Source organism: Jiangella asiatica, assembly GCF_004349065.1.
GTDB lineage: Bacteria > Actinomycetota > Actinomycetes > Jiangellales > Jiangellaceae > Jiangella > Jiangella asiatica.
In genome coordinates this window covers 57,672-168,735 of the sequence record NZ_SMKZ01000006.1, presented here as the reverse complement: position 1 = coordinate 168,735, position 111,064 = coordinate 57,672, and the positions used below count along the sequence as shown (strand labels likewise).

Here is a 111,064-nt window from a genome sequence, read left to right as displayed (position 1 = left end):
CCGACGCCACCCTACGAAGGCTGGTCACCGACCCGGTCGACGGGCGGCTGCTGGACTACGGCCACACCACCTACCAGCCACCGCAGGCACTGGTCGACTTCATCATCGCCCGCGACCGCACCTGCCGCTTCCCCACCAGCGACACCCCCGCGCCGGCGTGCGACCTCGACCACCGCCTCCCCTACCACGACGGCGGCACCACCAGCGAGCACAACCTCCAGCCCCTCGCCCGCCGCTTCCAACTCGACAAAACCCTGCACGGCTGGCGCCTGGACAGCCCCGAACCAGGCGTGCTCGTCTGGACCAGCCCAGCCGGCCGCACCTACCGCGTCAACCCAGAACCCATCGGACCCACCACCGATCCCGACCCGCCGCCGTTCTGAAGGGCCCGGCTTGGGCATGTCATGCCGGTCTGTGGATACACACGGAAGCCTCGCGCGCTGCTCACGTTGCGCATTCGGACGTCGCGTGCACGATCGCTGTCATCGGCGAGCCAACGGGCGACCGTCGCAGTACGCGCCAGCGCGGACGATGAGCCGACGAACCCACCCCGCTCGCCGATCCGCCACATCACCAGGGCGGCGCGCGCCTGACCAGCTAGGCCTCCAACTTGTAGCCCAGGCCGCGGACCGTGAGCAGGTACGTCGGCGACGCGGGGTCCGGCTCGATCTTCGCGCGCAGCCGCTTGACGTGCACGTCTAGGGTCTTGGTGTCGCCGACGTAGTCCGCGCCCCAGATGCGGTCGATCAGCTGGGCCCGGGTGAGCACCCGGCCGGCATTGCGCAGCAGCAGCTCGAGCAGCTCGAACTCCTTCAGCGGCAGCCGGACGGTGTCGCCGTTGACGGTGACGACGTGGCGGTCGACGTCCATGCGGACCGGACCGGCACCGAGCACGGCCTGGCTGGTCTCCGTCGGCTCGGTGCCGCGGCGCAGCACCGCGCGGATGCGAGCGACCAGCTCGCGGGACGAGAATGGCTTGGTGACGTAGTCGTCGGCGCCGAGCTCGAGGCCCACCACCTTGTCGACCTCGGAGTCCTTCGCGGTCAGCATGATGACCGGCACGCTGGAGCGCTGCCGGAGCTGGCGGCACACCTCGGTACCGGACAGGCCCGGCAGCATCAGGTCGAGCAGGACCAGGTCGGCTCCGCCCCGGTCGAACTCCTCGAGGGCGTCATCGCCGGTGGCCGAGACGGCCACGTCGAAGCCTTCCTTGCGGAGCATGTACGACAGGGCGTCGCTGAACGAATCCTCATCTTCGACGACGAGCACGCGGGTCACGGCGTCTCCTTACCAACTGGCGTATCGAGCCCGGACGGTTGCCCGGCTCGGTGCGGGTGCAGCGGAAGGCGCAGAGTGAACGTCGACCCCGCTCCTTGCACGCTCCACACGCCTACCTCGCCGCCGTGGCTGGCGGCGATGTGCTTGACGATGGACAGACCCAGGCCGGTGCCACCGGTAGCCCGGGACCGTGCCGGATCAACCCGGTAGAAGCGTTCGAAGATCCGGTCCAGCTCGGTCTCGGCGATGCCGAACCCCTGGTCGGTGACGCTGATCTCGACCAAGTCGTCGCGGCGGCGCACGCCGACGGCGACGCGGGTGTTGGGCGGGCTGTAGTTGACGGCGTTCTCGACCAGGTTGCCCAGCGCGATCACCAGCTGCTCGATGTTGCCGAGGACCCGAAGCCCGGGAGCGCCGCCCGCGGTGAGCCGGATCTTCCGCTTCTCCGCCTCGACCCGGCTGCGGTCCAGCGCCGCTTCCACGACGTCGTCGATCTCCACCGGCTTCGGCGACTGGACCGGATCGTCGTACTGGAGCCTGGACAGGTCGATGATCTCCTGCACCAGCCGGGTGAGCCGAGAGCCCTCACGTTGCATGCGCTCGGCGAAGCGCTGCACGGCCTCGGGGTCGTCCTTGGCGTCCTCGACCGCCTCCGCCAGCAGGCTCAGCGCGCCGACCGGCGTCTTGAGCTCGTGCGACACGTTGGCGACGAAGTCCCGCCGGACCTCGTCGACGCGGATCTCGTGGGTGCGGTCCTCGACCAGCGCGAGCAGCAGCTTGCTGTTGAGCGGTGCCACCCGTGCCGAAACGTACAGCGTCTGCGTGGTGTCGCGCGAGCGCGGGATCTCGAGCTGGACCTCGCGGATCTGCCCGTCGCGCCGAACCCGCTCGGTGAGCTCGACCAGCTCCGGCACCGCCAGCCGGTCGTGGCGGACCAGGCCGAACGCGTAGGCCGACGGGCTCGCCTTGACGACGTCGAGCGCGCTGTCGAGGACGATGGCGCTGGAACGCAGCACCGACAGGACCTCATCCACGCCCTCGGGGACGCGGGAGGTACGTTCGGGCAGCGGTGTCCGCTGCGCCCGCTCGCTGGCTTTGAACGCGAGGCCGGCCGCGAGGCCGACCGCAGCGCCGACACACGCGGCCAACGCTCCGGCGGTCACGGCATCCACATCCACCGATGGTATGTCCCGGCAGCCGGTTCCTCTCCACTTCAAGAGACTTCACAGCGCTGTTTCGAGTGCATGTTCACCTAGGTTTCGTTGTGCATTCACCTTGGGCCGTTGCTCGGCCATACTCAGCGCCTACTCTGATCTGACGGGAGCAATGTGCCCTTCCCCAGGCGACGACAGGATGACGAACGTATGCGCGAGGCCTATCGCGAGCAGTTGGACGACATCAACGGCCGGCTGATCGGCATGATCCGCAAGACCGGCGAGCAGATCGGCCTGGCCACGACCGCCCTGCTCGAGGCCGACCTGGGCGCCGCCGAGAAGGTCATGGCCGCCGACTCCAGCATCAACCGGGACCAGCTCGAGATCGACGAGGAAGTCCTGGAGCTGATGGCCACGCAGAGCCCGGTCGCCTCCGAGCTGCGCATCGTCACCTCCGCACTGCGCACCACGTCCGACGCCGAGCGGATGGGCGACCTCGCCGTGCACGTCGCCAAGGTCGCGCGCATGCGCTACCCGGACCACGCCGTCCCGGACGAGCTGCGCGAGACCTTCGCCGCCATGGGCCGCGCGGCCGTCGACATGTCGGCCAAGGCCTGCGAGGTGGTCCGGGCCCGCGACATCGCCGCCGCGGCGGAGCTGGCCCAGGACGACAACGAGATGGACCACCTGCACCGCTCGCTGTTCCTCGTGCTGTTCGACGACGGCTGGGACCGCGGCGTCGAGGTGGCCGTCGACATCGCCCTGCTCGGCCGCTACTACGAGCGCTTCGCCGACCACGCCGTGCACATCGCCACAAACGTGCGCTACCTGGTGACCGGCGAGATCGAGTGGGCCGACAGCGCCGCCGGCCACTGACCCCGCGCGGCAGCGCGATCCGACGCCGCGGCGCCGGATGGGGACACCGCGCGGTACCGTACGCATTGACGACGTGAGCCTCCCGGCCGGATTCTTTCGGCCGGGAGGCTGTTGTTCGGGCCCCTTCTCCTCGACCGCAGCAGTTGCCGCCGGTCCGTCCGCGGAGGGGCCGAGCCGAACGCCGCCGTCGAAGGAGCAACTCCCGTGTCCGTCTCCCCCGTCGTCCTGCGACCCGTCGCCACCGCCGACCGTCCCGTCCTGGAGCGGCTGTGGCTGATGTTCCGCCACGACATGTCCGAGTTCTGGGGCGCGCTCCCCGACCCGGACGGCACGTTCCACACCGCGCGCCTGACCACCGCCCTCGAGAACCCGGACGACTGGGCCGCATACCTGCTGACCCGCGACAACCGGCCGGTCGGGCTCGCTCTGGTGCGCGGGCTGACGGGCCCGGTCCGGGTGCTGAACGCCTTCTTCGTCGTGCGCGCGCTGCGGCGCGGCGGTGTCGGCCTGCGCGCGGTGCGCGACCTTGTCGCGCGACATCCGGGCCCCTGGGAGGTCGCCTTCCAGGACGACAACGTGACGGCGGTGCGCTTCTGGCGGCGGGTGGCCCAGCAACTCGCCGGCGACGCGTGGACCGAGGAGCACCGCCCGGTGCCCGGCCGCCCCGAGGCGGCGCCCGACACCTGGATCTCCTTCGCGTCACCGGCGACGGACACGCACAATGACGGGTGACTTCGGTGACGGCGACGACGACCGGGAGGCTGCGATGGCGCGACACGAGGCCGCCGGACCGGCACCGACACGGCTGACCCGGATGTCGGACAAGGCCGTCGACGATCGCGCCGCGCTGCATCGGCTCCTGGACGACGTAGTGCTGGCACACGTCGCCGTCGTCGTCGGCGGGCATCCGGTGGCGTTCCCCACGGCCGTCGCCCGCGACGGCGACACCGTGCTGGTGCACGGGTCGACGGGGTCGTCGTGGCTGCGGGCGCTGGCCGGCGGTGCCCGCGCCTCGCTGACGGTGACGTCCATGGACGCCGTGGTGGTGGCACGGTCGGCGTTCGAGTCGTCGTTCCACTATCGCAGCGCGGTCGTGTTCGGCCGGTTCGCGACACTCGACGGCGCGGCCAAGCGGCGCGGACTCGACATCCTGGTCGACCGAATCGTGCCGGGCCGGTCCACGGAGCTGCGGGGGCCGACGAAGCGCGAGCTGGCCGCAACGATCCTGCTGGCCATGCCCATCCACGAGTGGTCGCTGAAGGTCTCCGAACGTTGGCCGGACGACCCTCCCGAGGACGTCGCCGGTCCGGCCTGGGCGGGCATCGTCCCCCTGCGCAACGGCTACGGTTCGCCGGTCGACGCGCCCGACCTGCGACCCGGCGTCGCCGTCCCTGCCTCGGTGGTCGCACTCACCGGACCGGGCGACGCCTGAGGGGCGGCGCCGTGCACCCACCACCAGGCGTCTGTGTGCCCCACCACGCTTACAAGCCTGGTGCGACACGGGATCTCGTGGTGAACGTGATCATTTCGAGGGGACGAGCGTCGGATGGAGGGCGATGCCGGTGCGAGGGCGATGGCGGGCGCTGTCGGCGGCCTGGTTCGATGAGCCCATGGCCGTGCCCGACACCGTGTTCCTGGGAATCCTCGACCGCCTGCCGGAGGTGCGCCGCAGGGAGTCGCCCACCTACACGTCCTTCACGGTGCGCGACAAGACCTTCGGCTATCTGTGGGAGGCCACGCAGACGGTCGGCCTGAAGCAGACCATCCCCGAACAACTGGCGCTGGTGGCCGAGCGGCCACACGTCTTCGAGATCCAGTTCACCGCCGGCGCGTTCGGCTGGGTCGTGGTCCACCTCTCCGACATCGAGGCCGACGAGCTGACCGAGCTGACCTTCGAGGCGTGGCGGCTCACCGCCCCGTCCGCGCTGATCGACGAGTTCGGCGACCAGCCGCCGCGCTGACCTCGTCCGTCGTGGGTACGCACGTCGTGGGTACACAGCAGGACGAGGAGGTGTCCGTGGATGCCGAGCGAAGACACCGTGCGAGTCATGACCTGGAACGTCTGGTGGCGGTTCGGGGAGCGGTGGCGCGACCGCCAGATCGGCGTCGCCGCCACCCTCGCCGCGCACCAGCCTGACGTCGTCGGGCTGCAGGAGTCGTGGACCTCCCGCGAGTCGTCGCAGGCCGAGGTGCTCGCCGCGCCGCTCGGCCTCTACTCCGTCGCCGCCGGCCCGTCATTGCCCGACCTGCCCGCTGCCCCGGGGTCACCCGACCACGACGACGTCGGCCTTGTCGTGTGCGTGCTGAGCCGGTGGCCGATCCGGCACTCGTGGACCCACCCGTTGCCGTCGAGCCGGGCCGAGCGGCCGGTCGCGCTCGTCGTGGCGGTCGAACACCCGCGCGGCCCGCTGTACGTCCTCTGCGCCTGCGCGGAGTACCACGCCCACCTCGCCGACGACCACCTCGCCCAGACCCGCGAGCTGGCCCGGCTGGTCACCGACCTGAGCACGCGCGACAGCAGCCTGCCCGTCATCCTCGTCGGCGACCTCAACGCCGGACCGGACAGTCCCGTAATCCAGGCGCTGACCACGGAGCTGACGGACGCCTGGGTCGCCGGCGGTGGTGCCGGCGACGGCGTCACGCTCAGCTCCGCGGTCCCGTTCGCACCGCGGGGCGCGTTCGAGCAGCTGGACCGGCGCATCGACTACGTGCTGGTCCGCGCCGCCGCCGGCGACCCGCCGAAGGTGACCCGGACGTACGTCGTCGACGAGACCGTCAACGGCCTGCACCCGTCCGACCACTACGCCGTCGTGGCCGACATCTCGATATGACACCAGCTCACGGCCGGATGTTCTGGTTGAGCCGGAACAGATTGTCCGGGTCGTAACGGCGCTTGACGTCGACCAGGCGGGCGTAGTTGCCCTTGTAGTTCGCCGCGATCCGGTCCTGGTCGTCGCCGGCCATGAAGTTGACGTATCCGCCTTCCTCCGACAACGGCGCGGTGGCGGCGTAGTAGTCGCGCACCCACTGGGTGTTGGCCGCGTTCTGCGCCGGGTCCGGCCACATCCCGGCGATAACCGCCGCGAACGTGGCGTCGCGGTAGGCGAACGCCGTCTCGTCCGGTGCGACCCGGTGGCAGGCGCCGTTGATCGGGTACATGTGCATCGTCGAGTTGACCACCGGCACCCGGGGCCCGTACTCCAAGTGGGCCGCGATGGCGTCATCGGTGAGCTCGGTGACGAAGTTGGCCTTCCAGTAGTGCTGCAGTCCGGGCGGAACGAGTCCGTCGAACGCGCTGTTCAGCGCCGGGTACGGCATCGGGCCGACGTGCTCGGCCACGACCGGCGCGACGTCGCGCAGCGGCTTGACCACCTGTTCGCCCTCCTCCAGCGGCCCGGCCCAGCAGGTGACGAACGCCAGGAACGGGTCGCCGTGGCGGTTCTCGGGGATGAACGGGAGCGGTGGCGCGATCTGGAACGCCGGGAAGCCGCCGAACTGCTCCGGCGCGTCCTGGATGAAGTCGCGGTAGAAGCGCAGCACGTCGCCGGCGTCGTCGAGCTCGAAGAACATCGGGCCGCCGTAGATGTCGCGGACCGGGTGCAGCGCGAACTCGAACGACGTGACGACGCCGAAGTTGCCGCCGCCACCTCGCAGCGCCCAGAACAGGTCCTCGTTCTCCCGCGCGTTCGCGACCAGGAAGCGGCCGTCCGCCGTGACGACGTCGGCGGAAACCAGGTTGTCGCACGACAGCCCGAAACCGCGGGCCAGGTAGCCGATGCCGCCGCCCAGCGTGAGGCCGCCGACGCCGGTGGTCGAGATGATCCCGCCAGTGGTGGCCAGGCCGAACGCGTGCGTGGCGGCGTTGAAGTCGCCCCAGGTGGCGCCGCCCTCGGCGCGGGCGGTGCGGTTGTGCGGGTCGACGCGGACGCCCCGCATCCCGCCCAGGTCGATGACAACGCCGTCGTCGACGGTGCCGAAGCCGGGCACGCTGTGCGACCCGCCCCGGACCGCGACCGGGAGCCCGTTCTCCCGCGCGAAATCCACCACCGCGGCGACGTCGCCGGCGTTCACGCAGCGGACGACCACCCGCGGCCGCCGGTCGATCATCGCGTTGTACACCCTGCGGGCGTCGTCGTACCCCTCGTCCCCCTCGGCGACGACGGGTCCGCGGACCCGCTCGCGCAGCTGATCGATGGTGATCTGTGCCATGGCTGCCCCCTATGTTGGTATGCGGAGGTACCTGTCTGTCATACGCCCGTGTGACGGGGCGTGTGCGGGCCGAGTTCCCCATGATCATCAACCGGTGGCGACGCCATGACGTCGCTGACCGTTGATGATCACCGGAAGCAGGAGTATGACTGGACCCTGGGGCGAGGATCGGGGGCCGGCCATGTCCATGATCGATGAATCCGTCAGCGCTCCGGCGCGGGTCGCGGAACCGGGCGAGGGGATCTCTGTCGACGAGCTGCGGCTCGCCGCACGCAACCACGGCATGCCGCTGGAAGCATTGCGCTACGACGTCACACCCGTCGGGCTGCACTATCTGCTGACGCACTACGACATCCCGGCACTCGATCCGGCGACCTGGCGGCTGTCCGTCGACGGGTCGGTGTCGCGGCCGCTGACGATCGGCCTGGACGACCTGCACGCCCGCGAGCAGGTGACGCAACGGGTCACACTGGAGTGCGCGGGCAACGGCCGGGCCAGGCTGGACCCACGACCGGTGAGCCAGCCGTGGCTGGACGAGGCGGTCGGCACGGCGTCGTGGACCGGCGTCCGGCTGGCCGACCTGCTCACCGAGGCCGGCGTGTCGGCCGGCGCCGTCGACGTCGCCTTCACCGGTGCCGACCGCGGCGTGGAACGGGGCGAGGAGCAGACGTACCGGCGCGGTCTCCCGCTGGGCGAGGCGCTGCTCCCCGACGTCCTGCTCGCGTACGCGATGAACGGGCAGCCGCTGCCGCCCCAGCACGGCGCACCGGTGCGGCTGGTCGTGCCGGGCTGGTACGGCATGGCGCACGTCAAGTGGCTGATGGGCGTCACAGTCCTGGACACCCCGTTCGACGGCTACCAGAACGTCACCTCGTACCGGCTCAAGCAGGAACCCGACGACCCCGGCGAGCCGGTCACGCGCATCCTGCCCAAGGCGCTGATCCAGCCGCCAGGCATCCCCGACTTCCAGAGTCGCACGCGCATCGTCGACCGCGGCACCGTCGAGCTCACCGGGCGGGCGTGGTCCGGCTGGGCACCTGTCGTCGCCGTCGAGGTCAGCGTCAACGGCGGGAATAGCTGGCATCAGGCGTCGCTCGGGCCGCAGCCGGATGCGTACGCTTGGCGGGCCTGGACGTGGACGTGGGACGCCCGGTCCCCGGGCCGGTACTCACTGCGAGCCCGGGCGCGCGACGACGCCGGCAACGGTCAGCCGGTCGAGGCCGCGTGGAACCGGCAGGGCATGGCCAACAATCACGCGCAGCGAGTCGACGTCGTCGTGCGGTGACGACGGCCGGCCGCGCCGGCCTGTGGAAAACCCTGATGTGACTCTGATCACACTGCTGTATGGTGCGGAGCGCGTCATAGCGGGCACATCCGGACGTCTTGCCTGGTGTATGGGGGGCGGGCTCCGCCCCGGCCGGCGTCTCGTTCACGGGGGAATCGAGACGCCGCGACGGGCAGCCGCCGCCGGGTCGGAGCCCCGCACACGATCGCCGCACCGTTCGCGATCACGTCGCCCCTACCGCCCTTCGGCGTCGCGGCGAACTCCGCACAGCATGCGTGCCATGAGCCGGCGATGTGCGCTGGACTTGATGACCATCAGCCAGTAGAGCCGTCCACGCAAGCCGGGGAAATCCGCGAGCGTGCGGGCGGTGAGCAGCGTTCGATCAGACTCCCCGGCCAGCGTGAAGCAGAGGTCGTATCTCGAGAACAGGTGCTGGCCGGCGAGCCGCAGGTACCGGTCCGGCACCGACTCGACCACGGTGAAGCCCGGCAGCGTGGCGCCGATGTCAAGCAGCCGACCCGAGGATCGCCGGGGCCGTGCTGCCACCAGGCGCGCATACGCCGCGGCGGGCGCACCCTGAGCGCCCGGGAGATGTCCAGCGAGCGAACTCCAGACCGCGCCCGCCGGGGCGGCCACCAGCACCTGGTGCTCGTCGACCACTGGCAGCACGGCGTCCACACCGGGAGCGTACGCGCGGGACGTCCTCGCCTGGCCATGCACCCATGGCTTATTGACAACATGCTCCCAATATGACAACATGTTGTCCATGACGCCTACCGCACACATCGCCATCTACGACACGCTCGCCGACTGGGAGATCGGGCACCTGCTCGTCGAGCTGCGCACCGGCCGCTTCACCGGCACCCCGTGGAACGTCGTCACGGTCGCCGAGACTGCCGAGCCGGTCACGTCGATGGGCGGGATCCGCATGGTCCCCGACATGCTGCTCGCCGACCTCCACCCGGCCTCGAGCGACCTGCTGATCCTTGCCGGCGCCGAGTTCTGGGACGCCGACGGCGGTACCGCGCTCGTCGCCGCGGCCGCCCGCTTCCTGGACGTCGGCGTTCCGGTCGCGGCCATCTGCGGCGCAACCGCCGGGCTGGCCCGAGGCGGCCTGCTCGACCACCGTCGCCACACCAGCGCCGCTCCCGAGTACCTCGAGGCCACCGGCTACGCCGGCGCCGGCCTCTACGTCGACGAACGCGCCGTCGTCGACGGCGACCTCATCACCGCCGGCCCCGACTCGCCCGTCCAGTTCGCCCGCGCGACGCTGCGCCGGCTGGGACTGGTCTCGGACCGCACACTCGAGGCGTACGAGGGAGTGTTCCACCGGGCCGACGCGAGCGCGTACCCCGTCCTCGTGCAGGCACACTGAGACCCCATGACCACCGCGCAGAACGCGCCGGACGCCGTCGTCCCGCCCCGTGAGGAGTGGCCGGTCCCGCCGCCGGCCACTCCCGCCGGCGATGCTCTCACCGACATCGCGCTGACGACGCTCCGGCTCAACGCCCGCCTGATGGAGGCCGCACAGGACATGGCCGCGGCCGGCGGCATCACCGCCGCTTGGTGGCAGGTCCTCGGCGGCGTCCTCGACCAGCCACGCACCCTCGCCGACATCGGCCGGCTCATGGGAATGAGCCGCCAGGGCGTCCGCCGGGTCGCCGACCTGCTCGCCGACCAGGGCCTCGCGGAGTACCGACCCAACCCCGCCCATCGCCGCGCCAAGCTCCTGGCCTGCACCGAGGCGGGCTACTGGGCGATCCGCCGGATCTCGCTCGTCCAGCACCCCTGGGCCGACCGCATCGGCGCTCAGCTCGACCTGAACGAGCTGCGCGGCGCACTGGACACCATGCGCCGCCTCGTCGCCGTCCTCGAAGCCGCCCGGCCCACGGCTCCGGACTGAACCCGTCAGCCCCCGACATAGGTGACCGGTGGTGGCGTCCTCAGCATCAGATCTGTCGCCGGCTGCGGACTGTGCGACCGAGGCAATTAGTACTTGCAGGTGAAAGCGACCTTGACTCGCAGCGCTGTAACTCGGAGCCTTGTGGGGCCCTTCGTCACCTAGACACGAAAGAGCCAGACATCCATGAATGCTTGCCGTATGTCCACTCTTGTCGCCGTCCCGGCCGTCGCCGCCGGCCTGCTGCTCGGCGTTGTGCCGGCATCTGCCGCGGACAACGTCGCCAAGGCGAGTCATTCCGCTTCCCTCAAGGCCGAGACCGGCGGGGCCGAGGCCACCGCCGAGCTCGACGCTGCCGCCGAGGCCGACGCTGCCGCTGAGGCCGAAGCTGCCGCTGAGGCCGATGCCCAGGCTGAGGCCGATGCCCAGGCTGAGGTCGATGACGTCGAGGTCGACGCGAGCGCCGACCTCTCGGCCGACGTCGCGGCAGACATCGAGGCCGCGGTCGAAGCGAGCCTGCGGGCCAACGCCGACATCGACGCCGAAGCCACCGCAACCGTCGATCTCTCGGCTCAGCCCGGGATCACGGTCGAGGTCGAGGCCGATGTGCAGGCCGATGCCGACGCAGACGTCGAAGCCGCGGTCGAGGCCGACGTCGAAGCCGCGGTCGAGGCCGGATTGAGCGCTGCCGTCGACGCGGGCCTCGGCGACGGGCTCGACGTCGAGGTCGACGCCACCGTCGATGTCACCATCGAGGCCGACGCGCAGGTCGACGTGGACGTCCACATCGGCCTCTGAGCCGCCATCGACGAAGCCCGGGTCCGTCCGCCGTTGCGCGGACGGACCCGGGCTTCGTCGATTCGTCCGCGCCATCATGCCCGCCGGCGGGCGGCTACGGCTGGGCGACGAGGGTACGCAGCAGGTCGCGGAGCGTCTCCTGTTGGGAGTCGGTGAGCGGGCTCAGCTGGGAGTCCGTGGCCAGTCGCTCGAGGACGGTGGATCGTGTCCGCTGGCCGCCCGCGGTCAGGACGATCCGCTTGGCGCGCCGGTCGGTCGGGTGGGGGTGCCGCTCGACGAGGCCCTGGCCCTCCAGGCGGTCGACGACGAACGTGGCGTTCGAGGCCTCGCAGGACATCCGGCCGGCCAGCTCCCGCGCGGTGATGGGCTCGGAGAGCTCGCGCAGTGCGATCACCTGCGCCGCGGTGAGGCCGAGCTGGTCGGCGACCCGCCGGACGTGGACGTCGAGGCGCTGGACGAACTGCTGGATGAGCCGGCAGACGTCGCGATCGATGCCGCCGTCCGCCCGCTGCGGCTGCGCCTGGCTCGTCACACCCCGAGTGTAGTGCGCATGCTTCGAGCTGTGATAGTTCTAATTCGGATTATTCAAACTAGAACTATCGAGGGAGTCCGCCGTGCCGCTGCCCGTCCTCGCCCTCATGCTCGTGGTCTTCAGCCTCACGACCGGTGAGTTCGTGATCGCCGGCATCCTGCCGGATGTCGCGGACGGGCTGGACGTGTCGGTTCCCGCCGCCGGCCTGCTGGTGACGGCCTACGCGGCCGGCATGATCGTCGGCGGCCCCGTCGTGACCGTCCTGACCGCCCGGATGAGCCGCAAGCCGCTCATCGCCGGCCTGGTGGCCGTGTCCGTGCTCGGCAACCTGGGCTCCGCGCTGGCACCCGGCTACGCCACCGCGCTGCTGACGAGGTTCGTCGCCGGGCTGGCCGTGGCGACCTTCTTCGCCGTGGCCATCGCCACCGCCGCGGCGATGGCGGGCCCGGGCCGGGAGAGCTCCGCCGTCGCGAAGGTCGCGCTCGGCATGAACCTGGGCATCATCCTCGGCAGCCCCATCGGCACGTTCATCGGCCAGAGTCTCGGCTGGCGGGCGACGTTCGCGACGGTGGCCGCACTCACCGCCGCGGCCCTGCTCCTGGTGCTGCTGGCGGTTCCCGACCGGCCGAGCGAGACCACCCGCTCAGTGCTGACTGAGCTGCGGGTGTTCGCCGACCGGGACGTCCAGCTCGCGATCGCGCTCACCGCGGTGGGCAGCGTCGGCGTGGTGATGGTGTTCACCTACATCGTGCCGCTGCTCACCGGCGTGAGTGGGTTCTCCTCCGCCGCGGTTCCGATATTGCTGCTGGTCTACGGCGCGGGCGCGGTCGTGGGCAACTTCGGCGGCGGCTGGCTGGCCGACCGGTCCCTGATGGCGGCGGTGCGCGGACTGCTCATCGCACTGGCCGCCACGTTGACGCTGTTCTGGGCGGTCGCCGAGTCACCGGTCGCGGCGGCGGTCCTGACGTTCGCCGTCGGCGTGCTGGCTTTCGCGATCATCCCCGGCATGCAGGCGCGCGTCCTGACCACTGCCGTCGCCGCACCCACGCTGGCGGTGGCGGTCAACGCGTCGGGTTTCCAGCTCGCTGCGGCGTTCGCCGGCTGGCTGGGCGGGCGCGTCATCGCCGGCGGGCCGGGGCCGCGCCCGCTCTACCTCGTCGGGGCGCTGCTCACCGTCGCCGGCGTGCTCATCGCGATCCACATCGTGCGGCGGGATCGCCGCGAGACGGTGCGCGCGGACGCGTGAGCCGGCACATCCCCGGCCCCCGGCGCTGGGCGAGCGACGCCTGCGCCATATGCGAGCCATGGGTTCGCCGCCGAAAAGAGATCAAAAAGTGACGAGCGATGTGACTACCAGCACTGCGACAAGAAGGTGATAATGCGTAGGTAGTGCAGGGGGCCGATCTTGAGGCGAGACAGCGGCGTGCGTTGGAGCACCCCGCACCAGCAGTCGGCACGATTGCTGATCTTGGCAATCGTGGCGGGCGTCAGCGCCGTCATCGCGCATTACTGGGGCGATGGTCCGTGGTGGCTCCTGATCGCGCTCTGCTGTGTCGCGGGCATCGGCACGCCCGCCGTCTGGTGGCTCAGGCAACAGGCCGTGCGATGGGACCGGCAAGACCACGCCCTCGAGTCCACGATCCGCTCGGCGCTCGACGACAGCGTCCTCCAGCACGTCGGCGACGCCGGGCTCGAGGTGTTCGGCGTTCACCGTGCCCATCTCCACGTCCCCTACCTGGTGCGTGACGCCCACGCCGACGTGCTGGCCGCGGTGGAGGTGGGCGAGCCCGTCCTGGTGCTGGGGCACCCCATGGCCGGCAAGTCCCGCCTCGGAGCGGAGGTGGTCCGCCGCCGCTTCGCCGACCGGCCACTCGTCGTCCCGACGCCGCCTCGAGGGCTCGCACAGCTCTTCGGCGCCGGAGCCAGCCCGGTCGACACCGTCGTCTGGCTGGACGACCTCGAACGGTACCTGCCGCGGGAGCACTTCCGAGTCGAGTGGCTCGACCGCGCCGTGCGTGCCCGCAACATCGTCGTGGCCACGATGCGGGCGGCACCGTACGAGACGTACCTGCCCACGCGCGACGTTCGCCGATCTCAGTGGGAGATCCTCGAGCGGTTCCAGCCGGTCTGGCTGCATTCGGACGAGCAGGAGCGCGCCCGGCTGGCCGCCATGGCCAGCGATCCACGGACGCGCGCCGGCATCCTGCGCTACGGCCTCGGCGAGTACTTCGGCGGCGGGATGGTCGCCGTCGAGCGGCTCCACGCCGGTGAGTCACGACACCAGCTGGCCGTGGCGATGGTGCGGGCGGCGAGCGACTGGCGCCGCGCCGGCCTCGATGCCATTCCCGAGCCGGTGCTGTGTGCGCTGGCACTCCACTACCTGCCGCAGTCCGCGCTCCCGGTCGCGCCGGAGACCATGGGCGACGCACTGGACTGGGCAGGCGAGATGATCGACCAGTCGGTCGCCCTGCTGGAGCCGACGCCGACCGGCTGGCGGGCCTTCGACTTCGTCGTCGACGACCTACACGCGCATGGCCGCCCGATCCCGGAAGCCACCTGGGACGCCGTCCTCCGGTCCGCCGGCGACCGCCTGATGTCCGTCTCCTACGCCGCGGCCGTCGTCCACCGCCGCCACGACGTGGCCGAGCGTGCCTGGCGGCTGGCGCACGAACGCCGCACCGGCGCCGACGGGCCATGGCCGCTCGACGCCGGTCGGCTGCCGGAGCGGTACGGCCCGGAACCCGGCGCCGCCTGGTGCCACGGCCCGCCGCCTATCCCGACGTGGCCGTGGCTCTGACCCCTCGATCAGGCCGGGTCGCGACGACCGACGACGCGGTAGCGCAGATGGGTGGCGTTCGGTGTCGGGATCGATTCGATCAGCTCCAGGCGCACGTGCTCGCCACCGACGTGGTCGTAGTGCCGAGTGCCGGCCCCGAAGAGGACCGGCACGACATGGACGATCAGCTCGTCGATGTACCCGGCCCGGATGAGCTGGCTGCCGATGCCGACCCCGCTGACCCCGACACTCTTGTCGCCGGCTGTCTCGATGGCTTGCTTCATCGCGCTGTCGAGGCCGTCGGTGACGAACGTGTACACGCCACCATCCGGCGGCGCAGGTGTCGGGCCATGGGTGACGACGAACAACGTATGTGGTCCGCCCGGTGATCATCGCCCCGAGGCTCTGCCGACCGTCCTCGAGCAGGGCCCTGCTGCGCTCGTCGGCACCGGGAACTGGGTCCTCTGGATACTGTTCTGCAAGACTCAATTTTGGTCCACGGTCGTCGGCTGCGGTGGTGCCGTCGCGTCCTCGCGCGCCGGTCGGTCACCGGGGTGCCGCAGCGCGATGACGAACGCCACGGCCAGAGCGACCGCCATGGCGATGAGCACCGCCCGAATGCCCTCTGCGAAGTCCTCGGCGACGGCCCGCTCCACCGCCTCGCGCACCCTGGCGGGTGCTGAGCTCGCGCCGGAGCCACCACTGCCGCCGGCCGCCACGTCGCGTGCCAGTTCCTCCGCCGCGTCCCGGCCGAGGCCGGCCTCCCGCAACGAGGCCGAAAACCGGTTGGTGAACACATGCGTGGCCAGCGTCCCCAGAAGCGCGAATCCCAGCGCGGAGCCGTAGTTGCGCACCGTCTGGTTGATGCCGGTGACCTCGCCGTAGGACGCGTCCCGCGCCCGGCTCACCGCGTCCGCGCTGGCAGGGCCCAGAAGGAACCCGATGCCGGCACCGGCCAGCAGCAGCGGGTGGTGCTGGTCGGCGGCGTCCAGCGTCGTGACCTGCGTCGCCCACCACGCGAACCCGGCAATGCCGACGACACAGCCGAGCAGCATGGTCTGCTTCGCGCCGCGGGCGTCGAAGATATGCCCACCGGCCTGCGCCGCGATCAAGAAGCCGAGGAAGAACAGCAGGAGCAGATGACTGGCGCCGGCCGCGTCCATGCCCAGCGAGACGTTGGCGTACACGCTGAGAAAGTACGAGACCGGAACGAACGCGATCATGACGAAGAACAGGACGGCCGAGTCGACCCGGAACCCCCGCAGCCTGAAGATGTCGAGCCGGACCAGCGGCACCGGGCGGCGACGCTCGACCACGACGAAGAGCGTCAGCAGCGCCGCACCGGCGACCAGGCATCCCCACGTCATGGCGCTGCTCCACCCCCAGTCGGCGGCCTGCGAGAACCCGACGACGCTGAGCGCCATGCCCGCAGCCACGATGACGGCACCAAGCCAGTCGATCCGCCTGTTCCCGCGATCCTGCTCGATGGGTGCCACCGCGATCGTCACCAGGGCTGCCGCCGCGACCGGCAGGTTGATCCAGAAGATCGTGCGCCACGACCATTCGAGCAGGTAGTTGCCCAGGATCGGGCCCAGCGCGGTGAACGCCCCGGTCAGCCCGAAGAACATCGCCATCGACCGGCCGCGCCGCTCGGCCGGCGTACTGCCGTAGACGATCGCTATCGCCGCGGGCATGAGGACCGCGGCGAAGATGCCCTGCGCCACCCGCGCCGAGATCAGCCACGTCTCGGCCCACGACGTGTCGGGCGTCGCACCGCACAGCGCCGAACTGACGGCGAACCCGGCCACGCCGACCGTCACCATCGTGCGACGGCCCCAGGCGTCGGCGATGCGCCCGCCGAGCGCGAAGGTCGCCGCCAAGGCGACGAGGTAGGCGTTGATCACCCATTCCCCTTCGGCCCGGGTGAGGCTGAGGTCGCGCTGGAGGTCGGGCGATGCGATGGCGACGATCGTCTGGTCGATGAACGACATCGAGACCGCCAGGATCATCGCCACCATGACGAGTGGCGACATCCTGGCGCGGACGGTTTGGACTGTCATGGGTCAACCTCTTCGGGGAACGCGGTCGCCGACGGCTCCGGCCAGGATCACGGCCGGCCGGCGTGGAGCACGTCACCCGGCACGGGTGAGTTGAGGACCTGCGCGTGGACACGGTCCTGCACGCCGGTCCCCGCGCCCGGCCGCCATCGGACTCGCACACTGCGCAGGTCTCAGGGAGCCGGGAAGGACTTGTCGCCGAAGAGGATGCGCCCGGCCGCGGCCCGGCCGAACCGCGTGCGCAGCAGCGTGAACGCCGTCGCCGCCAGGGTCGGCGTGCGCACCTGGGCCAGCCCATGGCGCAGCATCAGCCGGCCCCGGAAGCCGGCACGCAGAACCGCCCCGTCGTAGTGGCTCAACGCGTCGGGCCGGCCGGCTCGCAGTGCCTCGTCGAGGACCGCGGCGGCGTGCTCGGACAGCCGAAGGCACGGATCGAGTCCGCCGGCGGTGAGCGGCGAGACCGCACCCGCCGCGTCACCCACGAGGAGCCCGTCGACGCAGCTGATGCGGCGCAGCACCCCGCCGACGGGGATCGGTCCACCGCGCCGCTCGACCTCGTCGGAGCGGCCGGCACCGGCCAGCCCGGGCGCGGAGGCGCCGAACCGGTCCAGGGCCCGCCGAAGACCGTCGGGGAAGCGGTCGGCGTACCCGGCAACGCCGACGTGGGCCCGATTCCCGTCATTGATGACCCACGCCAGGTAGCCGGGTGCGAGCGAGGGATCGAGGACACAGTGGAACGTCGGCGGCTCCTCGCCACCGGAGATCGCAAAGACCTTTTCAGCACCGACCAGCAGGTGCCGGTTGCGGTCGAGGGCGAGGTCGCGGGCGACCCGGGAGCGGGCACCGTCGGCGCCGACGACGAACCGGGCCCGGACGCAGGCCGGACCGTCCGGACCGACCACGAGGAATGAGTCGGCCTCCCGACCGGCATAGCGTGTGCCCAACGAGATCCGCACGCCGGCGTCGGCCGCGGCGCTGGACGCCGCCACATAGAGCCGTGCCATGTCGGCCACCCGGTACTCGTCGCGGGCGCTGACCAGCGTCACCGGGTGGCGCTGGCTGGGAGGGTAGAGCACGACGCGTCGGATCGGAGGCCCGAGGCAGTCGGGAGGCAGCGCGAAGTCGTCGAGCGTGCGCCGGACGAAGATGCCCGTCGTGCGGATCGCGCCGGTGAGCTTCGGCCGCCGCTCGACCAGCAGCACGTCGTGACCGCGCTGAGCCAGCAACGTCGCCGTGTACAGGCCCGCCAGCCCGGCACCGACCACCAGCACGTCGACGTCCATCGCGGCGGTCAGTCCTCGACCCATTCCAGGAGGTCGCCGGGCTGACATTCGAGCACGCGGCACATGGCTTCGAGCGTGCTGAAGCGGACAGCCTTCGCTCGGCCGTTCTTCAGCACGGCCACGTTCGCCGGCGTGAGCCCGACGCGCTCGGCGAACTCACCGACGCTCATCTTGCGCCTGGCGAGCTCGACGTCGATGCGCACCACGATGGGCATCAGATCACCGCGTCCATGTCGGTGCGAAGCGTCGTGGCCTGTCGCAGCAGCGCCCGCATCACCACCATCAGCAGCACCAGCACGCCCGCGGCCAGAACCGAACCGAACAGGAGGACCGGCAGCCCGGGACCCGCCACCACTGTCGTGACGAAGACGAACACTCCGAAGAGCAGCACCCAGGCCGTGCCCATGGCCCACACGATCGCATCGACCCACGCGAAGGCCGCTTCGCTGAAGATCCGGTCGGCCTTGACCATGGCGAGCAGCTTCCAGGTACACACGATCACGACCTGGACGCACACGAGCTCCACGATTGAGAAGGCCAGCATCGGCCACCGCAGATACGCCAGGTCCGGCTCCTCCTCCGCCAGGTGCGCCAACGTCCCGGGCAGGATCGCGACCTGGGCCACGACCAGGCCGGCGAACAACAGTACGAGCAGGATTCTGAGCACGCCGACCGCCCGGCCCATCGTCGTCATGCATTGACTTTCAGTGGTTATCGATCGAATGTCAATAGATTCCGATTGACCGACGTTAATCGTCCGTGGATGGATCCGCCGGAACCGGCGTGAGATCTCGAGCAGTCCCAGTCACAGCCGAGAGCGCGGCGGCTCAGGCGGGTACCGCGCCCTGTTGCCGGTAGGTGAGCGGGCTGACGCCGTAGTGGCGCTTGAAGGCGGTGCTGAAGGTGAACGGGCTGGTGTAGCCGACCTCCGCGGCCACGCGGAACACCGGCACGCTGTCCTGTCGCAGCCGGTCGGCCGCGAGCGCCAGCCGCCACGAGGTGAGGTAGGCCATCGGTGGCTCGCCGACCGAGGCCACGAACCTGCGGGAGAAGCCCGCGCGTGACATCCCGACCCGCTGGGCCAGGGATGCGACGGTCCAGGGCTGGGCGGGTTGGTCGTGCATCAGGTCCAGCGCGGCGCCCACGATCGGGTCCGTGCCAGCGCGGAGCCACCCCGGCGGGTCGGCGGCCGAGAAGTTCGCCCAATGGCGGATCGCGGCGACCGTGAGACCGTCCAACAGCCGATCCAGCAGGCTGGCCTGGCCGATTCCCTCGCCGTTGATCTCGTCAGCCAGGACCTCGATGAGCCCGGAACGGTGGTCGGCCGCACGCATCAGCAACGTCGGCGGAAGCGCCCTGAGAAGCCGGGAACCGACCTCGCTCACGCTCGGATAGGTACCGACGAGCATGGCGTCGCACCCCATCGGTGCATTCCCCCAGGTACGCACGCCGTGATACGTCGGAAGCTCCAGGTTCGTGCCGGCCGGCGTCTCGCACCGACCGTCGGAGTTGATCACGGCCTGCGGCGGTCGCGCCACGGCATCAGCGAACAGGTACGGGTCGGGCCTGGCGATCAGCAGCAGGTCACCCGCGAGCAACCGCACGGGGTCGCCGTCGTCGGGCACGAACCAGGTCGACCCGGCCGTCACCGCCACCACCGACAGCGGTGCCTCGTCCTGCACCCGGACGGCCCACGGCGGCGTCATCGTCACTCGGAGCAGGAAGGCGCCCCGCGCGCGAGGCGCGTCCAGCAGGGCGGTCAACGGGTCCATCGGCACCACCGTAGACGAATTCGAATGGATTCGCGGCTTTCGACCATGGATAGTCTCGCCGTATCCAGCTTTCCTGAACACATGAGTACTGCACCGAACACCGCCGTCCGCCAGACCGGCGCCGTGCGAACCGCGATCCTGATCCTGGCGACCATGACGACCGGACTGACGGCGGGCGTCTTCGTGGACTGGTCGAACACGATCATGCCCGGCCTGAGCGACGTCGATGACCGCACGTTCGTCGTGGCATTCCAGGCGCTCGACTCGGCGATCACCAACCCCCTGTTCCTCGGCGTGGGGTACATCGGCGCCCTGCTGTTCACCGGGCTGTCGGTCGCCCTCCATCGCCGCGCGGAGCAGCGGCCGGCTCTGATGTGGATCGGGGCGGCGCTGGTCTTCTACCTGCTGGTCTTCGTGATCACGTTCAGCGTCCATGAGCCTCTCAACGAGGAGATCAGGTCAGCCGGGGACCCAGACACCGACGCCGGCTTCGCGGCGGCGCGCGCCCAGCTCGATGAAGCGATGTGGACCGCCTGGAACACCGTCCGGGCCGTGGCGTCGACGATCGCGTTCGGCTGCCTCACGTGGGCACTCGCGATTCATCGCCGGCCCGGCCAGACCACCGCCCGACACTGACATCAGGCGGGGCAGGAGTTCGAAACCATGGGCGCCGTGACGACGGGTCTTGAACGAAATCCAGCAGAGTCAGGCTCGTAGCGGCGGCACGCTGCGAGTGGCGAGGAACGGCTCGTAGGAGGCGGAGTGCTCGTGGCCACAGGCGCACCGGTCGAGGTTGCCGCCGAGGAGCTGGCGCGGGGTGAGCCCGGTCAGACGCAGGCATTCTCGGCAGAGGTGTGCCTGGTCGGCGTACCCCACGTCGACCGCCAGGCCCGCCACGCCGTCCGCGCCACGACGACCCGACGCCGTGGCGCCGGCCTGAGCCAGCGCGAGGAAGCCCTGGAACCGCAACGTCCGCTGGAGGACCTTGGGACCCACCCCCACCGAGTGCAAGCAGCGGCGACGCAGTTGACTGGCGGAGAGCCCAAGGTGGGTGGCGAGCGTGTCGATGTCGAGCGGATGCCAGGGCATCAGCCCCTTCACGGCTTCGCGCACCAGCGGATCCAACCGGCCGGCGGTTCGGAACTCCCGCAGCAGATGGGCCTGCAGGGCCACGAGCGCTCGCCGGGGTGTCCCGGCCCGGGCCATCGCCTCCTCGATGCGGTCCAGCGAGCTTCCCCACAGGTCCGCCAGGCCAAGGTGCTGGTCCACCAGGTCGTCGAGCACCGTCGGCAGGGGCGGCGGGGTCCCTGGTTGGAACCGCACACCCACGATGGTCGTGTGCGGCGGAATGACCTCGATCTCCGGACCGGTCAGCGGACCGACCAGCTGGGGACGGCCGCCGATCGGGAAGTGGATCTCGACCCCGCCCGTGGGCAGGTGCCGCTGGACGTACGGCACGTCACCGGTGCGCTGGATCCAGACCGTCCGGACCACGCCCGCCAGTCCCGGCAACGGCGGACGCTCGACGTAGGACTCCACAGCGGTCATCCTCGAACTGAAGCGCCCGGGCGGGATCGACGTCAAGCCCCTGAGCTCGGCGACTGGCGAGAGCGCTTCGACCCCGCAGACCTGTCGAGAATGCCCTCGACGAGCTCTGCCTGCTCCACCGTTTCCCTCATACCGTCGATGATGTGTGTGGCGTGGGACGACGACGGCTGGACGTAACGGTGGTGCGCGGGGCGCACATTCTCCAGGTACCCGGTGAGTGACGGCAGGACGAGCCCGACAACCGTTCGGCCCTTCCGCATCAGCTGCCGCGCTAGCCGCACAGCCGCTGGCGTCTCGACCCAGAACGAGACATCAAGAAGGTTGCGGACGGCTGGTATCTGCCGCAAGCTCGGATTCATCTTTTTGAAAGCAGGCCCCAGTGGGGGCGACGTCCGCAACCTCTACACCCCTTCGGTCGGAGAACCCGCCCCAAAGCCAGGTCGACGGGACGACGAGGAACGGCCCCCGGAGCGGTAGTTTCGGGCCCACCGTCGATAACGGGTTGCAGGGCTCGGGTCAGGACGCGGACACTGCGGCAGGCATCCGTTCCCACTCCAGGAAGACACATGACCGACACCGCACGCCCAGCCGCGTCGGGCGCCCAGGTCTGCGACGGGCACACGTTCGGTGCGAGCGCGGTCTTTCAGCACCCGCTCGCCTACCTGATCGGGCTCGAAGGTGTGGCGCTGTTGCGCGCCTTCGGAGGGGACTACGGACGTGACTTCATCGACGCGCGGCTGGAGGAGACGAAAGCACTCCTGAACGGTGCGGGTCAGTTGGGCGAAGCCATGATGGTGGAACCGTTCACCGTCACCGAGGGATACGACATCTGGTCCACCGACTACGACGAACCGGGCAACGGGCTTCTCGGTCTCGACGGACCGATCGTCCGGCGAATCCTCGACGATATCCCGGCCGGCATCGCGGTCGACGCAGCATGCGGGACCGGCCGACACACCGAGCACCTCAAAGCCCTTGGCCACGACGTCATCGGCGTCGACGCGAGTCCCGGCATGCTGGCGAAGGCTCGGGAGCGGCTGCCCGACGCCGATCTACGCCTTGGCGACCTTCGCGAGCTGCCGGTGCCCGACAACCACGCCGACGTCGTCGTCTGTGCGCTGGCACTGACCCACCTGCCCGCCCTGGGACCCGCCATCGCCGAGTTCGCCCGAGTGCTCCGGCCAGGTGGTCACCTGGTGATCTCAGACGTGCACAGTTTCATGATCAACGCGCAAGGCTTCCCCCTGATCAAGCCAGGACCGGACGGCACACCGGGCTACATTCCGCAGTGGAGCCACCGGACCAGCGACTATCTCGTAGCGGCGCTGCCCGTCGGATTCCAGGTCCGTAGCTGCTTCGAGCCGCGGTTCGGCGAGCTGGTCGATCCCACCAGCCCTCCCGAGCCGCTTCCAGCCGGCGCCGTCGCCGACCCGTGGCTTCTGCACGGCTGGGCCCCCGAGGCGACCAACGCCGCCTACCGCGGCCTGCCGATCGCCATCTTCTGGCGGTTCCAGCTCGACCACTGATAGACGAACCGGATCGACTCCGCGCCGAGCTGGCGTAGGGCGTCACCGGCGAGGTCCCCCGCTGGAGTTCGGCCCGGGTGGGCGTCAGTCGCGCGGGAGGGTCTCGGGGGTCGACTCCGTGCGGACGGCGGCCACGCTCGCGGCCGTCACACACGCGATCGCCAGCAGTTGCAGGGGCGTGAGCCACTCGCTGAGCAAGACCGCGGCGGCAAGGGCGGCGGCGGCCGGTTCCAGGCTCATCAAGATGCCGAACACGCGGGACGGAAGGGTGCGCAGAGCCACCATCTCGAGGCTGTACGGGACCACCGAACTCAGCACCCCGACCAGCGCCCCCAACACCATCAGACGGGGCTCGAGCAGCCGCTCACCGGCCGTCGCCACCGCGAACGGTGCGATCGCCAGCGTGGCGATGGTGCTAGCCACGGCCAGCCCTTCGACGCCGGCCCAACGGCGCCCCGTTGCCGCCGTCGAGACGATGTACAGCGCCCAGCAGGCGCCGGCGAGCAGCGCCAGACCGAACCCGACGGCGTCGACCTTGGTGGGGCCGACGCCGAACAGGGTGATGCCGAGCGCGGCCAGGCCCACCCACACCAAATCGCGGGGCCGCCGGCTGCCGACCGCGGCCACCAACAGCGGACCGATGAACTCGATGGTGACCGCCACACCGAGCGGGATGCGGGCGAACGACTCGTAGAACGCCCAGTTCATCGCACTGAGCGCGAATCCCAGCGCCAGCACCGGCCGCCAGTCCGTGGCCGTCCGGCCGCGCAGCCGCGGCCGGACAAAGGCGAGCAGAATCAGGGAGCTGGTGAACAGCCGGAGGAACACCATCCCCACCGGGGGAATCTCGTCGAATTGGCCCTTGGATACCACCGCCCCGAACTGCACCGAGAGGATGCCGATCAGAACGAGCCATACGGGCGAAAAGCGGGGCGTGGACACGCGGTTCACTCTAGGAGTTTGCTGAAGACCGCCCTGAATCTCCGCGGCGAGTCCGGAGACCCAGTGGATCGACCTCTGCGGGACAGTGCTTCACAGAGCCTCTACCAGCAACAACAGTTACACCGGCACCCATGATCTGCACCTGCACGCCGCCCAACGGCCACACGGTTGCTCCAGACGACGTTGATCGGGCGAACGATGAGCTCCGCAGTCTCCGGAGTGCATCCACGGCAGGGCGCAAGCTCTCCTCGACATGCGCCAACGTCGACGTCGGCATCCGGTTGCCTAGCGATCAGTTGGTCGTTGCGGCTTGGTCGGACGAGCGCGGCCAGCCTCAGCACGGCATGATTGGGCGGGCGTAGCCGTCCCCAGGGCCAGGCATGCGATTGGTTCTCTCTCCGTGGTGGGTCGGGGTGGCGCCTTGTGAGGCTCGACGACCGCAGTATCGGAAGGTGGCGGTGATGTCCGAAGGCCGACCCGAACCCTTCAACGCGAGGAATGCCCCCGTGGATTCGCGCCCTGGCGTGGACCGGACGGAGGCGCTGCGCGAGCGGATGTTCGGCAGTGCCATGGCCGCGTTGGAGCTCTACACCATTTACATCGGGGTGCGACTCGGACTGTATCGGGCGCTGGCAGACGGTGGTCCGGCCAGCTCTTCGCAGCTGGCCGACCGCACGGGGATAGCCGAGCGTTACGCGCGTGAGTGGCTTGAGCAGCAGGCAGTGAGCGGGCTCATCGACGTCGACGACCCTCGGGCGGAACCGCTCGCTCGGCGGTACCGGCTGCCACCGGAGCACATCCCTGTCCTGGCCGATCCGGACGACGTCCGCTACGAGGCCCACACCGGTGTGGACATCGTGCGAGCTGGACGCCGGCTTCCGCAGCTGGTGGAGGCGTTCCGGGTCGGGAATGCGCCGCCACCGCTGCCGTGGGAGCCGGAGGGTCGGGCGGATCCCAACCGGGCTCGGTTCATCAATCTGCTCGGCAACGAATGGCTGCCCGCGATTGCCGACATCGACGTCCGGCTACGGGCCGAACGGCCAGCGCGGGTCGCCGACGTGGCGTGCGGCACCGGCTGGTCCAGCATCGCGATGGCCCACGCGTACCCCAGCGTCCACGTGGACGGCGTCGACCTCGACCACGATGCCATCACCGCCGCCCGTCAGAATGCCGAGCGGGCCGGCGTGGCCGATCGAGTGACATTCTCAGTCACTGACGCCGCCGACCTTGCCGGACGGGGCGGGTACGACCTGGTGACCATCTTCGAGGCCCTCCATGACATGTCGCGACCCGTCGACGCGCTCAGCGCTGCCCGGGAGATCCTCGCCCAGGACGGGATCCTGCTCGTGGTCGACGGGTTGGTCAACGACGAGTTCATGGCACCCGCCTCGCCGCGGGAACGAACCGAGTACGGCTGGAGCGTGGTTTCCTGCCTTCCGGGCGCGATGGCAGACCCTCAGACCGCAGCCACCGGAGCCGTTATGCGTCCCTCGATGCTTCGTCAGTATGCCCTCCAGGCAGGCTTCCGTGACGTACAGACCCTGCCGATAGACACCGACTATTGGCGCTTCTACCGACTGCTCCCCTGATGTGACCTCCTGCGCGGCGGAGTGACGGAGCTCAGCCGACGCCGAACACCTGTTGGAGCACAGATGCGGCCATCCAGTCCTCCACCTCGGCGCGAGTCCACTTCATGTCGCGGGTCAGCTGCACGTAGATCTGGGGCCCGGTGAGGAGCAGCAGGATGTCGCGCGCCCGCTCCGGAGTCAGGCCGGGGCGCAGCGGGTGCTTGCCGACGAGGATGCTGAGCAGCACCTCGTTGCCGTCGCGGCGCAGCCCTTCGTTGAAGTCATAGCCCTCCTGGGCTGTCTCGTCGCCCAGCACCGCACGCACCAGCGGCGCCGCTCGTTGGAGCAGTTCCGCGGTGCCCTCGACCAGCAGCCCCACAGCCCGCTCGATGTCAGGCTCGGCCTCGACGGCGCGCCACCACCCGGACAAGTGCGGCGGGGTCCGCTCCGGCCCGAGCACGACGTGCTCGTAGACGGCCTGCAGCAGGTCGCCCTTGGTGCGGAAGACGAAGTAGACCGTCTGGACGGCAACACCGGCGTCGGCAGCCACGGCGGCCATCGTGGTTGCGGCGTACCCGCGCGTCACGAACGCCTCTAACGCGGTCTCCACGATCCGGCGACGTGTCGCCTCGGCCTTCTGCTTGCGGCTCATCCCCTTGACATCCGCCACGGCAGCCAGTCTACTTGGAGCATTCACTAGTGATACCACTAGTGAACCTTCTGGCAAGTGAGGAGCGGATCGCCATGTCTTCCGCCATCACCCACGCGCGGGCAGGGGCCGACGTCCGCCGGCTCGGTCTCGCTTGCGCCATCTCCGGTGTTCTCATGCTCGGCGTCAGCGTCTTCACTGTGTTCCCGCCCGACGGTGTGCCCGACGACCAGTGGAGCTACCCGCAGACCCCGTCCCAGCTGCTCGCCATCAGCCTCGTCCTAGCGGTTGCCCACGCGCTCTCGGTCGGGGGGTTCATCGGGGCCAGGCGGCTGGCGGTGGCCGGCGGAGGACGGGCCTCGCGGGTGGGGTTCACAGGCGCGGTCGCGGGGCTCATCGCGCTCGGGTTCTGCGAGCTCCTCAGCGGTCTCATCGCGGAGGAGCCGCTGGACTCCGGCGTGGCGGCAGTCGTAGGCACCCTGTTCGGGCTGTCGTCGCTGCTGTTCGCGGCTGGAGCCATCATCGCCGGGATCGGAGTCATCCGCGCCGGCCGCTGGCCGGGGTGGGGGCGCTGGCTCGTATTGGCGACAGGCGTGGTCATCGTCGTCTTGGTCACGCCCGCCAACGCCGTCGGAGACCCGGTGTTCCGGTGGGTGAGCCTGGCTCTTTGGAGCGTCTTGTTCATCCCCCTCGGTTTCCAAGTGGCACGCGGCCTGCGTCCGCGCAGCTGACCTGTGCCGACAGAGGCGCCCAGTGTCGGCTTCCACCACTCTCGGCAGTTGCCGTCACCACCATGCTGGGGATGCGTCACCTTGGCCTACTAGATGATCGTCCGCAGGACCGGATTGACCACCCTCGGACTTCCACGTTCCCGACGAGCGACTTTGCGTCGAGCCGTCCAGGTCCTTGGGCGAGCTGTAACGTTCGACAGCCGCCGAGCGTCCATACGGGTCGCCCCCGCAGCCCTCGACCAGCTCGCCGCCATCGACGACGCACAAGACCACGCCAACCTCTGGTTCGTCACCAACTCGGAAGGATCATTCCAGGCGGAGCCGCGCAGTCGGTGGAGCTGATGTCGACCTGGACACGCTCAGTCTCGTCGCCGCCCTGCTCACCGAATCGCTGAGACGATGACCTCGAACGGTGAACCTACGGACCCGGTCGTGGTGCGAAATTCCCTCGACCAGAGTGACTCCGAGTGAGGCACTCAACAGCGAACCGCACATCGCCGCAGCTCGGGAGTGGGCCCCCAGGGGATCGAACCCTGAACCCGCGGATTAAAAGTCCGCTGCTCTGCCAATTGAGCTAGAGGCCCCTGGCACAGGCTACCCAGTCCACGCGGTCCGCTCCACGCGAGCGCTGCCCGCCGCCGCCCTGGCGGGCGAACCAGCACGGACACCCCTTGACGGGCGCGACATCGGGAGTTCATATCGACGCTACACGCGGGTGACCTCGGGCGGGCAGAATGCGGACACACTGGACAGCGTCGACCCCTTCATCGGCAGCGCCGCGACCGTCGCAGCCGACACTGGGTCAACGCGTTCGAGCTGGGTACCGGTCCGCTGGAGCGGTCGGACTACTACGAGGGCGGCCGGTGGAACTACTCGTTCCGGCTGTTGCACGACATGGCCGCCCGCATCGAGCTGGCCGGCGGGGGATGCGAGTTCGTGGCGATGCCGGACGCGTTCTTCGGCTTCGGTCGGCCGCCGGTGCGTCAGCTCGGCCGGCCGCCGTTCGGCGGCGAGTACGGCGCCGGCATGACGCTGGACCGGTTCGAGGGCTTGAACAACGAACCGGACATCGAGGCGCCGTACGCCCACCGTTACGCGGGCCGGACCGACCGCGCGGCCGAGATCGTCCACACGGCGCTGGCCTGCCAGTTCGGCACCGGCCCCGACGGCTTGCCCGGCAACGACGACTCCGGCGCGCTGAGCTCCTGGTACGTGTCGGCGTCGCTGGGGCTGTTCCCGGTCGCCGGGCAGAACGCGTTCCTCGTCAACGCGCCCGCCTTCGCCAACGCGCAGCTGCGGTTCGGCGGCAACGAGCTGCTGATCGAGACGACCGGCCACCGCGAGGCGCCGCTGGCCCAGGAGGCGGGAACCTGCCCGCCGCCCCGGTTCGTCCACACGGCGACCTTGAACGGCAAGCCGCTCGACGCCGGCTTCATCAGCGGCAACGACGTGTCAGGCGGCGGCTTGCTGCGCATCGAGCTGGGCCCGAACCGACGGCGTGGGCGACGAAGCTCCGTCCGCCGTCGATCTCCGACCGTAATCGAGGGTGGAAGACTCGGAGGTGTTGCCATGAGCCAACGCATTCGCCGACTGGTGATCGTCGTGCGAGCCGATCCAGTGATCTGCGGCCATTCGGGCGAGGCTCGCAACCTCGCCGAGGTCGCGCTCACCCGCGGGTTCGACGACGTGCGGCTGCTGACGTGGCCGCTGCCGGCGCTGCAGGCGGCCGGGCTGCCGCTGAAGCCGCTGGACTCCATCCTGCCGTACAGCGCGGGCATCACCGTCGAGCGGCCGGAACCCGTCGGCGACTACCGCGTCCCCGACGGCCGCTACACGCTCGGCCTGACCAGCCGGCTGTACGAGCTGTTCACCGACGGCGTCCCGACGGTGTGCATCTCCATGTACTTGACCCCGCACGCGAACGTCACCGTCGAGGCGCTGCGCGGCGCGCGGGCAAGCGGCTCCGGATTCGACGTCACCACCATCGCCAAGGCCGTGGGTTCGGACATCACCAACATCGTGCGCACCAGCATCGACCAGGGCCGGCCGGGCGCCGCCGCGTTCCTGCTCGCGACGTTCCTGGCCAACGACCGCTGCGTGGCGGTGTCGCACTACACCCGCGACCTGATCGTCGAGTCGGCGCACCGGGTCGACCGGATCTGCGGCACGCGGTTCGCCGAGGAGTGCGCCGCCCGGGTCACCATCAGCTACCCGCCCATCGACACCGGCGCCTACCTCGACCCCGATCCGGTCCGCGTCGACGAAGCGCTGCGCCGGCGCGGCCTGGAGCGCGACGGATACCTCCTGTTCCTGTCCCGGGTCACGCTGGCCAAGGGCATCGACGACCTGATCGCCGCGTATCGGGCGTCGGCCGGACGAGAACGGGTCCGGCTGGTCGTCGCGGGGACCGGCCCGGAGCTTGACCAGATGCGGGCGCTCGCCGCCGGCGACGAACGCATCGTCTTCCTCACCGACGTGGGCGACGAGGAGAAGCCGCTGCTGATGAACGGCTGTGCGGCGTTCGCGCTGCCCAGCAAGCCGCGACCGGAGTTCGTCGAGACGTTCGGCATCGCCCTGGTCGAGAAGATGCTGGCCGGCGGCGGCCCGGTGATCACCACCACAACCGGTGGCATCCCCGAGTCCGTGGGCGACACCGCGATCGAGGTCGCGGCCGGTGAGCCGGCCGGGCTGGCGGCGGCCATCGACCACGCCGTGCTGGGGATGACGGCGGACGAGCGCCGGACCGCATCGCGCCGAGCCCGAGAGTACGCATTGCGCTTCGACCGCGTGGCCGTGTTCGACGGGCTCATCGAGGACCACGCCGTCCCGGCCGGCTGAACCGGGACTGAAAACCCGTTGCGACCTTGTCAGTGGGCCCGGGTTGAATGGTGACGTCGCCCCGGCCGGCAGCGCTGACACCGTTCTGTAAGCGATCTGTCAGCGCCTCCGGGCAGTGTCACACCCATGACACGCGCACCGGCCCCGCTCCGGTCGCGGGCGTCACGACGCGAAGGAGACCCCTATACCCATGAGCACGCCATCGACCCTCTCCATCGACCGCCTCCGCTCCGATCTCACCGGCGACGTCATCGCACCGGACGACCCCGGCTACGACGCTGCCCGCACGCTGTTCTACGGCGGCTTCGACAACCGTCCCGCCGTCATCGTCCGCCCCTGCAACGCGGCCGAGGTCGCCGCCATCGTCACGCTGGCCCGCGACACCGGCTTCGAGCTGTCCGTACGCAGCGGCGGCCACAGCACCGCCGGCCATAGCGTCAGCGACGGCGGCATCATGCTCGACCTCTCCAGGCTGCGAGCCATCGAGATCGACGTCGACGAACGCACCGCTTGGGCCCAGACCGGCCTGACGGCGGGCGACGTCACCACGGCGCTGGCCGAACACGGGCTGGCCGTCGGCTTCGGCGACACCGGCACCGTCGGCATCGGCGGCATCACCACCGGCGGCGGCGTCGGCTACCTGTCCCGCAAGTACGGCCTGACCATCGACGACGTGCTGGCGGCCGAGGTCGTCACCGCCGACGGCCAGGTGCTGGTGGTCGACGCCGACAACCACCCCGAGCTGTTCTGGGCCATCCGCGGTGGCGGCGGCAACTTCGGCGTCGTCACCCGGTTCCGGTACCGAGTCCACGAACTGCCCGGTGTCGTGGGCGGCATGCTGCTGCTGCCGGCCACCGCCGACGTCGTGCACGGGGTCCTCACCGAGGCCGCCGCCGCGCCCGACGAGCTGTCGATCATCCTCAACGTCATGCCGGCGCCGCCCATGCCGTTCGTCCCGCCGGAGGTCCACGGCACTCTCGTCACGATGGTGCTGCTCTGCTACGCCGGGCCGGCCGAGGACGGCGAGAAGGTGCTGGCCCCGATCCGGGCGCTGGCCACCCCGATCGCCGACCTCGTGCGGCCCATCGCCTACCCGGAGATGTACCCGCAGGAGGACGGCGGTGACGCAGAGGAGTACCACCCGACCGCCGTCGCCCGCACCTTTTTCGCCGACCAGCTCGACCGCGCGATGGTCGAGCAGATCCTCGAGCGGTTGGCGACGGCGCCGGCGCCGATGCGGGTCGCCCAGATCCGACCGCTCGGCGGTGCCATCGCCCGCGTGCCCGACGACGCGACGGCGTACGCACACCGACAGCGCGCCTTCATGGTCATCGTGGCGTCGTTCCTGGACACGCCGGAGACCCGGGCCGAGCGTGAGGCCTGGGTAGCCGAGGTGGCCGGCCTCATCCAGAACGGCGGCCCCGGCGCCTACGTCAACTTCCTCGGCGACGACGGTCCCCAGCGGGTACGCGAAGCCTACCCGGGCGTCACCTGGGACCGGCTCACCGAGGTCAAGCGCCGCTACGACCCGGGCAACCTGTTCCGGCTCAACGTCAACGTGGAGCCGGCCCAGGGCTGAGGCCACCGCCGTCCGCCGTGCCGCGCCGCGTCACGTGCGGTCGACGGCGTCGAGGATGACGTCGGCCAGCTCACCGGGCTTGGTGAACTGCGGCCAGTGGCCGGTGGGCAGGTCGATGTACTCCGCGTCGCGCAGTGCCGCGACCTCGGTGGTGTCCGGGTCCTTCTGGGCGATCCACTCGCGCAGCTCGTCGCCGGTGAACTCACACGCGATGATCGTCGCCGGTATGTCGTAGCGCCGCTCGTCGGTGAGCACCTGAGGGTCGTAGGCGACCGCCGCGGGCTGAGGCACGGCGGCGGCACGGAACGCCTCGCGCAGGCCGTCGTCCAGGTCACGGAGGTCCTCGGCGGGGAACTCCGACCAGTCCGGCAGCGGGATCTCACCGTCGACCACGCGCAGCCCGTTGTTGATCGCCTCGCCAACGGCGAGCGGCACGGCGTCGACGTGCACCACGCGCACGACGCGATCCGGCCGGGCGTCGGCCGCCGCATGTGCGATGGCGCTGCCGCCGGAGTGCCCGACCAGCACGACCGGTCCGTCGGCCCCGTCGACCGCCGCGATCGCGGCCTCGACGTGGTCGCGGAGCTGGATGCCACCGCGGTCGGTGCCGACCGACTCCAGCCCGGGCAACGTGAGCGCCTGGACCCGGTGGCCCGCCTTCTCCAGCACCGGCGCGACCTCGCTCCACGACGAGCCGTCCAGCCAGAAGCCGGGGATCAGGATGATGTCCATCCGCAGAAGGTACGCGTCACTACGACATTCCGGCACCGACACGCCTCAAAACGGGCCTGACGGACGCCCGTCGGCACGCCACCCCTCGCCCCGAAATGATCACGTTCAGCACGAAATCTCGTGTCGCACCATGCTCGCAAGCCTGGTGACGCACGGGCAATCCTGCTGAACGTGATCATTTCGGAGGCAGCAAGAGGCGGCACGCGGCAGCAAGAGGCGGCACGAGGAGGCAGGAGGAGGCAGGAGGCGGGAGCGTGGGACCTACGATGCGGGGCCAAGGTCACGACGAGCGGAGGGTCCATGCGAGCAGGTCGTCGACCTCCCAGGTGTTGACGATGCGCTCCATCGGAACCCCGCACGCGGCCGCCCGCTCGCACCCGTAGGGCTGCCACTCCAGCTGACCCGGCGCGTGGGCGTCGGTGTCCAGTGCGAACGAGCAGCCCGCCTCGACCGCCAGCCGCAGCAAGCGCTTCGGCGGGTCCAGCCGCTCCGGCCGCGAGTTGATCTCGACCGCGACGCCGAACCGCGCGCAGGCGGCGAAGACGATCTCCGGCTCGAAGGTGGACTCCGGCCGGGTGCCGCGGCCGCCGGTGATGAGCCTGCCCGTGCAGTGTCCGAGGATGTCGACGTGCGGGTTGGCGATGGCGGTCACCATGCGCGGGGTCATCTCGTCCGCGGGCATCCGCAGCTTGGAGTGCACGCTGGCCACGACGACGTCGAGCCGCGCCAGCAGCTCGTCGGACTGGTCCAGGGAGCCGTCCTCGTTGATGTCGACCTCGATGCCGGTGAGCACCCGGATACCGTCGGAGCGCTCGTTGAGCTCGGCCACGACGTCCAGCTGGCGGCGCAGCCGGTCCGGCGACAGCCCGTTGGCGACGGTGAGCCGCGGCGAGTGGTCGGTCAGTGCGACGTAGTCGTGGCCGAGCGCGGCGGCGGCCTGCACCATCTCCGGGATCGGGCTGCCGCCGTCGGACCAGTCCGAATGCATGTGGAGGTCGCCGCGCAGGGCCGCCTGGATCTCGGTGCCGCCCTCGGCCACGGGCTGCCCGCCGGTGGCCTCCAGCCGGCGCAGGTACACCGGGACCTCGCCGGCCAGCGCCTCCGTGATGACCTCGGCGGTGACCTTGCCGATGCCGCGCAGCTCGGTGAGGGTGCCGGCGGCGGCCCGCTCGGTCAGCTCCGGGACGCCGGCGGCGGCCGCCGCGGCCGCCGCGGTGCGGAACGCCCGCACCCGGTAGGTCGGCTCCCGCGCCCGCTCCAGCAGGTACGCGATGCGTCGCAGGGTCGCGGCGGGGTCGGGGCCGGCGTTCACCGTCACAGTGTCCCCGTCCGGGTGGTCATCGAGCCAGCGCGCCGGCGAGGGCTTCGGCCAGCCGGCGCGCCGTCGACCCGTCCGGCTCGCCGTGGTCGGGGTTGAACTCGGTGAGGGTCATCCCGGCGAACCCGGGATGGCGGACCATGACCGCCACCGCCGTCATGACCTGATCGAGGGTGAGCCCGTGGTACTGCGGAACGTCGGCGGCCGGCAGGTCGAAGAAGTTCACGACGTCGACGTCGAGGTGCACGACGAACCGCTCGGTGACCGAGGTCAGCGCGGACAGCGCCAGCGCTGCCGACCCGGCAGGGTCCGGCGCCACCGACGGTGCCGGAAACCGCCAGCTCGGGACCCGGCCGTGGATGTCCTCCTCGTCGTCGGCGTAGCCGAAGAAGCAGACGTGGTCGGGCGTGAGGAGCGGGCGGCGCGGCCCGAACGCGGCCAGCTCCGGCGCGCTGCCAGGCAGGTCGAGCATGTGCGCCAACCCCATGCCGTCGGTGATCGGCTCGTTCGGGTGGTCGACCGGATTCATGAGGTCCTGGCCGCCGTCGACGTACATCAGGCCGACGTTCTGGCCGGCCTCGACCAGGGCGCTGACCAGCGCGATGGTGACCGTGCACTCGCCGCCGACGACCAGCGGGCGGTACCCGGCGGCCAGCACGTCACCGATGGCGGCTCGGGCGTCGGTGAGGACGTCGATGACGGCGCTGAGGTTGTGCGGCGCCCGCTCGGTGGGGTGCGCCGACCACCGCCGCACCGGGCGGTCGCCGTGGTCGACGACCTCGAGGCCGGCACCGCGCAGCAGGTCGGACAGCCCGGCGGCCCGCAGCGCGGCCGGCGCCTGCTCCTGACCGGGCCAGTGGGCGGCAACGCTGGACGGGACGCCGAGCAGACCTACAGTGGCCATCAGTCCCGTCCCTGCCACGTGCAGATGCACGCTTCGTTGCCCTCGGGATCGGCCAGCACCCAGAACGCCGGCGCTTCGGCGTCGTAGACGAGGCGGCCACCGGCTTCGAGCGCCGCGGCCATCCGGTGCTCGGCCTCGTCGTGTGGGACGGTCACGTCGAGATGGATGCGGTTGCGCTGTGGCCGGGGCGCGTCCATCTGCTGGAACCAGACGGCCGGGCCCTGCCCGCGCGGGTCGATCAGGGGATCCTTGGGACCGGTGTGGCCAGGCTCGTCGGCGTAGCCGAGGACGGCCTTCCAGAACGGGCGGACCGACGGGATGTCGAGCGCGTCGATGCCGAGCTCGATGGACTGCGCGACGCGGACCGGGTCGCCCAGCGCGGCGTCGGGCCGGTGGCCGTCCGCGAGCAGCGCCGTCGTGATGCGGCCGACCGTCCGCACGTCGTCCATGGTGACGTCGGCGAGCACCGGATCCTGCACCTCGAGCAGGACGTGGTCGGTACGCAAATGCAGCGACAGGCTCGCCGACCCGCCGCCGGCAGCGGCCACCGCCAGTGCCGCGACCCGCGCGGCCTGCTCGGCGGAGTGGACGGCGACCCGCGTGTGCAGGCGGGCGAGCAAGTAGCGCCAGCCCAAGTGCTCGACCGCCGCCGATGCCTCCGGGCGGCTCAACGCGCGGCCTGCGTCATGCTCATCGCCCATACCAGCATCTTCACACGCGGCTCCGACAGTCCGGCCCCGCTTCGACCGGATCGATCGCCGCGGACAGGTCGGTGCGCAGCGCGAAAGGCACGAAGACGGCCAGTATCAGCACCGCGAGCGCCGTCGCTGCGACGAACACCGTCCGCACGTCCCACAGCTCCGCGCCCACGCCGGCCAGCGCGGCGCCGACCGGCAGCACGCCCCAGCTGATCATCCGCGACGCGGCGTAGATGCGGCCGAGGAGGTCCGGCGGCGACAGGTTCTGCCGGATGGTGGCCACCAGCACCCGCCAGATGCTCGAGCCGGCACCGGCGACGACGGCGCCGGCCGCCACCGCCCAGGCCCCCGCGCCCAGCGCCACCGGCGCGACCAGGAGCATCGTCCCGACAGTGTCGGCGATCAACAGCCGGGTCACGCCGAACCGGCCGCGCAATGGCTCGACGACCACCGACGCGACCAGCCCGCCGACCGCCATCGCGGTGAGCATCAGCCCGTACTGCGCGGCGCTCAGCCCGAGCGGACCGGGGCTGACCGCGTACACCACCAGCAGCGCCGTCGCGGCCGCCCACACGACGTTCATGGCGGCCGTGAACAGCGTCAGCGTCCGCACCACCGGCTGCCGCCACAGGTAGCGGAACCCGGCGGCCACCCCTGCTGTGCGCGCGCCGGCGCCGTCGAGCTGCTCACCGGCAGAGGGGCGCGACCGGCGCAGTGTCATAGCGGCGATCCCGGCCAGCGTCAGCACGTACAGGGCGGCCGACGCGCCGGTGGCCAGCGCCAGCGTCACCCCGGCCAGCAGCCCGGCCAGCGGCGGGCCGGCGAGCTGGTTGGTGACGTTGACGGTGGCCTCGATCCGGGCGTTGGCGCGGTTGCGCTGATCCCGGCCGACGACCATCGGGACGGCCGTGGTCAGTGCGGTGTCGACCAGCGTCTCGGCCACGCCGAGCAGGATCGCCGCGGCCAACAGGAGGGGCAGGGACAGCACGTCGACCAGGTAGGCGCCGGTCACGCCGCCCAGCACGAGCGCTCGGCCCAGGTTGACCGACGCGAGCAGGGCCCGGCGATCGGAATGGTCGACGATCCAGCCCGCATGCAGCCCGAACACCGGCCAGGCCAGGGTCAGCGCGGCGGTGATCGCGGCAACCCCACCGGCTGAGGCGTCGACGGCGATGGCCAGCAGCGGCAGCACGAACAGCGCCATGCCGTCGGCCAGGTTGGCCGTGCCGGTCCCGAACCACAGCCCAGCGAACGAGCGACCCAGCGACCTAGCCACGCCTCTTTACCTTTCAAAAAGTTTTGATCAGTCAAGTCGGGATCAGCCTATCCAACCTGTCAAGAAAGTTTGATCGGTGAGATACTGGAAGAGTGACCGAGATCGAGCTGGTCGGCAACGCGCTGTGCCTGGACTTCGCCAACACCGTCAACACCCGCCCGGCGACACGGCGCGACTGGCTCGCCACGCCTGAGCAGGCGCTGGCCTGGGCGCGCGCCGCCGGCCACCCGATCGACGATCGCGCCGGACTGGACCGGGCCCTCCCGCGAGGCCGCGAGCTGCGCGAGACGGTGTTCCGGGTGTTCTCGCCGCTCGCGGGCGGCGACCAGCCCACGCGGGGCGACCTCGACGCCGTCGTCACCAGCCATGCCGAGGGGGTCCGGCACGGGCGGCTCGACGACGACGGCGACAGGTTCCGGCTGACCTGGGGTGCGCCCCGCACGGCACAGGTGCTGCTCTGGGAAGTCGCCGCGTCCGCCGTCGACCTGCTGACCCGTGGGCCGCTGGACCGATTGGGCGAGTGCCCGTCATGCGGCTGGCTGTTCCTGGACACCAGCAGGAACCATCGGCGCCGCTGGTGCAGCATGGCCACCTGCGGCAGCCGCGACAAGGCGCGCCGGTACTACGTCACGCACACCTCGCCGACCGCCTGACGGTCGTCGCCCGGGGCCATCACCAGGCGTACCCGCGCTTCACTAGGCATGCAAGCATGGTGCGACACGTGTTTTCGTGCTGAACGTGATCATTTCGGACTCTCGATCGGCAGCATGTGTCCGGCCCACGCGGTACTTTCCAGCCATGTCCGATCACGGGGCGAATCCGTACGCCCAGCCACCGGAGACGCCCCATCAGCGGCTGCCGCCCTATCCAGAGCCGCGGCCCTACACCCCCGGGCCGTACAATCCGTGGGTCGACCAGGACGAGCCGCCGCGCCATCGGGGCACCAACGGCTTCGCGATCGCATCCCTGGTGTTCGGCCTGGTCGGCGGCATCCCGCTGGCGTTCATCTTCGGCATCATCGCGCTCGGACAGATCGCGGAGCGGAAGCAGGACGGCCGCGCGCTGGCCATCGGCGGGCTGATCGGTGCCGGTGTGTGGACGACGGGCCTCGTCATCGCCGCGGCGCTCGGGTCGTTCTCCGAGCCCGATCGCGACGACTCCGGCCAGATCACGGAGGAGGGCACGGTGTCGACGTTCGACATCGAGATCGGCGACTGCCTCAACGGTTTGCTCGAGACCGAGGACGAGAGCAGCGTCGCCTCGCTGCCCGCCGTCCCGTGCTCGCAGCCGCACGAAGGCGAGGTCTACGCGAGGTTCGACCTGGCCGAGGGCGACTATCCGGGCCTGGACGCGATCGTGGTGGAGGCCGACCGGCGGTGCGCCGAGGCCCTGATGACGTACTCACCGACCGCGTACAGCGACCCCACCATCAGCCTCTTCTACCTGTACCCGCAGGAGCCTGGCTGGCCGCGCGACCGCGAGGTCGTCTGCATCGCCTATGACCTGGATGGCGCCCTGACCGGGACCATCGCGGAACAGCCGGCGACGTGACGGGGTCCTGACGGAGCGAACTTGCAGTCTGAGTTAGGTTAGGCAAACCTAGTTGACTGACTGCAGATCATTCTCCGTGAAAGGACCGCGGCCCGTGGCGTACCCCGAGGGTGTCAAGCTCGCCGAACCACCACCTACCGAAACCGCCGAGACCCACGACGAGCTGCTCGAACGGCAACGCCTGCGGGAGTCTTCCGCCCGTTCCTACCCTCGCCGACTGCCCGTCGCGCTGGTCGATGCGCGCGGCTGCACGGTCCGCGACCGGCAGGGCAACGCGTACCTCGACTGCCTGGCCGGAGCGGGCGCGCTGGCCCTCGGCCACCACCACCCAGTCGTGGTCCAGGCGATCCGCGACGCGCTGGACGCGGGCGCGCCGCTGTCGACGCTGGACCTTCCGACGCCGATACGCGACCGCTTCGTCACGCAGCTGTTCGACGTGCTGCCGGAGCACCTGCGCGACGGGCGCATCCTGTTCTGCGGGCCGAGCGGCGCCGACGCCGTCGAGGCCGCGATCAAGTTGGCCCGCACCGCCACCGGCCGGTCCGGGGTGCTCGCGTTCGGCGGCGCCTACCACGGCATGACCCAGGGCACACTGGCGCTGACCGGCCGGCGCTCGGTGAAGGAGCCGCTCGGCTCGTTGCTGCCCGACGTGCACCACCTGCCGTTCCCGACGATGTACCGCTCGCCGTTCGGCCTGGAGGACGCCCGGGGCGCGGCCGCCAGGCTGGTCGAGTGGGCGCTGACCGACGATCTCAGCGGTATCCCCGCGCCGGCCGCCGTCATCGCCGAGCCGGTGCAGGGCGAGGGCGGCGTGCACCCGATGCCGGCAGCGTTCGCCGACGCCGTCCGCCGGGCCACCCGGGCAGCGGAGGCGGTGCTGATCGCCGACGAGGTCCAGACCGGCCTCGGCCGCACCGGCGAGCTGTGGGCCAGCCAGGCCGTCGACATGGAGCCGGACGTCCTGGTGCTGTCCAAGGCGATCGGCGGCGGGCTGCCGCTGGCGGTCATCGTCCACCGGGGCACGCTGGACGGCTGGCAGCCGGGTGCGCACGCCGGGACGTTCCGCGGCTCCACCCTGGCGCTGGCCGCGGGCGCGGCGACCATCAAGGAAGTGGTCAGCGCCGGCCTGGTCGAGCACGCCCGCGACGTGGGCCGGCGCCTCACCGATGGGCTGCTGGCGGTGGCGGCCGGCGATCCGCGGGTCGGGGACGTCCGCGGTCGCGGTCTCATGACCGGCGCCGAGCTGGTCGACCCGAGTGTCGTCGACGCCGACGGGGTCCCGGTGCCGGACGGCTGGCTGGCCGGCCGGATCCAGCGCGAGATGCTGCGGCGCGGAGTCATCGTCGAGGTCGGCGGTACCCATGACGCCGTCGTGCGGTTCCTGCCGCCGCTGGTCATCACCGCGGCCGAGGTCGACCGGGTGGTCGACGCGTTCGGCGCGGCGCTGCGAGCGAGCCGGGACGAGCCGCGGTGACCGGACCGGACACCCCGCTGTTCCTCGACGGCAGCACCGCCTCGCACGACGCCTTGCGGGCGGCGGTCGCGGCGGTCCTCGAGGCGCTGACCAGCACTGACCACCGCGCACCGTTCCCGTCGCAGAGCCCGGCGCAGCTGCGAGAGCTGGCAACCGGCATCGAACCGCTCCCCGACGACGCCGAGGAGCTGGGCGACGTGCTCGCCGACGTCGAGGACCGGATCCTGGCCAACGGGGCGCGCGTCACCGACCCGTCGTGCGCGGCCCACCTGCACCCGCCGACGCTGCTGACCGCGACCGCCACCGAGCTTGCCGTCGCGGCCACCAACCAGTCCATGGACTCCTTCGACCAGGCACCGGCCGCCACCTACCTCGAGGATCGCCTGGTGAGCCGACTGGCCGCGCTGGCTGGTCTCCCGGCGACGGCGTCCGGCGTGCTCACGGCGGGCGGGACGGCCTCGAACCTGCTCGGGCTGCTGCTCGCGCGGGACCACGCGGGCGGCGGGGCGAACGTTGACGGGCTGCCGCCCGCGGCCGCCAGGTGGCGCATCCTCGCGTCGATGGCCGCGCACGTCAGCGTCCGGCAGGCCGCCGCCGTGCTCGGCCTCGGCCGCGACGCCGTCATCGCCGTGGCCACCGACGACGCCGGCCGGATGGACGTCGCCGCGCTGGACCGTTGCCTGGACGGGCTGCGGCAGACCGGGGCCGTGCCGATCGCCGTCGTCGGCACCGCGGGCACCACGGACACCGGCGCGATCGACCCGCTGGACGCGCTCGCCGACCGTGCCGCTGCCGCCGGCGCGTGGTTCCACGTGGACGCCGCTGTCGGGTCGGCGCTGCTGCTCAGCGACCGGCTGCGGCCGCGGCTGGCCGGTCTGGAGCGGGCCGACTCCGTCACCGCCGACCTGCACAAGCTGTGGTGGCAGCCGATCGGCGCCAGCGCGCTGCTGGTCCGCGACGGCGAAACGCTGGGCAGCGTGCGCGAGCCGGCCGACTACCTCAACCGGACCGACGACGGCGACGTGCTCAACCTGGTCGACCGGTCGCTGGACACCTCGCGCCGCTTCGACGCGCTGAAGATCGTCGTCTCGCTGCGGGCCACCGGGCGGCGGCGGCTGGCGGAGCTGGTGGAGCACCTGGTCGACCTGACCGCGGCCGTGGGCGCCGCCGTGGGCGGGCGGGCCGAGCTCGAGCTGCTGGCGCCGCCCCAGACGGTGATGGTGCTCTTCCGCTGCCGGCCCGCCGGGCTGGACGACGCGCTCCTCGACGGGGTCAACGTCGACGTCCAGCGACGGCTCCTCGCCTCCGGCCGGGCCGTCGTCGGCCGGACCCGGCACCGCGGCCGGGTGGCGCTGAAGCTCACCCTCACCAACCCGCTGACCACCCTCGCCGACGTCGCGACGCTGCTGGACACCGTCGTCGCCACCGCCGTGGACGTCGCTCGCACCACGAAGGAGCGGGCCGCATGACCGACTTCCTCGACCCCGCGACCGCGACGCGGGCGCCTCGACAGGCCGCCGACGACGCCGGAGCGCACGCCCTGCTGGCGTGCTGGCTGCGCGAGCTGCCGGGCTGGGGGCTGGAGACGCTCGACGACCGGCCGGTCGTCGTCGTGCCGCTGCCGGGCTGGAACGGCCGGCTGCTGGTCCGCGTCCGGCGGGTGTCCGCGACGTTCCGGCACCAGCTGGAGCTGCCGGCGCTGATCCAGCTCGGCGACGCCGCGCCGAGGCCGATCTCGCTCGCGCCGCTGGCGGTGCTGCTGGCAGACGCACTCGACGACGTGCCCGGACGCGGCGACGCCCTGCTCAGCCGGGTGCTCGACAGCGCCGCGGCCGTCGCCGACCACCTGACCCGGCGGGCCGCGGACATCGACCGGCTCTGGTCGGCCGCGCCGCTGCCGTTCGGCGAGTCCGAGCAGGCACTGCTGCTGGGCCACCTGGTGCACCCGACGCCGAAGAGCCGCGGCGAGATGAGTGCCGTCGAACGGCTGCGTTACTCCCCCGAGCCCGGCGGCCGGTTCCCGCTGCGCTGGCTGGCCGTCGCGGCCGACCTCGTCCGTCACGCCAGTGCCCTGGAGACGCCGGCGCCGCGGCTGGCCGAGGCCCTGTTGCGCGACGACCCCGCGGTGGACCCGGCCGCCCTCGACGCGACGCTGAAGGCCGTCGGCGACGACCGGGTGCTGCTGCCGGCGCACCCCTACGAGGCGGACCGGCTGGCCGCCGCGCCGGAGACCGCCGGCCTGTTCGCCAGCGGCGACGTCGTCGACCTCGGCCCGTGGGGGTCGCCGTACCTGCCGACCACGTCGGTGCGGACGGTGTATCGGGCGGCGGCACCGTGGCAGCTGAAGTTCTCGCTGCACGTGCGGGTGACGAACTCGATGCGGGTGACGCTGCCGAAGGAGCTGGACCGCGCCGTGGAGTCCGCCCGGCTGGCCCGGACGGTCGTCGGGCAATGGACCGCGGCGGCCGCGCCGGATCTCGTCCTCGTCCAGGACCCCGCCTACCTGACCGTCGCCCGCGGCGACGAGGTGCTGAACGGCTTCTCGGTGCTGCTGCGGTCGAACCGATGGGGGGTCGACGGGCCGCCCGACGTCACCGCGCTGACCACGCTGTGCCAGGACCATCCGTACGGCGGGCACAGCCGGCTGGCCGCGCTCGTCGCGGCGATCGCGGACCGGTCCGGGCGGGCCGAGCACGAGGTGGCCCGCGAGTGGTTCGGCCGCTTCTGCGACGTGGTCGTCCGGTCCCTGGTCCGGCTCTATCTCGAGGTCGGGCTGTGCTTCGAGGCGCATCAGCAGAACACCCTGGTGGAGCTGGAAGACGGCTGGCCGGTGCGCGGGGTGTACCGCGACAGTCAGGGCTACTTCCACCGCGAGGCCGCGCACGGTGACCTGGTCGCCGTCGTCCCCGGGCTGGGTGAGGCCACCGAGTCGCTCTTCCCGGAGGCGCTGGCCGACGAGCGGCTGGTCTACTACCTGTTCGTCAACCTCACGCTCGGGGTGGTGAACGCGCTCGGTCCGTGCGTCGACGAGACCGCCCTGCTGTCCGACCTTCGCCGGGTGCTGACGACGGAGCGGTCGTGCGGCGGCCGGTACCCGGCCACGCTGCTGGACCGGCTGCTCGACGACGATCGCTGGCCGTGCAAAGCGAACCTGCTGACCCGGGCGAACGACATGGACGAGCTGGTCGGCGACATCTCCACCCAGTCGGTCTATGTGACGCTGCCGAACCCGCTGCTCGGGGTGGCGTCGTGACGGCCGCGTGGTCGGTGACGCCGCCGGGCGCCTCCGTCGAGCTGACGTTCCGGCCGGTGCGGCCCGACGCCGACGCCGAGCTCGTCCACGACTGGATGAACCGCGAGCACGTCGTCCCGTGGTGGCAGCTGGGCCGGCCGCTCCGGCGGATCCGTGACTACCTGGCCGGGCTCACCCACCTCAGCCCGTGGCTGGTCTCGGCCGACGGCGTCCCGTTCGGCTACGTGGAGACGTACGTCGTGACCGACGACCCGCTGGCGTCGGCGTACCCCGCCCGCGACGACGACGTCGGGTTCCACCTGTTGGTCGGGCCGCCGTCGATGCTCGGGACCGGGGTGCCGCGACTGATGGGACGCGCGGTGCTGGCCTGGCTGCTCAACCGCGGCGACCGCGCCGTCTGCGAGCCGGACGTGCGCAACAGCCGGATGCTCGCCTACTGCGACCGTCTGGGGCTGCGGTCGCTGGGAGAGGTCGATCTGCCGGACAAGCGGGCGGCGCTGCTGGCCTGCACGCGCGAGCAGTTCGACGCGCGCTGGCCGGACGATCGCGCCGCCCTCGGCCCCGCACCCAGTGTTGATCGTGGAGTGATCGGGCCATCAATCGGACATTCCACCCCGCAGTTGCCCGCTTACTCCACGATCAGCGCGAGGGCGGGTCGCTCGTACGAGTACGACGTCGTCGGGGTCGGGCTGGGGCCGTTCAACCTCGGCCTGGCCGCGCTGCTGTCGCCGGTCCCCGAGGTCGACGCGGTGTTCTTCGAAGCCGCGCCCCGCTTCGCCTGGCACCCCGGGCTGATGCTGCCCGGCACCACGCTGCAGGTGCCGTTCCTCGCCGACCTCGTGACGCTCGCCGACCCGACCAGCAGGTGGTCGTTCCTCAACTACCTGCACGAGCGCGGCCGGCTGTACCGCTTCTACTTCTACGAGCGGTTCCACGTGCCGCGCGCGGAGTTCGACGCCTACGCGCGCTGGGTGGCCGAATCGCTGCCGTCGTGCCGGTTCGGGTCGCTGGTGGAGTCGGTGACGCCGGCGGCCGGCGGCGGCTGGCTGGTGCGGGTGCGCTTCGCCGACGGCGCCGTCGACGAGCACCGCGCCAGGTCGGTGGTGTTCGGCGTGGGCAGCCGCCCGTCGGTCCCCGCCGTGGCGCGCGAGGTGGTCGGCGACGCCGTCTTCCACACCGAGGACTACCTGACCTACCGGGAGAAGGCGGTGACGGCGGGTGCCGTCACCGTCGTCGGGTCGGGGCAGAGCGCCGGCGAGGTCGTGGCCGACCTGCTGGAGACCGGGCTGCCGGGTGGGCTGACGGTGGACTGGTTCACCCGGTCGCGCGGGTTCTTGCCGATGGAGTACTCCAAGCTCGGGCTCGAGCACTTCACGCCCGAGTACACGGAGTACTTCCGCGCCCTGCCGCCAGCGGTGCGCGACGAGGTCCGGTCCGGCCAGGACCTGCTCTACAAGGGCCTCTCGGCCGAGACCAGCGAGCGCATCTACGACCTGCTCTACGAGGCGACGGTCGACCGTGACGACCCGCCGGTGACCTACGCCGGCGGCTGCGAGCTGCGCGGCATCTCGCCGTCCCCGGAGCCGGGCCGGCGCTGGCGGCTCACGTGGCACCACCGCGACCAGGACCGGACGTTCACCCGCGACACCGACGTGATCGTGCTCGGGACGGGCCACGAGCCGGCGCCGCTGCCGGTACCGCCTGGCCTGCTGACATGCGACGAGCATGGGCGGCCGCTGGTGTCGGCGGACTACCGGCTGGAGCTGGCCTCCGGCGCCCCGTCCACGCTGTTCGCACAGAACGCCGAGCTGCACACCCACGGCGTCGGCGCGCCCGACCTCGGCCTCGGCGCGCACCGCAACTCCGTCATCGTCAACGCGCTGACCGGCCGTGAGGTCTACCCCGTCCGGCCACGCACCGTGTACCAGCGCTTCGGCGCCGACCAGCTGCTCGAGGAGAAGCCGCATGAGTGACAGTCCGATCCTGGCCGCCCTCACCCCGCAGCACTGGGACCGGGCCAACCGCGAGCTCATCGCCAAGATGATCACCGAGTTCTGGTACGAGGAGATCATCACCCCAGCGGTCACCGTGGACGGAGCGCTGCGGCTCGCGCTGCCCGGCGGGCTGCTGACCGGGCGGGCGGTCCGCCGTGCTCTGGGCTGGTGGCGGGTGGACCCGTCGTCGCTCGCGTTCGACGGCACCGGTGGTGACAATGGCGAGGACGGCGACGGTGCGAGTGGCCTGCCGGACGCCGTCGACGTCTTCACCCGGCTGCTCGGCGACGCCGACCCGTCCACCGTCGCCGGCTCGGTGTCGGAGCTGTCGTCGACGCTGCTGTCCGACGCGCGGCAGCTGGCGCAGGCGCGGCCGGCCACGGAGCTGGTCGACCTGGAGCCGGTCCTGGTCGAGAGCCAGCTGACCGGGCACCCGTGGATCGTCGCCAGCAAGGGCCGGGTCGGCTTCTCGGTGAGCGACCTGGAGGCGTACCCGCCGGAAGCCGGGCGCGACGTCCAGCTGCTCTGGCTGGCCGCCGCGCCAGACCTGGCGGACGTGGCCACCGTGCCCGGGCTCGACCACCACACCGTCGTGCGCGAACAGGTCGGGCCCGCGGGCTGGGAGCAGGTGCGCGCCCGGGCCCGGCTGGGCGGCCTCGACCCGGACACCTGTGTCTACCTGCCGGTGCACCCCTGGCAGTGGACGCACCGGATCGTGCCGCTGCACGCGTCGGCGCTGGCCGACGGGTCGCTGGTGTTCCTCGGTGAAGGGTCGGCCCGGTACCGGCCACAGCTGGCCATCCGCACCATGACCGACATCGACGACCCGACCCGCCGGTACCTGAAGCTGCCGGTCTCGATCCTCAACACCTCGGTCTACCGCGGGCTGCCGCGAGAGCGGACGCTGGCGGCACCCGCGCTGACGTCGTGGCTGGCCTCGGTTGTCGACGGGGACGACTTCCTGCGCGAGACCGGGGTGATCCTGCTCGGCGAGGTGGCAGGGGTCAGCGTCACGCACCCGGCGTACGCGTCGCTGCCAGGTGTTCCGTACCAGTACACGGAGCTGCTCGGTGCCATCTGGCGCGAGCCGGTCCAGCCGTACCTGGCGCCCGGCGAGCAGGCCGTGTCGCTGGCCGCGCTGCTCCACGTCGACCCGTGGGGCGGGTCATTCGCCGAGGCGCTGGTCGCGCGGAGTGGCCTCACCGCGGCCGAATGGGTGGCGCGCCTGCACGGCGCGATCCTCCCGCCGCTGCTGCACGTGCTGTACCGCTACGGCGCGATGTTCTCCCCCCACGGGCAGAACTGCATGATCGTGCACCGGTCCGGCGTGCCGGTCCGGCTGGTCGTCAAGGACTTCGTCGACGACCTGGCCATCTGCTCGGAGCTGATTCCGGAGCACGCGGGCCTGACCCCGGCCGTTCGCGCCGCCCTGTCCGACGTCACGTTGGACGGCAAGACGCTGCGCAAGTACCTGCAGAACGGCCTGCTGATCTGCGTGTACCGCTACCTCGCGGAGATCGCCGCGGACCGGCTGGGTGTGCCGGAGTCGTCGTTCTGGGGGTCGGCGCGGGCGGTGCTTTCGGCGTACCGGTCGCGGTTCGCCGGACAGCTGGGCGACCGGTTCGAGATGTTCGACCTCGAGACGCCGACGTTCCCCAAGCTGTGCCTCAACCGGCTGCGACTGTTCGACCGCGGCTATGCCGACGACGCCGAGCGGCCCGTCGTCTCCGCAGTCGGCAGCGTCGCGAACCCGCTCGCCCCCGAGTTCCCCGGGTGAGCCACCGTCGACCCTCGACTCCTATCATCTGGCTCGAATGCCGCGACGGAGTGAGGAAGCGACGACATGGGCTGGAGCGACCGGATCCGGCGCGGCGGCACGTCCGACGGGGAGTCCGAGGCGGCGGAGTACGACGCGCCGACGGAGGCGGAGGCCGGCGTCGACGAGGTGCCGGCGTGGCTGCGCACCGCGCTGCGTCGTGACGTCACCGGCCCGAGAACCGTCATGTCCGCGATCGCCGCCGATGGAGAGCCCGTCGCCGCCAGGGCGAACGGCCAGGACTGGGTCGTGGCATGGCACCCGCCGCCGGAGCCTCCGGCCGGACGGCGCCACGGCGCGGAGGGCATCTGCGTGACCCCGGACGGTCAGATCGTCCTCATCAGCCGCGACGGCGACCGCTGGGAGCTACCGGCCGGCAGGCCCGACGGCGACGAGACCTGGGAGGAGACACTGCGGCGCGAGGTCCTCGAGGAAGCCTGCGCGACCGTCGTCCGGGCCAGGCTGCTCGGATTCACCCGCGGGGTGTGCGTCGCGGGACACGAGCAGGGCCTGGTCCTCGTCCGTTCGATGTGGCGCGCCGACGTCGAGCTGGCACGTTGGGACCCGCGGTTCGAGATCTCCCATCGCCGCGTCGTCCCAGCTGCCCGTCTGAGCGCCGAGGTACGCCTCGCCACCCTGCCGTTCGCCCCGATCGTCCGGCGCATGATCCACGAGGCGTCCGTCATCCAGCCGCCGGGGCAGCAGAAGCCATAAGGATTGAACCGCCCCAGGCGCCATCGTCGCCGGCGCCTGACAGTCGCGTCGATCGGCAGGCGGGAATCAGATTTCTTCCAGCCGGCGGGTGAGGAAGCGCCGTTCCGGCGTGCTGGTGGCCAGCTCCAGCGCCCGACGGTACGCCGTACGGGCGTCGTCGTCGCGGCCCAGCCGGTGCAGCAGCTCGCCGCGGGTGGAGTGCAAGTACAGGTAACCGTCCAGCTCCGGGTCCAGCGCATCCACGGTGCGCAACGCGGCGGCGGGGTCACCGGCCTGCGCCATCGCGGCGGCGTGGTTGAGCCGGACCACCGGTGATCCGGTCAGCTCGACCAGCCGCCGGTACAGGCCCGCCACCCGGGCCCAGTCGACCCGCTCCCTGGTCTGCAGCGACGCGATCGCCGCCTGGACGACGTAGGGGCCGCGACCGCCCAGCGCGACCGCCCGCTCCAACACCGCCTGTCCGGCCGCCAGCTGCGGCGCGTCCCACAACGACCGGTCCTGGTCCTCGAGCAGCACCAGATCCTCACCGGCGAACCGGGCCCGCCGCCGCGCGTCGTGGATCATCATCAGCGCGAGCAGCCCGTGCGTCTCCGGCTCGTCGGGCATCAACCCGGACAGGACCCGGCCCAGCCGGATGGCTTCGGCGCCAAGGTCGCCCCGGCCCGCGTAGCCCTCGTTGTAGATCAGATAGACCACGGCCAGAACCGCGTCCAGGCGGTCCGGCAGCCGATGCGCGTCGGGGACGGCGAATGGGATACCGGTCGCCTTGATCTTCGCCTTGGCGCGGGACAGGCGCCGCTTCATCGTCTCCTCCGACACCAGGAACGCCCGCGCGATCTCGGCGGTGGCCAACCCACCCAACGCCCGCAACGTCAGCGCCACCTGCCCCTCCAACGGCAACGCCGGGTGACAACAGGTGAAGATCAGCTCGAGTCGCTCGTCCTTGATCACGGTCTCGTCCAGCTCGATGTCGTCGAACTCGTCCATGGTGGCCGCCTCGGGAACCGGCAGCAGCCGGATCTTCTGCGCCAGGGTGCGCTCGCGGCGGATCCGGTCGATAGCCCGGTTACGGGCCGTGCGCACCAGCCACGCCCCCGGGTTGTCCGGCAGCCCCGACTCCGGCCACTGCTGTGCCGCGATCGTGAACGCCTCCTGCGCAGCTTCCTCGGCCCGGTCGAAGTCGCCGAGGAACCCGACCAGCGAGGCCAGCACCCGGCCCCACTCGTTCCGGAAGACCTCCTCCAACATCCTCAGCGCCGCACCACCGGCCGCACTTCCACCACCCCACCGAACCGGGCCGCCGGGATGCGCGCCGCCATCTCCAGCGCCTCGTCCAGATCCGCCGCCTCCACCACGGCGAACCCACCCAAGACCTCCTTGGTGTCCGCGAACGGCCCATCAGTCACCAACGTCCGCCCACCGGTCACCCGCACGCACGTCGCCGTCTCCACCGGCTGCAACCGCGCCCCGCCGACGCGTCGAGGGTCGTCGGCCAACGCGAGAAACTCCGCCTGGACCGCCTCTCGCTCGGCCTCGGACAGCCCTGCCTCCATGCCGGGCTCGGCGTAGAACATCAGCGCGTACTGCATCGCAGCCTCCGGGCGGTGGACTCTCACCTACACGACGAACGAGCAGCGGCGCGTGGGACAGCGGCCGCGCCACGAATCTAACCTGTGGTTGTGATCTCGGGCGGCTCGGGCCGTGGCCCTGGCACGACGGACCAGCACTGCTGCCGGTAAATCGGGGAGAATGCTTGACGGGTTCGCCTGTGCGTTGCATGACTAAGTCGGACTAAGTACACTCAAGCCATGGGCGTCACGGTCAACATCCATGAGGCGAAGACGCACCTGTCTCGGCTGCTCGAGCAGGTCGCAGCGGGCGAGCGCGTCGTGATTTCGAAGGCGGGAAGGCCAGTAGCCGACCTGATACCCCATCAGCATCGGCCTGTCCGCTTCGGCGGCCTGAAGGGCCAGCTCGACTACGACGATGACTCGTTCACCGCGCCGGACCCGGACATTCAGCACCTCTTCTACGGCGACGATGCTTCTTCTTGACAGCCAGGCCGCGCTGTGGGTCCTCGACGACAGCCCCCGCCTCGGACGATCGGCCCGAAAACTGATCAGCGCGGCGACCCTCGTGCACGTGTCCGCCGCTACCGTGTGGGAGCTGACCATCAAGTCGATGCTCGGCAAGCTGCAGCTACCTGACGGCTTCGCCGAGCTGCTGACCGACCAAGGTCTCGTCCTGTTGGACGTCACGGCCGAGCACGCCGAAGCGATCCGAGACTTCCCGGAGATCGCTCGCCATGATCCGTTCGACCGACTCCTGGTCGCCCAGGCGGCGCGAGCGAATCTGCGGCTGCTGACCGCCGACAGAATCCTGCTCGCACTCGGCCAGGAGTTCATCGTCGACGCCACGGAGTAGCAGGCGCAGCTCCGCCGCGCGCAACGCCATATGCGCGACACACCTGAACCGGCGTGGTCATCGATGACCGATGCACGACGATAGGTCGTCATGGCCACGCCCTCGCTTCTAGCGGACGCTGTCCGTCGTCGCGCCGACCCGGGTGCCTACGAACGCGACCGACACTACGCCTCGACCGGCTTGGTGCGTCGCCTCGACATCAACGGCAACACCGTTCGGGTTACGGTCGACGGGACCTACCCGTATCGGGTCATGCTCGAGATCAGTGGCACGGAGATCACCGGCGAGAGCACCTGCCCGTACGGTTGCCGACGGCGTCTTCTGCAAGCACTGTCGCAACGGCCCTGACCTGGCTTCGGTCCGTAGGCGAGACAGGACATGCGGCAGCTCCGCGGGAGAGCGGCGGAATCGGCGACGACGCGCTGCGAGCGTTCATTCGACGCCAGGACCGCCTGGCTCGTCGACCAGCTCATGGAGGCGGCACAAGCGTCCCCGCCGCTACATGCGCAACTCGGCCTCGCCGCCGGTGCCGACTCCCGCACCGTGTACGACGACAGTGACCTACGTGATCGGCTGGACCGGGCCATCTCGATCGGCTCATTCGTGGACTACAGCGGCGCGGCTGGCTATTTCCGGAACATCGACGACGTGGTCGACGAGGTCGACGCCGGTGACCAGCTGCCTCAGTGGCGGATCGGGCGCTCTCGGTGCTCAGCGCCCAGCCACGAGCGGCCGATCAGCCCAAGAGGTTCCCGCATGCCGACCCGCCTGGGCACTCCATCCTCGTCGAGGTGCTTCTCTGGGAGGGCGATGTGGACGCGGCATGGGAGGCGGCCCAAGCCGGTGGGTGCGGCAAGTCGCTGTGGCTCACTCTCGCCCGACAACGAGCCCGATCCCACCCTGCGGACGCGATCCCGATCCTCCGACCCGCGGCGGAGCGCCTCATCGAGATGAAGAACCGCTCCGCCTACCGCGAAGCGGCGCGACTGCTTCGCGAGGCACAGGTGCACGCCCAGCGCTGCGGACGGGACCAAGCCACGCACACACAAATCACGACACTACGAACTCTGCACGCCCCGAAGCCCGCGCTGCAGGACGAGCTCAACCGGGCGGGCCTCCCTCGTTGAGCGCGGACCGATGACACGGAGATGAAACAGCCCAGCAGGGCAACTTGCGCCTACTCGTAGGCGAGATACCGGCCTGGCTTGTCGGGTTCCTCGACCTCGAAACGCAACTGGAGGTCGGTGCGTTGGATCAGGTCGACCTGCTGGGCGAACTGTTCGTTGGTGACGATGAGATGAGCCCCGAGACTCCAGTCACGAGCAAGCCATGTCTGAAGAGCGTCGAGCAACACGCGATCGGTCTCCGTTGCCAGTCGAGACTTGCGAACCCAGAAGTAGACCGCAGCTCCGTAGTCGTCCCACCGGCGGTTTCCGACCGGAGTGATGCGCGCCTTGGCGAACATACGCGCATCGGTCGGCATGATGTAGACGCAGCCGAGACACTCCGTGCCAGCCGGGTTCATCACCGTGTAGGTGAACGCCTGGCGGCTCGCGTGCCGTCGCTCGAGCTTCTCCAGGTCTTCCCGGTTGGCGGCCACGGTGAAGTCGTCTTCGGGCCAGCTCGTCTGCTCCCAGGTTCGCAGGTAGTCCCTGCTCTCCATCACTGCCGCGAAGTCCAGCTCGGCATCAGCGGTCACGATCGGCCGGAGTACGAAGTCGTCCGTCGCCAGGCCTTCGGGGACATCGAATTCCAGGTTCTCGAAAGGCACGTCGTCACTCCTGCGCGTCGGTCGACATCCAGGACCCAAGCTAGCGGGCTTCACCTGGCCTCCTCCGCGTGCCCTGGTGCTCCCGCCGCCGCTGGGACGCCGTCGACCTGGACGGTGGCGGCTCGGACCAGGCGGTCGCCGTCGGCCGTGCGGTAGTAGAGGACGGAGCGACCGGCGCGGCGGCGACGTACCAGCTGGGCGTCCAGGAGCACTTTGAGGTGGTCGCCGACGGAGCCGAGGGCGAAGCCGGTCACCGCCACGAGCTGGGTCGTGCTCATCGGGTTGTCGAGCAGGGCCAGCAGCGTTGCGCGAGCCGGGCCGATCAGCCGGCCCAGAGCGCCCGGCGCGGTGCGGCGGCCCTCCGCCAGCAGTCCGGCGCAGGGATAGACGATCGAGTAGCGGTGCGGCCGGCGCCAGCCGACCCAGCCGCGGGCGCCGGTGACGGGGATGAACAGCAGTTGCCCCTGAGTCAGGTCGTGCGGTGGATAGTCGTAGGCGTTGATCCGCAGGCGTCCTTCGCCGAGCCATCTCATGCCGGGTCGCATGTCGTCCAGGGCGGAAGCCCAGCCGCTGGTGCTCAGCCGCCGGGTCCGGGCGATGACGTCCGCCTCGAACGCCCGTGCCCGGCGCTGCCAATCCGGTTCGATCGCCTCGGTCCACACCCAGTCGAGCACGGCGGCGATCCGGTCAGGCAGGTCCGGCACGTCGAGCGCCGGGTCGTCGCCGGCCAGGTCGGCACGCAGGGCGGCGGCCGGCGTCGTACGGATGCGGTGCAGCTCGTCGTCGAACGTGGGCTCGTCGTCGAGCGGTGGCGCGCAGAGGAAGTCGGCCAGCCAGGTGGGGAGAAGCGCGCCCTTCAGGAACGCCCGGCCCACTGAATCGTCGGCCATCCGGGCCCGGAACGCCGCCCGCTGCTGGGCCGGGCGGGCCAGTTGACCGGGGCGGTTGTGCCGCTCCCCGGTCAGGACCCTGATGGCAGCGATGGTCTCGGCCAGCGCCGACACCCGGAACCGGCTGCCGGCCAGGACGTCGGCATCGATCAGCCAGATGCCCACGTTTCGCCTCCGCACGAAACTCTACCGAACTGACGATGGCGCTGGCGAGACTGCCTGTCATGCGCACGTACCGGGAACTGTTCCGCACACCGGAGTTCACCGCGCTGTTCGCCGCGTCGTGCGCGCAGGTCGCCGCGACGACGCTGACGGGACTCGCGCTCGCCACGCTGGTGTACGCCCGCACGGAGTCTCCGCTGCTGTCGGCGCTGAGCATGTTCGGGCCGTCATTCGCCGCGGTGATCGGCGCCACCACGCTGCTCTCGGTGACCGACCGGGTGCCGCCGCGACCGGCGATGACACTGGTCGCCCTCGCGACTGCCGTGGGCTGCCTCGCGCTGGCGGCACCGGGGATGTCGCTGCCGGCGATGTTCGCGGTGATCTTCGCGCTCGGCCTGACGGCGTCGATCGGGTCCGGGGTGCTGTACGGACTCCTCGACGAGATCCTGCCGCCCGACGGGTACGTCCTAGGCCGGTCGGTGCTCAACATGTCGGTCGGCGTGATGCAGGTGACGGGGTTCGCGCTCGGCGGCGCCCTGCTCGCCGTGGTGTCGCCACGGACGGCGCTGGTCGTCGGTGCGGCACTGGCCGTCGGATCGCTCCTCGTCCTCCGCCTGGGCCTGAGCGCCCGACCGCCGCGGACCTCGGGTCGTCCATCCCTCGCGATCACCTGGAGGATCAACCGGGACCTGCTCTCCACGCCAGCACGCCGGGCCGTCTACCTCGCGATGTGGGTGCCCAACGGCCTGGTGGTGGGCTGCGAGGCGCTGTTCGTCCCCTACGCACCGCACGCCGCCGCCGTCCTGTTCGTCGCGGCTGCACTGGGCATGCTGCTCGGCGACCTGGCCGCAGGGCGACTCCTGCCGCCGGCGACACGGCAGCGATACGTCACGCCGCTGCGCTGCGCCCTCGCGGTGCCGTACCTGCTGTTCGTGCTCCCGCTGAACCTTCCCGTCGCCGCCGGCGCGGCCGCCATCGCGTCCGTGGGCTTCATGTCGACACTGCTGCTGCAAGAACGGCTGATCACGCTGACCGGCAAGGACGTGCGCGGTCAGGCGCTGGGGCTGCACGCCTCGGGCATGAAGGCAATGCAGGCGGCCGGCGCGACCCTGGCCGGCCTGATCGCACAGGTCCTTCCGATCGGGACAGCCATGGCGACCATGGCGGCACTGTCGCTCGCCGTCACCGTCGCGCTCACGCCCGGCCTGCGGCTCTCCGATCCCGCCATGGAGGCGGCCGCCGGCCGGCGTCCGCTGGTGCCCTAGCTCCATCGAGAATCAGGAGACAGCCATGCACGATCCCCGACCGCAGAGCGCTGCCGGGAAGGTCCATCTCGCGTTCGTGATGTCGCTGGACGGCTTCGTCGCCGGTCCCGGCCACAGCATGGACTTCATGGAAGGGACCACGGTTCGCGAAGGCCTACATCAGGAGTACATCGGGAGCACCGGCGCGATCCTGGCCGGCCGCGACGGCTACGACAGCGCGATCGGCGACTCGCGGCCCTACGGCGGTGCATGGAACGGACCGATCTTCGTGCTCACCCACCACCCCGAAGACGCCCGCGCTGCCGAGCGCATCACGGTCCTCAGCTGCTCGGTGGTCGAGGCGGTTCGCATCGGTTTGGACGCGGCTCGGGGCAAGAACCTGCAGGTGTTCTCCCCGACGATCGGCCGGCAGCTGCTCCAGGGAGGACTGGTCGACGAGATCGACATCCACATCGCACCCGTCCTGCTCGGCGACGGAATCCGCCTCTACGACGCGCCCGGCGGCGAGATCATCCGCTTGGCACGCGACGGCGACGACCCCACGCTCGCGGCACACCTTCGCTACCGGCCGGTCCCCACCTGACCGGGCTGCTCGCCGAGTCCGAACTATGAAGGGGATGCCGACCCAGGGCCACGGCGGAGACGTGGGGCGAACTGGCGTCGGTCCTGTGCGTGCCCGCCGGTCAGGTGAGGCCCGGAACGGCCGCCATTCCGCACACCCGGCCCGACGACCGGGCGGGCACGGCGCGCGCAGCGCGCCGCTTGATCCTCAATAGCCCAATCCAGCAACGCCGCGGGCCGCGCCAATGTCCTCCGTCGGGTGATGCGCGACGGTCGCCCGCCAGGTGATGTGCGACAGTCGGAAGCGCGCGGATCGGCATGAGCGGACGTTGAGCATCGATACCTGGCGCCTTGCGGGGTCTATTGTGCGGCGTGTGACGGGTGTCGAGATGTTCAGGGTCATGCCGTTCCCCTTCGAGGGCGATCGCTTTCCTGCCCCGCTGGGCGCTGTTGTCCAGAACACACTCTTGCGCGGCGAGCAGCCGGCGCGAGAAGTGATCCACACGCCTGACGGTGAGTGGTGCGTCGCGATGGCGTCGGCGACCCGAACATTCCCGGTGCCGCAAGAGCGACCCACATCTCGCACGCCATTAAGCGGAACAGCTCGATCGCGTCGCTTGCTGACATGCCGCCGGGCCACATCGCTCAACGCCCTGACCCCGGTCACGACTGGGAGATTCGTGTCCTCACCGGCTGGGACGAGTAGGGCCAGTCCCGCTGCGTGCGACAGCTCCGCGCGATCGGCACATCGCGCCGATCGCAGCATGACCGGATGTCTCACATGCGGGATCTCAGTACGTCGAACTCGCAGCCTGGGGAGGATGGGTCGAAGCCGTGCTCGACCAGCCAGCGGGACGCTCCGAGGCTTCGCAACGACCACCATCCGCGGATCACGTCGAGGTCGACGTCGGTGCCGTAGCCGACGAGGAGGTCGTCGAGGCGCTCCTCGTGTCCGAGCGTCAGGATGGCGAGGTCGTACATCGCGTCGCCCTGGTTCGCCTCGGACCAGTCGATCACGCCGGTGAGCTTGTCACCGTCGACGAATACGTGGGTGGTCTGCAGGTCTCCGTGCGTAAACACCGGTGTCCACGGCCGGAGCGCGGCCTCGGCAACCTGGCGGTTGCGCGTGACGAGGTCGCTCGGAAGGGTGCCGCTCGCGATGAGCCACTCGCACTCGGCGTCGAGGTGCGATGCGATCTCGTCGACGCTCCCACCGGACCATGGCGGCAGCGGCGCGTCGTGCAGCATCCGTACGGCGGCACCCGCTGCGGCCCACGCCGCCGGCGACGCAGTCGACGGCTCGCCGAGGCGACCGAGAGCCGTCCCCGGGAGGGCGGCGAGCGCGAGTACGGGCGGCTTTCGCCACAGCACCTCCGGAGTCGGGATCGGCGCCAAAGCCATCGCCTCGACCTCGACGTCGATGTTGGTCTGATCAGCGTCGACCTTCAGGAACACGTCACCGACGCGCAAGGTCGCGCGCTCGCTATGCGCGACGACGACCTCGACCTCATCCACGTCGGCGATTATTGCGGGGATGACCATCAACGTCACCGGAATTATCGCGTGCGACCGCGCGCGGTGACCGCGACCCGCTGCGCGGCGTACTTGGTCCACGTCACCGACCGCTTTCGGGGTCGAGAACCCGCGTCCCTTGGCATCGGAGTACGAATCCCGCTCATAGGCAGGCGACTCAGCCGACTCGCTCACATCGGCAGATCCGTGCGTTGGCCGGCGCTTTCAAGTAGGTCGCCAGACGTCTAGCCTGTCGCAGATCACCTGACGGAGATCGGTCGCACATCAGGCACCGGATCACACGCGGGCCGCGCCAATGTCTCCGTCGGGTGATCCGCGACAGTCGTCCGCCAGGTGATGCGCGACACGCCGACGAGCTCGGGCGGCTGTGCCAAGATCGGGTGTTGCAGCCTTTACCGGCTGGGTCGTTTGTCCACCGCGGGTGTCCAGCGAGATGGTGGTGGCTCGGTGCCGTTGTCGGCCTCGTCCGCTTGGTGAAGGCAGACCAGGTCGTCGCGGTAGCGGTGGTCCGCATCCTGGAGTTCGTCGTTGACCTGGGCGCCGTTCTCCCACCACTGGACTAGGCCCCGTCCCTTTTCCTGTCCTGCCCGGGTGTGCACACAATGCGCATAGTCGGGCACCTGGACCAACGCCTGCCCTAGCGTGACCTTGGTGGCGACCCAGTCGGCGTGCTCGGAGGCCGTGCGGTCCTTGGATGCGGTCGCCAGCAGTCGGACCGCGTGGCAGGCCATCATCCAGTCACCCCCGGGAGTCGCGTTGAAGTTGCGGTGGAGCACCTCGATCAGGACCGGAGCAAGCGGCAACCCCATGCCGATATCCTCGACCGCGATCAGCCGCAACCGCCGCCACAGGTGCTGCGCCACGTCAGGCGAGGTCGTGTACATCTCGTAAGCGGCCAGGACAGCGTTGTCGACCCGACTCCTACGGATCTCCTTCTGCAGAACCGACACGAGGCTGTCAACCGGGATGCCGTGTGGCGACACTATCTGCGAGTAAGGGTCGTCACTGAAGTGACCAGGACCGTAGCGACGAGGCATGGAGTAAATCCTTCCGGTTGACGTTCAGACACGTCCGGCGTCCGGAAGGGGTCCACTGCGTTTGCAAACGCTAGCACGAACAGACGAACGCGCGTAACTCGCGTTGCCGGACGCGACGAGGTGGCCGCGTCACCGTCTCGCACCAACCGAGCCACGCACGCATGGTGCCGCGATCAGAGCGGCCACATGTCTAGGCCGTCGCACATCAGGTGGCAGACATGTGTCGCGCCTCAGGTGTCGGATCACACGCGGGCCGCGCCAACTGCTCGCCTTCGGCCTGGCCATTAGGTCGGCCGCCCCGACCGGTCCCTATACCGCACGTTCCTCGACGGGCCGGCCGAGGTCGCCGAGCGCTTCGGCGCCTGAGTCGCCGAGCTGGTCGATCACGTGACCAAGCCACCGTCGTCGCCGTCGGCATCCGACGAGGACCGCGCCGCGGCTCGGGAGCGCCACCCCAGCGGGCTGCGCCACCTGCCGCCCGACGCGCTGCTGCTGAAGCTCGCCGACCGCTACAGCAACGTCCAGCGCCTGCACACCCACCCGCGGCTGGCGAAACAGCGCTCGTACTTCCTGGAGACCAGCGAGTACATCGTTTCGCTGTCGGTGGCGGACCCCCGCCTCGCCGCCCTCTTCGCCGACTGGGAACGCATTTACCAGCACGCCGCCGAGAACGGGGCACAAGTTGCAACTGACGACGCCTAGTTGACTCCACTTCGCACCACGAACGGCACCACGTGACCTGCGCTTCCGCGTCGTAGTACTGGTTGCGGCGAGCGCCTTCGGGGCCGTCATGACCGCCCGTTACTTCGAGCTCCCGGCTGTGGGGCCGCTGCCGGCGATGTACGAGCCGGTGTGTGGTTCCTCGAGATGGGTATAGGTGCGGCAGCCGAGGCGGTGGCCGCTCTGGGCAGCCCTGGTGCTGTTCCTCGTGCCGTCATGGACCACGCATGGCACGCGGGCGACCTCCGACCACAGGTGACGCCACCTCGTTCGGGATCACGCAGACCCGGCGGACTCACGGCGCGCAGAAGAACACGTGACCACAACAATCCGCGGAGCGGTCGCTCCGAATCCATCTGAAACCCGGGTGTCCATGCAGTGGCCACCCCAGCACCAAAGGAGTGTCTCATGCGCAAGTCCCTTACCCTCGCCTCGTTGGCCGTCGCCAGCTTGGCAGTGGCGCCGATGCTCGGCGTAGGTGCAGCCTTCGCCGCGGAGGGCGACACGACGGCCAATCTGGAGCCGGTGGCCCTCAACGGCGTCGACGCCAGTGGCACCGCCATGGTGCAGGTCAACGGCACCACCGTCGACGTCACCATGGCCGCCAGCGGTCTGCTGCCCGACAACCCGCACGCGGCGCACATCCACTTCGGTGCCGATGCGCGCCACGAGTGCCCCGCCGCAAGTGACGACGCCAACGGGGACGGCACCATCAACACCACCGACGGTGAGCCCGCCTATGGGCCGATCGTGGTCTCGCTCACCAAGACCGGTGACACCAGCCCGGACAGCGCCCTGGCCGTGGACCGCTTCGACACCGCCCCCGGCGGCGAGCTGTCCTACGAGCGCGGCAGCATTGAGGTCTCCGAAGAGGTCGCCACCGCCGTCACCAACGATGAAGCCGTGATCGTCGTCCACGGCGTGGACTACAACGGAAGCGGCACGTACGACGGCGAAACGATGAGCGAACTCGACCCCGCGCTGCCCACCGAGGCGACCGACCCGGCGATCTGTGGCGTCCTCTCCGCGGCTCCCGCCGGTGGCGCCGACACGGGCAACGGTGGCGCCGCGACGGCTACTGACTTTGGCCTACTCGCCCTGGGCGGCGGTGTCACTCTCATGGCAGCTGGCATCGGCGTCGCCACGGCACGTCGAGCTCGCGTCAGCGCCCGATGAGGTCAGGGCCTGACCGCAGTGACCGTCGCGGTGTTCTCCTCGCCGCGGCGGCCACCGCCCTGCTCGCGACATTGGGCGCCATCCTTCTCGTCATAGGCCTAGGCATCACGTCCAGTGATGCCCCGATCACCACCGACGAAAGCGCCGCGGCGGGCGTCACCCCGCCGACGCCATCGTCGTCACCAGCCAACCCGGCCGACAACAAGGGCACGAACCATCCCACCACCGGCAACCAGAACAGCCGCGCAAACGCCCCGCGCCCACAGTTCCTACCGGGTTCGCCACCCGTCTCGCTGGACATTCCGGCCATCGCCGTCCGAAGTACCACCATCGTCGGCCTCGGCCTCCAGGACGACGGCAGCATCGAGGTGCCCCGCGACGCAAACCAACCTGGCTGGTACACCCCTGGCCCCTCACCTGGGCAGCTCGGCCCCGCGATCATCGCCGGCCACGTCGACAGCGACACCGGACCAGCGATCTTCTATCGACTCGGTGAACTCCGTCGGGGCGATCGCGTGCATGTCACCCGGGCAGACGGCACCGCGGCCACCTTCGTCATCGACCGGGTCACGACCTACGACAAGGACGAGTTCCCAACTCGCAGCGTTTACGGTGCGACCAACCGTGCCGAGCTTCGACTCATCACCTGCGGCGGTGACTACGACGAGGAGACCGGCTACGACAGCAACCTCGTCGCCTTCGCCCACCTCGTCTGACGTGGACGTCACCGACACCGATTCGGCCCGATGAGCAGCGTCGTGTGTTTCTCATCGCCCACGAACACAAGGACTGGACGCTCAGAGGCCTGCAAGTGGCATAGATGTTCTCGAACCCGGTCCGCCAAGTTGGGACATCCCGCATCCTTCAGCGCCTGGACCAGGCTCTTCGCTCCCGACCGACCGTCCCAATAGCGTTCCTGCCTCTGTGTGACTGCGCGGACGGTCTGAGGGGCGTACTCGTCGACCATCATCAGGAAACTGTCAGCGCTGTGCACCTCTACGGCAGGCGGTCCTGATCGAGCCGAGCTTGAGCGACTCGGCGATCCGGTCTCGCAGCCTGGTGATCTTCCCACCGTCGAGGTCGGGCCTATCGCGTCGCAGGTTGTAGATGACCTCGGCCATGATGTCCTCGGTCCAGCACAGCATGTAGATGCCAGCCTTCGACTCCTGCTGGATCATGATCAGCCAGTCGCGGATCGTCCTGGAGTAGAGGACGTTGGCGTCCGCGAGCGCGCGGGGTATTGCTGGCGGTCCTGACGGGACTTGAACCCGCGACCTCCGCCTTGACAGTGCAGGGCCGAAGCGTCATCCGTTGTCGTCCCTTGGTGATGCTGGTCAGACGGCGCAGGTCAGACGCCGTCGGCTGACGATCGCTGACAGCCGCCGATGGCCGCTCTGCTGACTATTCGCTGACTCGTTGCTGCCGTCGGAGAGGAGACCGAACGCTGCCATTACGTTCACGGCTACGCGCCCCCGCACGGGTGCGGAAACACCCGTGCGGGGACTTGATCCCAACCTGACTCAACCAGGGAGAGACCCGTGGTCACGCTACCCGAACCTGACAAGAGAGAGATCATCACCCGTGCGCCGTTCCTCACCGAGGGGATAGGCGAGATGGTCGCCCATCTGCTGCACGGTGATGCCCGCATCGATGTGCTGATCAAGCCGTTCGAGACTGACATGTATGCGTCGTTCGATCTGGTGCCGAAGGAGGCTCGCCGGCTCGCTGCTGAGCTGGTGCGGATCGCTGATGTGGCGCAGCAGGCGATGTGGACACCGAAGCTGCTCGCGCATGTCCGTGAGCGGTACCTGCCCGGCGCGACCGACGCCGAGATCGTCGAGCGGCTGAACCGCCTGGCCGAGCGCGACGGCGGCTTTGAGCTGATGAAGCCGGGCATGCTGCATCCGGAGGACGGCTACACGCTGAGGAGCCAGGCTCACGGCGAGGTCGTCGACCGCGTGGCCGGCGTGGTGTCGGAGGCCGGGGTGACGCTGGGCGAGCTGGAGTCCGTCGTTGCTGATCTGCGGAAGATCCAGCGCGCCGAGATCGAGGATGCGTCGTGACCGCCAATGGCTACGGGAAGGACTGCTCGGTGAAGTGGTGTGACGAGGCTGGCGTCCACACCGTGCACCGGCACTACGTGGAGTCGATTCGGGCCGACTCCGGACGTTGGGTGCTCGGCGTCAACGTCGTCCGCCCGCACAGCTCGACGACCGGAGTCGAGCTGACGACCGTGCCGCGTCATGGTCGGAGCACCGTGGTCCGCCTCGGGAGCCATGAGGCCGATCTGTTGCACGAGGCGATCCGCGAGGCCGTAGAGCGCATCCAGCGAGGAGCTGGCCGCGACACCGCCTGACGATGTGCCGCTTGGTCCCCGCCGCATCCGCCAATGGTGCGACGGGGACCAGCCTTTGGCTGCGACGACGCGCGACGCCTTCCGAGCGTGCGTCGTCTCGACTGAAAGTGAGGACTGCTGTGTCTGCTGAGCTTCTGCCGTACGCTGGGACTATGTCCGAGATGCCGGTGCAGGACGCGAAGGATCACCTCAGCGAGGTGATCAGCCGAGCCACGTCCACCGGGGAGGTCATCTACCTGACCGACCACGGGGAGCGCCTGGCCGCCATCATGCCGGCGGAACGAGCTGCCGTCCTCGATGGGCTGCTTGCCGTTGAGGAGTTCGAGGCCGAGCACGGACCGATCCCCGCCGACGAGGCACGCAAGGCGCACGACGTGCTGGTCCGCGAAGGCATCATCGCTGACTGATGGGCATCACTTACGACACCGGCGCGTTGGTCGCGGCGGAAGCTAATCGAGTCGACATCTGGGCCTTGCATCGTGACGCGCTGCGCCACGAGATCCGCCCCGTCGTCCCCGCTGCAGTTCTGGCGCAGGCTTGGCGTGGCGGCCCACAGCATCAGCTCTCGCGTCTGCTGCGTGGCTGCAAGATCGAGCCGATGACCGAGCAGCTCGCCCGCGAGGCCGGCGCCGCATGCGCAGCCGCGAGAACCAGCGACGTGGCCGACGCCTCCGTCGTCATCTCCGCCCTGTCACGCGGTGACCTGGTCGTCACCAGCGACCCCGGCGACCTGGCAAATCTCGCGGACGCCCTTAACAAGCCGCTCAGCCTGCACGCGGTGTAAGACCGCGCGGCCTCCGTTAGCCGACCGGAGGCGTAGGGAGCCCGTGCGGCGATGGCCACCGGCTGAGCCTGGTCTGGTTCTGTCCGAGGTACGCGTCACACTGTTGGGGCTCTATCGTCCTGGGCTGCGCGCCGTAGGACGACTACTAATCGCCTGGGGGGCAGAATGAGCGAGCCGCTACCGCTGCGTAAAGCGATCGACAGAATTCACGAGGGAGTCATACGAATTCCTGGGTTCCAGAGAAAATTCGTCTGGGAGCCAGAGAGGGCCGCCCTTCTAATGGACAGCATCTATAAGGGATACCCTTTCGGGTCTGTGCTTCTATGGCGGACGAGAAATAAGCTTGAAGGTGAGAAGCAGCTGGGTGGATTTGTACTGTCGGACCCGCAGAAGGATTATCCTACCGACTATGTCCTGGATGGCCAGCAGCGACTGACGTCCATATTTGCTACCTTCCAGACGCAGTTGAGTCCCCTGGCCGAGGATCCCGAGGTTTGGCTTCCAATCTATTACGATTTTGAGGCGGTTGCAGATGCTCAGGAGTCGCATTTTGTGGCTCTCGCGCAGGGCGACGCAGGTGCCGAGAGATACTTCCCGCTCAGAGCGTTCTTCGATCCAGTTGGCTTCGCTCAGGCAGTTTCGAGTCTGACGGATGAGCGAAAAGTTGAGATCGTAACCGTTCAGGAGAAGTTCAAGGAAGCGTTGATCCCTGCGGAGACCTTCGAGAATGAAGATCGTGCAAGCGTTGCGATTGTCTTCGAACGCGTCAACAGGATGGGTGTCGACCTAGACATATTCGAGCTGCTTACCGCTTGGACGTGGAGCAACGAGTTTGATCTCCAGGACAAGTTTATGGAGTTGTCCGAGGAATTCACTTCCTTCGGATTCGACGAGGTTGGAAGCGACAACGACCTTATGCTGCGCTGTTGCGCCGCTATTCTCAAAGGGGATCCGTCGCCAGCGGCACTCATCGACATCAATGGCGCGGAGGTGAGGGCCGAGTTCGACCGAGTTGCGCAGGCATTGAGGCTCGCGATCGACTTCCTTCGCTCCAATCTTCACATCCGCCATGTTCGCTCGCTGCCATACACTGCGCAACTAATTCCGCTGGCCGCCTTCTTCTCGCACTCCCAGTCTCGACCGATAACCGACGACCAACGCAGTACCCTACTGCGTTGGTTCTGGCGGAGTTCCTTCGGGCACCGATACAGTGGGAACCCGGGACGCAATATCAAGACCGACGTTGATGAAGCACTCAAGTTGCGACAGGGAGCTGATAGCGCCTTAGATGCAATCACGGCGAACGTCGATGACAGCTTTTTCTCTCGAAATACTTTCAATGCTCGTACTGTCGCAACCAAGACTTTCATCCTAATGCTTGCAGGCAATCACCCATTGACTTTTCTCTCAGGTCAGAACGTGTCGCTCGAAGAAGTTCTCTCGGAACCCAACCGGAAGGAGTTCCACCACTGCGCACCGAAGGCATGGGTTGCGAAAGGAAATGCCGCGGGCGCGGACCGCGTAGGTGCGTTGGCCAACTTTGCAATCATCTCGCGCACCGAAAACCGGACCATTAAGGACCTGGCGCCATCGGAATATCGGAAGTCGATGCCGGTTGACATCACGCGGATCAGTCAGGCTGCGTTCATTCCCGGTAGCCTTTGGGCTGACGAGTTCGATACGTTCATTGCCGAGCGTGCGAAATTGCTGGCCGCTTCTGCCTTGGGGCTCATAGGTTGAGGGACTCCCCCTATTTCGAGGCGTCGTCCTCATAGCTGCCGGTCGTTGGCTGGAGCGGAGGGGGTCATGGGTGGCGCTTGCGCCATCGCGTAGCGACGTCAAGATGGTTCGCCCCTATCGACGCAACAGGAGCTTGGCAGCGGTCTCGGCGAACGATCTTGACGCACTTGACGCCCGGAGTGGAGGTCAAAGAATGGCTGCGATGAGGGGGACGGCGCTCGGTGAGGGTGTCCGGGTGGCCTGAGTTGGTGTCGGTCAGTGCGTGTGCACGCCAGGTCCGCGCCTGGAACGGCCGCCAGGCCGCACGCCCGGCGCGTGGCCGGGCGTGCTGCGGCGCGCTTGCGCGCCGCCTTGACGATCAGAGAGGTCTACTCGGCAACACGGCCACGGTGACTGGGCGGCGGAGGTTGACCGGGCCTCAGAGAAGGTCGCTTCCGTCGTGTACGCGCACGAACGGACCGTCATCACGCAGAGCGTCCATGACTCGGATGGCGCGGGCCTCGGGCATGAGGCGCTGGGCGTCGTCGATAGAGAACCACTCGACTTGGCGGGCCTCCGGGGTGGTGGTGTGCTGCTGCCCCGCGACCACGTGGCAGCGGAAGGCCAGCGAGACGACGTGCAGTCTCATGTTCTTGTAGACGCCGACGAGGACTTCCGGCTTCACGTACAGGCCGGTCTCTTCGTAGACCTCCCGCACGACGCCTTCCTCCGGGGTCTCGTCGAGTTCCAGGACTCCTCCTGGCGGCACCCAGCGGTCGTCGTCGCTGCGGCGGATCGCCAGGACCCGCCGGTCGTGGCCGAAGACCACGCCTGTGACGCTCACAGAGTGGCGCGGAAGTTCGGTCACGTAAGACCAGCTCCTTCGGCGTTCCACTCGTAGGACAGCCGCCATTGCTGCGCGGGGAAGACGTTGACGACGGTCTCTACCGGTTGCTCGCCGGCGAACACGACTCGGGCGACTTCGAGCACCTGTTGCGCGTCGGTGAGGCCCAAGAATCCGGCCTCATTGGGATGTGCGCGCCGAGACTCGATCTCCTCGACGAACCGGGTCACGACGTAGCCGCGTTCAGCCAGTCGCTTGTATAGCCCGGTCGGGCCAACGTCTGGGACGGCGATGTCCTCGCTCCCAGCGACGGTGAGTGGGATGTAGGAGATGGCAAGCTGGACCGGGCGTTCGGATGCGAACATGTGCCGCTCTCGAACGACGACCGGGCCGCCTTCGTCGAGTCCGAGTCGTTCCGCTACGCCTACCGGTGCCGGATCGGTGCGGAGACTGACCAGTTCGGTCCGAGGATCAAGCCCGGCCTTCCGCATCTCGTCGGCGAAGCTGCTGCCGTTCCCGCCCGGCCGAGGCACTCGCCGCGTGCGCTTCACGGTCGGCACGAGTTGAACGAACGCTCCCCGCCCGTGCTCGACCCGGACAAGGCCCTCGGCCCTCAAGAGTGCGATAGCCCGGTTGATGGAGGTCTGGTTCAACCCGTACTTCCGCGCCAGCTCAGGCTGGCTCGGCAGCATCTCGCCGGGCTGGTACTCGCCTCGCTTGATCGCGTTGCGAAGCTCCTCCGCGACCTGGCGGTACCGCGCCCGTGGAGTTTCGACCACGCTCATCACGGCTCCGACCTCGGGTTATGACTGTGAAGAGACGTTACCCCATCCGCGTCACCTTGACGCAAGTCGGTGCCGCGAGTCGCGCTTCTCGCAAGTTATGACATATGTGTTAAGCTCCGTTGGTAGAGGTCGGCGAATGCCGCCCACCGTCATCAATCCCCGGAGGTTCCGATGACAGTCCAGACGTTGCAGGCGACCGTCCCGGCGCTTCGCCCGTTGCGGTTCAACTTCGCGCAGGTGTGCATCTGGTGCGAGACGCGGTGGTGTGAGTTGCCGCGCTGTATCGCGATGCATGAGCGGTCGCTGTGGGCGGTGTGCGATCAGTGCGACGGGTTCGGCTCACTGGGTGACGACGGCATGACGGCATGCATGTGCACGCACGGTCTGATCGAGGCGACCCCGGCCAGCGCTGCGAAGGCCGACGGCCGGGCGCTGCCGGTGCGGCCGCCGTACCTGGATGAGCCCCGATTCGTCGTGAACGCTCGCCCGTCCGTGGGGCGGTCGTGACTGCTCCGGTGCTCACTGACGAGCTGGTCCGCCGTGCCGCGATCAGCTACGGGGTGTGTGTGCGGCCGGTGTTGTCGCGGGTGACGGACACGGTCACGGGTGAGTCGCGGACGGTGCCGATCCCGTGTGGTGCGACCCGTGCTGCGGTGTGCCCGTCGTGTGCGGAGCGGGCGCGCCGGTTGCGGATGCAGCAGTGCCGGGAGGGCTGGCACCTGGCCGCCGAGCCTCCGGTCCTGGAGCCCTCGCCCGACGATGCGCCCGAGGGCGACGACGGCGACCAGGGCGACGATGACGACGGCATCGACGACGCTCGCCGGGTGCGGTCGACCCGTCGCCGTGAGGACGTGCCGGACCTGCCCCGGCTGCCGATCTCGGCCCACACCGTCGGCCGTGTCTTCGAGTCCCCGGACGGGAAGACGTACCGGCCGTCGATGTTCCTGACGCTGACGATGCCGTCCTACGGCCGCGTCACGTCCGAGGGTGTCCCGGCCGACCCGGCGAGCTATGACTACCGGCGGGCCGGGCTGGACGCGATGCACTTCCCGAAGCTGGTCGACCGGTTCTGGCAGAACCTTCGCCGCGCGACCGGCTTCAACGTGCAGTACTTCGCCGCCGTCGAGCCGCAACGCCGCCTCGCCCCGCACCTGCATGCCGCCGTGCGTGGCGCGATCCCGCGTGCGCTGCTGCGTCAGGTCGTCGCCGCGACGTATCACCAGGTGTGGTGGCCGTCCTGCGAGTTCCCCGTCTACTCCGGGAATCGGCTGCCGGTGTGGGATGAGAAGCAGGGCGGCTACGTCGACGCTGGCGGCTGGTTGCTGCCGACCTGGGATGAGGCCCTGGACGACCTCGACTCCGACACCGACGCGGAACCGGTGCACGTGCTGCGCTTCGGCCGCCAGGTCGACATGCAAGGCATCCTCGCCGGAACCCCGCAGGCCGACCGCGCCGTCGGCTACCTGACCAAGTACCTGACGAAGTCGATCAGCGACCCGATGGGCGACGACGACTACCAGCCCTCGCCCGCCCGCCGCGCCCACGTCGACCGCCTGGCGGCTGAGGTTCGGTGGCTGCCGTGCTCGCCGACGTGCGCGAACTGGCTGCGCTACGGCACTCAGCCGAAGAACGCCCGCCCCGGCCTCGAGCCCGGCCGCTGCACGTCCAAGGCCCACGATCGGGACCATCTCGGCCTGGGTGGCCGCCGCGTCCTCGTCTCCCGCCGCTGGACCGGCAAGACGCTGACCGAGCACCGCGCGGACCGGGCCGCCGTCGTCCGCGCCGCTCTCGCTGAGGCCGGTGTCGAGATGGACGAGCACGACCAGTACTCCACGACCGCCACCGGCCCGGACGGTCGCCCCCGCTACGTGTGGGAGCCGGTCCGCTTCGACCGCGACGCCGACCGGCCCTCCTACGCCCGGATCATCGGGCACGCCATCGACCGTCGGCGGCGCTGGCGTGAGCAGTACGAGCAGGCGAAACAGGCCACCCGGCCGCCGCCTGGCGATGTTTCGGCAACCGCCCCAGCCTCCCCGGAAGGAAACCCGCCATGCCCGCCAACGTGATCAACCTCCACGACCGCCGCTCCCGCTCGACCGGCCCGGACAGTCCCGCTCGCCCCGTCGAGCAGGACACCAGCCCAACCGACGTTGAGATCCCCGCCGGGCGGCTCGTCTACACCGTCGCCGAAGTGTCTGCGCTGCTGTCGATCTCGCTCGGCGGCACCTACGCCCTCGTCCGCTCCGGAGGCATCCCCGCGCGCAAGCTCGGCGGACGCTGGGTCATCCCCATCCGCGCGTTCGAGGACTGGCTCAACGACTGCACCCAGCTCCCCGACCCCGCCGGTCGTGGGCCGCTGCCCGGACAGGACGGGCTGTTCTGATGGGCCACATCGTCAAGACCACCGCCGGGAGCTGGCGGGCGAACTGGCGCGACCCGTCCGGCCGCCAGCGCGCCAAGACCTTCCCGACCAAGCGCGACGCCTCCCGGTTCCTCGCCGAGGTCGAGACCACCATGTCGCGCGGCCTCTACATCGACCCGCGTGCCGGGCATGTCAAGCTCGCCGACTACGCGAGCACGTGGACCGCTGGCCGAGTGAGCGCCACGACGACGACCGTCCGCACTGACTCGGTGCTCCGGACTCACGTGCTGCCACGCTGGGGCGACGTGCCGCTGGGCAAAATCGATCATTCGTCGGTCCAGCGCTGGGTCACGGAGCTGCACGGGACCCGATCGCCCGCGACGGTGCGCAAGTGCTTCCACGTGCTCGCGGGGATCATGCGGCTGGCCGTGCGTGACCGGTTGCTGGCCTTCAACCCGTGTGAGGGCGTCCAGCTCCCGGCGATCCGTCGCTCGGACACTGACGAGCGCACAATCGGCCGCGAGGCGTTCGTGAGCCAGCTCCTGCCCGCCATTCCCGACCGTCACCGTGCCCTGGTGGCGCTGGCCGGTGGAACCGGGCTGCGGTGGGGTGAGTGCGCCGGCCTCCGCTGGGACGCCGTCGACCTGGACGCCGACGAGGTCCACGTCGTGCGCGTTGCCGTCGAGGTCGCCGGGACGGTCACGACGAAGCCGTTCCCGAAATCGCGCGCCGGCCGCCGCGTCGTACCGCTCCCGCCGTTCGTCATCGCAGCGCTGCGGGAGCATCGCCGCGTCTACGGTGAGGGCAGCGTCGGAGAGGTGTTCACGAACCAGGCCGGGGGACCGGTGCGGCGCACCCTGTTCCGTAATCGGGTGTGGCGTCCAGCGCTCGTCCGGGCCGGACTGCTCGGGAAGGTCGTCGAGGAAGGCGAACGCCTGTACCGGGGCACTTGGCATGACGACACAGGTCGTGAGCGCTCGCACACCTTCACGACCGAGGCCGCCGCCGTGATGGAGGTCTCTCGCCGGGCCTCTGGTGGGTTGCGGTTCCACGACCTGCGCCACTCGTACGCGACGTGGCTGGTCTCCGACGGCGTGCCCGTCAACGACGTTCAGCGGATCATGGGGCACGAGCAGGCGACGACGACGCTCAACCTCTACACGCACGACTCGGGCGCGGCCGGAAGCAGGGTTCGCGGGCTGTTCGCTGACTTTCCGCTGACTCAGGGCGATATCGACGACCACGGAGAAGCAGAAGAGCCCTCCGAAGAGGGCTCCTGAGCTGCGATGATAGCTGGCGGTCCTGACGGGACTTGAACCCGCGACCTCCGCCTTGACAGGGCGGCGAGCACTCCTGGCTGCTCCACAGGACCTTGCATGTGTTGCCGTGGCGTTCCTGCCGGAGCAGGCGCACCGCATCCCCAACGGGATTCGAACCCGCGTTGCCGCCTTGAAAGGGCGGAGTCCTAGGCCGCTAGACGATGGGGACCAGACCACTGGACGACATGGCCCATGGCTCGTCGCCGTCGGGGACGTTGAAAGCATAGGGTGGGCGCGCTCAGTTCTCCAAATCGGGAGCTGGCGACGGGTCCTCGGGTCCTTGGGCGGCGCCTTCGTCCTCGTCGGCCTGGTGGCGGTCGATCTCGGCGCTGGTCTGGCCGAGCCCGCCGAGCGTCAGGTCGTCCCAGGCCACGAGGCGCTTCGTCTCGGGATTGAAGTACAGCACCGAGAGGTTGACAGACGTGGGTTCCTCGTCGCGGAGTCCGCGCAGACCGGCCCCGCCGGTGGAGCCCTGGACCATCACGCGAGTGCCCTCGTCCAGCGTGTACGTGTCGCGCTTGTGCGCGTGCCCGGACAGCACCAGCGGGGCGATGCCGTCGAACAGCTCGGCGTGGCTGGGGTCGTGGAAGACGATGACGTCCGGCGGCGGGTCGAGTTCGGCGGCGTCGTCGGCGAAGTCCTCGGTGCCGGTGCGGATGGTGTCGTCCGGGATGCCGCGCACGGACTTGTCCGGGGTGAACCGCGGGTCCGGCGCTCCGGCGAACCGCAGCCCGGCCACCTCGACCGCCTCGCCTGCCTCGCCGTCGAGCACGACGGCGCCCGGCTGGGCGGCGACGGCGGCGGCCGTCGCGACGGAGTCGTGGTTGCCCTTGACGAAGACGTAGGGCCGGCCGAGCTCGCCGATGGGGCGCACGTACGCGCTCTCGACCGGCGTGCCCTGGTCGACGATGTCGCCGGTGTCCACGATGACGTCGACGTCGTACTGCTCGGCCACCGCGTCGATGATGTCCCAGGCCGCCGGGTTGAGGTGCAGGTCGGAGACGTGCAGCACGCGGATGGTGTCGTCGGTCGGCTGGAACGTCTCGAGGTTGAGCGTGGTGTCGTAGACGGCGGCGACGTTGGTGACGAAGCCGGCCAGTTGGTCCGCGTAGGCGTCGAAGTTGGTGGCGATGTCCTCGGCGTTGCCGATGAGCTGCGGCGCGGCGGCCAGTGGTCCGGTGTAGGCGGGCTCACGGACCGACTCGGGGTCGTAGGTCAGCGCGGCCAGCCCGTAGGTGCCGACGACGGCGACGGCGGCCACCGCGGCGCCCAGCAACGCACGCCGGACCGAGCGCAGCACCAGCCCGGCGGCGAGCGCGGCACCGATGACGGCGGCCAGCGCGGCGCGGATCGCGGCATCGACGAGGACGTCCTGGATGCCGTTGGTGATCTCTTCGTCCAGGCTGCTGAGCGTGTTCGGGTCCTGCACGATGCCGTTCAGCCCGTCGAGGTCCACCTCCCGGACGGAGATGTCCAGCGTCACCGGCCCCTGGTGGGTGTCGAGGACGACGGCGCCGACCGGGTCGAGGCGGATGATCGACTCGCCGCCGATGGTTGGCTTGAACGCGACGTCGATGGCCAGCGGGCCCGCGTAGGCCTGTGTGGTCCCTGCGACCGACAGCGCGATCCACGCCCCGACCAGTGCCAACACGACCGGAGACAGCACGGACAGGGTGCGGCGGAGCCACGACGGCCAGGTGGCGGGACGCACGCCGTCCCGCCACCTGAATCGTCGCGGCGCCTCGGGCGCAGCGGTCTGCGTTGTCGCCTCCACACCCTGTTGGTAACACATTCGGCACCCCGCATCCCCATCCGCCACCACGCCCACGTGACACTGGTCCCGTGCTGGAGCTGACCGAGGCGGAGTTCGAAGAGTTGGTGTCGGAGGCGATCGACGAGATCCCGCCCGAGCTGGCGGCCATGATGGACAACGTCGTCATCCTGGTCGAGGACGAGGCGCCGGACGACAGCCCGGAGCTTCTCGGCCTCTACGAGGGGACGCCGCTGACCGAACGCGGCGAGTGGTACACCGGCGTGCTGCCGGACACCATCCGGCTGTTCCGGCTGCCCATCCTGCGGCTGTGCGAGTCACCCGAGGACGCGGTCGAAGAGGTGCTGGTGACGGTGGTGCACGAGGTGGCGCACCACTTCGGGATCGACGACGACCGCCTGCACGAGTTGGGCTGGTCGTAGGCCCGCCGCGACGACGGCGGGAAGAATGTTCGGGCGTCGGGCCGGGAACGCCTCTCGGCGCAACGGCCGCTCGTAGCGGCTACAAGTGGGACCCGGGGTTACCACGGCCCGCCGCCCAGCGAGAGCCCCGAGGGACCGTCGCCAGTACCAGAAACTACCTGATCTCCCCGCTTGTTCCCACCCGGCCCCCGTGATCATCAACCGTTGGCGACGTCATGACGTCGCCAACGGTTGATGATCATGGGGGTCTGGGGAGCGATCAGTGCAGCTCGTTGCGGCGCCACAGTGCCGCGGCGTGCTCCAGTTCCTCCGCCATGCGCAGGTTGCCGCGGGCCAGCCGGGTCTGCCGCTGACCCTCATCCTCGGCGACGTGGTCGGCAGTGTGCGCGCGCCCAGCTGCCACCACGCGGCAGAACGCACCCGCACGCTCCAGCGCTACCGCGAAGTCACCCGTGAACGCGCTGGTCAGGACGGCATCGCCGAGCGCGGCCACCTCGGCCGGGCCGGGCGGGTGTGCCACTCCGGCCACCGCCGTGGAGACCTCGGCGACGCGCTCCCCGGCAGCGAAGACCCGAGCGGCCTCGGCGCCGTTGCGGTGGACCCAGCTGCGCAGCAGATACAGCGACCACAGCGTGCCGGGCAAGGTGCCCGGCCCGGAGGCGCGCCACAGCTCGGCCATCTCATCCAGCCCGATGCGGTCGGCGAGGTCGAGCAGCCGGCGCGTCGTGCCGGGCCGCGAGTCGTCGTCGCGCGCGGCCTGGATGACGGCCGCCGCGGTGGCGTGTGCGACGGCGGTGCGGTCGGCCGGGTCCGGGTCGCCAGGCAGGTCGGGCAGCTCCGCGCGGAGCTGCGGGCGTCGGTGGGGCGTGGGTCTGCCGTCGTTCACGTCCCTATTGTCTCTCGTCCGCCGACCAGGGCCACCAAAGGACCGCCATCCGCCGTCGCCGTCAGAGCTCGATCGTGTCGCCAGGTGCGACGACGCGCAGCTCGGACTCGTCCGGTGCGAGCCGGTCGAACAGGCCGTAGTGCGTGGCCGGGTTGGCCAGGACCGCCTCGTGGATGGGGACGGCGACGTGCGGGGTGACCGCCCGCATGTAGTCGACGGCCTCGCCCGCCTTGAGCCAGGGCGCGCCGGTGGGCAGGCCGAGGATCTCGACGTCCACGTCGGGGATGGTGAAGGAGTCGCCCGGATGGAAGAACCGCCCGCCGACCAGATAGCCGACGTTCGGGATCACCGGCACGTCAGGGTGGATGACCGCGTGGTGGCCGCCGTGCACCTCCACCGTCGTGCCGACGTCGAGGCGGTCGCCGGGCTGCACGACCGCGGCCGCGATGCCGGCCTCGGCGAGCACCGCGGCCGTTCCCGCGTCGGCGTACAGTGCCGCCTCGGGGTTGCGGTCCAGCAGCCTCCGGAGCCGGTCGATGTCGGCGTGGTCGGCGTGCTGGTGGGTGACGAGGACCGCGGTCAGCCCGGTGAGCTGCTCGAACCCGTGCGAGTACGCGCCGGGGTCGAGGAGGACGCGGGAGCCGCCGTCCTCGACGAGGACGCAGGAGTGCTCGTACTTCGTCAGCCTCATGCGACCGAGGTTATCGCTCGGCCCGACCGCCACCGGGCCGCCAGAGGACATCGCCGGCGTTCCGGTTGGCGTACCGGGCCAGCACGAAGAGCAGGTCGGACAGCCGGTTGAGGTAGGTCGCGGTGAGTGGGTTGACGCCGTCGTCGTCGCCGGACCCGTACGTCTCCAACGCGTGCCACGCCGAGCGCTCGGCCCGCCGCGCCGTCGTCGTCGCCACGTGCAGGTGAGCGGCGGTGACGGTGCCGCCGGGCAGGATGAATGACGTCAGGTTCGCCAGCTCGGCGTTGTAGTGGTCGCAGTCGGCCTCCAGCTCGGCGATCCACTGCGGCTGGACCCGCAGCGGCGGGTGCTTGTACTCGGGCTTGAGCGGCAGGCAGAGGTCGGCGCCGACGTCGAACAGGTCGTTCTGGACCCGCTCCAGCACCCCGAGCACGTCGGGACCGAGGTCGCCGCCGCCGATGCCGGCCCGCTCGGCCGCGACGGCCACGCCGATGACGGCGTTCGCCTCGTTGGCATCGGCATAGGCGATCAGGCGCGGGTCTGTCTTGCGGGTTCGGCTGAAGTCGCCCAGCCCGGTGGTGCCGTCGTCGCCGGTGCGCGTGTAGATCCTCGTCAACCTGACCACGGCCTCCACATTACGGCGCGCGGCGTGGGATTCTCGGGCATGTCGTCCACTCTGCTGTCGGTGGGCCCGGCGCTCGCGGTCGCGATGGTCGTGTTGATGGCCGTCGCGGTCGCGGTCAGCGCCGCCGGGCGGCTGGGGCACGAGCGGGCCGTGGTGACGGCGGCCGTGCGGGCGGTCGGTCAGCTGGCCGCGGTCGCCCTGGTGCTCACGGCAGTCGTCGAGCTGGAGCCGCTCACCGTCGCGTTCCTGGCCGTGATGCTGACGACGGCCAGCGTGACGGCCGGGCGCCGGATGACCCGGCACCGCTCGTGGCGGTGGGCGGTGCTGCCGATCGCGGCCGGCACGGCACCGGTCGTCGTCGGGCTCCTGGCCACCGGCGTGCTGCCGACCGACCCGCTGGCGGTGATCCCGGTGTCCGGCATCCTGGTCGGCGGCGCGATGACGGCGACGGCGCTGGCCGGCCGCCGCGCCCTGGATGAGCTGGCGGCCCGGCGCGGCGAGGTGGAGGCCGCACTGTCGGTCGGGCTGCTGCCTCGCGACGCCGCCTTGGAGATCGCCCGGCCGCAGGCCACCACCGCCCTCATCCCGGTGCTCGACCAGACCAGGACGGTCGGGCTGGTCACGCTGCCCGGCGCGTTCGTCGGCATGCTGATCGGCGGGGCCAGCCCGGTGCAGGCCGGCGCGGTGCAGCTCTTCGTGCTGGTCGCGCTGCTGGCGGTCGAGGCCGCGGCCGTCGCCGTCACCGTCGAGCTGGTCGCGCGCGGCGTGATCGTGCGGCCGTGATCGTCGCGTTCAGCTGGGTCAGCGCGGGGATGACGAGGTAGACGGCCACCGGGACCACGAGGAGCGTCAGCATCAGCGTGCTCAACGCGATCGGCAGGTCGCGGGTGACCGGGCGCAGTAGCAGCTGTCCCGCGGTGACCAGCGGGTAGATGGACAGCCAGATGATCAGAGCACGACGGTGGGCGGACGGCGGGGCGGGGCGAGAGGTTTCCAACTGCATGGTTGGAGTTTGCCTCGTGCCGACCGAAAAAGCAACTAGACAGTTGGAGTTGCTACCGTGGACCCATGGCCTGGGACACCGAGGCGACCCGACGCCGCCTGCTCGACGCCGCCGTCGAAGAGTTCGCCGAGCACGGTCCGGCCGGCGCCCGCGTCGACCGGATCGCCCGCTCGGCCGGCGTCAACAAGGAGCGCATCTACCAGTACTTCGGCGACAAAGAAGGGCTCTTCCGCGCGGTCCTCGAACAGGAGCTGCAGCGGTTGGCGGCGGCCGTGCCGCTCACCCAAGACCAGGCCACCGACCTCGGCGAGTACGCCGGCCGGCTGTTCGACCACCACACCGACCACCCGCACTTCATCCGGCTGCTGCACTGGGAAGGGCTGGCCACGGGCGGCGAGGCGGTCGCGGCCGCCAAGCGCACCGCACTGCAGCACGAGAAGGTCGCGGCCATCGCCGACGCCCAGAAGCGCGGCCTGGTGACGCGCGCGGTCTCCGCGGGACAGTTGCTCTACGGCGTCATGGCCCTGGTCGACTGGTGGTTCGTCGCACCACACGTCGTCCGCATGACCGTGGGCGCCGACGGCGTCGAACGCACCGCGCAACGAGCCGCCGTCGTCGAGCTCGCCCGCCGCATGACCGCACCCTGACCCGTCGCCCCCATGGCCGGCGCTCGTGCTGAACGGTGCCGGACGCACCGTCCAGGTCCGCATGCGGCCGCTGAGCGCGCCGCGCACAGCTCGACGGGTGGCGAGTCCGACAAGCCGGCGAAGTCCACGACCATCGCCTACCGAAACGTTGTCACCCAGATCTGACTCCTCGATCGATTCCTGGCTGGTCACCCGTCGACTGTGCGCTCGGGCGGCTGGCGCGGGCCCCCAAGCACCAGCTCGCCGACCCGGCACTCGCCGCCCGGTTGGTGAAGCTCGACTTCGCCACGCTCCTCGGTACGTCGCGCTGCTCGGCGACCACGGCCCGACGCCGCCCGCGCCGGCGATCCGGCCGCGGCCGCCCTACCTGCACGTCTTCACCCGTCAGCCGAACGTGTAGGCGATCCTCCCGGCCCGGCCGATCGGCACCCGCAACACGTGCAGCCGACGCGATGCGTCGAGGAAGTACGTGCGCGTGGTGGGCGCGACGGTGGCGGCGGCCGGGCCGCCCCAGTCGATGGACAGCGTGACGCCACCGCGGGTGATCGTCATGCCGGTCGCGGTGGCCGCGGCGGCCTCCCCGTACACCGCCGCGCCGCCGGTCGACCAGCGGACGTCGTCGTGGGGCCGCAGCACCAGCGGCACCTGCTCGAGGCCGTCCATCGTCGTCGTGGCCTCCCGAACCAGACCCGCGTCAGTGAAGAGCACGGCGCCGGTGACGTTGCCACCGGCCGTGGTCCAGCGCAGGCCGAGGTCGCGGCGGACCGTTCGCACCTCGTCGGCCGGCACCGCCGTCCCCGTCCCGGCCGGACCGTCGAAGTACGACGGCGTCAGGTTCGAGGCCGCGTCGGTGCCGCCGTTCGGCAGCACCGTCGCCCAGCACTCGGTGTTCGAGCTCTGGCCGCCGTGGACGAACGTGCCGGCCGCCGGGTGCCACAGCAACCCGAGACCGGCCCGCACCACCTGGTTGGGCCGGGTGCCGAAGAACGCCTGCAGGTAGTACGACGGGCGGCGGACGAACAGGTAGTGCTGGTCCTGCGGGTCGGCCCGCAGCTCGGTGAAGCGCTCGTGCCGGACAGCCGGCAGCCCGGCCAGCGCGGCAGCCCGCTGCGACCGCGTCGGATACCCCTCGCCGTAGGGGATGTTCGCGGGGATGCGCGGGTTGGTGTCGCCCGGTGCGAGCGGCGCGATCGGCTCGGACGCCGCCGCCCAGGCCGCCCGCTGCGCCGCGCGGTCCTCGCGAGCGGGATAGAACACCCGCAGCCCCGGCACCGAGCGGCAGAACACCGAGCCCAGGTCGCGCTGCTGCCGGTCCGGTGTCACCGCGTCGAGGAAGTACATCGGCGTGCGGGCGGCACCGGAGGCGAACGAGACCAGCCCGGCACCGTCGGGCTCCGGCACCACGGTGTAGCCGAACCAGTCCGCGAGCCGGCGCACCAGCGGCAGCAGCACCGGGCTGCCCAGCTCGGTGTGAATCTCGTGGATCTCGGTGAGCGTGACGTTGAGGTTGTACGCGATGTCCATGCCGCGCGGCTCGTACAGGAACCCGGCGGGGCTCTGGGCGTACTCGGCGAAGTAGCCGATGCGGTCGTCGAGCAGCCGGCGCAGACTCTCGTCGGGATCGAGCGCCAACGCCTTCGCCGACCCGGCCAGCCCGGCGGCCGGCTGGTTCGCGAACTCGACCATGCTGTCCTGCCAGATGTCCGCGTTGCCCGGGTCGAGGAACCACGCCATCGCCAGCCGCAGCGCCCCGGTGACCTCCGCCCGCCGTTGCGGCAGCGCCTCCGCGGCGCGCAGGCGCTCCAGCGTCTTGCTCAGGTAGCCCAGCGCGAACGCCGTCGCCGCCCGGGACCGCTCGCCGACGCTGTACTCCGGCCAGGAGCCGTCGTCGTGCTGCAGACGCAGGTAGTAGCCGATCGCCGCGTCCAGCCGGGCGAGCAGCGCCGGGTCGCCGCGTACGGGTTCCACGGCCGGTCGGTGGCGTAGAACCAGGCGAGGGTCGCGACGTGCTCCATGATCCGCGCGTTGAACGGCTCGCTGGGGGTGCGCCACCAGCCACCAGCCAGGTAGCCGCGCAGGTCGGTGTCGGAGTCGTCGACGTCGTTCGCCATCGCGGCCAGCGTCACCAGGTACGGGGCATAGCGCTGCTCCGCTGGCGCGAAGTCCGCCCGCCGCGGTGCGCCGGCCGGTAACGGCGCGAGCGGTGCCAGCGGACCGCTGCCCGGGTCACGGCTCGGCGCCGGCTCGTCGGCCCGCGCGGTGGCCGGTCCGGCGACGCCGAGGGTCACCCCGGCGAGGCCGCTGACGATCACGGTCCGCCGCGACGGGCGAACGCCTTTTACGGTCATGGATGCCTCCGGTGGTGTCAGCCCTTGATGCCGCTGGCGAAGCCCTTGATGACGTACTTCTGGAGCAGGAAGTAGACGACCAGGATCGGCAGGATCGCGATGCCCATGCCGGCGAAGATGATCTGCCACTGGCTGGCGAACTCGCCTCGGAAGGCGAAGATCGCCACCGGCAGCGTCTGTTGCGGGCTGCCGCCCACGTACAGCAGCGGGGTCAGGAAGTCGTTCCAGATGTTGATGGCCGAGAGGATGACGACGGTGCCCGTGACCGGCCGCAGGAGGGGAAACACGACCCGGCCGAACGCGGAGAGCGGGCCGGCGCCGTCGACCCTCGCGGCCTCCTCGTACTCCTTGGGCAGAGCACGCAGGAACCCGGCATAGAGGAACACGGCGAGCGGCAGCTGGTGCCCGACCTCGAAGATGATGAGCGACGTGTAGGTCTGCAGCAGGTTGAGGTCGCGCATCACCTGGTACAGCGGCACCATGCCGAGCTGGAGCGGGATCATGAGGCCGAGCAGGAACAGCAGGTACAGCCCGTAGCTCAGCCGCGAGCCCCGCCTGGCCAGCACGTACGCCGCCAGGGAGCCGACAGCCACCAGCATGAGCACCGAGAACCCGGCCACCACGACCGAGTTGACCATCGCGGTGCCGAGGTCGCCGCGCTCCCACGCGTCGGCGAAGTTCGCCAGCGCCGGGTCGGTCGGGAACGCCAACGGCGAACGCGCCAGGTCGGCCGGCGTCTTCAGCGCGACCGAGAGGAACACGTAGAACGGGAAAAGGAAGACCGCCGCGACCACCAGCATGCCCAGCTCGGCACCGATGCGCGGCAGCGTCCAGCGCCGGCCGCCGTGGCGCACGCGCGGTGGCGCCGTCGTCGTACCGCCCACCTCGACCGCGCTCATTGCCGCACCTCGTATCGGCGCAGGCCGCGCAGCTGGAGCAGCGCGAACGCGAAGACGATCATCGTGAGCACCAGGGCGATCGCCGTGGAGTAGCCGTACCGGCCGGACACGAACGCCTCTTTGTACATGACCACCGACAGCGTCTCGGTGGCGTAGCCGGGCCCGCCGTTCGTCATGACGTACACCTGGTCGAAGAGCTTCAGGCTGCCGATCAGTGTGAGCGACAGCGCGATGGTGGTCGCCGGCGCGAGCAGTGGCAGCGTCACGTTGCGCAGGCGCTGCCAGCGCCCGGCGCCGTCGATGGCGGCCGCCTCGTGCAGCTCCGGTGGCACGCCCTGCAGACCCGCCAGGTAGATGACCATGGTGAGCCCGGCGTTCTGCCAGATGATGACGGCGATGACGCTGGCCAGCGCGACCGACGCGTCACCGAGCCAGTTCTGTGTCAGCCCGCCCAACCCGACCGAGCCGAGCGCGTCGTTGAGCGGGCCGGCCGGGGTGAGGATGTACTGCCAGAGAAAGCCGATGATGACCGGCGGCAGCAGCGCCGGCGCGAAGAACATGGTGCGCAGCACGTTGCGACTGGCCAGCGAGGAGTGCAGGGCAAGCGCGAGCGCCAGGCCGATCAGCGTCTGCACCACGGTCGTGCTCACCGCGATGATGAGAGTGTTCCGCAGGGCCGACCGGGCCGCGGGTGCGGAGAACAGCTCGGTGAAGTTGTCCAGCCCGACGAACCCGGGCGTCCCGCGCCGGCCGGCCCAGTCGGTGAACGCGTACCCCGCACCGGTCAGCGTCGGCACCAGGACGACGAAGGCATAGAACACCAGCGCCGGCACCACCAGCAGGTACGGGACGTTCGACCGGCGCCGCACCCGCCGGTGGCCCGGGCCCGGCCCGCCGGCCACGGCGGGCCGGCGGAGGGTCACCGTCACGACTGGCCCCGGGCGTACTCCGCGTCCATCTGGGTCAGCAGGTCGGCGGTCTCGATGGCTCCGTCGAGCCACTCCTGCCCGGACTGCAGCATCGTCTGCTGGACGTCGCCGTTGGGCCACAGGTAGTTCGCGTAGCCGACGCTGCGGCCCTCGGCCAGCAGCGGCTCGATCGGGTCGAGCGTGGCGCTGTCGAGGCTCACGCCGACGTCCAGGCCGGGCAGCACGCCCATCTCGTTCGCGTACGCCTCGACGTTCTCCGGCTGGGCGAGGAACTCCAGGAACGCCAGGGCGGCGTCGGGGTCCTCCGCGGCGCCGTTCACGGCCAGGAAGTCCGGCGCGACCGGCACGTGCGTGGACGCGGCGTCGTCGCTCGCCGGCAGCGCGAACACGTCGAACGCCTCGGCGCCCTGGTCGCTGTAGCCGTGCAGCTGCGGCAGGCCGGCCGAGACCAGCAGCACCATGGCGGACTCGCCGGTCGCGACCGACTGCAGGCCTTGGTCCGGCGGGAGGCCGAGCATGCCCTCGGAAAGGAAGCCGGCGTCGCGCAGCTCGGCGATGCGGGCGAACACCTCGCCCCACGCCGCGTTGGTGGCCAGCGTCGTCTCGCCGGCGGCGAGCTGCTCGTCGATGTCCGGGTTCTCGGGGTAGACCAGCGTCGCGGCCAGCGCGTACACCCAGAACTGGAAGTAGATGCCGCCCTGGAACGGCGCCGCGATCGGCGTGACACCGGCGTCGGCGAGCGCCTGGCAGGCCGCGACCAGCTCGGACCAGGTTGTCGGCACCTCCAGGCCGGCGTCGGCGAAGACCTGCTTGTTGTAGGCCATCACGATGGCGTTGCGGCTCACCGGGAACGCGAGCACCTGCCCGTCGACCTCGGCTAGCGCGCGGGTGTCGTCGGACAGGTCTGCCGTCCACGCCGCGTCGGTCAGGTCGGCCAGCTCCCCTTCACGGCCCAGCACGCCGGCGGCCACCGGGCTGGAGTTGCCCGGCGACACCCGGATGAGGTCCGCCGCCGTCCCCGACGTGAGCTGGACGCGCAGCTGCTGGTTCAGCTCGTCGGTGTTGGCCGAGGAGATGTCGACGGTGGTGCCGGTCTCCTCCTGGTAGGCCTCGACGAGCGGGGCCAATCCGGCGTTCTGCTCGGTGTTGACGTAGGCGGTGACCGTGCCGCCGTCGTCGCTGCCGTCCTCGGTGGAGCTGTCGTCGGTGTTGACGAACCCGCAGGCGGTGAGGGCCGTCGTGAGGGTCGCCGCCAGCGTGGCGGTCGCGGTCCGCCGGACGCGGGACCGGGCGTCGATGGTCATGCTGACTCCTTCGTCGGCGAGGGATCGGAGGGCCCGGCGGTCGCCGCGGTGCGGCCCTGACCGGCCTGGGCGGGACGGTTGTCCGGCAACGGCGGGATGACCACGTCGCCGGGGAGGATCGCGCCGTGCGCCCGCAGGTCGGCGCGGATCACGTCGAGCGGCAGGTCCATGACGTCCGTCCCGGTGGCGACGGCGCGGGCCGCGAGCACCCCGGCGGACTGGCCCATGGCCATCGAGGACGCCTGGACGCGGTACGCCGACGACGCATCCTGGTCACCGCTGATGGCCCGGCCGGCCACGACCATCCGGGTGGACCCGCGTGGGATCATGGCCGAACGCGGGATCGTCGGCACCGTCCCGTAGGGCAGCGGGCGGATGTCGATGCCGTCGCCGTCGGGCCGGTGCACGTCGATCGGGTAGAAGCTGTTGCTCAGCGCGTCCGGCCAGACACGTCCGGACACGTAGTCGCCGACGGTGATGGTGGCGTAGCCGTCGATGGTCCAGCTCTCGCGGATGCCGGTCTCGACCGCCCACGACTCGATGCGGACGTCCTCCAGGCCGGGCTGCCGGCGCAGGAACCGCAAGATGCGCAGCAGCGTGCGGCGCCCGGCCAGCTCGGCGGCGGTCTTGTCGCGGCTGGTACCGCCCTGCACACCGGTGACGTGGATGGCGTTCTCGCCGCGGACCCGCAGGAACTTCCCGACCGTGTTGTGCGCGAGGTCGGCCGGCATCAGGTCCCCGCGCTGGACGGCGTCGTCGTGCGCGGCCTGTACCGCGTCGACGTCGATGGCGGCGAGGTCGTACCCGCCCAACCGCACCATGATGGTGCCGGGTTGACGACGGGGCGGGGTGCGGCGCGGCAGCCCGGCCAGCGCGACGATGTCTGCGTCGCCCGTGCAGTCGACGACGGCGCCGGCGCGGACGCGGTGCAGGCCGTCCTTCGTCGCCAGCGCGAGCCGCCAGCCGTCGGCGTCGTGTTCCGCCTCGGCGACGATCGCGTGCAGCAGCAGCTCTGCCCCGGCGCTGACCACGGTGTCGTCCAGCACGGCCGCCAGCACGGCCGGTGAGACCCGCACCTGGAGCCGGTGGTGCGGCAGGTCCCAGCGGGTGAAGTCGGGCAGGCTGAGACCGGCCTCGCGCACCGACCGCGACACCGTCTCCCAGCCGATGCCGGCGATGACCTGATGGCCCCAGGCGTGGAACAGCCCTGGCAGCGAGACTCCGGCAACCGTCGTCGTGCCACCGAGTGCGCCGTTCTTCTCGACCAGCAGCGTGCGCGCGCCCAGCCGGGCAGCCTGCACCGCGGCCGGTCCGCCGGCGGTGCCGCCGCCGACGACGACGACGTCGTAGTCCATGGTCATGCGCTCACCACACCCGGGTCCGCGCCGAGCAGCAGCGACAGCTCCGCGGCGGCGTCGACGACCTCGTCACGCAACGTCGCGGCGTGCGCCTCCGTGTGCCGCACCGCCGGGTAGCCCGCGCACACCGCCGCGACGACGCGGCCGGTGTGGTCACGTACCGGCGCGGCGACGCCGCAGACACCCGGCGCCTCCTCCTCGATGTTGGTGGCGTAGCCGCTGCGCGCGATGTCGTCCATGCTGTCCATGAGCTCGCCCTCGTCACGGGGATGCTCGTCGCGCCACGGCGCGGAGCGCAGCATGGTCAGCCGTTCGGGCCGCGGCATCCCGGCGAACAGCACCTTGCCCGCCGCGGTCCGGTACAGCGGTGTGGCCGACGCGTCGACGAACCGCGCCGACGTGGGGTCGATCGTGAGAAGCTGCGGGCTGACCAGCACCGCGATGTCCACCCGCCGCGAGCCGTGCAGCACCGCCAGATGCACCGTCTCCTCGGTGCGCTCCCACAGCGACCGCAGCACCGGCGCGGCCGTCGCGGACAGGTCCGTCTGCATCACGAACCGGCGGTTGAGCTCGAAGAACCGCGAGCCCAGCAGATACTGGCGGCTGCCGGCATGCTGCGCGACCAACCCGTGCGTGACCAGCGACGCCAACAGCGTCCGCGCCGTCGAGGCCGGCAGCCCCACCCGCTCGGCCAGGTCACGCAACGCGACCCCGTGCGAGCCCGCGTCCGCGACCACGTCGAGCAGAGCCATGGTCCGGTCGAGCGCTTGGATCGCCGTGCGCGGCTCCGGGCGCGGCGCGTCGGCCAGGCGGGGACCGTCGTTCTCAGACATGGATCGCGTCCGTTCCGCTCGTCGCCTTCGCGAGGCTGATCAGCTGACTCTTCGCACCTGTTCGGCATTGTCGAATGACGTTCGACATTGCGGCGAGCGTAGAGTCGGCCGCGGAAGCCTGTCAACGCCGAAACTGTCCGGATCCGGCCACCCGACTACCGCACACTGCCCCTGACCAGCCCTCGCTCCGCCGCTGCTCCACGCATTGGCCACGAGCGCCGATACACACCACGGCCGCAATGATCATCAACGATCCGGTACATCACCAGGCGTTGCCGCCCCCACCCAGGCCTACAAGCATGGTGGGGCACGCACAATCCTCGTGATGTCAGCGATCGTTGATGATCACGAAGCACAGCGGGCCGGGAACCGTGCCCACACTCGCGCCGTCCCCCATATCAGCTGCCCCAATAGGTCGACGCCGGGGCGGGTCAACAGCGACAGCGGCGAGGGTCTCGGGAGGCGGGTCAGACCAGCGTCGGCTCGTCGGCCAGGGCAGGCCCGACGTCGGCGTCAGGCTCGGCACCGGCGCTGGCGTCCGGGGCAGTGTCCGGGCCCGGCTCGGGGCCATCGCGCAGGGGATGGGCGAGCTCGTCGGCGGGGAGCTTGGCCCAGATGATCGCCACCACGGCGACGACGACCGGCACGACACCGGCGATGAGGAACGTGGTGCGCAGCCCGAGCGCCTCGGAGATCGGACCGGCCAGCGCCATCGACACCGGCATCAGGGAGATCGACACGAAGAAGTCGAGGCTGGCCACCCGGCCGAGCAGGGCCGGCGGGACGCGCCGCTGCAGCAGGGTGCCCCAGATGACCATGGGCGCTGCGAACAGCACGCCGGCCACGAACGCCGACGCGACCACGATCCAGATCGCGTTGGCGATGCCGATGACCACCAGCGGCAGGCAGCCCACACCCCACATGAGGTTCATCAGCGTGAGGTAGCGGCGCGGCATCTTCACCGACGCCATGGCCAGCGACCCGACGGCGCCGCCGACGCCGTACGCGCCCATGACCCAGGCGTGGTCACCGGGGCCGCCGCCGAGGCGGTCCTTGAGCAGGAACGGAATGAGTACCTCGAGCGGGCCCATCATGACCAGGATCATGATGCTCGCGAACAGCAGCGTCGCGAGTAGCCACGGCGTGCGCCACATGTAGACGAAGCCCTCGCGGACGTCGGCCAGCGCCGTCTTGACGGGGTGCGCGGCGGTCTGGGCGGGAAGCTCCCGGCGGACCGGTGTCTTCGGCACGACCGTGAGTGCGGCCAGGCCGAGCGCCGCGGCGGTGGCGGCGACGCCGACGGCAGCGCCGGGGTTGACCGCGCCCACGACGGCGCCGGCGACGGCCGGGCCGAGCGCCTGACCGATGGTCGGCCGGACCATGCCCTCGAAACCGTTGACCGCCATGAGGTCGGACTCGGGGACCAGCGCCGGCAGCCACGCGGAGTAGGCCGGGTAGTAGAAGGCCATGCCCATGCCGGTGGCGAACGCGACGACGGCCAGGTGCCAGAGTTCGGTGGTGTCGGTGAGCGACAGTGCGGCGACCAGTGCCATACCGCCCAGCTCGACCGAGGCGACGCAGAGCAGGATGGACTTCTGCGGCACGCGGTCGGCCACCACTCCGGCCAGCAGCGCCGGTAGCAGCACCCCGATGGCCGACGCCGTCGTGACCACGGAGAGCTGGGCCGGACCGCCGCCTATGCGGATGACCTCCCACACCTGGGCAACGATCCACACGCCGGAGGCGAAGCTGGACAGCACGAGGGCCAGGGCGAGCCGGCGGTAGGCCGCGGTCCGGAACGGAGTCAGGGCACGGGGCAGCGAACGTCCGCTGCCGCCGCCGGCTTGCCCTTCGGTCATCGTCAGGTCCTCCCTCGGTGATTTTGCCCGTACCGACCGACAGAGTCGCGCGAATTCATCGGCGCCCGACGGCGACGGGTTCAGGTTCGCGGTCCGGCGGGGCGGACGCGGCGGGTCCGGACGTGCTTCGATGCGGGGGTGATGCTGCGCTTCGCGACGTTCAACATCCGCAACGGCTGGGGGTTCGACTGGCTGAACTCCTGGCCGTTCCGCCGTAGCGCGACCGCCGCCGCCATCGACGCGCTGGACGCGGACGTGCTGGGACTCCAGGAGGTCTACGACTTCCAGCGCCGCTACCTGGATCGACGGCTCCCCGGCGAGCGCTGGCACGGGCAGGGCCGAAACGGCGGCCGCTCCGGCGAGCAGTGCCCGATCGCGGTGACCGACCCGCGGTTGACCGTCCGTGACCATCGCACCGCCTGGTTCGGGCCGTCGCCGGCGACCCCGGGCAACCGCCTGCCTGGCGCCTCGTTCCCGCGGATCGCTACGATGCTGCGCTGCCGCGACGAGCGGTCCGGCGCCGAGTTCGTCGTCGCCAACACCCACCTGGACGAGCGCATCGAGGCCAACCGGCTCACCAGCGCCGAGCAACTCGCCGGTTGGATGGACCTCGGACTGCCGGCGGTGGTGCTCGGTGACCTGAACGCCACGCCCGATGAGAGCGACGTGCTCGGCCCGCTGGAGGCGGTCGGGTTGCGCCGGGTCCCCATCGAGGGCGGCACCACGCACCGCTTCTCCGGCCGGCACGACGGCCCGACCATCGACCACATCCTCGTCAGCCCGCACTGGACGGTCGAGGACGCGGCGGTCGCCTACGAGCGGCCCGGCGGCCGGCTGCCGTCGGACCATTGGCCGGTCGCCGCGACCCTGCGCCTCTAGCCGACCGAGCCTGTCGGACCCGGCGGCTAACGTCCCGGGCATGACCCGCCCCGCCGAGCCGCCGTACCTGACCGCCACCCGGGCCGCCTACGACACCGTCGCCGCCGCCTACGCCGACGTGCTGCGCGACGAGCTCGCCGGCAAGCCGTTCGACCGCGCCATGCTGTCCGCGTTCGCCGAGCTGGTCCTGGCCGACGACGCGGTCCGGCCGGTCGCCGATGTCGGATGCGGCCCGGGCCGGGTGACGGCACATCTGGCGTCCCTCGGGCTGACGGCGTCCGGCGTCGACCTGTCCCCCGGCATGATCGAGCAGGCCCGGCGCGACCACCCGGGCCTGGAGTTCTCCGTCGGCACCATGTCCGAGCTGGCAGTCGACGACGGCGCCCTGGGCGGCGTGGTCGCGTGGTACTCGGTCATCCACACCCCGCCGGGGCTGCTGCCGGTCGTGTTCGCGGAGTTCGCCCGGGTGCTCGCGCCCGGAGGCCATCTGCTCCTCGCATTCCAGGTCGGCGACGAGAAGCTCCACATCCAGCACGGCTACGGCCACGAGGTGTCGCTGCACGCCTACCGGCTGCTGCCCGACGGCGTCACGAGCATGCTCGCCGAGGCGGGAGTTCTGGCGCTTTCCACGCTGGTGCGCGAGCCGGAAGGGCCGGAGAAGACGCCGCAGGCCTACGTGCTGGCGCGCAAGGGCTCCGCCGCCGCGGGTACGTCGTAGCCGCGGGCCCAGAGCCGCCGCCCGAACGTCCGCCAGCACAGCCACAGGAAGCCCGCGAAGAGCACCGCGCCGATCACCGTGCGCACGAGCACCTCCGCGAGGCCGGCGTCGGAGATGTCGTTGCCCGCGATGTACCCTGGCCCGCCCCAGAACGGCTCGAACGGCGTGCGCGCGTCGAACCTGGCGTAGAGGAACCAGGTGACCATGCGGCCGATGCCGTAGAACAGCAGCCCTTGGTAGATCAGCAGCAGCGCGCGCTCCGGCAGCCGAAACGTGCGGTGCAACCAGCCCCAGACGTGCGGGTCCGCGGGGACCACCACGGCGCGGAAGTAGCTGGGCGTCAGCGTCCGCCAGGCGAAGACCAGCATCACGACCAACCAGAACAGGTCCCAGACACCGCCGAGGCTGCTGTAGTAGGCGGCGGCGTCGCCGTATCTGCCCTCGACGGCGGCGTGTTTCCACATGCTGATGGTGATCGGTTCGGTCGAGAACGGGAAGAACAACATGACGCCGGCGGTGTCCGCGATGTCGGTCAACACGTGTGCCCAGTGCCCAACCAGGATGCCCAGGGCCCAGCCGCGGCTCCTGGTCAACGCCAGCACCAGCGCCGCGACGACCACGCCGAACATCAGCGAGTGGGTGAAGCCGACGCCCGGCCAGCCGCGGTGGAAGTGGGCGGTGTCGTCGGCGGCGTAGACGAACGACTTCGTCAGCGCGTCGGGCAGCTGCGTACCGACGACGACGGCCAGGAACGACGCCTTCGTGCCGACGTGCTTCTGGATGAAGTACAGCTCGAACTCGTGGGCCGCCCAGCTCACGACGACTGTCCCGTCCGCAGCCGCGACCACGCCGCGCGGCCCACCGTCGGCACCACGTACAGGGCGGCGAGCAGGAACAGCGGCCCGAGCGTCCAGTTCATCAGGACCGGCTTGTAGAAGTACCCGGCGACGACGTACGCCATCAGCGCGAGTGCGTACCAGGCCAGGCCGAGGCGGGGTGGCGGACGCCGGCCGGGGTCTCGGGTGTCAGCCGACAACGCCGACGGTCCCGGTGGACGGGCCGCGTCGGACGGCCGGCTCGGGCCAAACCACGGCGGGCTCGAGCACCTCGGCGGACGGGTCGCGCACCGGCCGCGGGCCCAGGACGGCGGAGGGCTCGTGGCCCAGCCCGGCGAGGAACTCCGCGTTCTCCTGGTAGGCCTCCCGACGGCGGTCGTGCGCGTCGCGGCCGGCGATCCGGTCGCGCGCCCGCGTCCACCCGGCCCGGGCGAGCAGTGCGGCCACCGTCCCCTGCACGATCATCGCGTCAACCTGCGTGAAGCAGCCGGTACACATGCCTTCGTACGGTACACGCCGGCGCTGGCGGTGCGACCCCCGCGATCGGTCACCGAAGCGCCCTCACCAGAGACTGTCTGAATAGCGGTGTGTAAGGGTCTGGCCTGATCCGAGAGGAGATGGCCGTGGCTGATGCGACCGAGACGCTGGACGAGATGATCGATCCCGTGACCGGAGAGATCATCGATCAGAAGGACCTGGCCGCGCGGCTGCTCGCCCAGGCCAAGGAGCAGGGCGTGAGCCTCGTCGGCCCGGGTGGGCTGCTGTCGGGGTTGACGAAACAGGTGCGGGAAACGGCCTTGGAGGCCGAGCTGACTGAGCACCTGGGCCACGAACACGGCCAGACACCGATGGACTCGAACATCGGCAACGGCACCAGGTCGAAGACGGTGCTGACTGAAATCGGCCCGGTCGAGATCGAGGTTCCCCGGGACCGGGACGGCTCGTTGGAGCCGGTCATTGTGCCCAAGCGCGAGCGGCGCCTGGACGGTATCGACCAGATCGTGCTCTTCCTCAGCGCCCGAGGAACTGACGACCGGTGAGATCGCCGCGCACTTTGACGAGGTCTCCGGGGCCAAGGTGTCCAAGGACACCATCTCGAAGATCACCGAGAAGGGTAACCGGCGAGCTGGCCGAATGGGTCTTCGCGCCCGCTGGTCCGATCTACCCGGTGATCTTCGTCGACACGATCGTGGTCAAGGTCCGTGATGGCCAGGTGCGCGACCCCCCGTTCTACGTCGTCATAGGCGTCACCGTGAACGGTGAGCGGGAGATCCTGGGCATCTGGGCCGGGGACCGGGGGCGAGGGTGCCCGGTTCTGGCTGCAGGTGTTCTCGGAGTTGGAGAACCGGAGTGTCACCGATGTGCTTATCGCCGTGTGCGACGGGCTCAAGGGGCTGGCGGAGTCGATCACGACCACCTGGCTACACACAGTTGTCCAGCAGTGCATCCTGCACCTGATCCGCACCAGCTTCCGCTATGCCGGAAGGCAGCACCGCGACGCGATCGTCAAAAGCCCTTCGCCCCGTCTATACCGCCCCGTCCGAAGCTGCGGCGGAGCAGCGGTTCACCGAGTTCGCTGACCAGTGAGGCGGACGGTATCCGGCGATCATCAGGTTGGGGGGAGAACTCCTGGGCCGAGTTTGTGCCGTTCCTGGCCTACGACGTGGAGATCCGCCGGGTGATCTGCACCACGAACGCGATCGAGTCGATCAACGCCCGATACCGGCGCGCGGTGAGAGCTCGGGGGCACTTCCCGAACGAGACCGCGGCGCTGAAGTGCCTGTACCTCGTCACCCGGTCCCTTGACCCCACTGGCGGCGGCAGAGCACGCTGGGTGATCAGATGGAAACCCGCCCTGAACGCCTTCGCGATCACCTTCGCAGGCCGGTTCGAGCGGACCACTCGCTGAACCCCGCCGGACCCGCACACCGTTTACCTGACAGACCCGTCAGGGTTGGAGCCAGCGGTCGAACCAGGCACGGGTCCGGCGCAGGACGTCGAGTTGGTGGTTGCGTTCCCGGATCGAGTGGCCCTCCCTGGGGTAGATCACGAACTCGTGCTCGGCGCCGAAGTGGCGCAGTGCCCGATGGAAGTACACGGCCTGGCTGAGGGGGACGTTGGTGTCCTCGGTGCCGTGCAAAATGAGCACTGGGGTGCGGATGCGGCTGGCGAAGGAGATCGGGCTGACCGCGTCATGCGGGTGCGGGCCGATGCCGGACCAGCCGGTGCTGCCGCCGAGCGCGGCCTCGAACTGTCCGTTCTCTCCGGTCGCGGCAAGCATGCCCCAGTCGGTGACGCCGGCGAGGACCAGCGCGGCGCGGAACCGATCGGTCTGCCCGATGGCCCAGGCGGACATGAACCCGCCGTGGCTTACGCCGGCGATGCCCAGCCGATCGGGGTCGGCGATGCCCTCGGCAGTGAGCAGGTCGATGCCGGTCAAAATGTCGGTCCACTCCTCCCGGCCGACCCGGCCGGCGACGCTGGCGGCGAAGGCGTGGCCGTGGCCCTGGCCGCCGCGCGGGTTGGGCAGGAACGCCGCGTATCCGGCGGTGGCCAGCCACTGCGCGCTGGGGAACCAGGACAACTGGCAACGATCGGCGTAGCGATCGTAGGGGCCTCCGTGCACGATCGTGACGAGCGGGAACGGGCCATCCGACGCGGATTTCCCGACCGGCAATACGAGCAGACCGTCCAGATCGAGGCCGTCGGCGGCACGGTAGGCCAGTGGTCGCTGGGTGCCGAATATGATGCCGTCCAGTTCGGGGCGGGTGTCCGTGATCTTCCGCAGCGGCCCGGTTGGTGGCCCGACGTGAACGTTCGCGGGTTGGTATCGGGTGCCGGTCAGTGCCGCGATTTTCTCGCCGGTGGGTGTGGTGGCGAGGTCCTCGAGCTGTCCGGGGTGCTGCGACAAGGTCGTGGGGCCGGCGTGGTCGAGTCGGGCCAGGGTCGTGTTCAGGCCGTCGGCGAACACAACCAGTGGGGCGGTATCGGTCTGGTGCAGTTCGGTGGGGCACATCGGGAGGCCGGACGTCCGGTTACACCGGACGTGGCTGTCCACGGTCAGGTCGAACACGGCGGTGCCGGCTTGCAGAACCGGTGGGGTGAGGGCTACGTAACCGAGGTGCCAACCGTCCTCGCCCGGCCACCAAGCCAGCGAGTGTGCCTCGGCCTCGACCGGTCCGAGGTCCTCCGCGGTCCCCGTTGTGGGATCGAACAGGTGCAGTCGGCCGGTGCGGGGGCCGTAGTCCTTGTCGGCGTTGGCCTGGGTGAGTACGGCGAGCGGGCCACCGTCGGGTCGTTGCCGCAGTTCTACGACGTGCCGGTCGCCGAACACGCTCGGGGTGGTGACCTGGCCGGTGCGCAGGTCGAGCAGGCGCAACCGGGCACGCGGTTCGCGCTCACCGACGACAATGGCGTCGTCGCGGTCCTGGGCGCGGCGCGTGTCCTGCTCGGTGTGCTCGTCCTCGGCCAGCAGAGCGACCAGGTTGGGGTCGGTGAGCGGCAGGTGGTCGATGATGCCGGCGCGCCAGCAGGTCAACGCGGTCGCCGCGCCGTCGGCGAGGGTGAGCCGGTGCACCTGCGAGGTGCCTCGGTCTGCTCGGTCAGACAGGAAAAACAGGGTGCCCGAGTCAACGGACCAGCGTGGTCGGGACTCCGCTGCGGTGTCGGTGGTCGCCCGGCGCGACGCGGCGGCGCCGTCGGTTTCGAGGAGCCAGAGTTCGGTGTCGAGATGGTCGCCGGTCCGGCTGATGGGAGCGACGACGTAGCAGAGCAGTTGCCCGTTCGGGGCAAGGGCTGGGGTCCGCGGTGCGCGACCATCAACCACGAGTTCGGCGGTCAGGCCTGTCATGTGATCAGTCTGCCAACAGCAACAGCGCAGCACCTGATCGAGTCAGCACAGGTTGACTCGATCACAGAGTTGTCCGGCAAGTCCCTGGGCGGATCGTTGCCCTCGACCCGAACGGTCGGTTGCCGTGCCGACGATGCAGCACCCCGATGCGTCTGGCCAGCGGCGAGCAGGCTGCGCACCATCGCCTGCAACGCGACGCCGCAGACCGCCCGTGCCGCGCCGAGCCCGACGGTGACGACCAGTCCGATGGACAGTCCGCCGATCCACAGGGACATCCGCCGCCGCTGTGCGAGCTGACGAGATCGTCGTCAGCCGCGAACGACCGCTCCAGTGTGTCGGTGGTGGTGCTCAACGCTCTCGCGCCCCGTCTCACGGCGTCTCGGATGTCGGATGCACGGGCTTTCGGGATACAAGGTCGCATGTGCGACTGAGTCGCGCCAACCTGCGACTAAGTCGCATCAAGTCGAACGCAGCCACTGAGCTTCGGGGACGCGCAGCGGTTCAGCCGGCCGTCATCTCAGCCGTACCGCAGATTTCACCGAACGGGCGCCACGGCACCATGATCATCAACGGGAGCGGAGTGGAAGTGCGCGGCGTCAGCGGCAGGTGTGGCAGGTGCCCGACAGCGCGATGTGCGGCGGGTCGAGGGCGAAGTCGCGCTCCTCGGCGAGCCGGCGCATGACGGGGTCGAGCAGGTCGCCGGGCAGGTCGATGATGCGGCCGCAGACCCGGCAGCTGGCGTGCAGGTGGTCGCGCCCGGTTGCGTCGCCGGCGAGGTGGTACGTGGTGGCGCTGCCGGCGAGGTGCACCTGGGTCACGACGCCTATCGCGGCCAGCGTCTCGAGCGTGCGGTACACCGTGGCGCGGTGCACGGTCGGGTGCAGCGAGCGCACCTGCTCCGACAGCTGCTCCGCGCTGGGATGCCCGTCGATGGTGGCCAGGGTCTCGATGACGGCGTGCCGGGCGCCGGTGATGCGGTGACCTTCGGAGCGCAGCATGTCGATGGCGCGTTCGACCGCCGCGTGGTCCGCGTCCGGCGTGTGGTCCCGCGTCTCGACATCGACACCCATGTCCCTAGTGTCACTGCCGCGTCGGAGAACCGCCAGCCGCGGCCAGCAGGCGCCGCGTCGTGTCCAGGGCCCACCCGTCCAGGCCGCGCAGCCCGTCGCTGCTCACGACGGCGCCGCCGGTGGCTTCGACGTGCGCGGCCCAGGCCTCGCGACTCTCGACCTTCGGGCCGACGATGAGGCAGTCGGGGTCGTTGGCGAAGAACACGCCGTTCATGAACTGCCGGCCGCGGGCGCTCAGCACCGCGGCCTGCTGGCTGGGCGAGCACATGTCGCCGTCGTCGGGTGCGCCGGTGTGGCCGGTGTCGGCGCTGACGCGGATGGAGTCGACCAGCCCCACGGAGGGCAGCACGGGCGCGCCGCAGCCCAGGATGTGCGCGGACGTCCCGACGGCGTCGCGGATCAGGCGCAGGCCGTCGCGGTAGGCGGTCACCGGGGCGGCACCGGAGTGGCGTGCTCCCGGGATCGCGCCGGCCGCGATGAAGTCGATCTTGAAGTAGTCGATGCCCCAGGCGGAGAACGTGGCGAAGACCGACCGCATCCAGTCCGCGGCGCCCGGGTGCGACAGGTCGAGCGAGTAGAGGTCCTGGCCCCAGTTGCGGCCGGCGTGCAGGGGCCCGCCGTGCGGGTGCCGCAGCAGCCAGTCGGGGTGCTCGTCGGCGAGCCGGGACCGGGCGCCGGCGAAGAACGGCGCCAGCCAGATGCCGGCGCGGCGCCCCTCGCCGCGTATCCGCTCGACCAGCCCGCGCAGGTCGGCGAAGCGGTCGGACGGGGTGAGCCAGTCGCCGATCTCCGCGCTGTAGCCGTCGTCGAGTTGCACGACGTCGACGGCGAGGTCGAGCTCGCCGACCGCCTCGAGGTTGTCGACGACGTCCCGCTCCCGCACGTCGCCCCAGTACTCGTACCAGGAGCACCATGCGGTCGGGGCGGGCCGCGCCTCCGACAGCCCGGCCTCGGCGGTCGCCGTCACCGCCCAGTCCCGCAGCGCCGCCTGTACGCCGTCCTCGCCGGCCGGCAGCCCTGTGGACGCCCGCACCCGCACCGGCCCGTCCGCGCTGATCACGACGGTCGAGCCGGACGACGACGCGCACAGCCGCACCCCCGTCGTGAACGGGTCGGCCGCGGCCACGACGTGCACCGCGCCGGCGCCGTCGGACACGGCCAGCACGCCCTCGCTGAAGTAGCCGTCGCGGCCGGGGTGCGAGGCCTGCCGGTAGTTGAGCATCCGGTTGCGCTCGGAGACCGGACGGTGCGGGCGGGTGCCCAGCGGGTAGGCGGTGGTAGGGCTGAAGGACTGCCAGCCGTGCTCGAAGACCAGGGCGCCGTCGGAGACGGCCACCTCGTGCACGACGTCGAACCCGGGAATGAGGAGTGGCATGGAGAACGCTTTCGTGTGAGGGGCCATCAGGCCTTGAGTCCGGACATCGCGATGCCGCGGATGAACTGCTTCTGCAGGAGGACGAAGACGAGGACCATCGGCAGGATCGTCAGCAGCGACCCGGCCATCAGGACGGGGTAGTCGGTTCCCTGGGCCCCCTGCAGCGTGGCCAGGCCGACCGGCAGCGTCATCCGGTCCGGGATGGTGTTGACGATCAAGGGCCAGAGCAAATCGTTCCAGGAGAACAGCGAGGTCAGGATGGTCAGCGCGGCCAGCGCCGGGCGGCACAGCGGGAGGATCACCCGCAGGTAGATCTGCCACGGGTTCGCCCCGTCGATGCGAGCCGCCTCGTCGAGCTCCGCCGGCAGCGTCCGCATGAACTGGTAGAGGACGAAGACCCCGAACGCGCTGAACATGCCCGGCAGCGCCAGCGCCTGGACCGAGTTGAGCCACCCCATGGTCCGGATCACCTCGTACTGCGGGATCACGAACAGCTGCGGCGGCACCATGAGCACCACGAGGAAGCAGGCCAGCAACGGACCGCGGAACCGGAACCGCAGCCGGGCGAACACGTAGGCGGCCAGCGACGCGACGAGCAGCTGGCCGACCACCCGCAGCACGAGCGCCAGCACACTGTTGACCGCCATCGACCCGACCGGCACTACGTCGAAGAACGCGGAGTAGTTCTCCCAGCGGACCGCCTCCGGCAGCACCGTCGGCGGTACCCGGGTCGACTCGCCCAGCGTCTTCAGCGAGGTTAGGAACTGCCAGAGGAACGGCGACACCATCAGGAGGGCGCCGGCCATGAGGACGACGTGCGTGACGACGTGCCGGCGGCGGGAACGCTGCTCAGGCATAGGTCACCCACCGCCGCTGCAGCCGGAACTGGACCGCGGTGACCGCGAGCGTCACCACTAGGGTGATCAGCGCGATGACGGCGCCGAGCGGGCGGTCGTTGCGCACGAACGCCTCCTCGTAGAACAGGTAGACGATCGTCTTGGAGTCGGCCAGCGCCGGGTTCGTCCGGCCGAGCATGATGAACAACAGGTCGAACATCTGCAGCGACCCGATCACCGACAGCACCGACACCAGGAAGATCGACGGCGTCAGCAGCGGCACGGTGACCGAGAAGAACCGCCGTACCGGGCCGGCGCCGTCGAGCGTGGCGGCCTCCTCCAGCGACTCCGGCACCGCTTCCAGCCCCGCTGCCAGGATGATCAGGTTGGTGCCCAGAGCCATCCAGATGCCGACGACGGCGACGGCGTACAGCGCGGTGTCCGGGTCGGCCACCCAGGCGCGGGTGGGCCCTCCGACCGCGTCGAGCACCTCGTTGAGCAGGCCGAAGTCGCCGTTGTAGATGTAGCGCCAGACCATCGCGACCGCCACCGGCATGGTGACCACCGGGACGAAGTACAAGGTGCGGTAGAACGACCGCCCGCGCAGCTCGCGCTGGTGCAGCAGCGCGGCGAGCACCATCGCGATCGGCACGCCGAGCAGCACGATCGCCGCGTAGACGAGGGTGTTGACCAGCGCTCCCCACACCTCGCCGCCGTCGAGGACCCGCTGCCAGTTGTCGAACCCGGTGACGGAGTAGCCGGTGAAGGCGGTGCCCTCGGAGAGGCTGAGCAGCACGGTGCGCACCAGCGGCCAGAGATAGAAGATCACCAGCCCGGCGAACGGCACGGCGAGCAGGATCGCCGCCCACCGGTTGTCCGGGTACCGGTTCGGCCGGTCGCGGCGCCCGCGACCGGCGCCGATCGCGCCGCCGGCCCCGCCGGACCGGCGCGCCGGCGTGACCCCGGCCGGCGCGCCCGTCCCTGTCGTCCCTGTCGCCATTCGACTCAGTCCTGGTTCTCCTGCGCCAGCGCCTCGTTCATGGCGCCGGCCAGGTTGCCGGCGGCCTCCTCGACAGTCTGCTCGCCGGTCCAGGCCGGGGTCAGGAACTCGCTCTCGCGGCTGGCCCAGGCGTCGGTGTTGCGAGAGACCGGCAGCACCACGCCGTTCTCGGCCTGGTCGAGAAACGCCTGCAGGTTGAACTGCGGGAACGCGTCCACGAACGCCTGCTGGGTGCCCTCGTAGGAGCCGATGACGGTGCCGGTCTCGCTGGAGATCTGCGACGCCTCCGCACCGCTGAGGAACACCGCCAGCCGTGCGGCCTCCTCCGGGTGCTCGGTCGAGGCGAGGGCCACGTTGCCGATGCCGTTGATGATGGTGGCCTCCTCGACGCCGCCCGGCAGCTCGGTGACATCGAAGTTGGCCGAGCTGTACTCGTCGTTCGCGAACCGGATGGCGTAGAAGGAGCCGGTGGTGAGCATGGCCAGCCGTCCGGACATGAACTGGGCGACCGACTCGGTGTCGGCGAAGGACTCCAGCGTCGGCGACACGTCGTACTTGTTGATCATGTCGGTCCAGAACTGGATGCCGGCGATCGCCTCCGGGCTGTCGTAGCCCGAGGTCGTGCCGTCCGCGGAGATCACCTCGCCGCCGGCCTGGTAGATCGTGTTGTAGTACGTCGCCTGCGGGTCCAGCGGCGCGCCGATGCCGTACACACTGCCGTCGGGCTTGGTGAGCGCCTGGGCCGCGGCGATGACGTCGTCCCACGTCCAGTCCGGCGTCGGGTAGGCCACGCCGGCCTCGTCGAAGAGCGCCTTGTTGTACCAGAGTCCGATGGTGTCGAAGTCCTTCGGCAGCGCATAGGTGGTGTCGTCGTCGACGAACAGGTCGACCAGCTGCTCGGGGTACTTCTCGATGTTCAGCCCGGACTCCTCGAACGCGTCGTCCAGCGGCAGCAGCACCCCGCCGTCGATGTACTGCCCGATCTTGGCGCCGAGCATCCAGGCGACGTCCGGGCCGGTGCCGCCCGCGGTCGAGGTCTGCAGCGTGCTCCAGTAGTCGGTCCAGGGGATGATCTGGATCTCGACCGTGACACCGGGGTTCTGCTCCTCGAACACGTCGAGGATCTCGCGGATCGCCGGCTCCTGGTCCGGCGAGAACGTGGCGAAGGTCAGGTCGACCTCCTCGCCGTCGCCGCCGGAGGACGTGCCGGCACCGTTGTCGCCACAGGCGGCCAGGGTCAGAGCGGCCGCCGCGGCGGCGATGCCGATCAGGGTCTTCGTCGACTTCATCGTCGTACCTCTCGTTGGGAAGGGTGTCGTTCAGCTCTGGGGGTGGACGCGCGGGGCGATCCAGTCCACGTGGGCGGGGTCGGCCCCGGCGGCCGGCGCCTCGACGACGAGACGCAGCCGGGTGACGCCGGTGAGGTCCACATCGAGGTCGGCGGCGGGCTCGCCGGACACGACGTCGGCGGTGGTGAGGACGCGCCCGTCGCCGACGACGGCGACCGTGGCCCGGGCGCCGGCAGGGCTCTCGTCGTCGACGCCGACGGACGCGGTCAGGCGGGCCGGGGTCCCGTCGATCGCCCAGGTGATGTCCGACGGTGCGCACACGCCGAGGCCGGACGGGTGGTGCACGCCGGCGACGGACATCGGGTTGCCGTCGGCGGGGTTGCCCTCGCCGTTGGACATGTCGCGCTCGACCGGGCCGCTGCCGTTGACCGCCGCGACGGGAGTGAGGGCGACGAGCGACGCGGGCCGCTCGCCGAGCGGGGTGACGACGCGGACGTGCGCGACGGTGGAACGACGGGGTCCGAGCGGCTCGCCGGCGTGCACGGCCAGGACCGCGACGTGTCCGGGCGCGGTGCCGGCCGGGACGGTGACCGACCACGCGACAGGGCGGTCTGGCGCGGCGGCGGCCCGCCGGGGCGCTTCCCATCCCGGCGGCACGACGAGGTGGGGTTCGCCGCCGGCGACGTCGGCCACGACCTCGACCGTCTCGCCGGGCACACCGCGCACGATCGCGTCGGCGACGGTGACGGTGGGCCGCGGTGCCGGCGCCGGCCGGGCGTGGCCGGGCGGCGCGAGCATGACCAGCGCGCCGCCGTTCGGGCGCAGCTCGAGGTCGATGGTGTCGGCGGCGGTGACGGTCCGGACCTCCTGGGCGAGCCGGTCGTGCTCGTCGTCGGTGACGACGGTGGCGGTGTACGCGCCGTCGCCGAGATCCAGTGCCTCGAGGTCGACGGTGACGGACTTCGCGTCCGCCAGCGCGGACAGCGCGCCGACGAACCACTCCGGGCCGGAGCGCCGGGCCAGCACCACGCATTCGCCGGGCCGGCCGGCCAGCAGGCGGGTCTCGTCCCAGTGCGCCCGGATGCGCTCGATGGCGGCCTCGGCGATCGGCCGCTTCGCGTACTCGTCGACCTCGTCGGCGTAGTCGAGCAGACCGGACTCCAGGACGACGGCGAGCGCCAGCTCGTGCGCCTCGGTCGTGAGCCGGGCCTGCGCGGAGAAGGTCACCGGCGTGTAGTCGGCCGAGCCGACGACGTTGCGGGTGAACGGCACGATCGTGTTGTGCTCGGCAGTCAGCGGCTCGCCGTAGAAGACGTAGTACTCCGCGCCGCGGACCGCCTCGTAGCTCATGACGTGCGGGTGGGTGCGGGCCCAGCCGCGCGGGATGACCGAGCCGTGGAAGTTGATCATCAGCCCGACGCGGGCACACTCCGCGATGACCTCGTCGTACCAGCGGTAGCGCTCCTGCGCCTCGGACTCCATGAAGTCGACCTTCACGCCGGCGACGCCCCAGGCGGCCCACTCGGCGAGTTTGCGGCGCAGCTCCGGCGTGCCGAGGTGGTCCCACACGACCCAGACGAAGACGCCGATGCCGCGCTGGCTGGCCGCGGCCACGAGCTCGGGCATCCAGACGCCGTCCCAGCCGCAGTCGACCAGCACGTACTCCCAGCCCCGAGCGGCCGCGTAGTCGAGCATCCGCAGCTGCTTGTCCAGGTGCGCGCCGCTGTAGAAGTCCGACCACCACGACCACGCCGCACGACCCGGCCGGGCCCACTGTGGCGGCCCGTCCACTGATGGCGGGGCGAGGTCGTCCACCAGGTGCGAGGCGACGACGGTGGCCAGGTCACCGACGACGACGGCCCGCCACGGCGTCGCGACGCTGGCGCCGGCCAGCTCGACGTCGTTGGCCAGCGTCACGGTGAACGTGCCGCCGCCGGCGTACCGGGCGAACGAGCCGCCATAGCGACCGTCCAGGTCCGCCTCGGTGACCAGCGCGAACGTGTCGTCGGCCAGCTCGACCAGCAGCGGGAAGCCGTAGTCGCCGGGCTCCAGCACGTCGAGCGTGCTGGTGAACCGCGGCATCTCGTACCAGGGCGTGTAGGACAGCGGCCAGACCGCGACGTCGCCGGGAAACCGCAGCTCGGCGTCGCCGCCGGTCACCGTCGTGCCGTCGAGTCCGTGGAGCACCAGCCGGAACGCGACCCCGTCGGGCCCGGCCCGCAACACCACGGCGACCTCGCCGCCGTCGCTACCGGCGAACCGGACCGTGTGCTGCCGGTGGTCGACGAAGTGCCGGCCGACCCGCTTGCCGACGATCAGGTTGTACTCCTCGACGACGGTGTCGGCGTGGTCGGAGCGGTGGGTGAGGCCGGTCAGGAGGTCGCGGCCGTCGGCGGTGTGCAGGTGCAGCGGCGCGCACCGGGTGACCGGGGTGTCGCCGACGACGGCCTCCCATATCAGAACGCCGTCGGTCAGCGTGACGGCGATGCGGCGCGCGCCGTGGGCGACGGACCAGGTCTCAGCCACGGCGGACCCCGGTTCGACGGCGCATGTCATTCGCGACACGCTGGCGGGACGGGAACACGAGCTCCTGGATCGCGACGGCGGCCGCGCCGCGGGCCCACTCCTCGAACGGCAGGTCGCGCACGTGGATGGGCACCTGGTGGGCGGCGCCGAACGCCTGCTCGGCGAAGGCCTCGCGGATCGCGGTCTCGAACAGGTCGTAGGACGACACGCCCTCACCGGCGACGATCACGCGCTCCGGCCCCAGCAGGTTGGCCACCGACGCCAGCGCCAGCCCGATCACCTGCCCCGCCCGCGAGAAGATGGCGCGCACCCCGTCGTCGCCGGCGCGAGCCAGCTCGACCGCGGCGCCGATGGTGAGGTCGTCGCGTCCGGTGGCCGCCCGGCAGCGGTCCAGCAGCGCCTTCGTCGACGCCTCGGCCTCGACGCAGCCGTGCGCGCCGCAGTGGCACTGGACCGCGGGGTCGCCGAGCGGAAGATGCCCGATCTCGCCGGCGACGCTGTGTGCGCCTCGGACCAGGCCCCCGTCGACCACGATCGCGCAGCCGATGCCGGTGCCGATGGTGACGACGGCGAAATTGGTGATGCCGCGGCCCAGCCCGAACCACTGCTCGGCGACGGTGAGCGCCTTGACATCGTTCTCCACGACCACCGGGGCAGCCACGGCACGCGACACCGCGGCGCCGAGGTCCACGTCGCGCCAGCCGAGGAACGGCGAGTAGCGCACGTAGCCGGTGTCGTGGTCGATGTCGCCGGACAGGCTGAGCCCCAGGTGCGCCGGCGGGTCGACGAAGCCGAGACGCTGCGCGCTCGCGGCGAGGTCGCGGTAGAACGCGGCAACGGCGGCGACCGCCGGCTCGACGCGGTTGTCGGTGAGCGGACGGCGCTCGGCCACCCGTGGTCCCCCGGCCAGGTCGCAGACCATGCCGATCAGCTCGTCGCGCCGCACGATGACGCCGAACGACCCGGTCTGGTCCGCGTGCACTCGCAAAGGGCTGCTCGGCCGGCCCATCCGCGTCTCGTCGCTGGCCGCCGGCTCGCCGGGCGCGTACTCGAGGTAGCCCTCGTCGATCAGCAGCTTCGCCACCCGCGTGACCGCCGCCGACGACAACCCGGTCAGGCGCGCGATGTCGGCTCTGGCGATGGGGCCGGACGTCAGCACGGTGGTGAAGACCTCCGCCTCGGCCGGGGTCCCGTCGACCGGGCCACTTCGCTGGATGGGCACGGTGTCACCGTAGGTCGACTTACTAAACTTAGTCAAGTATGTATCTGCGCTGGCGCTTCAGCAGGCACATCGCTGCAGGTCAGGGTCGTCATCGCCCGCTTACACCGGCCCCTGCGCGCGCCCGTCGGGCACTGAGGTCCGGCGATCTCGGCCGGAGGATCAGGCGGAGCGCTCGGCGAGCAGTCGCTCCACGCCGTCGAGGATGACGCGCAGGCCGAACTCGCGATCGCCGCACTCCAGCGGGGCGTCGCCGGCCGCGGCCAGCGCGGTCAGGACGGGGAAGCGGTCGGCGTGGTCGCGCAGGATCTCGGCTTGCAGAGGGCTGGTCCACGGCTGGGTGCCGGCCGTGGACGCGGACATGGTGGTGCGGATGTGGCCGCCGAGCATCCGGGCCAGGCCCATCCGCTCCGCCGGCGTCAACCCGCTGTCCTGGAGGATGGCCTGGGCCACCTCGGTCCAGCCGACCTCGTTGGGGCCCATCACCCGCTCGCCCATGGTCACCCCCGGCAGCCAGGGGTGCGCCTCCCATGTCTCGCCGAGCAACCGCACCCACGCTTCGATGCGCGGCCGCCACCCGGTGGCGTCGCCGGCGATGGTGGCCGGGTCGGACGGTTCACCGACGGCGAGGTCGATCATGGCCGCGATCAGCTCGTCCTTGCCGGCGACATACCGATAGAGGGACATCTTCGTGAAGTCCAGATCGTGGGCGACCCGCTGCATCGACACCGCCGCGATGCCCTCGGTGTCGGCGATCTGGACCGCCGCCCGAGCGATGCGCTCGAGGCTCAGCAGCGGCTTCGGCCCGCGCGTCGGCCCTTCGCGCAGCCCCCACAACAACGCGATCGTGCCGTCGCCCGCTGATCCCGAGTCCGTCACCATGTGCCCTCTCCTCCATCCGGAGAGAACTCTACCAAAATTGAGTCTTGCGGAAACAGTATCCTTAAGACACAGTTATCTCCGGCGGAAACAGTTGACCCGACCGGAACACCGATCAGGAGGCACCATGTCCCGCACGCTCTTCCTCAACCTGCCGACCAAGGACGTCAGCAGGGCCACCGACTTCTACACAGCTCTGGGCTTCGAGCTCGTGCCGGACTTCAGCAACGAGCAGGCCGCCTGCGTCAAGATCAGCGACCAGATCTTCGTCATGCTCGTGTCCGAGGGCTTCTTCTCGACCATCGTCACCGACCACATCGCCTGGACCGGCACCGCGGCGGCCTACGCGCTGTCGACCGACAGCCGCGACGAGGTCGACGAGCTGGTCCAGAAGGCGCTTGACGCCGGCGGGCAGAAGGCGAAGGACCCGCAGGACGAGGGCTTCATGTACGGCTGGAGCTTCCTCGACCCCGACGGCCACCACTGGGAGGTCATGTGGATGGACCCGAACGCGGGTGAGGCCTGACCCACCCACGTCGCGGTGCACGCCCGCGGCCGTGGCGGACCGGGATCGCGCGCCACGATCAGTCCGCCACGGCCAGGTCGGCGACCACACCGAAGTGGTCACTGCCCCACACCTCGCCGACCGGCCGGTCGAACAGGCGCGAGCACGACGCGATGTGCAGCGTGGGACCGCGGGCACCGCACCTGACCAACACGTAGTCGATGCGCCGGCCTGGGATGCGCGCCCAGTCGTTCTCGGCGAGGATCTGCGGATTCTCCAGCGTGAACGTGAGGCCGTCCTCGCCGGGTCGTGCGAACTCCCAGGCGTCCTGGTACGCGACACTCATCCCGCCGAGCGACTGCCGGCCCGTCCAGAACCGCATGCTGGCCGACTCCGGACGGGCATCCATGTCACCGGCGACGACCACGTGCACCTCGCGCTCACCGACGAGGTCCTCGACGAACCGGGCACCGCTGACCGCCTGCAGCTCACGCTCGTGCTCGTATCCCAGCTGCCAGCTCGGCTTGTGGTTGACGAACAGCAGCCGCCCGACCGGGGTCGCCACGTCGATGGCGGCTGACTGGCCGAGGAAGTCGGCCTGGACCACCCGGCGGGTGCCGTCCAGCGCGGTCTCCTGCACGTCCTCGGGCTCCCACCTGCTGACGATCGAGCAGCCCACGCCGCCGCGCCCGCGTCGGCTGTGATGCACGACGTGGTAGCCGGCGCCGAAGAGGTCGGCCACCTGGTCGTACCCGTCGTCGAGGATGGTCTCCTGCAGCGCGACCAGGTCCGCCTCGAGGGCGCGGAACCCGTCACGGAGCACGTCGCGACGGCGTCGCCAGTCTCCGTGCCGGCCCCAGATGTTCAGCGTTGCCACCCGGATCGTCGCCATGGATCAGCTCACTCCCAGCTCGTCCCGCGCGGGGGTCCGGCTCACGGTCCGGCCCCGCCGCCGCACCGCCGCGGCGAACCGGACCGCGTTGCGGACCGCCGCACCGTCCGGGTCGTTGTTGAAGTACGCGAAGACGTCCTGGCTGTCGGACCAGGCGCCGACGAGTCTCTCGGCCCAGCTGCGCAGCGCCTGGTCTCCGTACGACGGCCACGGCCGGGCGGCTCCCTCGTGCAGCCGCACGTACCCCCAGTCCGCGGTGCGCCACAACGGCGTCACCGGCCGGCCGCCGCGGTCGGCCCAGCACAGCGCGGCGCCGTGTCCCGTCAGCACAGCACGGACCTCGTCGCTCCACCACGACTCGTGCCGCGGCTCCACCGCCACCCGGACCGCGCGCGGAAACTGGTCCAGGCACTCGGACAGCCGGTCCGGCTCCGCTCGCAGGTTCGGCGGCAGCTGGATCAGCACCGGGCCGAGGCGGTCGCCCAGCCCGGCCGCGGCGTCGAGGAGCCGGCGCACCGGCTCCTCGGCGTCGCGCAGCCGCTTGATGTGAGAGAGGTACCGGCTGGCCTTGACCGCCATCACGAACCCGTTCGGCGTCCGCTCCCGCCACGACTGGAACGTCTCACGCGTGGGCAGCCGGTAGAACGCGCTGTTGTTCTCCACGGTCGCGAACGCCTCGACGTAGCGGTCCAGCCAGTCCCGCTGCGGCAACGACCGCTCGTACAGCACGTCGCGCCACGAGTCGTACTGCCATCCCGACGTTCCCACCAGCACCGGCATGCTCGTTCAATGCCCCATCGCCGGCGATTCGAACGGTCACCGAAGGCGCTACGCGGTCGAGATCGTCGCGCGGAGCCCGAGAAGCGCAGCGCCGGCCACCCTGGCTCGCTGGGCGCATGACGCGGACGTCGAGGCGGCTTTCCGCACTCACTGGGTCTCGCGGCAGTGTTGTTTCCTGGGTGCCATCCGCCACACCGACACCGACTACGACGAGCTCCTGATGGCGGGCGTCCCGCGCGACGAGGCACGTGAACGAGTCCGCCGAGCGTCGACCACATCTCTCTCGCTGGCGAACCCCTGATGGAGCTCACCCGGTGAGCCACGCGTTCTGGGCCGAGCCGGCCTGAGTCGGCGACGCCCCGGCGGCGCGGGTGCGCATCGGCAGACACGAGCGGGGCGACGTCGCCGGCCTGCTGGCCGACGCCATCGCCCCGCGCTGGGACCAAGAACCGATCAGACCGCCACGGCCTGCACCGCCGGCATCCGGATCGCCTTGCGGGCCGCGCCCAGGCATGAGGCCAAGGTCAATGTCGCGGCCACCGAGACGATGGCGAGGTAGATGCCGATGGTGGTGTCCGGCAGCAGCTCGCCGGTGCGGGCCAGGCTGTAGGGGAACACGGTCACGATCGAGCCGATCGAACCGAACAGCACGCCCGCCGCGGCCAGGACGACACCCTCCATGCCGACCATGCGCATCACCTGGGGTGGGGTCGAGCCGACCAGCCGCTGCTGGCCGAACTCGCGCCGCCGGTAGGTGGTAGCCGCGACCAGCGTGTTGATCACCATGATGGCCGCGAAGACCGAGAGCATCCCCACGACCACGAGGTTCAGCGTCTCGATGGCCGCCACGTCCTCGGCCGGGATCGACGACGACGCCGCCGGGGGTGCGGAGTTCTCGATGCTCTGCATGTACAGCGTGCCTGTGGCGATGCCGGTGAACAGGATGATCGGCATCAGCGCGCCGGCCACGTGCTGCGTCCGGCGGCGCACGTTCTCGACCGCGAGGTAGCCGCTGGCACCGCCGAGCATCCGCAGCGGACCCGCCAGCACCGCCGTCACCAGCCGCACGAGCACCGGCCCGAACAGGGCCAGCCCGATGGAGAACCAGATCGAGGCCTGCCCGGCGGTCTGCATCGCGTCGATGCCCTTGCCATCGAAGACGGTCGCGGTCACGATGCCGCAGTTCACGCCCGCCGCTAGGAACACGATCGCGGCGATGGTGCGCTTGCGGGTCATGCGCGTCTGCTCGATGGTGACGGCCGTCATCGCCTCCTGGGCTCGCAGCTTCGTGGCCCGGCGAGCGGCCACGCCCGCGCCGCCGAGCGACGCCAGCAGCGTCACGCCGATCCCGATGGACAGCGCCGCCGGGCCGAACGCGTAGGACAGTCCGGACGCGACCTGGTCGGTCTCCTGCAGCATCTCCAGCAGCAGCCACCCGCCGCCGGCGGCCAGCGGGACCGCCAGCAGCGCCGCCGCGACGGCGACCAGGGCAGTCTCGCCGACGATCATCCGGCCGACCTGGAACGGGGTTGCTCCGACGCTCTTCAGCAGCGCCAACTCCCCGGCCCGCTGCCGCACCGACAGCGTCATGGTGGAGGTGACCGCGAACAGGACGATCACCAGGCCCCAGCCGCCGACGACGGTCGCCATGGTGACCAGCGTCTCTTCGCTGAGGTCGTCCACTCCGGCACCGCCCGCGGTGTCGAGCATGGCGGCGAACGCCATCACGACGGTGGCGCCGAGGAACATCGACAGGAAGCTCGCCACGAAGCCACCGGCGCGGTGCCGCAGCGATCGCACAGCCAGCTGGATCATGGTCAGGCTCCCACCACGCGTCGCAGGGAGACCTCGTCGCCCAGATGCGTCATCCGCTCCGCGACCGCCTCGGCCGTGGGGTGGGCGAGCGTGCCGACCATCTGACCGTCTGCGAGGAAGACGACGGAGTCGGCGTAGGAGGCCGCGACCGGATCGTGGGTCACCATGACCACGGTCTGCCCGAACTCCCGGACCGCACCGGCCAGCAGCGTCAGCACCGAGCGGGCGCTGCGGGTGTCAAGGGCTCCGGTCGGCTCGTCCGCGAAGATCACGCTCGGGTTCGTCACCAGCGCCCGGGCGATGGCGACCCGCTGTTGCTGGCCGCCGGAGAGCTCGGCCGGGCGGTGGTTGGTCCGATCGCCCAGGCCGACCTTCTCCAGGATGGACCGGCACTGCTTGCGGTCCACCTTCTTGCCGGCCAGCCGCAGCGGGAGCGCGACGTTCTGCATCACCGTCAACGCCGGCAGCAGGTTGAACTGCTGGAAGATGAAGCCGACGCGCTGCCGGCGAAACTTCGTCAGCGCGGTCTCGCTGCCGCCGGTCAGCTCGGAGCCGTCGATGAAGACCCGACCTTCGGTGGGCTGGTCCAGACCGGCCGCGCACTGCAGGAGCGTGCTCTTGCCGGAGCCGGAGGGCCCCATGATCGCGGTGAAGGTCCCGGCCGCCAGACTGACGGACACGCCGTCCAGTGCCCGGACCGGGTTCTCACCGGAGCCGTAGGTCTTGCTGACCCCGACGAGGCGCAGGGCCTGCGCCGCCCTGCTCGTGTCGTACCCAGCCATGTCCGTTCTCCTTGTCGCTGGCGTCTCGATGACTGTGTTCTCGGCCTATGGCCACGCTAGGGATCACCGGGGTGCGCGGACGATGGAGCGACCTCCCGAGCCGGGGGTGGGGCTACCCCCCGTGCCACCTGATCGGGGCCCTTGACCTGCTCGGTACAGTGACGACGTGCGTGGGCTGGGACGAGGACGGGCGCGGGTGACGCGCGGTCTCGTCATGGCGGCCACGTGCCTGCTGGTCCCCACCGCCGCGCACGTCGCCGCCGGCGGTGCCGCGCCGGTCCAGGCCGGCTTCCTGCTGCCGGCCGCGCTGCTCTGCGTGGCCTGCGTGGCACTGGCCGACCGCCGCCGCTCGGCCGGCGAGATCGCGGCGGTGTTCCTGCTCTCTCAGCCGGTGCTGCACGTGCTGCTCACGCTGGGCGGGCACGGCGACGAGATGACCTCGGTGCTGCCCGGCCCGTCGATGCTCGTCGCCCATGTCGTCTCGGCGACCGCCCTGACGGTGCTGCTGGCCGGCGCGGAGAACGTCGCGTGGTCACTCGCGGCGCTCTCGGCCACCGTGCTGCTGACGCGGGTCCGCCGGCTGCTGGCGTCACCGCCGCTGGTGGGACCGGCGCGGATCATCGTCGACGGTGCCCGGCTTGCCGTCGTGCCGCGCGGCGTGGTTCTGGTCCGGTCGACGCCGTGGAGAGGTCCGCCGGTGCCCGCTGGCACCTGCTGACATCGCATCACCGGTGCGCGCCCGCGTATTCCGCGGTTCCCGCATTGCTTACGACCGGCACCCGGTGTGCCGGCTCTCCACAACCCACCACAAGGGACGTCAACTCATGATCATCCATCGGCGCGCCGTCGCGCGCGCAACGCTCGCCGCCGCCGGAGCCGTCGCCGCCGGCTTGGCGCTGACCGCCACCGCGTCCGCGCACGTGACGATCCGCCCGGACGTCGACACCTCCGGCTCCTACTCCAAGATCACCGTGCGGGTCCCGAACGAGTCCGACACGGCCGGCACCGTGCAGGTCCAGCTCGACCTGCCCGCCGACACCCCGTTCGCGTCGGTCCGCGTCCAACCGCGGCCAGGCTGGACGGCGGAGCTCACCCGCACGCAGTTCCCCGAGCCGGTCGAGGTCGGCGACCGCGTCCTCGAGGAGGCTGTCACCTCCGTCACCTGGACCGCAGACCCCGGCGTGCGCATCGGCCCGGACGAGTTCGACGAGTTCGCCATCTCCGTCGGACCGCTGCCGGACCCCGGCACGTACTACCTCCCCGCCACCCAGACCTACGACGACGGCGAGGTCGTCGCCTGGGCGGAGGAGCCGGTCGAGGGCGGCGAGGAGCCTGAGCGGCCGGCGCCGGAGCTCACCGTCGTCGAAGCCGAGGAGCCGGTCGAGGGCGGCGACGACGCACACTCCGTCGACGACACCTCGGAGTCCTCGGACACCTCGGGATCGTCGGAAGCGTCGGAGGACACGACGGACGGGCTGGCCCGTGGCGTGGGCATCGGCGGCGTGGTCGTCGGTGCCGCCGGCCTGGGCATCGGTGCCGCGGCTCTGCGACGGCGCCGTGCGTAGGCTCGCCGCCATCGTCGGGGTCGCGGCACTCGCCGCGGCCCCGGCCGCCGGGCTCACGCTGGTGGCCGCCCCACCGGCGGCGGCCCACGACGTGCTGGTGTCCAGCTCGCCGGAGGAGGGCGCCGTCGTCGGCACGCCACTCACCGCTGTCGAGCTGACATTCAACAACCCGGTCTCCACCGAGTTCGCCCAGGTGACGGTGCTCGACGCGGAGGAGGGCGAGCACCAGGACGGCGCACCGACGGTGGTCGGGCCGACCGTCACGCAGGCCGTGCACGAGCTGCCGGACGGCGACTACACGATCGCGTACCGGATCGTCTCGTCCGACGGCCACCCGATCTCCGGGACGATCTCCTTCAGCGTCGCCGCCGCTGCCGCCGAGCCTCCGACGACGGAGCCCGCGGCACCGACCACCGGCACGGGCGAGCCGACACCGTCGACGACGACCGGGGACGGTGAGCCGACCCCGTCGCCGACCTCCGGCACGGTCACCCCGGCCGGCTCGTCGGAGGACGACGGCGGCCTGGGCTCCACCACGATCGTCCTGGTGATCGTCGCCGCGGCCGCCGTCGTCGCCGTCGTCGCCTTCCTGGCGGCCGGTGGGCGGCGGCGCGGCCAACCGGAGGACACTGGCAGCTGATGAACACCGCGAGCCCGACCACCGACATCGTGCCGCCCACCCGCCAGTGGGGCGTCGCGGCGGTCGCCGTCGCCCTGGTCACGCTGGTCGTGGCCCTCGTCGTGGGCGGCGGCGGCACCACCGCCGTGATCCCCGGCCTGGGCGACCCCGGCGAGGTGACCCGCTGGGGCCTGCCGATCGCCAAGGCCGTGCTCGACGGCGCCGGCGCGGTCACCGTCGGGCTGCTCGGGCTCGCGGTGATCCTGCCGGTGCGCAAAGGTGAGCTGGGTGGCGAGGCGCTGCGGGCCCTGCGCGCGGCGTCGTGGTCGGCGCTCGTGCTGGCCGCCGGGGCCGCCGTCGTACACCTGCTCACCCTGTCCGACCTGGTGGGCCGGCCGCTGCAGGACGCTCTGGTCGGCGACTCGTTCGTCTCCTACACGTCGAGCGTCGAGCAGGGGCGAGCGTACGCGGCCACCGTCGTGCTCGCCCTCACGATCATCCCGGCGGCGCGGCTCACGCTCGGGCACGGCGGGGCGATCGCGCTGCTGTGCCTCGGCATCGCGACCTTGGTCCCCATGGGGCTCATCGGCCACTCGTCGTCCGGCGACTACCACCACTCGGCCCGGGTGTCGCTGCTGGTGCACCTGATCGGGATGGCGCTGTGGGTCGGTGGCCTGGTCGCCGTCGCCTGGTACGCCGGCAGGCGCGGACGCGAACTACCCCGCGCGACCAAGGCCTTCTCGTCCGTCGCGCTCGGGTGCTTCGCCATGGTGGCCGCGAGCGGCGTACTCAACGCGTGGGTGCGGGTCCCGTCGCTCGGCGAGGTGTTCACGTCCGCGTACGGGCTGATCATCGTCGGCAAGGCGATGGCGCTCCTCGCACTCGGCTGGTTCGGCTTCCAGCACCGTCGCCGGACCCTGGCTCTGGTCGAGGCCGGACGGCCCGGCGCGTTCCGCCGGCTGGCGGCCGGCGAGATCGTCATCATGGCCGCCGCCCTCGGCATGGCCGTCGCGCTGAGCCGCACCGAGCCGCCGACGCCGGAGATCCCCGAGGTCATCACGCCGGTCCGGTCGCTCATCGGGTTCCCGATCCCGCCGGAGTTCAGCGCCGGCCGGCTGTTCACGCAGACCTACCCGGACGCGCTGTTCGCCCTCGGCTGCCTGGCCGCCGTGCTGCTCTATGCCGGCGGCGTCTGGCGCCTGCACCGCCGCGGCGACCGCTGGCCCGTCGGCCGCACCATCGCCTGGATGGCCGGCGTCGCCACGGTCGCCTTCGCCGGGCTGACCGGGCTGATGACCTACGGCATGACGATGTTCTCGGTGCACATGGTCCAGCACATGATCCTCATGATGGTCAGCCCGATCCTGCTGGTGCTCGGCGGGCCGATCACCCTGGCACTGCGCGCCATCCGGCCGGCCCGGCGCGGCGATACCGGACCGCGTGAGATCATCATGGCCGCCGTCAACAGCCCGGTCGCCCGGGTGCTCACGCATCCCGTGGTGGCGCTGGCGCTGTTCGTGTCCGGGTCGTTCACGGTCTACTTCACCGGCCTGTTCGAGTCGGCGATGCGCCAGCACACCGGCCACATGCTCATGAGTGTGCACTTCCTGGTCGTGGGATACATCTTCTTCGAGATGCTCATCGGCATCGACCCGCTCCCCAAACGGCCACCGTTCCCGGCCCGGGTGGTGCTGCAACTGCTGGGCATGGTCTTCCACGCCGTGTTCGGCCTCGCCCTCATGGAGTCCTCCCGCCTCATCGCCGGCGACTACTACCGTGAGCTGGGCGAGGAGATCACCTGGCTGCCGGACACGCTGGATGACCAGATCCTCGGCGGCCAGATAACGTGGGGCTTCGGCGAGCTGCCCGGGCTGCTCGTCATCGGCGTCCTCTTCGTCCAGTGGTACCGCTCCGACGAACGCGAAGCCCGCCGCTTCGACCGCCGCGAAGGCGACGACGAAGCCGAGCGCACCGCCTACAACGCCTACCTCGCCCAGCTCGACGAACGCTCCCGCCGCGAGCCCTGATCGGCCCGGTCGGGTCGATTTCATCCCGGGCGGCGCTGTCGGCTAAACTCGTGCCGCCAACGCAAGGACAGGTAGCTCAGTTGGAAGAGCGTCCGCCTGAAAAGCGGAAGGTCGGCGGATCGAACCCGCCCCTGTCCACCCCTTCACCAGCACGAACATCTCTCGTTCGTTGCCGCAGTTGACCGTGATTCCCCGGCCGTATCCGCCCCTTGGGGCACGCCGGGGGCACGGCGATCCATCCGCTCGCGCCGTCTGAGTCAGCGAGCCGAACTCCGCCCGTCACGCCGCATCGCGCTCATCGTGCGCCGGGCGCGTGGCCCTCCCGCAGCTGGGATCGACCTCATCCCTTGTAGTCGCCCCCGGCCGGTGCGCGAACACCGGTCCGGGGACTTGATCCCACCCTGTACTAGCCAGGAGGAGACCCATGGTCACCGTACCGAAGCCGAAGAAGCGAGAGATCATCACCCGTGCACCGTTCGTGCATCCCGACGTCGGCGAGATCGTCGCGTACCACGACGAAGAAGGCCCGACCATCGATGTGACGATCCGCCCGGAGGGCTCCGAGGAGTACGCGCACTTCGGACTCACCGCGGCCGACGCGCACCAGCTGGCCGACGAGCTGCACCGCATCGGCACTATCGTTCAGCGGGCCGGTTGGACTCCGACCATCCTCGCGGATGCAAGGGCGTACCTGCCGGGAATGACTGACGATCAGATCATCGAGCGGCTGGACCGGCTCTACCGGCGCTGGGGCGGCCTCGTGATCGGGTTCCGTGGCCGGCTCGATCGTGCCGCCGCCCGTGCGCTCATGGTCGAGGACCACATCGAGACGCTGGAACGCTCGATGGCGTTGATCGAACAGAACGCCGGGCCGTTGTCCGGGATCCCGGAGCTGGCCGACCGGCTGGACGAGTTGCGCTCGTCGCTCGAAGCCGTGCGCCAGCTGTACATCGATGAGCAGGAGCGCCGGCCGTGATCGGGGCCAAGGACCGCAACGCGGCGTGTCAGGTGAAGTGGTGCGACGAGACCGGCACGCACACGGTGCACCGCAAGTACCTCGCATCGGTACCAGGTGGGATCCGCGGCGCGGGCCTGGTCGGCGTGAACCTCGCCCAACGCGTCCAGCCGCGAGCGTCGGTGTGCGTCGAGCTGACAGTGACAACTCCGTGGGCGTCGACGGCCGGCTACCTGTTCGCCGCCGCGTCCGTGCCTGACATCGCGGCCGCGCTGACCGAGGCAGCCGAGCGAGCGACGGAGCTGGACGCAGTACGGCATCGGAATGACGAAT

At 70.6% G+C, this 111,064-nt stretch carries 113 protein-coding genes, 4 tRNA genes and 1 pseudogene (1 of these 118 running past the window's edge); 58 read left to right on the top strand and 60 right to left on the bottom strand.

The features are described 5' to 3' along the window. A partial coding sequence (locus tag E1269_RS32120) for an HNH endonuclease signature motif containing protein (protein WP_162606261.1) occupies positions 1-383 on the top strand: 383 nt, incomplete at its 5' end. A 214-nt stretch (positions 384-597) separates the two neighbouring features. On the opposite strand, the gene E1269_RS06890 is transcribed toward E1269_RS32120, so the two are convergent. After that, positions 598-1,278, bottom strand: a complete 681-nt coding sequence (locus E1269_RS06890; protein WP_131892717.1) for a response regulator transcription factor — start codon at positions 1,276-1,278, stop codon at positions 598-600. Further along, positions 1,275-2,456 carry a sensor histidine kinase gene (locus E1269_RS06885; RefSeq protein WP_131892715.1) on the bottom strand — a complete coding sequence of 394 codons (1,182 nt, stop codon included), beginning with the start codon at positions 2,454-2,456 and terminating at the stop codon, positions 1,275-1,277. The genes E1269_RS06890 and E1269_RS06885 overlap by 4 nt, the downstream gene beginning before the upstream one ends. Positions 2,457-2,642: 186 nt before the next feature. Here E1269_RS06885 and phoU point away from each other — a divergent pair, with 186 nt between their 5' ends. The 5 genes from phoU (at position 2,643) to E1269_RS06860 (ending at position 6,139) form a co-directional block, all read left to right on the top strand. Further along, entirely contained in the window at positions 2,643-3,308 is a 666-nt protein-coding gene (gene phoU, locus E1269_RS06880) for a phosphate signaling complex protein PhoU (RefSeq protein ID WP_131892712.1), read from the top strand. 276 nt (positions 3,309-3,584) lie between these two features. Next, entirely contained in the window at positions 3,585-4,040 is a 456-nt protein-coding gene (locus E1269_RS06875) for a GNAT family N-acetyltransferase (RefSeq protein WP_131892749.1), read from the top strand. Then, complete coding sequence (locus E1269_RS06870) at positions 4,030-4,740, top strand: pyridoxamine 5'-phosphate oxidase family protein (protein WP_203433048.1); 711 nt, start codon at positions 4,030-4,032, stop codon at positions 4,738-4,740. Before E1269_RS06875 ends, E1269_RS06870 begins: the two co-directional genes overlap by 11 nt. Positions 4,741-4,918: 178 nt before the next feature. Next, on the top strand, positions 4,919-5,269 hold the full coding sequence (locus tag E1269_RS06865) for an MmcQ/YjbR family DNA-binding protein (protein WP_131892710.1): 351 nt from the start codon (positions 4,919-4,921) through the stop codon (positions 5,267-5,269). 60 nt (positions 5,270-5,329) lie between these two features. Further along, a complete protein-coding gene (locus tag E1269_RS06860) occupies positions 5,330-6,139 on the top strand; it encodes an endonuclease/exonuclease/phosphatase family protein (protein ID WP_131892709.1) in 810 nt (269 codons plus the stop codon). 7 nt (positions 6,140-6,146) lie between these two features. On the opposite strand, the gene E1269_RS06855 is transcribed toward E1269_RS06860, so the two are convergent. Then, positions 6,147-7,517, bottom strand: a complete 1,371-nt coding sequence (locus E1269_RS06855) for an FAD-binding oxidoreductase (protein ID WP_131892707.1) — start codon at positions 7,515-7,517, stop codon at positions 6,147-6,149. Between the two features lie 181 nt (positions 7,518-7,698). On the opposite strand from E1269_RS06855, the gene E1269_RS06850 reads away from it, so the two are divergent. After that, the gene (locus E1269_RS06850) at positions 7,699-8,802 is read left to right on the top strand and encodes a sulfite oxidase (RefSeq protein ID WP_131892705.1); all 1,104 of its coding nucleotides are present in this window, start codon (positions 7,699-7,701) and stop codon (positions 8,800-8,802) included. A 234-nt stretch (positions 8,803-9,036) separates the two neighbouring features. Here E1269_RS06850 and E1269_RS06845 read toward each other — a convergent pair whose 3' ends face one another. After that, on the bottom strand, positions 9,037-9,480 hold the full coding sequence (locus E1269_RS06845) for a DUF2867 domain-containing protein (protein ID WP_203433046.1): 444 nt from the start codon (positions 9,478-9,480) through the stop codon (positions 9,037-9,039). A gap of 88 nt (positions 9,481-9,568) precedes the next feature. On the opposite strand from E1269_RS06845, the gene E1269_RS06840 reads away from it, so the two are divergent. The 3 genes from E1269_RS06840 to E1269_RS32115 all read left to right on the top strand — a co-directional run bounded on the left by E1269_RS06840 (position 9,569) and on the right by E1269_RS32115 (position 11,500). Beyond that, positions 9,569-10,177 carry a DJ-1/PfpI family protein gene (locus tag E1269_RS06840; RefSeq protein WP_203433044.1) on the top strand — a complete coding sequence of 203 codons (609 nt, stop codon included), beginning with the start codon at positions 9,569-9,571 and terminating at the stop codon, positions 10,175-10,177. A gap of 6 nt (positions 10,178-10,183) precedes the next feature. Then, the gene (locus E1269_RS06835) at positions 10,184-10,705 is read left to right on the top strand and encodes a MarR family winged helix-turn-helix transcriptional regulator (RefSeq protein WP_131892701.1); all 522 of its coding nucleotides are present in this window, start codon (positions 10,184-10,186) and stop codon (positions 10,703-10,705) included. A 198-nt stretch (positions 10,706-10,903) separates the two neighbouring features. Next, positions 10,904-11,500 (top strand): hypothetical protein, encoded by a 597-nt coding sequence (locus E1269_RS32115; RefSeq protein ID WP_162606260.1) that lies wholly within the window; start codon positions 10,904-10,906, stop codon positions 11,498-11,500. 94 nt (positions 11,501-11,594) lie between these two features. On the opposite strand, the gene E1269_RS06825 is transcribed toward E1269_RS32115, so the two are convergent. Then, positions 11,595-12,032, bottom strand: a complete 438-nt coding sequence (locus E1269_RS06825) for a MarR family winged helix-turn-helix transcriptional regulator (protein WP_239000802.1) — start codon at positions 12,030-12,032, stop codon at positions 11,595-11,597. Positions 12,033-12,114: 82 nt separating this feature from the next. Between E1269_RS06825 and E1269_RS06820 the strand changes: the two genes are divergently transcribed. Next, a complete protein-coding gene (locus tag E1269_RS06820) occupies positions 12,115-13,278 on the top strand; it encodes an MFS transporter (RefSeq protein ID WP_239000801.1) in 1,164 nt (387 codons plus the stop codon). A 222-nt stretch (positions 13,279-13,500) separates the two neighbouring features. Continuing rightward, positions 13,501-14,829, top strand: a complete 1,329-nt coding sequence (locus E1269_RS06815) for a hypothetical protein (RefSeq protein ID WP_131892699.1) — start codon at positions 13,501-13,503, stop codon at positions 14,827-14,829. Between the two features lie 8 nt (positions 14,830-14,837). Here the strand turns inward: E1269_RS06815 and E1269_RS06810 are convergent, their stop codons facing one another. The 6 genes from E1269_RS06810 to E1269_RS06785 form a co-directional block, all read right to left on the bottom strand. After that, positions 14,838-15,128 carry a dihydrofolate reductase family protein gene (locus tag E1269_RS06810; protein ID WP_131892697.1) on the bottom strand — a complete coding sequence of 97 codons (291 nt, stop codon included), beginning with the start codon at positions 15,126-15,128 and terminating at the stop codon, positions 14,838-14,840. 165 nt (positions 15,129-15,293) lie between these two features. Next, entirely contained in the window at positions 15,294-16,868 is a 1,575-nt protein-coding gene (locus E1269_RS06805; RefSeq protein WP_131892695.1) for an MFS transporter, read from the bottom strand. Between the two features lie 170 nt (positions 16,869-17,038). Continuing rightward, on the bottom strand, positions 17,039-18,148 hold the full coding sequence (locus E1269_RS06800) for an FAD-dependent oxidoreductase (protein WP_131892693.1): 1,110 nt from the start codon (positions 18,146-18,148) through the stop codon (positions 17,039-17,041). 8 nt (positions 18,149-18,156) lie between these two features. After that, on the bottom strand, positions 18,157-18,363 hold the full coding sequence (locus E1269_RS06795) for a helix-turn-helix domain-containing protein (RefSeq protein ID WP_131892691.1): 207 nt from the start codon (positions 18,361-18,363) through the stop codon (positions 18,157-18,159). Further along, positions 18,363-18,842, bottom strand: coding sequence for a DUF2975 domain-containing protein (locus E1269_RS06790; protein ID WP_131892689.1), 480 nt, complete (start codon positions 18,840-18,842; stop codon positions 18,363-18,365). The genes E1269_RS06795 and E1269_RS06790 overlap by 1 nt, the downstream gene beginning before the upstream one ends. Positions 18,843-18,975: 133 nt before the next feature. Continuing rightward, a complete protein-coding gene (locus tag E1269_RS06785) occupies positions 18,976-19,920 on the bottom strand; it encodes an AraC family transcriptional regulator (RefSeq protein WP_131892687.1) in 945 nt (314 codons plus the stop codon). An 81-nt stretch (positions 19,921-20,001) separates the two neighbouring features. Here E1269_RS06785 and E1269_RS06780 point away from each other — a divergent pair, with 81 nt between their 5' ends. Beyond that, a complete protein-coding gene (locus tag E1269_RS06780; protein WP_203433042.1) occupies positions 20,002-20,556 on the top strand; it encodes an anthrone oxygenase family protein in 555 nt (184 codons plus the stop codon). A 69-nt stretch (positions 20,557-20,625) separates the two neighbouring features. Here E1269_RS06780 and E1269_RS06775 read toward each other — a convergent pair whose 3' ends face one another. After that, a complete protein-coding gene (locus tag E1269_RS06775; protein WP_131892685.1) occupies positions 20,626-21,468 on the bottom strand; it encodes a helix-turn-helix domain-containing protein in 843 nt (280 codons plus the stop codon). 566 nt (positions 21,469-22,034) lie between these two features. On the opposite strand from E1269_RS06775, the gene E1269_RS06770 reads away from it, so the two are divergent. Next, a complete protein-coding gene (locus E1269_RS06770; protein WP_131892683.1) occupies positions 22,035-22,994 on the top strand; it encodes a class I SAM-dependent methyltransferase in 960 nt (319 codons plus the stop codon). 84 nt (positions 22,995-23,078) lie between these two features. On the opposite strand, the gene E1269_RS06765 is transcribed toward E1269_RS06770, so the two are convergent. After that, positions 23,079-23,936 (bottom strand): EamA family transporter, encoded by an 858-nt coding sequence (locus tag E1269_RS06765; RefSeq protein WP_203433040.1) that lies wholly within the window; start codon positions 23,934-23,936, stop codon positions 23,079-23,081. Between the two features lie 506 nt (positions 23,937-24,442). Here E1269_RS06765 and E1269_RS06760 point away from each other — a divergent pair. Beyond that, on the top strand, positions 24,443-25,525 hold the full coding sequence (locus E1269_RS06760; protein ID WP_203433038.1) for a class I SAM-dependent methyltransferase: 1,083 nt from the start codon (positions 24,443-24,445) through the stop codon (positions 25,523-25,525). Between the two features lie 31 nt (positions 25,526-25,556). Here the strand turns inward: E1269_RS06760 and E1269_RS06755 are convergent, their stop codons facing one another. Next, positions 25,557-26,174: a TetR/AcrR family transcriptional regulator gene (locus E1269_RS06755; RefSeq protein WP_131892677.1), complete on the bottom strand. Its 618-nt coding sequence runs from the start codon at positions 26,172-26,174 to the stop codon at positions 25,557-25,559. A gap of 74 nt (positions 26,175-26,248) precedes the next feature. Between E1269_RS06755 and E1269_RS06750 the strand changes: the two genes are divergently transcribed. After that, positions 26,249-26,884 (top strand): hypothetical protein, encoded by a 636-nt coding sequence (locus E1269_RS06750; protein ID WP_131892675.1) that lies wholly within the window; start codon positions 26,249-26,251, stop codon positions 26,882-26,884. Positions 26,885-27,395: 511 nt separating this feature from the next. Here E1269_RS06750 and E1269_RS06745 read toward each other — a convergent pair. Then, positions 27,396-27,468: transfer RNA gene (locus E1269_RS06745), tRNA-Lys, on the bottom strand. A 112-nt stretch (positions 27,469-27,580) separates the two neighbouring features. On the opposite strand from E1269_RS06745, the gene E1269_RS06735 reads away from it, so the two are divergent. Together E1269_RS06735 and E1269_RS06730 are read left to right on the top strand one after the other, a co-directional pair. Next, a complete protein-coding gene (locus E1269_RS06735; RefSeq protein ID WP_275264052.1) occupies positions 27,581-29,722 on the top strand; it encodes a glycoside hydrolase domain-containing protein in 2,142 nt (713 codons plus the stop codon). 190 nt (positions 29,723-29,912) lie between these two features. Beyond that, positions 29,913-31,301 carry an FAD-binding oxidoreductase gene (locus tag E1269_RS06730; RefSeq protein ID WP_131892671.1) on the top strand — a complete coding sequence of 463 codons (1,389 nt, stop codon included), beginning with the start codon at positions 29,913-29,915 and terminating at the stop codon, positions 31,299-31,301. A gap of 30 nt (positions 31,302-31,331) precedes the next feature. Here the strand turns inward: E1269_RS06730 and E1269_RS06725 are convergent, their stop codons facing one another. From E1269_RS06725 to E1269_RS06705, 5 genes are all read right to left on the bottom strand, one after another. Further along, positions 31,332-32,033, bottom strand: a complete 702-nt coding sequence (locus tag E1269_RS06725) for an alpha/beta fold hydrolase (RefSeq protein WP_131892669.1) — start codon at positions 32,031-32,033, stop codon at positions 31,332-31,334. Positions 32,034-32,313: 280 nt separating this feature from the next. Continuing rightward, the gene (locus E1269_RS06720; RefSeq protein ID WP_131892667.1) at positions 32,314-33,345 is read right to left on the bottom strand and encodes a PHP domain-containing protein; all 1,032 of its coding nucleotides are present in this window, start codon (positions 33,343-33,345) and stop codon (positions 32,314-32,316) included. A gap of 25 nt (positions 33,346-33,370) precedes the next feature. After that, positions 33,371-34,255, bottom strand: a complete 885-nt coding sequence (locus E1269_RS06715) for an arginase family protein (RefSeq protein ID WP_131892665.1) — start codon at positions 34,253-34,255, stop codon at positions 33,371-33,373. Beyond that, positions 34,255-34,956, bottom strand: a complete 702-nt coding sequence (locus E1269_RS06710) for a VOC family protein (protein ID WP_131892663.1) — start codon at positions 34,954-34,956, stop codon at positions 34,255-34,257. Before E1269_RS06710 ends, E1269_RS06715 begins: the two co-directional genes overlap by 1 nt. A 10-nt stretch (positions 34,957-34,966) precedes the next feature. Next, positions 34,967-36,229, bottom strand: coding sequence for an MFS transporter (locus E1269_RS06705; RefSeq protein WP_131892661.1), 1,263 nt, complete (start codon positions 36,227-36,229; stop codon positions 34,967-34,969). Positions 36,230-36,321: 92 nt separating this feature from the next. Between E1269_RS06705 and E1269_RS06700 the strand changes: the two genes are divergently transcribed. The 8 genes from E1269_RS06700 to E1269_RS06665 all read left to right on the top strand — a co-directional run bounded on the left by E1269_RS06700 (position 36,322) and on the right by E1269_RS06665 (position 47,031). Further along, positions 36,322-36,882 carry a CGNR zinc finger domain-containing protein gene (locus E1269_RS06700; RefSeq protein ID WP_131892659.1) on the top strand — a complete coding sequence of 187 codons (561 nt, stop codon included), beginning with the start codon at positions 36,322-36,324 and terminating at the stop codon, positions 36,880-36,882. A 145-nt stretch (positions 36,883-37,027) separates the two neighbouring features. Then, on the top strand, positions 37,028-37,780 hold the full coding sequence (locus tag E1269_RS06695) for a DUF4190 domain-containing protein (RefSeq protein ID WP_131892657.1): 753 nt from the start codon (positions 37,028-37,030) through the stop codon (positions 37,778-37,780). 94 nt (positions 37,781-37,874) lie between these two features. After that, positions 37,875-39,254, top strand: a complete 1,380-nt coding sequence (locus E1269_RS06690) for a diaminobutyrate--2-oxoglutarate transaminase family protein (protein ID WP_131892655.1) — start codon at positions 37,875-37,877, stop codon at positions 39,252-39,254. Further along, complete coding sequence (locus E1269_RS06685; protein ID WP_131892653.1) at positions 39,251-40,723, top strand: pyridoxal phosphate-dependent decarboxylase family protein; 1,473 nt, start codon at positions 39,251-39,253, stop codon at positions 40,721-40,723. Before E1269_RS06690 ends, E1269_RS06685 begins: the two co-directional genes overlap by 4 nt. Further along, on the top strand, positions 40,720-42,507 hold the full coding sequence (locus E1269_RS06680) for an IucA/IucC family protein (RefSeq protein WP_131892651.1): 1,788 nt from the start codon (positions 40,720-40,722) through the stop codon (positions 42,505-42,507). Before E1269_RS06685 ends, E1269_RS06680 begins: the two co-directional genes overlap by 4 nt. Beyond that, positions 42,504-44,480 (top strand): GNAT family N-acetyltransferase, encoded by a 1,977-nt coding sequence (locus E1269_RS06675; RefSeq protein WP_131892649.1) that lies wholly within the window; start codon positions 42,504-42,506, stop codon positions 44,478-44,480. The genes E1269_RS06680 and E1269_RS06675 overlap by 4 nt, the downstream gene beginning before the upstream one ends. Next, positions 44,473-46,278: an IucA/IucC family protein gene (locus E1269_RS06670; protein ID WP_131892647.1), complete on the top strand. Its 1,806-nt coding sequence runs from the start codon at positions 44,473-44,475 to the stop codon at positions 46,276-46,278. Before E1269_RS06675 ends, E1269_RS06670 begins: the two co-directional genes overlap by 8 nt. A gap of 66 nt (positions 46,279-46,344) precedes the next feature. Continuing rightward, the gene (locus E1269_RS06665) at positions 46,345-47,031 is read left to right on the top strand and encodes an NUDIX hydrolase (protein ID WP_131892645.1); all 687 of its coding nucleotides are present in this window, start codon (positions 46,345-46,347) and stop codon (positions 47,029-47,031) included. A 66-nt stretch (positions 47,032-47,097) separates the two neighbouring features. Here E1269_RS06665 and E1269_RS06660 read toward each other — a convergent pair whose 3' ends face one another. Next, positions 47,098-48,279 (bottom strand): RNA polymerase sigma factor, encoded by a 1,182-nt coding sequence (locus E1269_RS06660; RefSeq protein ID WP_131892643.1) that lies wholly within the window; start codon positions 48,277-48,279, stop codon positions 47,098-47,100. Positions 48,280-48,281: 2 nt separating this feature from the next. Next, positions 48,282-48,620 carry a YciI family protein gene (locus E1269_RS06655; protein ID WP_131892641.1) on the bottom strand — a complete coding sequence of 113 codons (339 nt, stop codon included), beginning with the start codon at positions 48,618-48,620 and terminating at the stop codon, positions 48,282-48,284. A 219-nt stretch (positions 48,621-48,839) separates the two neighbouring features. Here E1269_RS06655 and E1269_RS06650 point away from each other — a divergent pair, with 219 nt between their 5' ends. From E1269_RS06650 to E1269_RS06640, 3 genes are all read left to right on the top strand, one after another. Further along, complete coding sequence (locus E1269_RS06650) at positions 48,840-49,085, top strand: type II toxin-antitoxin system Phd/YefM family antitoxin (protein ID WP_131892639.1); 246 nt, start codon at positions 48,840-48,842, stop codon at positions 49,083-49,085. Then, positions 49,018-49,455 carry a type II toxin-antitoxin system VapC family toxin gene (locus tag E1269_RS06645; protein WP_338033557.1) on the top strand — a complete coding sequence of 146 codons (438 nt, stop codon included), beginning with the start codon at positions 49,018-49,020 and terminating at the stop codon, positions 49,453-49,455. Before E1269_RS06650 ends, E1269_RS06645 begins: the two co-directional genes overlap by 68 nt. Positions 49,456-49,545: 90 nt before the next feature. Beyond that, entirely contained in the window at positions 49,546-49,803 is a 258-nt protein-coding gene (locus tag E1269_RS06640) for an SWIM zinc finger family protein (protein ID WP_131892635.1), read from the top strand. 829 nt (positions 49,804-50,632) lie between these two features. Here E1269_RS06640 and E1269_RS06635 read toward each other — a convergent pair. Together E1269_RS06635 and E1269_RS06630 are read right to left on the bottom strand one after the other, a co-directional pair. Beyond that, a complete protein-coding gene (locus E1269_RS06635; RefSeq protein WP_131892633.1) occupies positions 50,633-51,226 on the bottom strand; it encodes a GNAT family N-acetyltransferase in 594 nt (197 codons plus the stop codon). A gap of 50 nt (positions 51,227-51,276) precedes the next feature. Further along, positions 51,277-52,281: a winged helix-turn-helix domain-containing protein gene (locus E1269_RS06630; protein WP_131892631.1), complete on the bottom strand. Its 1,005-nt coding sequence runs from the start codon at positions 52,279-52,281 to the stop codon at positions 51,277-51,279. A 59-nt stretch (positions 52,282-52,340) separates the two neighbouring features. Here E1269_RS06630 and E1269_RS06625 point away from each other — a divergent pair, with 59 nt between their 5' ends. Both E1269_RS06625 and E1269_RS06620 read left to right on the top strand, forming a co-directional pair. Continuing rightward, positions 52,341-53,543: an MFS transporter gene (locus E1269_RS06625; RefSeq protein ID WP_131892629.1), complete on the top strand. Its 1,203-nt coding sequence runs from the start codon at positions 52,341-52,343 to the stop codon at positions 53,541-53,543. A gap of 25 nt (positions 53,544-53,568) precedes the next feature. Continuing rightward, positions 53,569-54,126: a dihydrofolate reductase family protein gene (locus tag E1269_RS06620; protein ID WP_131892627.1), complete on the top strand. Its 558-nt coding sequence runs from the start codon at positions 53,569-53,571 to the stop codon at positions 54,124-54,126. 755 nt (positions 54,127-54,881) lie between these two features. Here the strand turns inward: E1269_RS06620 and E1269_RS06615 are convergent. Next, a complete protein-coding gene (locus tag E1269_RS06615; RefSeq protein WP_131892735.1) occupies positions 54,882-55,619 on the bottom strand; it encodes a phosphotransferase family protein in 738 nt (245 codons plus the stop codon). 410 nt (positions 55,620-56,029) lie between these two features. Further along, complete coding sequence (locus tag E1269_RS06610) at positions 56,030-56,674, bottom strand: AAA family ATPase (RefSeq protein ID WP_131892625.1); 645 nt, start codon at positions 56,672-56,674, stop codon at positions 56,030-56,032. Positions 56,675-57,061: 387 nt separating this feature from the next. On the opposite strand from E1269_RS06610, the gene E1269_RS06605 reads away from it, so the two are divergent. The 3 genes from E1269_RS06605 to E1269_RS06595 all read left to right on the top strand — a co-directional run bounded on the left by E1269_RS06605 (position 57,062) and on the right by E1269_RS06595 (position 59,286). Next, positions 57,062-57,376 (top strand): hypothetical protein, encoded by a 315-nt coding sequence (locus E1269_RS06605; RefSeq protein ID WP_131892623.1) that lies wholly within the window; start codon positions 57,062-57,064, stop codon positions 57,374-57,376. 426 nt (positions 57,377-57,802) lie between these two features. Next, complete coding sequence (locus tag E1269_RS06600; RefSeq protein ID WP_131892621.1) at positions 57,803-58,570, top strand: CHRD domain-containing protein; 768 nt, start codon at positions 57,803-57,805, stop codon at positions 58,568-58,570. Then, positions 58,567-59,286, top strand: coding sequence for a class F sortase (locus tag E1269_RS06595; protein WP_131892619.1), 720 nt, complete (start codon positions 58,567-58,569; stop codon positions 59,284-59,286). Before E1269_RS06600 ends, E1269_RS06595 begins: the two co-directional genes overlap by 4 nt. Before the next feature lie 264 nt (positions 59,287-59,550). Here E1269_RS06595 and E1269_RS06590 read toward each other — a convergent pair whose 3' ends face one another. Continuing rightward, complete coding sequence (locus E1269_RS06590) at positions 59,551-59,748, bottom strand: hypothetical protein (protein WP_131892617.1); 198 nt, start codon at positions 59,746-59,748, stop codon at positions 59,551-59,553. A 360-nt stretch (positions 59,749-60,108) separates the two neighbouring features. Between E1269_RS06590 and E1269_RS06585 the strand changes: the two genes are divergently transcribed. From E1269_RS06585 to E1269_RS06565, 5 genes are all read left to right on the top strand, one after another. Continuing rightward, positions 60,109-60,633 carry a hypothetical protein gene (locus tag E1269_RS06585; protein ID WP_131892616.1) on the top strand — a complete coding sequence of 175 codons (525 nt, stop codon included), beginning with the start codon at positions 60,109-60,111 and terminating at the stop codon, positions 60,631-60,633. After that, on the top strand, positions 60,630-60,926 hold the full coding sequence (locus tag E1269_RS06580) for a hypothetical protein (protein WP_131892614.1): 297 nt from the start codon (positions 60,630-60,632) through the stop codon (positions 60,924-60,926). The genes E1269_RS06585 and E1269_RS06580 overlap by 4 nt, the downstream gene beginning before the upstream one ends. 152 nt (positions 60,927-61,078) lie before the next feature. Further along, on the top strand, positions 61,079-61,333 hold the full coding sequence (locus tag E1269_RS32110) for a type II toxin-antitoxin system Phd/YefM family antitoxin (protein ID WP_162606259.1): 255 nt from the start codon (positions 61,079-61,081) through the stop codon (positions 61,331-61,333). Next, positions 61,333-61,710, top strand: coding sequence for a hypothetical protein (locus tag E1269_RS06570; protein WP_203433032.1), 378 nt, complete (start codon positions 61,333-61,335; stop codon positions 61,708-61,710). The genes E1269_RS32110 and E1269_RS06570 overlap by 1 nt, the downstream gene beginning before the upstream one ends. Before the next feature lie 165 nt (positions 61,711-61,875). Further along, positions 61,876-63,450: a GmrSD restriction endonuclease domain-containing protein gene (locus tag E1269_RS06565; protein WP_131892608.1), complete on the top strand. Its 1,575-nt coding sequence runs from the start codon at positions 61,876-61,878 to the stop codon at positions 63,448-63,450. Between the two features lie 418 nt (positions 63,451-63,868). On the opposite strand, the gene E1269_RS06560 is transcribed toward E1269_RS06565, so the two are convergent. Both E1269_RS06560 and E1269_RS06555 read right to left on the bottom strand, forming a co-directional pair. After that, positions 63,869-64,297: an NUDIX hydrolase gene (locus tag E1269_RS06560; RefSeq protein ID WP_203433030.1), complete on the bottom strand. Its 429-nt coding sequence runs from the start codon at positions 64,295-64,297 to the stop codon at positions 63,869-63,871. Then, on the bottom strand, positions 64,294-65,058 hold the full coding sequence (locus E1269_RS06555; RefSeq protein WP_131892604.1) for a GntR family transcriptional regulator: 765 nt from the start codon (positions 65,056-65,058) through the stop codon (positions 64,294-64,296). The genes E1269_RS06560 and E1269_RS06555 overlap by 4 nt, the downstream gene beginning before the upstream one ends. 171 nt (positions 65,059-65,229) lie before the next feature. On the opposite strand from E1269_RS06555, the gene E1269_RS06550 reads away from it, so the two are divergent. Genes E1269_RS06550 through E1269_RS06535 form a run of 4 tightly spaced genes read left to right on the top strand, consistent with a single transcriptional unit; the run spans position 65,230 to position 68,700 of the window. Continuing rightward, the gene (locus E1269_RS06550; protein ID WP_131892602.1) at positions 65,230-65,565 is read left to right on the top strand and encodes a hypothetical protein; all 336 of its coding nucleotides are present in this window, start codon (positions 65,230-65,232) and stop codon (positions 65,563-65,565) included. Then, positions 65,562-67,124, top strand: coding sequence for a replication initiator (locus E1269_RS06545; protein WP_203433028.1), 1,563 nt, complete (start codon positions 65,562-65,564; stop codon positions 67,122-67,124). The genes E1269_RS06550 and E1269_RS06545 overlap by 4 nt, the downstream gene beginning before the upstream one ends. Then, entirely contained in the window at positions 67,109-67,441 is a 333-nt protein-coding gene (locus E1269_RS06540) for a helix-turn-helix domain-containing protein (RefSeq protein ID WP_131892598.1), read from the top strand. The genes E1269_RS06545 and E1269_RS06540 overlap by 16 nt, the downstream gene beginning before the upstream one ends. Continuing rightward, positions 67,441-68,700, top strand: a complete 1,260-nt coding sequence (locus tag E1269_RS06535; RefSeq protein ID WP_131892596.1) for a site-specific integrase — start codon at positions 67,441-67,443, stop codon at positions 68,698-68,700. The genes E1269_RS06540 and E1269_RS06535 overlap by 1 nt, the downstream gene beginning before the upstream one ends. 14 nt (positions 68,701-68,714) lie before the next feature. Here the strand turns inward: E1269_RS06535 and E1269_RS06530 are convergent. The 3 genes from E1269_RS06530 to E1269_RS06520 form a co-directional block, all read right to left on the bottom strand. Next, a tRNA-Asp gene (locus E1269_RS06530) sits at positions 68,715-68,792 on the bottom strand. Positions 68,793-68,835: 43 nt separating this feature from the next. After that, positions 68,836-68,908, bottom strand: a tRNA-Glu gene (locus E1269_RS06525). Positions 68,909-68,977: 69 nt separating this feature from the next. Further along, positions 68,978-70,450, bottom strand: coding sequence for a metallophosphoesterase family protein (locus E1269_RS06520; RefSeq protein ID WP_162606258.1), 1,473 nt, complete (start codon positions 70,448-70,450; stop codon positions 68,978-68,980). Between the two features lie 131 nt (positions 70,451-70,581). Between E1269_RS06520 and E1269_RS06515 the strand changes: the two genes are divergently transcribed. Beyond that, positions 70,582-70,932, top strand: coding sequence for a metallopeptidase family protein (locus tag E1269_RS06515; protein ID WP_203433026.1), 351 nt, complete (start codon positions 70,582-70,584; stop codon positions 70,930-70,932). 259 nt (positions 70,933-71,191) lie between these two features. Here the strand turns inward: E1269_RS06515 and E1269_RS06510 are convergent, their stop codons facing one another. From E1269_RS06510 to E1269_RS06500, 3 genes are all read right to left on the bottom strand, one after another. Next, on the bottom strand, positions 71,192-71,818 hold the full coding sequence (locus E1269_RS06510) for a hypothetical protein (protein WP_131892590.1): 627 nt from the start codon (positions 71,816-71,818) through the stop codon (positions 71,192-71,194). 61 nt (positions 71,819-71,879) lie between these two features. Beyond that, the gene (locus tag E1269_RS06505) at positions 71,880-72,509 is read right to left on the bottom strand and encodes an MBL fold metallo-hydrolase (RefSeq protein ID WP_131892588.1); all 630 of its coding nucleotides are present in this window, start codon (positions 72,507-72,509) and stop codon (positions 71,880-71,882) included. Positions 72,510-72,519: 10 nt separating this feature from the next. After that, positions 72,520-73,134, bottom strand: coding sequence for a cob(I)yrinic acid a,c-diamide adenosyltransferase (locus E1269_RS06500; RefSeq protein WP_131892586.1), 615 nt, complete (start codon positions 73,132-73,134; stop codon positions 72,520-72,522). Between the two features lie 39 nt (positions 73,135-73,173). Between E1269_RS06500 and E1269_RS06495 the strand changes: the two genes are divergently transcribed. Then, on the top strand, positions 73,174-73,917 hold the full coding sequence (locus tag E1269_RS06495; RefSeq protein WP_131892584.1) for an ABC transporter permease: 744 nt from the start codon (positions 73,174-73,176) through the stop codon (positions 73,915-73,917). On the opposite strand, the gene E1269_RS06490 is transcribed toward E1269_RS06495, so the two are convergent. Further along, complete coding sequence (locus E1269_RS06490) at positions 73,874-74,137, bottom strand: putative antibiotic biosynthesis monooxygenase (RefSeq protein WP_131892582.1); 264 nt, start codon at positions 74,135-74,137, stop codon at positions 73,874-73,876. The two genes, E1269_RS06495 and E1269_RS06490, sit on opposite strands and share 44 nt — an antisense overlap. Positions 74,138-74,202: 65 nt before the next feature. Between E1269_RS06490 and E1269_RS06485 the strand changes: the two genes are divergently transcribed. Beyond that, positions 74,203-74,784 carry a TetR/AcrR family transcriptional regulator gene (locus tag E1269_RS06485; protein ID WP_131892580.1) on the top strand — a complete coding sequence of 194 codons (582 nt, stop codon included), beginning with the start codon at positions 74,203-74,205 and terminating at the stop codon, positions 74,782-74,784. A gap of 384 nt (positions 74,785-75,168) precedes the next feature. Here the strand turns inward: E1269_RS06485 and E1269_RS06480 are convergent, their stop codons facing one another. From E1269_RS06480 to E1269_RS06450, 7 genes are all read right to left on the bottom strand, one after another. Beyond that, entirely contained in the window at positions 75,169-76,752 is a 1,584-nt protein-coding gene (locus E1269_RS06480) for a hypothetical protein (RefSeq protein ID WP_131892578.1), read from the bottom strand. Between the two features lie 397 nt (positions 76,753-77,149). After that, positions 77,150-78,031, bottom strand: a complete 882-nt coding sequence (locus E1269_RS06475) for a carbohydrate ABC transporter permease (RefSeq protein ID WP_131892576.1) — start codon at positions 78,029-78,031, stop codon at positions 77,150-77,152. After that, positions 78,028-78,960, bottom strand: coding sequence for a carbohydrate ABC transporter permease (locus E1269_RS06470; protein WP_131892574.1), 933 nt, complete (start codon positions 78,958-78,960; stop codon positions 78,028-78,030). The genes E1269_RS06475 and E1269_RS06470 overlap by 4 nt, the downstream gene beginning before the upstream one ends. After that, a complete protein-coding gene (locus E1269_RS06465) occupies positions 78,957-80,264 on the bottom strand; it encodes an ABC transporter substrate-binding protein (RefSeq protein ID WP_131892572.1) in 1,308 nt (435 codons plus the stop codon). The genes E1269_RS06470 and E1269_RS06465 overlap by 4 nt, the downstream gene beginning before the upstream one ends. Further along, entirely contained in the window at positions 80,261-81,625 is a 1,365-nt protein-coding gene (locus tag E1269_RS06460) for an FAD-dependent oxidoreductase (protein WP_131892570.1), read from the bottom strand. Before E1269_RS06460 ends, E1269_RS06465 begins: the two co-directional genes overlap by 4 nt. Further along, positions 81,622-82,455 carry an IclR family transcriptional regulator gene (locus tag E1269_RS06455; RefSeq protein WP_131892568.1) on the bottom strand — a complete coding sequence of 278 codons (834 nt, stop codon included), beginning with the start codon at positions 82,453-82,455 and terminating at the stop codon, positions 81,622-81,624. The genes E1269_RS06460 and E1269_RS06455 overlap by 4 nt, the downstream gene beginning before the upstream one ends. Before the next feature lie 467 nt (positions 82,456-82,922). Continuing rightward, positions 82,923-84,314, bottom strand: coding sequence for an MFS transporter (locus E1269_RS06450; protein ID WP_131892566.1), 1,392 nt, complete (start codon positions 84,312-84,314; stop codon positions 82,923-82,925). A 141-nt stretch (positions 84,315-84,455) separates the two neighbouring features. Here E1269_RS06450 and E1269_RS06445 point away from each other — a divergent pair, with 141 nt between their 5' ends. Beyond that, positions 84,456-85,193 carry an endonuclease/exonuclease/phosphatase family protein gene (locus E1269_RS06445; RefSeq protein ID WP_239000806.1) on the top strand — a complete coding sequence of 246 codons (738 nt, stop codon included), beginning with the start codon at positions 84,456-84,458 and terminating at the stop codon, positions 85,191-85,193. Positions 85,194-85,233: 40 nt separating this feature from the next. Then, a complete protein-coding gene (locus E1269_RS06440; protein ID WP_131892562.1) occupies positions 85,234-85,911 on the top strand; it encodes a class I SAM-dependent DNA methyltransferase in 678 nt (225 codons plus the stop codon). Here the strand turns inward: E1269_RS06440 and E1269_RS06435 are convergent. From E1269_RS06435 to E1269_RS06425, 3 genes are read right to left on the bottom strand one after another with little or no spacing between them, the layout of a single operon-like run. Further along, positions 85,866-86,729, bottom strand: a complete 864-nt coding sequence (locus E1269_RS06435) for a metal-dependent hydrolase (protein ID WP_162606257.1) — start codon at positions 86,727-86,729, stop codon at positions 85,866-85,868. The two genes, E1269_RS06440 and E1269_RS06435, sit on opposite strands and share 46 nt — an antisense overlap. Continuing rightward, a complete protein-coding gene (locus tag E1269_RS06430; RefSeq protein WP_131892559.1) occupies positions 86,726-86,947 on the bottom strand; it encodes a hypothetical protein in 222 nt (73 codons plus the stop codon). The genes E1269_RS06435 and E1269_RS06430 overlap by 4 nt, the downstream gene beginning before the upstream one ends. Then, positions 86,937-87,212: a hypothetical protein gene (locus E1269_RS06425; protein ID WP_131892557.1), complete on the bottom strand. Its 276-nt coding sequence runs from the start codon at positions 87,210-87,212 to the stop codon at positions 86,937-86,939. The genes E1269_RS06430 and E1269_RS06425 overlap by 11 nt, the downstream gene beginning before the upstream one ends. Before the next feature lie 188 nt (positions 87,213-87,400). Between E1269_RS06425 and E1269_RS06420 the strand changes: the two are divergent. Then, positions 87,401-88,656, top strand: a pseudogene (locus E1269_RS06420) (IS256 family transposase). A 39-nt stretch (positions 88,657-88,695) separates the two neighbouring features. Here the strand turns inward: E1269_RS06420 and E1269_RS06415 are convergent. The 10 genes from E1269_RS06415 to E1269_RS06370 form a co-directional block, all read right to left on the bottom strand. Continuing rightward, the gene (locus tag E1269_RS06415; RefSeq protein WP_131892555.1) at positions 88,696-90,597 is read right to left on the bottom strand and encodes a S9 family peptidase; all 1,902 of its coding nucleotides are present in this window, start codon (positions 90,595-90,597) and stop codon (positions 88,696-88,698) included. Further along, positions 90,594-90,872 (bottom strand): hypothetical protein, encoded by a 279-nt coding sequence (locus E1269_RS06410; RefSeq protein WP_131892553.1) that lies wholly within the window; start codon positions 90,870-90,872, stop codon positions 90,594-90,596. Before E1269_RS06410 ends, E1269_RS06415 begins: the two co-directional genes overlap by 4 nt. A gap of 321 nt (positions 90,873-91,193) precedes the next feature. Beyond that, a complete protein-coding gene (locus E1269_RS06405; protein WP_131892551.1) occupies positions 91,194-91,667 on the bottom strand; it encodes a Fur family transcriptional regulator in 474 nt (157 codons plus the stop codon). A gap of 10 nt (positions 91,668-91,677) precedes the next feature. Further along, positions 91,678-93,042, bottom strand: a complete 1,365-nt coding sequence (locus tag E1269_RS06400) for a glycoside hydrolase family 36 protein (protein WP_131892549.1) — start codon at positions 93,040-93,042, stop codon at positions 91,678-91,680. 26 nt (positions 93,043-93,068) lie between these two features. After that, positions 93,069-93,899 carry a carbohydrate ABC transporter permease gene (locus E1269_RS06395; protein WP_131892547.1) on the bottom strand — a complete coding sequence of 277 codons (831 nt, stop codon included), beginning with the start codon at positions 93,897-93,899 and terminating at the stop codon, positions 93,069-93,071. Next, positions 93,892-94,878: a carbohydrate ABC transporter permease gene (locus tag E1269_RS06390; protein WP_131892545.1), complete on the bottom strand. Its 987-nt coding sequence runs from the start codon at positions 94,876-94,878 to the stop codon at positions 93,892-93,894. Before E1269_RS06390 ends, E1269_RS06395 begins: the two co-directional genes overlap by 8 nt. Positions 94,879-94,883: 5 nt before the next feature. Further along, positions 94,884-96,167, bottom strand: a complete 1,284-nt coding sequence (locus tag E1269_RS06385) for an ABC transporter substrate-binding protein (RefSeq protein ID WP_131892543.1) — start codon at positions 96,165-96,167, stop codon at positions 94,884-94,886. A gap of 30 nt (positions 96,168-96,197) precedes the next feature. Continuing rightward, positions 96,198-98,693, bottom strand: a complete 2,496-nt coding sequence (locus E1269_RS06380) for an NPCBM/NEW2 domain-containing protein (RefSeq protein ID WP_162606256.1) — start codon at positions 98,691-98,693, stop codon at positions 96,198-96,200. Next, positions 98,686-99,915, bottom strand: a complete 1,230-nt coding sequence (locus E1269_RS06375) for an ROK family transcriptional regulator (RefSeq protein WP_203433024.1) — start codon at positions 99,913-99,915, stop codon at positions 98,686-98,688. Before E1269_RS06375 ends, E1269_RS06380 begins: the two co-directional genes overlap by 8 nt. 159 nt (positions 99,916-100,074) lie before the next feature. Continuing rightward, positions 100,075-100,794, bottom strand: coding sequence for a TetR/AcrR family transcriptional regulator (locus E1269_RS06370; protein WP_131892539.1), 720 nt, complete (start codon positions 100,792-100,794; stop codon positions 100,075-100,077). A gap of 124 nt (positions 100,795-100,918) precedes the next feature. Here E1269_RS06370 and E1269_RS06365 point away from each other — a divergent pair, with 124 nt between their 5' ends. Further along, positions 100,919-101,317: a VOC family protein gene (locus tag E1269_RS06365; protein WP_131892537.1), complete on the top strand. Its 399-nt coding sequence runs from the start codon at positions 100,919-100,921 to the stop codon at positions 101,315-101,317. A gap of 58 nt (positions 101,318-101,375) precedes the next feature. On the opposite strand, the gene E1269_RS06360 is transcribed toward E1269_RS06365, so the two are convergent. After that, positions 101,376-102,188, bottom strand: coding sequence for an endonuclease/exonuclease/phosphatase family protein (locus tag E1269_RS06360; protein ID WP_131892535.1), 813 nt, complete (start codon positions 102,186-102,188; stop codon positions 101,376-101,378). A 3-nt stretch (positions 102,189-102,191) separates the two neighbouring features. Further along, positions 102,192-102,968 (bottom strand): DUF72 domain-containing protein, encoded by a 777-nt coding sequence (locus E1269_RS06355; protein ID WP_131892533.1) that lies wholly within the window; start codon positions 102,966-102,968, stop codon positions 102,192-102,194. On the opposite strand from E1269_RS06355, the gene E1269_RS34175 reads away from it, so the two are divergent. After that, positions 102,967-103,269 (top strand): DUF2293 domain-containing protein, encoded by a 303-nt coding sequence (locus E1269_RS34175; protein ID WP_131892531.1) that lies wholly within the window; start codon positions 102,967-102,969, stop codon positions 103,267-103,269. The two genes, E1269_RS06355 and E1269_RS34175, sit on opposite strands and share 2 nt — an antisense overlap. Before the next feature lie 152 nt (positions 103,270-103,421). On the opposite strand, the gene E1269_RS06345 is transcribed toward E1269_RS34175, so the two are convergent. Next, positions 103,422-104,783, bottom strand: coding sequence for an FtsX-like permease family protein (locus E1269_RS06345; protein ID WP_131892529.1), 1,362 nt, complete (start codon positions 104,781-104,783; stop codon positions 103,422-103,424). Between the two features lie 2 nt (positions 104,784-104,785). Next, on the bottom strand, positions 104,786-105,565 hold the full coding sequence (locus E1269_RS06340) for an ABC transporter ATP-binding protein (RefSeq protein ID WP_131892527.1): 780 nt from the start codon (positions 105,563-105,565) through the stop codon (positions 104,786-104,788). A 196-nt stretch (positions 105,566-105,761) separates the two neighbouring features. Here E1269_RS06340 and E1269_RS06335 point away from each other — a divergent pair, with 196 nt between their 5' ends. From E1269_RS06335 to E1269_RS06305, 7 genes are all read left to right on the top strand, one after another. Continuing rightward, positions 105,762-106,283: a hypothetical protein gene (locus tag E1269_RS06335; protein ID WP_131892525.1), complete on the top strand. Its 522-nt coding sequence runs from the start codon at positions 105,762-105,764 to the stop codon at positions 106,281-106,283. A 106-nt stretch (positions 106,284-106,389) separates the two neighbouring features. Beyond that, positions 106,390-107,130, top strand: coding sequence for a YcnI family copper-binding membrane protein (locus tag E1269_RS06330; protein WP_131892523.1), 741 nt, complete (start codon positions 106,390-106,392; stop codon positions 107,128-107,130). Further along, positions 107,123-107,770 (top strand): copper resistance CopC family protein, encoded by a 648-nt coding sequence (locus E1269_RS06325; protein WP_162606255.1) that lies wholly within the window; start codon positions 107,123-107,125, stop codon positions 107,768-107,770. Before E1269_RS06330 ends, E1269_RS06325 begins: the two co-directional genes overlap by 8 nt. Continuing rightward, positions 107,770-109,776 carry a bifunctional copper resistance protein CopD/cytochrome c oxidase assembly protein gene (locus E1269_RS06320; protein ID WP_131892519.1) on the top strand — a complete coding sequence of 669 codons (2,007 nt, stop codon included), beginning with the start codon at positions 107,770-107,772 and terminating at the stop codon, positions 109,774-109,776. Before E1269_RS06325 ends, E1269_RS06320 begins: the two co-directional genes overlap by 1 nt. A gap of 65 nt (positions 109,777-109,841) precedes the next feature. Continuing rightward, positions 109,842-109,914, top strand: a tRNA-Phe gene (locus tag E1269_RS06315). Between the two features lie 286 nt (positions 109,915-110,200). Continuing rightward, positions 110,201-110,752, top strand: coding sequence for a hypothetical protein (locus tag E1269_RS06310; RefSeq protein ID WP_131892517.1), 552 nt, complete (start codon positions 110,201-110,203; stop codon positions 110,750-110,752). After that, on the top strand, positions 110,749-111,064 hold the 5' portion of the coding sequence (locus E1269_RS06305) for a hypothetical protein (protein WP_131892515.1). The gene runs 14 nt beyond the window's last position; only the first 316 of its 330 coding nucleotides appear in the window; its start codon is at positions 110,749-110,751; its stop codon lies beyond the right edge, outside the window. The genes E1269_RS06310 and E1269_RS06305 overlap by 4 nt, the downstream gene beginning before the upstream one ends.

What these genes read in the sequence shown, in the direction of transcription:
- phoU (WP_131892712.1), top strand. Translation starts at nt 2,643, where the DNA reads ATGCGCGAGGCCTATCGCGAGCAGTTGGACGACATCAACGGCCGGCTG.
- E1269_RS06875 (WP_131892749.1), top strand. Translation starts at nt 3,585, where the DNA reads ATGTTCCGCCACGACATGTCCGAGTTCTGGGGCGCGCTCCCCGACCCG.
- E1269_RS06870 (WP_203433048.1), top strand. Translation starts at nt 4,030, where the DNA reads ATGACGGGTGACTTCGGTGACGGCGACGACGACCGGGAGGCTGCGATG.
- E1269_RS06865 (WP_131892710.1), top strand. Translation starts at nt 4,919, where the DNA reads ATGGCCGTGCCCGACACCGTGTTCCTGGGAATCCTCGACCGCCTGCCG.
- E1269_RS06860 (WP_131892709.1), top strand. Translation starts at nt 5,330, where the DNA reads ATGCCGAGCGAAGACACCGTGCGAGTCATGACCTGGAACGTCTGGTGG.
- E1269_RS06855 (WP_131892707.1), bottom strand. Translation starts at nt 7,517, where the DNA reads ATGGCACAGATCACCATCGATCAGCTGCGCGAGCGGGTCCGCGGACCC.
- E1269_RS06850 (WP_131892705.1), top strand. Translation starts at nt 7,699, where the DNA reads ATGTCCATGATCGATGAATCCGTCAGCGCTCCGGCGCGGGTCGCGGAA.
- E1269_RS06840 (WP_203433044.1), top strand. Translation starts at nt 9,569, where the DNA reads ATGACGCCTACCGCACACATCGCCATCTACGACACGCTCGCCGACTGG.
- E1269_RS06835 (WP_131892701.1), top strand. Translation starts at nt 10,184, where the DNA reads ATGACCACCGCGCAGAACGCGCCGGACGCCGTCGTCCCGCCCCGTGAG.
- E1269_RS32115 (WP_162606260.1), top strand. Translation starts at nt 10,904, where the DNA reads ATGTCCACTCTTGTCGCCGTCCCGGCCGTCGCCGCCGGCCTGCTGCTC.
- E1269_RS06805 (WP_131892695.1), bottom strand. Translation starts at nt 16,868, where the DNA reads ATGACAGTCCAAACCGTCCGCGCCAGGATGTCGCCACTCGTCATGGTG.
- E1269_RS06800 (WP_131892693.1), bottom strand. Translation starts at nt 18,148, where the DNA reads ATGGACGTCGACGTGCTGGTGGTCGGTGCCGGGCTGGCGGGCCTGTAC.
- E1269_RS06795 (WP_131892691.1), bottom strand. Translation starts at nt 18,363, where the DNA reads ATGCCCATCGTGGTGCGCATCGACGTCGAGCTCGCCAGGCGCAAGATG.
- E1269_RS06790 (WP_131892689.1), bottom strand. Translation starts at nt 18,842, where the DNA reads ATGACGACGATGGGCCGGGCGGTCGGCGTGCTCAGAATCCTGCTCGTA.
- E1269_RS06785 (WP_131892687.1), bottom strand. Translation starts at nt 19,920, where the DNA reads ATGGACCCGTTGACCGCCCTGCTGGACGCGCCTCGCGCGCGGGGCGCC.
- E1269_RS06780 (WP_203433042.1), top strand. Translation starts at nt 20,002, where the DNA reads ATGAGTACTGCACCGAACACCGCCGTCCGCCAGACCGGCGCCGTGCGA.
- E1269_RS06775 (WP_131892685.1), bottom strand. Translation starts at nt 21,468, where the DNA reads ATGACCGCTGTGGAGTCCTACGTCGAGCGTCCGCCGTTGCCGGGACTG.
- E1269_RS06770 (WP_131892683.1), top strand. Translation starts at nt 22,035, where the DNA reads ATGACCGACACCGCACGCCCAGCCGCGTCGGGCGCCCAGGTCTGCGAC.
- E1269_RS06750 (WP_131892675.1), top strand. Translation starts at nt 26,249, where the DNA reads ATGTCTTCCGCCATCACCCACGCGCGGGCAGGGGCCGACGTCCGCCGG.
- E1269_RS06730 (WP_131892671.1), top strand. Translation starts at nt 29,913, where the DNA reads ATGAGCACGCCATCGACCCTCTCCATCGACCGCCTCCGCTCCGATCTC.
- E1269_RS06725 (WP_131892669.1), bottom strand. Translation starts at nt 32,033, where the DNA reads ATGGACATCATCCTGATCCCCGGCTTCTGGCTGGACGGCTCGTCGTGG.
- E1269_RS06715 (WP_131892665.1), bottom strand. Translation starts at nt 34,255, where the DNA reads ATGGCCACTGTAGGTCTGCTCGGCGTCCCGTCCAGCGTTGCCGCCCAC.
- E1269_RS06710 (WP_131892663.1), bottom strand. Translation starts at nt 34,956, where the DNA reads ATGGGCGATGAGCATGACGCAGGCCGCGCGTTGAGCCGCCCGGAGGCA.
- E1269_RS06695 (WP_131892657.1), top strand. Translation starts at nt 37,028, where the DNA reads ATGTCCGATCACGGGGCGAATCCGTACGCCCAGCCACCGGAGACGCCC.
- E1269_RS06680 (WP_131892651.1), top strand. Translation starts at nt 40,720, where the DNA reads ATGACCGACTTCCTCGACCCCGCGACCGCGACGCGGGCGCCTCGACAG.
- E1269_RS06670 (WP_131892647.1), top strand. Translation starts at nt 44,473, where the DNA reads ATGAGTGACAGTCCGATCCTGGCCGCCCTCACCCCGCAGCACTGGGAC.
- E1269_RS06665 (WP_131892645.1), top strand. Translation starts at nt 46,345, where the DNA reads ATGGGCTGGAGCGACCGGATCCGGCGCGGCGGCACGTCCGACGGGGAG.
- E1269_RS06660 (WP_131892643.1), bottom strand. Translation starts at nt 48,279, where the DNA reads ATGTTGGAGGAGGTCTTCCGGAACGAGTGGGGCCGGGTGCTGGCCTCG.
- E1269_RS06655 (WP_131892641.1), bottom strand. Translation starts at nt 48,620, where the DNA reads ATGCAGTACGCGCTGATGTTCTACGCCGAGCCCGGCATGGAGGCAGGG.
- E1269_RS06650 (WP_131892639.1), top strand. Translation starts at nt 48,840, where the DNA reads ATGGGCGTCACGGTCAACATCCATGAGGCGAAGACGCACCTGTCTCGG.
- E1269_RS06645 (WP_338033557.1), top strand. Translation starts at nt 49,018, where the DNA reads ATGACTCGTTCACCGCGCCGGACCCGGACATTCAGCACCTCTTCTACG.
- E1269_RS06640 (WP_131892635.1), top strand. Translation starts at nt 49,546, where the DNA reads ATGGCCACGCCCTCGCTTCTAGCGGACGCTGTCCGTCGTCGCGCCGAC.
- E1269_RS06625 (WP_131892629.1), top strand. Translation starts at nt 52,341, where the DNA reads ATGCGCACGTACCGGGAACTGTTCCGCACACCGGAGTTCACCGCGCTG.
- E1269_RS06620 (WP_131892627.1), top strand. Translation starts at nt 53,569, where the DNA reads ATGCACGATCCCCGACCGCAGAGCGCTGCCGGGAAGGTCCATCTCGCG.
- E1269_RS06610 (WP_131892625.1), bottom strand. Translation starts at nt 56,674, where the DNA reads ATGCCTCGTCGCTACGGTCCTGGTCACTTCAGTGACGACCCTTACTCG.
- E1269_RS06600 (WP_131892621.1), top strand. Translation starts at nt 57,803, where the DNA reads ATGCGCAAGTCCCTTACCCTCGCCTCGTTGGCCGTCGCCAGCTTGGCA.
- E1269_RS06595 (WP_131892619.1), top strand. Translation starts at nt 58,567, where the DNA reads ATGAGGTCAGGGCCTGACCGCAGTGACCGTCGCGGTGTTCTCCTCGCC.
- E1269_RS06590 (WP_131892617.1), bottom strand. Translation starts at nt 59,748, where the DNA reads ATGATCCAGCAGGAGTCGAAGGCTGGCATCTACATGCTGTGCTGGACC.
- E1269_RS32110 (WP_162606259.1), top strand. Translation starts at nt 61,079, where the DNA reads ATGTCCGAGATGCCGGTGCAGGACGCGAAGGATCACCTCAGCGAGGTG.
- E1269_RS06570 (WP_203433032.1), top strand. Translation starts at nt 61,333, where the DNA reads ATGGGCATCACTTACGACACCGGCGCGTTGGTCGCGGCGGAAGCTAAT.
- E1269_RS06565 (WP_131892608.1), top strand. Translation starts at nt 61,876, where the DNA reads ATGAGCGAGCCGCTACCGCTGCGTAAAGCGATCGACAGAATTCACGAG.
- E1269_RS06555 (WP_131892604.1), bottom strand. Translation starts at nt 65,058, where the DNA reads ATGAGCGTGGTCGAAACTCCACGGGCGCGGTACCGCCAGGTCGCGGAG.
- E1269_RS06550 (WP_131892602.1), top strand. Translation starts at nt 65,230, where the DNA reads ATGACAGTCCAGACGTTGCAGGCGACCGTCCCGGCGCTTCGCCCGTTG.
- E1269_RS06540 (WP_131892598.1), top strand. Translation starts at nt 67,109, where the DNA reads ATGCCCGCCAACGTGATCAACCTCCACGACCGCCGCTCCCGCTCGACC.
- E1269_RS06535 (WP_131892596.1), top strand. Translation starts at nt 67,441, where the DNA reads ATGGGCCACATCGTCAAGACCACCGCCGGGAGCTGGCGGGCGAACTGG.
- E1269_RS06505 (WP_131892588.1), bottom strand. Translation starts at nt 72,509, where the DNA reads ATGAGGCTGACGAAGTACGAGCACTCCTGCGTCCTCGTCGAGGACGGC.
- E1269_RS06495 (WP_131892584.1), top strand. Translation starts at nt 73,174, where the DNA reads ATGTCGTCCACTCTGCTGTCGGTGGGCCCGGCGCTCGCGGTCGCGATG.
- E1269_RS06490 (WP_131892582.1), bottom strand. Translation starts at nt 74,137, where the DNA reads ATGCAGTTGGAAACCTCTCGCCCCGCCCCGCCGTCCGCCCACCGTCGT.
- E1269_RS06485 (WP_131892580.1), top strand. Translation starts at nt 74,203, where the DNA reads ATGGCCTGGGACACCGAGGCGACCCGACGCCGCCTGCTCGACGCCGCC.
- E1269_RS06475 (WP_131892576.1), bottom strand. Translation starts at nt 78,031, where the DNA reads ATGAGCGCGGTCGAGGTGGGCGGTACGACGACGGCGCCACCGCGCGTG.
- E1269_RS06465 (WP_131892572.1), bottom strand. Translation starts at nt 80,264, where the DNA reads ATGACCATCGACGCCCGGTCCCGCGTCCGGCGGACCGCGACCGCCACG.
- E1269_RS06460 (WP_131892570.1), bottom strand. Translation starts at nt 81,625, where the DNA reads ATGACCATGGACTACGACGTCGTCGTCGTCGGCGGCGGCACCGCCGGC.
- E1269_RS06455 (WP_131892568.1), bottom strand. Translation starts at nt 82,455, where the DNA reads ATGTCTGAGAACGACGGTCCCCGCCTGGCCGACGCGCCGCGCCCGGAG.
- E1269_RS06450 (WP_131892566.1), bottom strand. Translation starts at nt 84,314, where the DNA reads ATGACCGAAGGGCAAGCCGGCGGCGGCAGCGGACGTTCGCTGCCCCGT.
- E1269_RS06445 (WP_239000806.1), top strand. Translation starts at nt 84,456, where the DNA reads ATGCTGCGCTTCGCGACGTTCAACATCCGCAACGGCTGGGGGTTCGAC.
- E1269_RS06440 (WP_131892562.1), top strand. Translation starts at nt 85,234, where the DNA reads ATGACCCGCCCCGCCGAGCCGCCGTACCTGACCGCCACCCGGGCCGCC.
- E1269_RS06425 (WP_131892557.1), bottom strand. Translation starts at nt 87,212, where the DNA reads ATGATCGTGCAGGGGACGGTGGCCGCACTGCTCGCCCGGGCCGGGTGG.
- E1269_RS06415 (WP_131892555.1), bottom strand. Translation starts at nt 90,597, where the DNA reads ATGACAGGCCTGACCGCCGAACTCGTGGTTGATGGTCGCGCACCGCGG.
- E1269_RS06410 (WP_131892553.1), bottom strand. Translation starts at nt 90,872, where the DNA reads ATGTCCCTGTGGATCGGCGGACTGTCCATCGGACTGGTCGTCACCGTC.
- E1269_RS06405 (WP_131892551.1), bottom strand. Translation starts at nt 91,667, where the DNA reads ATGGGTGTCGATGTCGAGACGCGGGACCACACGCCGGACGCGGACCAC.
- E1269_RS06400 (WP_131892549.1), bottom strand. Translation starts at nt 93,042, where the DNA reads ATGCCACTCCTCATTCCCGGGTTCGACGTCGTGCACGAGGTGGCCGTC.
- E1269_RS06395 (WP_131892547.1), bottom strand. Translation starts at nt 93,899, where the DNA reads ATGCCTGAGCAGCGTTCCCGCCGCCGGCACGTCGTCACGCACGTCGTC.
- E1269_RS06390 (WP_131892545.1), bottom strand. Translation starts at nt 94,878, where the DNA reads ATGGCGACAGGGACGACAGGGACGGGCGCGCCGGCCGGGGTCACGCCG.
- E1269_RS06385 (WP_131892543.1), bottom strand. Translation starts at nt 96,167, where the DNA reads ATGAAGTCGACGAAGACCCTGATCGGCATCGCCGCCGCGGCGGCCGCT.
- E1269_RS06370 (WP_131892539.1), bottom strand. Translation starts at nt 100,794, where the DNA reads ATGGTGACGGACTCGGGATCAGCGGGCGACGGCACGATCGCGTTGTTG.
- E1269_RS06365 (WP_131892537.1), top strand. Translation starts at nt 100,919, where the DNA reads ATGTCCCGCACGCTCTTCCTCAACCTGCCGACCAAGGACGTCAGCAGG.
- E1269_RS06360 (WP_131892535.1), bottom strand. Translation starts at nt 102,188, where the DNA reads ATGGCGACGATCCGGGTGGCAACGCTGAACATCTGGGGCCGGCACGGA.
- E1269_RS34175 (WP_131892531.1), top strand. Translation starts at nt 102,967, where the DNA reads ATGCTCGTTCAATGCCCCATCGCCGGCGATTCGAACGGTCACCGAAGG.
- E1269_RS06355 (WP_131892533.1), bottom strand. Translation starts at nt 102,968, where the DNA reads ATGCCGGTGCTGGTGGGAACGTCGGGATGGCAGTACGACTCGTGGCGC.
- E1269_RS06345 (WP_131892529.1), bottom strand. Translation starts at nt 104,783, where the DNA reads ATGATCCAGCTGGCTGTGCGATCGCTGCGGCACCGCGCCGGTGGCTTC.
- E1269_RS06340 (WP_131892527.1), bottom strand. Translation starts at nt 105,565, where the DNA reads ATGGCTGGGTACGACACGAGCAGGGCGGCGCAGGCCCTGCGCCTCGTC.
- E1269_RS06330 (WP_131892523.1), top strand. Translation starts at nt 106,390, where the DNA reads ATGATCATCCATCGGCGCGCCGTCGCGCGCGCAACGCTCGCCGCCGCC.
- E1269_RS06320 (WP_131892519.1), top strand. Translation starts at nt 107,770, where the DNA reads ATGAACACCGCGAGCCCGACCACCGACATCGTGCCGCCCACCCGCCAG.
- E1269_RS06310 (WP_131892517.1), top strand. Translation starts at nt 110,201, where the DNA reads ATGGTCACCGTACCGAAGCCGAAGAAGCGAGAGATCATCACCCGTGCA.